Raw genomic sequence first — 110469 nt, 5'->3', positions numbered from 1 at the left:
GGACCGGGGGCGGGCCCTGACACCCGCCCCCGGTTCCGCACGTCCGGGAAAGTCAACGCGGAGGCTGTGGGGACGTCACCTGTCGGTGCGCCAGTTCCGCGAGCCGCGCCTGCCCGTCCTTGCCCGGGTGGAACCAGTCCCAGTGGCTCAGCTGATCCGCCGCGAACGGGTACTGGAACACCGCGCCGCCGTCGTAGCGGCACAGGTCGTCCTTCGCGCAGACCTCGCGCAGCACCTCGTTGTACTCGACCACGCGCGCCCGCACCTGCTCGCGCCGGGCCGTCGCCGCCGCGGCCGTCGAGGTCGGCTCGGCGAGCATCGACTGGCAGATGCCGAGCTTCCAGATCTGGCGCACCATCGGATCGTCCTTGCCCTGCTCCCACAGCCGCTGCAGGTCCGGCACGCTGGACACGTACACCTGCGAGGCCGGCGAGGCCGCCCGCAGACCGGCGAGGGCCTTCTCGAAGCCCGAGCGGAAGGCCGCCACCGGGGTCATCGACGAAGCCGAGGGACGGCAGGCGTCGTTCGAGCCGACCATCACCGTGACCAGGCCCGGCCGGTGCTCGGCCGCCGAGGCCAGCTGCCCCGGCAGGTCCGCCATCCGGGAGCCCGTCACCGCGTAGTTCCAACTGCGCGAGGGAGCCTCGGCCTCGCCGAGCAGCCGGGCGGCCAGCGAGTGGACCTCCGGGTCGTCGCCCGTGGCCCAGGAGGCCTCCGGGCAGTCGGCCAGCACCGAACAGGCGTCGAAACCGCGGGTGATGGAGTCGCCCACCGCGGCCACCGAGTCGGGCGCCGTGTTCCACCGCGGCGTGCCCTGCACCCCCCGTTCGCCCCCGGACTTCGCCCCGTCGGCCGAACACCCGGCCAGCGCCCCCGTGACGGCGATCAGCAGGGCAACCGCCGCGCCCGCACCCGGAAACGTCCGACGCGCGCGGCGGCGTGGGGCGGTGGTGCGCATGCGCGAGGTCCCTCCTCGTCGCCCCGCGTCCGCACGGGGGCGTCCTGCTGAGTGAATGCTTTGGGTTTACGGGCCTTGGAGCGACCGTACGTCACACCATGACCCCCGGCGCACGGTAGCTTTTTCCCGTGGCGTTTCGGCCGCAAGTCCCGCAACGCAATATCAAACAATTTCCGTTACATTACATCACGTCACATACTGTCCGTTTTCTGGAGTTTATTCCCGACCTCGTCCCACACTGGAGGTCCCGGTGACGACACGTGGAGTCCTGTACGTGCATTCCGCACCGCGTGCGCTCTGTCCGCACGTGGAATGGGCCGTTGCGGGCGTGCTCGGGGTGCGGGTGAACCTCGACTGGATCCGTCAGCCCGCCTCCCCGGGCACCTGGAGAGCCGAGTTCTCCTGGCAGGCCGAAGCGGGCACCGCCTCGAAACTCGCCTCGGCCCTGCGCGGCTGGCACCTGCTCCGCTTCGAAGTGACCGCGGAACCCTGTCCGACCGCCGAGGGAGAGCGCTACAGCTCCACCCCGCAGCTGGGCATCTTCCACGCCGTCACCGGAATGCACGGCGACATCCTGATCCCGGAGGACCGGCTGCGCGCCGCCCTCGCCCGGTCCGCCCACGGCGAGACCGACCTGGAGGCGGAGATCGCCAAGCTGCTCGGCAAACCCTGGGACGACGAGCTCGAACCCTTCCGCTACGCGGGCGAGGGCGCCCCGGTGCGCTGGCTCCACCAGGTGGTGTAAACCCGGCGCAACGCAGAAGGCCCACCCGGAGTCACCCGGGTGGGCCTTCGTGCGTACTGCTGCGGATCAGACGGTGCGGAACGCCAGTGAGACGTTGTGGCCGCCGAAGCCGAACGAGTTGTTGATCGCGGAGATCGGGCCCTCGGCCGGGAGCTTGCGGGGCTCGTCGCGCACGATGTCCGCGTCGATGTCGTCGTCGATGTCGTCGAGGTTGATCGTCGGCGGGGCGAGGCGGTGGTACAGCGCCAGCACCGTCGCGACGGTCTCGATGCCGCCCGCGCCACCCAGCAGGTGACCGGTCATCGACTTGGTCGCCGAGATCGCGATGTGGTCCAGGTCGTCGCCCAGGACCTTGCGCAGGGCCTTCAGCTCGGCCGTGTCACCCTGCGGGGTGGACGTGGCGTGCGCGTTCACGTGGACCAGCTCGGCCGGGTCGAGGCCCGTGTTGTCGAGCAGGTTCTGCAGGGCGGCCGAGACGCCGCGGCCGGTCGGCTCGGGCTGCGCGATGTGGTGGCTGTCCGCGGACAGGCCCTGGCCCAGCACCTCGCAGTAGACCCGGGCGCCGCGCGCGGCGGCGTGCTCGGCGGACTCCAGGACCACGACGCCGGCGCCCTCGCCGAGGACGAAGCCGTCGCGGGCCTTGTCGTACGGGCGGGAGGCGGTGGTCGGGTTCTCGTTGTTCTTGGACATCGCCATCATGTTGGCGAACGCGGCGATCGGCAGCGGGTGGATCGCCGCTTCGGTGCCGCCCGCGACGACCACGTCGGCGCGGCCGGTGCGGATCATCTCGACGGCGTAGCCGATGGCCTCGGCGCCCGAGGCGCAGGCGCTGACCGGAGTGTGCACACCCGCGCGGGCGTTGACCTCCAGGCCGACGTTGGCCGACGGGCCGTTGGGCATGAGCATCGGGACGGTGTGCGGGGAAACCCGTCGCACACCCTTTTCCTTCAGTACGTCGTACTGGTCGAGCAGGGTGGTCACGCCGCCGATGCCGGAGGCGATGACGGTGCCCAGGCGCTCGGGCGCGATCGCCGCGTCCTCGCCCGCCGGGGCGGTGTAGCCGGCGTCGGCCCACGCCTCACGGGCCGCGATGATCGCGAACTGGGCCGAGCGGTCCAGCTTGCGGGCCAGCGGCCGGGGAAGGACGTCATGCGGGTCCACGGCGGCCAGTGCGGCGATACGAACCGGGAGTTCGGCAAAGCGCTCGCCCTCGAGGGGCTTTACGCCGGAACGGCCGGCAAGCAGACCTTCCCAGGTCGAAGCGCTGTCGCCACCCAGCGGAGTGGTTGCGCCGATACCGGTGACGACCACGGTGCGATTGGTCGGGCTCACAGGAATTCTTTCTCCACGTCTCAGGGGGTGCTGAATTGTCACGGCGCCACCGCCAGGTGGCGACAAACGCTCGTCGTTCTTAGGCCTGGTGCTTCGCGATGTAGTCCGCGGCGTCGCCGACCGTCTTGAGACCCTTGACGTCCTCGTCCGGGATCTTCACCTCGAAGCGCTCTTCGGCGGCGACGACGACCTCGACCATGGACAGCGAGTCGACATCCAGGTCGTCGGTGAAGGACTTGTCGAGCTGGACGTCCTCCTGCGGGATGCCGGCGATCTCGTTGACGATCTCCGCGAGACCTTCGAGGATCTCTTCCTGGGTGGCGGCCATGTTGGCGCTCCTTCTATAGCTAACTGGGGGTGGAACAGGGTCCGGGAGTGATCCAGGGCCCTAGGGGAGGGTAACGACCGTCGCGGCGTAGACGAGTCCCGCCCCGAAGCCGATGACGAGCGCGGTGTCGCCGCTCTTCGCCGCTCCGGTCGCCAGGAGCCGCTCCATTGCGAGCGGGATCGAGGCGGCCGAGGTGTTGCCGGTGGTTTCGATGTCACGGGCGACCGTGACGTGCTCCGGCAGCTTCAGAGTCTTCACCATCGAGTCGATGATCCGCATGTTTGCCTGGTGCGGGATGAAGACGTCCAGGTCGTCCGCGGTGATCCCGGCGGCGTCGAGCGCCTGCTGGGCCACCTTGGCCATCTCGAAGACGGCCCAGCGGAAGACCGCCTGACCCTCCTGGGTGATGGCCGGGAACTTCTCTCCGCCGTCCTTGCCGAGGTACTCGTCCCACGGCACGGTCTGCTTGATGGTCTCCGACTTGTCGCCCTCCGAACCCCACACGGTGGGGCCGATGGCCGGCTCGTCCGAGGGACCGACGACCACGGCGCCGGCCCCGTCGCCGAACAGGAAGGCCGTCGCGCGGTCCTCCAGGTCGGTGAGGTCCGAGAGCCGCTCCACACCGATGACGAGGACGTACTCCGCGGAACCGTCCACCACCAGGCCCTTGGCCAGGGTCAGACCGTAGCCGAACCCGGCGCAGCCGGCGGAGATGTCGAAGGCGGCGGGCTTGCCCGCGCCGATGCGGTGCGCGATCTCGGTCGCGACGGCCGGGGTCTGCTTGAAGTGCGAGACCGTCGAGACGATCACGGCGCCGATCTTCTCCGGGGCGATGCCGGCATCGGCCAGCGCCTTGCCGGAGGCCTCCACCGACATCGCGGCGACGGTCTCCTGGGGCGAGGCCCAGTGCCGCGTGGCGATGCCGGAGCGGGAGCGGATCCACTCGTCGGACGAGTCGATGGTCTCGAGGATGACCTCGTTGGGCACCACGCGGACCGGGCGGTAGCCGCCGACCCCCAGGATGCGGGCGTACGGGGAGCCCTTGGCAGGCTTGATCTTCGACATGCTGTGTGGGCTCCTTCTCTCAGGCCGACTGCTCGGCGACAAGCGCCGCGGCCTTCTCGAGATCGTCCGGGGTCTTCAGGGCCACGCTCGGTACGCCCTTCAGCGCGCGCTTGGCCAGACCCGTCAGGGTGCCACCGGGGGACAGCTCGATGATCCCCGTGACGCCCAGTGCGGCGAACGTCTCCATGCACAGGTCCCAGCGGACCGGGTTGGCCACCTGGCCCACCAGCCGGGCGACGACATCGGCGCCCGTGGTCACGACCTGACCGTCCTTGTTCGAAACATAGGCCGTCGTCGGGTCCGCCGGGGAGAGGGCCGCTGCGGCCTGCTCCAGGGCGACGACCGCCGGGGCCATGTGGTGCGTGTGGAAGGCGCCCGCGACCTTGAGGGCGACGACCTTCATGGAGCCTTCGGGCTTCTCGGCCTCGAGCGCCGCGATCTGCTCCATCGTGCCGGCCGCGACGATCTGGCCCGCGCCGTTGATGTTCGCCGGGGTCAGACCCAGCTTCTCCAGGTGCGCGACCACGACGTCGGGGTCCCCGCCGAGAACCGCGGCCATGCCCGTCGCGGTGATCGCCGCGGCCTCGGCCATGCCGAGCCCGCGGGTCCGTACGAAGGACAGCGCCTCGGTGTCGGAGAGCACACCGGCCTGGACGGCCGCGGTGATCTCGCCGACGCTGTGACCGGCGACGGCGCCGAACGCGGTACCCGCGCCGAGGGCGTCGGCGGAGAGCAGACCGGCCGCCACCAGCAGGGGCTGCGCCACGGCCGTGTCGCGGATCTCGTCCGCGTCGGCCTTCGTGCCGTAGTGGGCAAGGTCGAGCCCGATGGCGTCCGACCAGGCGGCGACGCGGTCAGCGGCACCGGGAAGGTCGAGCCAGGGAGTCAGGAAGCCGGGCGTCTGTGCGCCTTGGCCGGGAGCGACGAGTACGAGCACCCTCACACTCTCTCTTGTGTTCGGTCCACGCCGCCCGTGGGGACAGGGACGAAGAACCTTCGGGGTAATTGTTGATGTCCGACAAAAGTCTAGGACTGGGGGTCGCCGTCGGCCAGACGCCCAAGGATCAGGGCGATCCTCAGAGTGAACGCAGAACGGACATCGGAGGGCGACCATCCGGTGACGTCCGTCACACGTCGCAGCCGGTAGCGCACGGTGTTGGGGTGCACGAACAGCATCCGAGCTGCGCCTTCGAGGCTGCTCGCCTGCTCCAGGTACACGCTCAGGGTCTCCAGCAGGGCCGAGCCGGCTTCTTCGAGCGGTCTGTAGATCTCCTCCACCAACTGCTCGCGCGCCGAAGGGTCCGAGGCGATCGCACGCTCGGGCAGCAGATCATCCGCCAGTACCGGCCTGGGAGCGTCCTGCCACGCCGTGCACGCCTTGAGTCCGGCCGCGGCCGCCTGCGCCGACTTCGTGGCGTTCAGCAGGTCCGGAACCACCGGACCGGCCACCACCGGGCCCGCGGCGAACGGCCCGATCAGCGACTTGGCCACCTGCATCGGATTGTCGCTGCCGCCCGCGATGACCACGAGACGGTCCCCGAGCACACCCGTGAGGACCTGGAGCTTGTGATGGCGGGCCGCGCGCCGGATCGCCTCGACCGTCAGCTCGCTGTCGCCCTCCGGCGCGGTGCCCAGCACCACGCACACGTGTTCCGGCGAATTCCAGCCGAGCGCCGCGGCCCGCGACAGCGCGCCCTCGTCGGCCTCCCCGGAGAGCACCGCGTTGACGACCAGCGACTCCAGCCGGGCGTCCCACGCCCCGCGCGCCTCGGCGGCCTGCGCGTACACCTGGGCGGTCGCGAACGCGATCTCCCGGGCGTACACCAGCAGCGCCTCGCGCAGGATCGACTCGTCGCCGGGTGCGGCGACCTCGTCGATCGCGGTCTCCATGACCTCGATCGTGGTCCGCACCATCTCGACGGTCTGGCGCAGCGTGATCGCCCGGGTCAGCTCGCGCGGAGCCGTCCCGAACACATCGGTGGAGATCGCCTGCGGGGTCTCCGGGTGGCGGAACCACTCGGTGAACGCGGCGATGCCCGCCTGGGCCACCAGTCCGATCCAGGAGCGGTTCTCCGGTGGCATCGCCCGGTACCACGACAGGGTCTCGTCCATGCGCGCGATGGCGTTCGCGGCGAGCCGTCCGGAGGACTTCTCCAGCCGGCGCAGCGTCGCGGCGTGCGGATGCGCGGGGGCCGGATGCGCGGAATGGGTCGCTGGTGAATGCTCGCGTTCGGGTTGGGGCACGTGACAAGACTGCCCTATCGGGACGGATGCGCGGAGTCGGGTCTCACCCGGGCCCGCGTGGCCGTCCCGGGGGCGTGGCGCGCCCGGGGACTACGGTGGCCTCCATGATTGATGTACGACGAGGCGCCGACCGGTACGAGGGCGGGGACCCGTCCGCCGGGATCACCACCCGGCACGCCTTCTCCTTCGGACACCACTACGACCCGGACAACCTGCGCTTCGGCCCGGTGATGGCGTGCAACGAGGAGACCCTCGCCCCGGGCGCCGGCTTCGAGGAACACCCCCACAGCAACACCGAGATCGTGACCTGGGTGACGGAGGGCCAGCTCACCCACCGCGACAGCACCGGCGCCACCACCCTGGTCCGGCCCGGGGACGTGCAGCACCTCGGCGCCGGATCCGGCGCCCGGCACGTCGAGCGCAACGACGGCCCCGGTCCGCTCGGCTTCGTACAGCTGTGGCTGGCCCCCCTCGAACCGGCCGGGGAGCCCTCGTACGCGCTGGTCAGGGGCATCGCCGACAGCACGCCCTACGCCGTGCCCGCGGCCGGGGCCGTGCTGCACGTACGGCGTCCGGGCGCGGGCGAGCGGGTCGCCGTACCGGCGGCGGGGCACGTGTACCTGCACGTCGTACGGGGAGACCTGCGCCTCGACGGAAAGGATGCGGACGACGGCGTCGAGCTCGGCCCCGGGGACGCGGCACGGATCACCGGCGAGGCCGACCTGGAGCTGGTCGCCGGATCCCCGTCCGAGCTGCTGATCTGGGAACTGCCCTGAGGGCAGCTTCCTTCAGGAGGCGGTGACGAGGCCGGCGGCCCGCGTGCGGATCAGCGGGAGCCGGGCGTAGAGGGCGGCGCCGAGTCGTCCGTCGCCCCCCGCGGGGCGAGAACGCTGCATAAGAGCGTGGTGGTGGCAGCCGTCAGCCAGATCCTGCGGGTTCGCACCCGGTTCTCCCCGAGGTTCACGGTGAATGGGAACCGGAATCTATCGATCCTGATCGGCTGTCAGGTACCGGGTGTCAGGTGCCGGGTCAGGCGGAGCGGCCGAGCTCCGCGAGCACCGCGTCCGTGAACGGAGGCCAGGCCTCCACGGCCCACGGGCCGAACGGGCGGTCCGTCAGCGCCACGCACGCGGCTCGCGCGTCCGGGTCCACCCACAGGAAGGTCCCGGCCTGCCCGAAGTGGCCGAAGGTGCGCGGCGAGGAGCCGGAGCCCGTCCAGTGCGGGGACTTCCCGTCGCGGATCTCCAGGCCGAGGCCCCAGTCGTTGGGGGACTGGTGGCCGTAGCCGGGCAGGACGCCCTTGAGGCCGGGGTGGACCACGGAGGTCGCCTCGGCGACGGTGCGCACGTCCAGCAGCCGGGGCTGCTGGAGCTCGGCGGCGAAGCGCACCAGGTCGGCGACGGTGGAGACGCCGTCCTTGGCGGGGGAGCCCTCCAGGGTGCTCGACGCCATGCCCAGCGGCTCGAAGACGGCCTGGTGCAGGTACTCGGCGAAGGGGATGCCGGTGGCCTTCGCGATGTGGTCGCCGAGGACCTCGAAGCCCGCGTTCGAGTACAGCCGGCGCTGTCCGGGCGGGGAGACCGTGCGGTGCTCGTCGAAGGCCAGGCCGCTGGTGTGCGCGAGCAGGTGGCGGACGGTGGAGCCCTCGGGTCCGGCGGGCTCGTCCAGCTCGATCGCGCCCTCCTCGTAGGCGACGAGGGCGGCGTAGGCGGCGAGCGGCTTGGTCACGGAGGCCAGCGGGAAACGGTGGTCCACCGGGCCGTGGGCGCCGATCACGGTTCCGTCGGCGCGGACGACGGCCGCGGCGGCGGTCGGAACCGGCCAGTTCTCGATGATGCGCAGACTCTGCAAGCTCTCCATGCGGCCGAGGGTACTTGCTTGGAGTGCACTCCAAGGTTTTAGCGTGGTGGTCATGAGCCTGACGGAGACGCGGTACACGATCAGCGAGGTCGAGGCCCGGACCGGTCTGACCCAGCACACACTGCGCTGGTACGAGCGGATCGGCCTCATGCCGCACGTGGACCGTTCCCACTCGGGCCAGCGGCGCTTCAGCGACAAGGACCTCGACTGGCTGGCCTTCGTGGGCAAGCTGCGCTCCACCGGAATGTCGGTGGCCGACATGGTCAGTTACGCCGAACTCGTCCGCGAGGGCGCGCACACCGTGGACCGGCGGCGCGAACTGCTGGAGCGCACGCGCTGCGAGGTGCGGTCCCGGATCGCCGAGCTGACGGACGCGCTCGCGGTATTGGACTTCAAGATCGACATGTATTCGATGAATAAGGCGGACCGGACATGAGCGGAATCGAGAAGATCGAGAAGGTCGAGCTGGGCAAGGGAGGCCCCCTGGTGGGCGTCCAGGGCCTCGGCTGCATGGGCATGAGCGAGTTCTACGGGGACACGGACGAGGCGGCCGCCCGGCTGACCCTGGACGCGGCGCTGGACGCCGGTGTCACCCTCTTCGACACCGCGGACGTCTACGGGCGGGGTGCGAACGAGGAGTTCCTCGCCCCATTCGTGGCCGCGCACCGCGAAGAGATCACCCTCGCCACGAAGTTCGCCATAGAGCGCAGCGACGACCCGACGTACCGGGGGGTCCGCAATGACCCGGCGTACGTGCGCCGGTCGGTGGAGGACAGCCTGCGCCGGCTCGGCACCGATGTGATCGACCTCTACTACATGCACCGCCGCGACCCGGCCGTGCCGCTCGCCGAATCGGTGGGCGCGATGGCGGAGTTGGTGCAGGAGGGCAAGGTGCGCCACCTCGGGCTCTCTGAGGTGACGGGCGCCGAGCTGCGCGAGGCGCACGCGGTGCACCCGATCGCGGCGCTCCAGTCGGAGTGGTCGCTGTTCAGCCGGGATGTGGAGCGCAGCGCGGTGGGCGCTGCGGCGGAGCTGGGCGTGGCCTTCGTGCCGTACTCCCCGCTCGGGCGCGGCTTCCTGACCGGTGCGTTCGCGGACGCGGCGGCGGACCTGTCGGCCGGTGACTTCCGCAAGTACCAGCCCCGTTTCACGGGGGACAACGCGAAGACGAACGCGGCGCTGCTGGCGCCGGTACGGGAGATCGCGGCGGCCCGGCAGGCCACGCCGGGGCAGATCGCCCTGGCCTGGGTGCACCAGCAGGCGCGGGTGCACGGGCTGACCGTGGTTCCGATCCCGGGCACCCGCAAGGCGGGCCGCCTCGCGGAGAACACCGCGGCGACCCGGATCACCCTGACGGACGCGGAGCTGGCGCTGCTGGAGCCGATCGCCGCGCAGGTCGCGGGGGACCGCTACCCGGACATGTCCTCGACCTCGGCCGCGCGCGAGGCGTAGGCGGGGCGAGCGGGACCGGCCCGGGCCGGGGCCGGGACCGGCCGGCCCCGGCCCGGCCCCGCTCAGGCGTCCGCCGTTCAGGCACCCGCCGTGAAGCGGTCGCGCAGGGCGGCGTACTCCGCGTCCGTCAGGAGGCCCGCGCTGTGCAGTTCGCCCAGGTGCTGGAGCCGGTCGCCGGAGCGGGCCCGGGGGAGCGAGGCGACCGGGGAGCGGCCGCGCAGGGCGGCGAGGACCGCCGCCGCGAACGGCAGGGATTCGTGCACGGCCCCGTAGCCCACGCCGAAGACGGCCGAGGACAGGTCGTGGTCGGGCCGGGGGTCGCCCGCCAGGCCCCGGGCCAGCAGGCGCAGGTGGCCCCCCGCCCGCTCCGGGGAGTGCCACTCGACACCCGTCAGGGCGGCCAGCGGATACCGCTGGTCGCCCGCCTTCCATTTGGTGCTGGTGGCCCCGGTGCGGGACCAGTGGAAGGTGACGGCGGCGCCGTCGAAGGCGAGCCTGGCGTCGTAGGCCTTCAGGGCGGCCGGGGGCTGCTGGACGGGCACCAGGAAGCGGTCGGCCGGTTCGGGCGGTCCCAGCCGCTCGCGCAGGGCGGCCGCGAAGGCCGCTGCCCGGTCGGCGCCGGCGCCGGGCAGCACCAGCCGGTACGGATCGGAGGCCTCTCTCAGCTGCCCCGCGGCAGCCTCCATCAGCGGATCGGCGCCCGCCCGCACCGAGGCGCGCAGCACGACGGTGTCCCGGCGCCCCACACTCAGACTCACCCCCGACAACGCTTCGAGGGGGATCCGGCGTTCCCCGAGGGCATGCCAGAGCCTGGGCGTTCGCATCCCCCGTGCGAAGCGGATGAGTATCGAGTCCGTGGTGCGGTCGAACTCCCAGACGGCATGGTTTCCGGCCAGTACGTCACCCATGCGGCACATCGTAAAGGGACCGACCCCCGCGCGTCCCCCCGCTGTGAAGCCCCTTTTCGGGGCGTCTACGCGTGTCAGGAACCGTTCGTGCCGGAAATTCCGCGTCGACAGGCGTCGTCGCCGGTGGCGCACACCGTGGAACCGAACTCACCGGTTCCGATTTTGGCGAAGTTGTCCAAAGAAGCGGTGCCTGGCTCGAAGTAGCCGGTGTGGCTCTTGGCCCCGGCCGCCGACAGCACCCGCGCGCCGAAGTCCTGGGAGACCGGATCCGCGCCGTGGCCCAGGCCCCCGACCTCCAGGTGCGGTACGTCCGCGATCCAGTCGCCGGAGTCCCGCATCGCCCAGACCCGCGCCGAGGTCCCGAGGTCCGCGACGTTCTCGGCACGCATCCCGGGGCTGCCCGCCACCGCGATGTCCGTGACCCGGCCGGGCAGTTGGTGCGCGGCGACCCCGCAGACCACCGAGCCGTAGCTGTGGCAGAACAGTGCCACGCTCGCCCTCCCCGGCAGCGAGGAGGCCAGCGCGCGCAGCTTCACGGCGCCGTCCGCGGCCATCCGGCCGGTGGCCGCGTCCATGCCGACCCCGGTGGGTGCGGTGTACCCGGCCCAGGCGATGACCGCCGTCCGGCTGTCGGGCGCGGCCGCGCGCTCGGCCTCGTACAGGGACTCGGCCATGCCGACGGGGGCGGTGAGGCGGCGCTGGGTGCGCTCGAAGGTCAGCGCGTCCGTGTCGACGCCGGGGACGATCACCGAGATCCGGTGGGCCGCGTCGAGATCGCCGAAGACCTCGGCGACGAGGCCGCCGCCGGTGGGGTCGAAGGTGAGGATCTGCCGGCCCGGCCCGGCGAGGGATTCGAAACGGTGGGCGCGCCGGGTGGCGTTGGTGCGGTCGGCGGGGGCCAGCGTGACGTCGTGTCCGTCGGCCTCCTCCTCCCGGGCGGCCTGCTGCAAGGCGATCCGGTTGGCCCCGTAGCGGGTGTCGGACGGCACGCCGGCGAGGTTGCCGACGACCAGCGGGTACGCCTCGGCCAGCCGGGCGCGCTGGGCTCCGTCGAGCCCGGCGAAGAAGTGGGCCACCATCGGGGCGGGGGCATCGGCGGCGGGCAGCACCCGGCCTTCGAAGCGGGCCCGGGCCCAGGAGGCGAGCGCGGCCCGGCGCGCGGAGATCCCCTCATCGGGCCGGTGCACCGCGGTCCAGCCGGTGGTCGCGAGCATCAGGAAGACCACCGTCAGCGCGAGCAGGGTGCGCAGGACGGCCGGGCGCGCGACGTGGTCGACGGCGTGGGGGTGGGCGAGGCCGGGCAGGTTCACTGCGACCAGACTAGGAGACCGCCGCGGGCGGTGGCGCGCTGGGTGACCGGAGTCACCGCCGACGGTACGAAGCCGCACGAAGCGGGTGATCTCGTACGGGGCCGTGTACGCGACCGTGCGCTCCCCGGCTTGCGGCGGGCGCGGCCGCGGTCCCGTACGAGATCACCCGGCGGGGAACGGCAGGTCAGGCCGGGTGGCTCCAGCCGGAGGCCAGCGCGGGGCCGATCTGGTCGAGATAGGCCTCGGTCATCCGCCGGATCGTGGCGACACTGATGTCCTGGCCCTGGCCCCAGAGCCGGCCGGTGACCCTCATCACGCCCGAGAACGCGGCGACGGCCACCCGCGGCCGCGGATCGGCGTCCACGTCCAGCCCCTCGCGCTCGGCGATCAGCAGGGCGATCCGCTCCTCCAGTTCGGTGGAGCGGCGCAGGTGCACGGCGAGCAGGGCCGGAGTGGACTCGATGAGCCGGTAGCTGCGCATGTACAGGTCGACCGGGACCACCTCGGAGATGGCCTCGTCCACGGTGTCCCAGGCGTCGAGCACGGCGGCGCGCATCGCCGCGAGGGGCCCCTCGGCGGGCGGGCGGGCGCGCAGCGCGGCGACGAAGTGGGATTCGACCAGGTCCTGGACCGCGAAGGCCACCTCCTCCTTGTTGGCGAAGTACCGGAAGAAGGTCCGCTGCGAGACGTCCACGGCATCGGTGATCTCGTCGACGGTGGTCTCTTCGTACCCCTGGGCCACGAACAGGAGGAGCGAGGCGCGCAGCAGCGCGTCGCGGGTGCGGCGTTTCTTGCGCTCGCGCAGTCCGGCCGCGGGCGCTGACGGCGCGGGCCGCTGATCGGTCATCACGGCGGGCGGTGTCCTCTCTGAGGCGGACTGGGCGGTCAGGGTATCTGTGACGGACCTGACAGTGACTGTCTGACTAAGCCGTCTGTGAAGTGTCAGTAGCTGTCACTAACCTGTCCGCATGACTAGTCAGATCACCGTCGACGACCAGGACGATCGGGCGCTCACCAAGGAACCAGGGCCCGCGCAGCCCCGTACCGGACTGCGCGGACACCCCTGGCTGACTCTCTTCGCCGTCGCGATCGGCGTCATGATGGTCACCCTCGACGGCACGATCGTCGCCGTCGCCAACCCCGCGATCCAGAAGGACCTCGGCGCCTCGCTCGCCGACGTCCAGTGGATCACCAACGGCTACCTCCTCGCCCTCGCGGTCTCGCTGATCACCGCCGGCAAGCTCGGCGACCGCTTCGGCCACCGCCAGACCTTCCTCATCGGCATCGCCGGCTTCGCCGTCTCCTCGGCGATCATCGGCCTGTCCAACGGAGTCGAGCTCGTCATCGGCTTCCGCGTCGCGCAGGGCGTCTTCGGCGCGCTGCTGATGCCCGCCGCGCTCGGCCTGCTGCGCGCGACCTTCCCCGCCGAGAAGCTCAACATGGCCATCGGTATCTGGGGCATGGTCATCGGCGCCTCGACTGCCGCGGGTCCCATCGTCGGCGGCCTGCTCGTGGAGAACGTGAGCTGGCAGTCGGTCTTCTTCATCAACGTGCCCGTCGGCGTCGTCGCGCTCGCCTTCGGCCTGTTCATCCTGGTCGACCACCGGGCCGAGAACGCCCCGCGCTCCTTCGACCTCCCCGGCATCGCCCTGCTGTCGGTCGCGATGTTCTCCCTGATCTGGGCGCTGATCAAGGCCTCGGAATGGGGCTGGGGCGACCTCAAGACCCTGCTCTTCCTGGGGCTGTCCGTCCTGTGCTTCGTGGCCTTCGCCCTCTGGGAGAAGCGGGTCGCCGAGCCGCTGATCCCCCTCGCGATGTTCCGCTCGCTGCCGCTGTCCGCGGGCACCGTGCTGATGGTCCTGATGGCCTTCGCCTTCATGGGCGGGCTGTTCTTCGTGACCTTCTACCTCCAGAACATCCACGGCATGAGCCCCGTCGACAGCGGCCTGCACCTGCTGCCGCTCACCGGCATGATGATCATCGGCTCACCGCTGGCGGGCATCGCCATCACCAAGGTCGGCCCGCGCATCCCGCTCGTCGCGGGCATGGTCGCCACCGCCACCGCCTGCTTCGGGATGGCGCAGCTGACCCCGGGGACCGGCACCCTGACCATGTCGCTCTGGTTCGCGCTGATGGGCCTCGGACTGGCGCCCGTCATGGTCGGGGCCACCGAGGTCATCGTCGGCAACGCCCCGCTGGAGCTGTCCGGCGTGGCCGGCGGGCTCCAGCAGGCCGCGATGCAGGTCGGCGGCAGCCTCGGCACCGCCGTGCTCGGCGCGGTCATGGCCAGCAAGGTCGGCAGCGTCTTCGGCGACAACTGGGCCGCCGCCGAGCTGCCGCCGCTCACCCCCGAGCAGACGGACCTCGCGGAGAAGGGGGTCCAGGTCGGCATCGCCCCGGTTCCGCCGGGCGTGCCCGACCAGGTCGCGCAGGCCATCAAGGGCGTCGCGCACGACACGTTCGTGTCAGGGATGAGCACCGCCTTCACCGTCGCCGCCGTGGTCGCGGTGCTCGCCGCGGTCGTGGCCTGCTTCACCAAGCGCGGTGAGAACGCCGCCGCGGGGGCGGGCGCCGCGCACATCTAGGCCGGCGCCGCCCGAGCTGCCCGCTGCTGCCCGGGCGGTGCCCCGGCGCTTCCGGGCCTGCGTCCGCCGCCGAACGGAGGCCCGGAAGCGTCAACTCCATGCGTGCGAAAGCCCCGCCGGGCGGTTCCGGCGGGGCTGTCGCCTATCAGGGTGGACCCGCCCGAGGCCCCTTCCGCTCGCCCGTCATCGCAGGTCAGCGTGGTGTCGACGGAGCTTCCGGAACCGGTCCGGAGCCCGTCCGTCCACCAGGAGTTGACCCGTCATGCGTACGTGGAACACCACTTTTTCGGGGCGCACAGTCGCCGCAGCCGCCGTACTCGCCGCCACCCTGCTGATCCCGGGCACCGCCGCCCCCGCCCACGCGGCCGGAGCCGGGGCCGGGGCCGGGAAGAGGGCCGGCCACGCCTCCGGGCCGCCGCCGCTCGGGGTCTGCGCCACCGGGCAGTTGTGCCTGTGGGCGAAGCCTGAGTTCAAGGGGACCCGCAGGACCCACGAGCTCAGCACCCTCGACATCAACAGCTGCACCGCGCTGCCCGCCGGGACCACCGCCCAGTCGATCTCCAACCGGACCGGACGCCCGGTGACCACCTACCAGTCGGCCGAGTGCGCCGAGACGGGAGAGTTCCAGACGTATCCGGGCGACGGGGTGTGGCTGCCCCAGTCGCCGTACCAGGTGCGGGCGTTCAAGGTGTGGGAGAACTGACGGCCCCGGTCGTACGGGCCTCTCCGGGCGCCGGAGCCGCAGCCGCGGTCCCGGCCGCCCGGGGAGGCCCGCCCTGGGCCGCGACCCCCGGGTCGGGGGAGGCCGCGGGCACGCCGCCCGGCCCCGTTCCGCTCAGCGCGGCGATCTCCGCGCGCAGCGCCCGTACCTCGCCCGCCAGTTCGGCGATGGCCGCCGTCTGGGCCCGTTCCACCAGGTCGTCGCGTTCGAAACGGGAGATGAACCAGGCCGCGATGTTGGCGGTCACCACACCCAGCAGCGCGATCCCGGACAGCATCAGCCCCACCGCCAGCAGCCGGCCGAGCCCGGTGGTGGGGGAGTGGTCCCCGTACCCGACCGTGGTCATCGTCGTCACCGACCACCACAGGGCGTCCCCCAGGTTCTTGATGTTGCCCCCGGGGGCGTCGCGCTCCACGCTCAGCACGGCCAGCGAGCCGAACATCAGCAGCCCGACCACCGCGCCCGCCACGTACGTGGTCAGCCGGATCTGCGGGGCCATCCGGGCCCGTCGGCCCACCAGCAGCAGCGTGGAGACCACCCGCAGCAGCCGCAGCGGCTGGATCATCGGCAGCAGCACCGCCGCCAGGTCCATCCAGTGGGTCCGGATGAAGGCCTTCTTCGCCCCCGAAAGGCCCAGCCGCATCAGGTAGTCGACGGCGAAGGCCGCCCACACCACCCACTCGGCGTGCGTGCAGGCCCGGTGCACGGCCGGATCCGCGTCGGGCGCCACGATGGGCACGGCGTAGGCGACGGCGAATCCGAGGGCGAGCACCAGCAGCGGCGTCTGCGTCCGGCGCTCCCACCGCGACTGGCGGGAGGGTTGTTTCATGCGGGCATAGTAAAGAACGGGTAAGGGGCGCTGGGACAGATGTCCCAGCGCCCCCACGGAAGAGTGACGGCTACGCGTCGCCGCCCGCCGCGCCCGGGTCGGCGGCCCGGACGTCCAGCAACTGGTACCGGTCGATGGCCTGCTTGAGCGCGGACCGGTCGATCCGACCCTCCTTGGCCAGCTCGGTCAGGACCGAGAGGACCACCGACTGCGCGTCGATGTGGAAGAACCGCCGGGCCGCACCGCGCGTGTCGGCGAAGCCGAAGCCGTCCGCGCCCAGCGAGGTGTACGAGCCGGGAACCCAGCGCGAGATCTGGTCCGGGACCGCCCGCATCCAGTCGGAGACCGCGACGAACGGACCCTCCGCGCCGGACAGCTTGCGCGTCACGTACGGGACCCGCTGCTCCTCCTCCGGGTGGAGCAGGTTGTGCTCCTCCACCGCGACGGCCTCGCGCCGCAGCTCGTTCCAGGAGGTCGCCGACCAGACGTCCGCCTTGACGTTCCACTCGGCGGCCAGGATCCGCTGCGCCTCCAGCGCCCACGGCACGGCCACGCCGGAGGCCATGATCTGCGCCCCGACGGCGCCCGTGGTGCCCGCGGAGACCCGGTGGATGCCCTTGAGGATGCCTTCGGCGTCCACGTCAGCCGGCTCGGCCGGGTGCTGGATCGGCTCGTTGTAGACCGTCAGGTAGTAGAAGACGTCCTCGGCGTCGGGCCCGTACATCCGGCGCAGACCGTCCTTGACGATGTGCGCGATCTCGTACCCGTACGCCGGGTCGTACGCCACACAGCCCGGGTTGGTCGACGCCAGCAGCTGGGAGTGACCGTCGGCGTGCTGGAGGCCCTCACCCGTGAGGGTGGTCCGCCCGGCGGTCGCGCCGAGGACGAATCCGCGCGCCAGCTGGTCGGCCATCTGCCAGAACTGGTCACCCGTGCGCTGGAATCCGAACATCGAGTAGAAGACGTACACCGGGATCAGCGGCTCGCCGTGCGTGGCGTACGCCGAACCGGCGGCGATCAGCGAGGCCGTGCAGCCCGCCTCCGAGATGCCGTCGTGCAGCATCTGGCCGGTCGGGGACTCCTTGTACGCGAGCAGCAGGTCGCGGTCGACCGCCTCGTACTGCTGGCCCAGCGGGTTGTAGATCTTGGCGCTCGGGAAGAACGCGTCCATGCCGAAGGTGCGGTACTCGTCGGGCGCGATCAGCACGAAGCGCTTGCCGATCTCCTTGTCCCGCATGAGGTCCTTCAGGATGCGGACGAAGGCCATGGTGGTGGCGATCGACTGCTGGCCCGAACCCTTCTTGGCGGCCGCGTACGTGGCGTCGCCCGGCAGCTGCAGCGGCTTGGCGCGCACCACGCGGGTGGGCACGTACCCGCCGAGCGCGCTGCGGCGGTCGTGCATGTACTGGATCTCGGGGGAGTTGCGCCCCGGGTGGTAGTACGGCGGCGCGCCGTCCTCCAGCTGGGCGTCCGTGATCGGGATGTGCAGCCGGTCGCGGAAGCGCTTGAGGTCGTCGGCCGTCAGCTTCTTCATCTGGTGGGTCGCGTTGCGGCCCTCGAAGTTCGGCCCCAGGGTCCAGCCCTTGACCGTCTGCGCCAGGATCACCGTCGGCTGGCCCTTGTGGGCCTTGGCCGCCGCGTACGCCGCGTAGACCTTCTTGTGGTCGTGACCACCACGGCCCAGGTGCTGGATCTGCTGGTCGGACATGTTCTCGACCATCGCGCGCAGGCGGTGGTCGTCGCCGAAGAAGTGCTCGCGGATGTACGAACCGGATTCGGTCGCGTACGTCTGGAACTGCCCGTCCGGGGTGGTGTTCATCTTGTTGACCAGGATGCCGTCGCGGTCCTGCGCCAGCAGCGGGTCCCAGGAGCGGTCCCAGATCAGCTTGATGACGTTCCAGCCGGCGCCGCGGAACTGCGACTCCAGCTCCTGCATGATCTTGCCGTTGCCGCGGACCGGGCCGTCGAGGCGCTGCAGGTTGCAGTTGACCACGAAGGTCAGGTTGTCCAGGTTCTCGCGGGCGGCGATGGACAGCTGGCCGAGCGACTCCGGCTCGTCCATCTCGCCGTCGCCGAGATACGCCCAGACGTGTGACTTGGAGGTGTCCGCGATGCCGCGGGCCTGCATGTACCGGTTCATCCGGGCCTGGTAGATCGCACCGAGCGGACCGAGGCCCATCGAGACGGTCGGGAACTCCCAGAAGTCCGGCATCAGGCGCGGGTGCGGGTAGCTGGAGAGGCCGTACGGGGCCTTCGACTTCTCCTGGCGGAACGCGTCGAGCTGCTGCTCGGAGAGCCGGTCCAGGAGGTAGGCGCGGGCGTAGATGCCGGGCGAGGCGTGGCCCTGGAAGAAGATCTGGTCGCCGCCGTCGCCCTCGTCCTTGCCCCGGAAGAAGTGGTTGAAGCCCACGTCGTAGAGGGAGGCGGAGGAGGCGAAGGTGGCGATGTGGCCGCCTACCCCGATGCCCGGACGCTGGGCGCGCGAGACCATGACGGCCGCGTTCCAACGGGTGGCGTTGAGGACCTTGCGCTCGATCTCCTCGTTGCCGGGGAAGAAGGGCTCGTCCTTGGTGGCGATCGTGTTGACGTAGTCCGTGGAGCGCATCTCGGGCACGGCCACGCGCTTCTCGCGGGCCCGCTCGATCAGCCGCAGCATCAGGTAGCGGGCCCGCTCACGGCCCCGCTCGTCGACGGCGGCGTCCAGGGAGTCGAGCCACTCCTGCGTCTCTTCCGGATCGAAGTCCGGGACCTGGCTCGGCAGGCCGCCAATGATGATCGGATTGCGATCGGATGCGGAAGCCACGCTGTTCCTTCGCTGTCGGGGGAGTCGTGCCTTGGGGTTCGCCGCCTCCCATGGTCTTACGCTCGGCGGAAATCGTCACCTTTACCACTCGGTAATCCCTGGAGTCAGGGGGGATTGCGGGGGTGGGGGTGACGAGACCGGCCAAACCGCAACCTTACGCCCACCTAGATCAACGCCTTCGCAAGGCCGTTCGTCCCTCAAACAGGTAGGAAAGTCCCGAGGTGATGCCGAATGAGGTGGAATGGTGTGGGATGAATCACCAGAGGTGCATACGGAGGGGCTGAAAGTTGCGGCGAGACGGCCGCAATCGTCACCGTTTCGACGGTCTCGGCGGCCGGGTACTTGCGCGATCCGCCGCGCCCGTGTGGACTACGCCCAATGCTGCGCGTACGCGCGCTGCCGAAGAACATTCACCGAACATGAGCAGGAGGCACCCCGTGAGCGCGACCGCGGACCACGCGGAGAACCTGGCCGCCAGGCTGGGTTTCCAGTCCGAACAGGTGGTCCAGGAGATCGGCTACGACGACGATGTCGATCAGGAATTCCGTGATGCCGTAGAGGATCACGTCAGTGAGGTCGTCGATGAGGACTACGACGACGTCGCGGACGCGGTGCTGCTGTGGTTCCGGGAGGACGACGGCGACCTGACGGACGCCCTGGTCGACGCGACCGAGCTGGTCGAGGACGGCGCACTGATCCTGCTGGTGACTCCCAAGACCGGCAAGGACGGTTTCGTCGAGGCCAGCGACATCAGCGAGGCCGCCGAGACGGCCGGCCTCTCTCTGGCCAAGGGACTTCCCGTCGGCAAGGAGTGGACCTCCACCCGCCTGACGACGCCGAAGACGGCCAAGTCCAAGCGCTGAACCGCGCCCCGCAGCCAAGCGGACACATGCACCCCGCCGACCGGAATCGTCCCGGTCGGCGGGGTGTGTGCGTTCGGCCGCGCGGTGGGCCGGCGGCATAGGCTGTTCCCCGGGACATCACCCGAACGGCCCAACGCAGGGATGCAGGAACGAAGGGATGCGACAGATGGCGATCGAGGTCGGCAGCAAGGCCCCGGACTTCGAGCTCAAGGACAACCACGGTGCCACCGTGCGGCTCTCCGACTTCCGGGGGGAGAAGGCCGTCGTGCTGCTCTTCTACCCGTTCGCCTTCACCGGTGTCTGCACCGGTGAGCTGTGCGAGCTGCGCGACCAGCTCCCGCGGTTCCAGAACGACGACGTGCAGCTCCTCGCGGTCTCCAACGACTCCGTGCCGACCCTGCGCGTCTTCGGCGAGCAGGAGGGGCTGGAGTACCCGCTGCTGTCGGACTTCTGGCCGCACGGCGAGACTTCCCGCGCCTACGGGGTCTTCGACGAGGACAAGGGCTGCGCGGTCCGCGGCACCTTCGTCATCGACAAGGACGGAGTGGTGCGCTGGAGCGTCGTCAACGGCCTGCCCGACGCCCGGGACCTGAACGAGTACGTCAAGGCCCTCGACAGCCTCTGAGGGCCTCTGGGAGCCTGCGGGGGCCTCTCGCAGGCCCATGGGCAGGCTCGTGGGCAGGTTCGCCTCGAATAATCCCGTACAGGCGGGAACCCGTCACTAGGATCGAAACGTTGATCCTGTGAATCGCACGACGGGGCACCGCCCCACACAAAAACCTTATGGAGGACCCGTGGGAGTCAGCCTCAGCAAGGGCGGCAACGTCTCGCTGACCAAGGCCGCGCCGAACCTGACGGCGGTCATCGTCGGTCTGGGCTGGGACGCTCGCACCACCACCGGTGTCGACTTCGACCTCGACGCCAGTGCGATCCTGACCAACGACCAGGGCAAGGTCGCCAGCGACGCGAACTTCGTGTTCTTCAACAACCTGAAGAGCCCGGACGGCTCGGTCGAGCACACCGGCGACAACACCACCGGTGAGGGCGAAGGCGACGACGAGGCCATCAAGGTCAACCTCGCCGGCGTTCCGGCCGACGTGTCCAAGATCGTCTTCCCGGTCTCGATCTACGAGGCCGAGACCCGTCAGCAGAGCTTCGGCCAGGTCCGCAACGCGTACATCCGCGTCGTGAACCAGGCCGACAACACCGAGCTCGCCCGCTACGACCTCTCCGAGGACGCCTCGACCGAGACCGCCATGGTCTTCGGTGAGCTGTACCGCAACGGCGCGGAGTGGAAGTTCCGTGCCATCGGCCAGGGTTACGCCTCGGGGCTGCGCGGCATCGCGCAGGACTTCGGCGTCAACGTCTGAGTCCGAGTCGCATCTGCGTCTGATCCGTCGGCGCAGTAGCTCACCCGTCCGGCGCCGTGCACTGTGTGTACGGCGCCGGACCGGCTTTACCTACGGCCGTATCGTCGTACCGCAGCACCGCCATGCCGCCGCACTGTCACACCGTTGTCCGGGGAGGACCACAACATGGGCGTCACACTCGCCAAGGGGGGCAATGTCTCCCTCTCCAAGGCCGCACCGAACCTCACCCGGGTTCTGATCGGCCTCGGATGGGACGCGCGCTCGACCACGGGCGCCGACTTCGACCTCGACGCCAGCGCGCTGCTGTGCGGCAACGGCCGGGTGCTCGGGGACGAGTACTTCGTCTTCTACAACAACCTGAAGAGTCCCGAGGGCTCCGTCGAACACACGGGGGACAACCTCACCGGCGAGGGTGAAGGTGACGACGAGTCGATCATCGTCGACCTCACCAAGGTGCCGGCCGCCGTGGACAAGATCGTCTTCCCGGTCTCGATCCATGAGGCGGAGGCCCGCCGGCAGAGCTTCGGCCAGGTCAGCAATGCGTTCATCCGCGTCGTGAACGAGGCGGACGGCCAGGAATTGGCCCGCTACGACCTCACCGAGGATGCTTCCAGTGAGACCGCGATGATCTTCGGCGAGGTCTACCGGTACGGCGGCGAATGGAAGTTCCGTGCGGTGGGGCAGGGGTACGCGTCGGGGCTCCGGGGCATCGCTCTAGACTTCGGGGTCAACGTTTCGTAAAGCCGTACAAGACGATGGGATGCCAGTGGTTCTGAAAACCTTCGGCTGGTCGTTCGCAGTCACTGCGCTCGGACTGGTCGCAGCGGTGCTCTACGGGGGCTGGACAGGGTTCGGGATCGTCGCGATCCTCACCATCCTCGAGATCTCGCTGTCCTTCGACAATGCGGTGGTCAACGCCGGAATCCTGAAGAAGATGAATGCCTTCTGGCAGAAGATCTTCCTCACGGTCGGCGTGCTCATCGCGGTCTTCGGCATGCGACTGGTCTTCCCCGTCGCCATCGTCGCGATCAGCGCCAAGATCGGTCCCATCGAAGCCGTCAAGCTGGCGATGACCGAAAAGGAGCACTACCAGCAACTGGTCACGGACGCCCACCCGTCCATTGCCGCCTTCGGCGGAATGTTCCTGCTCATGATCTTCCTCGACTTCATCTTCGAGGACCGCGACATCCAGTGGCTCGCCTGGCTCGAGCGTCCGCTCGCAAAGCTCGGCAAGATCGACATGCTGTCCGCGTGCATCGCGCTGATCGTCCTGGTCGTCACCTCGATGACCTTCGCCACCAATGCCCACCAGCACGGCGGCGCTCACGTGGACAAGGCGCAGACCGTCCTGGTCTCCGGCGTCCTCGGCCTGATCACCTACATGATCGTCGGCGGTCTCTCCGGCTACTTCGAGAACAAGCTCGAAGAAGAGGAAGAGGCCGAGCACGAGGCGGAGGAAGCGGCCAAGAAGAGCGGCAAGTCCCCGGTCTCGGCCGTCGCGATGGCCGGCAAGGCCGCGTTCTTCATGTTCCTCTACCTCGAAGTCCTCGACGCCTCCTTCTCCTTCGACGGGGTCATCGGCGCCTTCGCCATCACCAACGACATCGTGCTGATGGCCCTGGGCCTCGGCATCGGTGCCATGTACGTCCGGTCGCTCACGGTCTACCTGGTCCGCCAGGGCACCCTCGACGACTACGTCTACCTGGAGCACGGCGCGCACTACGCCATCGGCGCGCTCGCCGTCATCCTGCTCGTCACCATCCAGTACCAGATCCACGAGGTCATCACCGGCCTCGTCGGCGTCGTGCTGATCGCATGGTCCTTCTGGTCCTCGGTGCGCCGCAACAAGCGCCTGGAGCTGGAGGGTTCCACCGCCGAGGCATGACCGCGGCGGTAATGCGGAACGCTTCTGTGCGGGGCGGTCCGGAGGGTCCACGGACCCACCGGGCCGCCCCGCTTCCGTGTGCAATCAGAGCTGTAAGGGGGGTTGAGGGATGGGATTCTTCGACGGCATCAGGGGCAGTCGCGGTGAGCACTTCCAGTCGGGCAGCGCCTCGTCGAACGCGATCGAGCTGACCAAACGCCATCCGACGGTGTCGCTCACCAAACAGGGGGCGGTCCACGGCAACCTGCGGGTGAACCTCTCCTGGCGGATGCGCACCTCGGACATCGGCGGGCGCACCGCGGGCCAGAGCGGACAGCTCTTCCGCCACCCGTTCAAGCTGTTCAAACCGGACATGGTGCAGGCGCACACCCAGGGCATGGTCAATGTCGACCTCGACATCGGCTGCCTCTACGAACTGGCCGACGGAACCCGCGGGGTCGTCCAGCCGCTGGGCAACCTCCACGGGGACATCAACAGCCCGCCGTACGTGAAGCTCAGCGGCGACGACCGCTTCGGGGCGCCCTCCGGCGAGACGATCTTCGTCAACCTCGACCACGCCGAGGCGATCAAGCGGCTGCTGGTCTTCGTCTACATCTACGACCAGACCCCGGCCTTCGACCGGACGCACGCCCTGGTGACCCTCTTCCCGATCACCGGGCCGCGCATAGAGATCCCGCTGGAGGAGCGCCACCCGCAGGCGCGCTCCTGCGCGGTCGTCTCCCTGGAGAACGTCAAGGGCGAGCTGATCGTGCGCCGCGAGGTCAAATTCGTCTACGGGTTCCAGGCCGAGCTCGACCGGCTGTACGGGTGGGGCCTCCAGTGGGGCCGGGGCTACAAGACGAAGGCCTGAGGCGCGCGGCTCACCGGCGGATGAACTGGGGCCCCTGCACCGGCAGCCTGAAGGACGGGTCCCCGCCCGGAGCCGGCACCGGGACCGGCGACACCGGCTGCGGGTACCCGTACGCGGGCTCCACGGCCGGCGGGGCCTGCGTGGGCGGGGCCGGAAGTACCGGGGCCGGCGCCGCCGCGGCGGACGCTGCGGCCGGGGCCTCGGTGGCGCCCTCGTCCACGGAGATCCCGTGGTCGGTGGCCAGGCCGACGAGTCCGTTGGAGTAGCCCTCGCCGAGCGCGCGGAACTTCCACCCGTCGCCCCGGCGGTACAGCTCGCCGCAGATCAGCGCCGTCTCGGCGCCGGTCTCGGGCCGCACGTCGAAGAAGGCCAGCGGTTCGGAGCCGCCGGTGGCGGTGGCGTCGTAGAGCAGGATCCGCAGGTCGTGGACCCGCTGGAAGGGCACGTCCTCGGCGGAGGCGACGACGAGGATCCGGTCCACGGCCGGGGTGACGGCCCGCAGGTCCGCCTGGACGGCGTCGGTGATCCCGTCGCCGAGCTGCTTCTTGCCGAGCCGCCAGACCGCCCCCGAAGGGTGCCGGGGCTGGTTGTAGAACACGAAGTCCTCGTCCGACCGAACCCGTCCGTCGGAGCCCACGAGCAGCGCGGACGCGTCCACGTCGGGAACACCGGGCCCGCCGGTCCAGCGCAGCACCGCCCGGACCGCCACGGCGGCCACCGGGATGTTCGAGCCCTTCTGCATCGCGTGCGTCATGGCGGTCATCCTGCCCTCCCGGGCACGACCGGGACAATGCGGCCCCCCGTAGACCTTGTCCCGGCGAAAAGTCCTGGGCATGGTGCAAGGGTGGGTGCGCGACGGGCAGGGGGGTGCGCGGCGCACCCGGCACGGCCGGAACCGTCCGGTACGAAGGTGGTGAACCCAGCGGACCAAGACCTGTCCCGGATCTCTGACCAGCGACGGTTACCTGGATTTCATGTGCATGGGGAACTCTGGAATCTCATTCATACGTACTATTACCGGCCATGCCAGTCGGGCCGCCGAGGCAGTACGGGGGAAGCACATGCGTCATTTCGGGCACATATCGCCCACCGTCCGTAAGGACCTCTTCCACCAGGAGCCGGCCGAGTTCACGGCTGCCTCCCCCGCACGCACGCTCGCGGCCGCGCTGGGAGCCACGCTCTACAGCCCTGCCACCCGGACCCAGCTGGCCCGTGACGTCCGCAAACAGGCCGACCGGGGAGTCGTCTCCATGGTCCTGTGCCTGGAGGACTCCATCAGCGACTCCGACGTCGCGGACGGCGAGGAGAACCTCGTCCGGCAGTTCGCCGCCCTCGACGAAGCGGCGGACGAGGGCCCGGCCGGGGAGCTCCCGCTGCTCTTCGTCCGGGTCCGCACCCCCGAGCAGATCCCCGACCTGGTCCACCGGCTCGGCGGCTCCGCCGCCCGGCTGTCCGGATTCGTGCTGCCGAAGTTCAGCGAGAGCCGCGGAATGGCGTTCCTGGACGCCGTGGCGCAGGCTGAAGCGGTGAGCGGGCACCCCCGGCTCTACGCGATGCCGGTCCTGGAGACCCCCGAGCTGCTCCACTTGGAGACCCGCGTCGAGGCCCTCGCCGGGATCTCCCGCACGGTCAACAAGTACCGCGAGCGGGTCCTGGCGCTGCGCCTGGGCGTCACCGACTTCTGCTCCGCGTACGGACTGCGCCGCACGCCCGACATGACCGCCTACGACGTGCAGATCGTCGCCGGCGTCATCGCCGACGTGGTCAACGTGCTCAGCCGCGCCGACGGCACCGGCTTCACGGTCACCGGGCCCGTCTGGGAGTACTTCCGCAGCCAGCAGCGGCTCTTCAAGCCGCAGCTGCGGCGCAGCCCCTTTGCGGAGGAGGGCGTCGAGGAACTGCGCACCGCCCTGATCGAGCACGACCTGGACGGGCTGCTCCGCGAGATCGAGCTGGACCGGGCCAACGGGCTGATGGGCAAGACCTGCATCCACCCCGCCCACGTCACCCCCGTCCACGCGCTGTCGGTGGTCTCCCACGAGGAGTTCAGCGACGCCAAGGACATCCTGCGCCCCGAGAGCGGCGGCGGCGGAGTGATGCGTTCGGCCTACACGAACAAAATGAACGAGGTGAAGCCCCACCGGGCCTGGGCGGAGCGCACCATGCTGCGCGCCGAGGTCTTCGGTGTGGCGAAGGAGGAGGTCGGCTTCGTCGATCTCCTCACGGCCGGGCTCCAGGTGTGAGCGGGCCGTTGACTGCGAGGAAGGGCAAGAAGATCGAAGCCGTGTGGTCGGGAACGTGGGTCGCTGACCGGCTGGGCGTCGGCCTGGAGGAAGGCGCCGACCCCGGTACGGGGACCGGCGGGCCCCGGCTCGACGAACTGCTCGGGCTCGCCCTGCGCCGCAACCCCAAGCGGGCGCACCTGCTGGTCTCGCAGGTGCTGGGCAAGCACGTCCCGCAGTCCCCGGCGGCCGTGTACGCCGCCGGATACGGGCTCGGCGAACGGGTCCGGGAGCTGCTGGGCGAGGAGGAGGCGGCCTCGGCGGTGGTCCTCGGATACGCCGAGACCGCGACCGGCCTCGGCCACTGCGTCGCCGACGGCCTCGGCCGCGCCCCGTACCTGCACTCCACCAGGCGCCCCGTGCCCGGCGTGGAGCCCGCGGGCGGCTTCGAGGAGGCCCACTCGCACGCCACCTCGCACCTGCTGCTCCCCGAGGACCCGAAGCTGCTGGCCGGCTGCGGCCCGCTGGTCCTCGTCGACGACGAGTTCTCCACCGGCAACACCGTCCTGAACACCATCGGCGACCTGCACGAACGCCATCCGCGCGAGCACTACGTTGTCGTCGCCCTGGTCGACATGCGGTCCGCGTCCGACCGCGACCGGCTCAGCGCATTCGCGGAGGAACTGGGGGTGAGGGTGGACCTGATCGCCCTCGCCTCCGGCACGGTGTCCCTCCCGGAGGACGTACTGGCCAAGGGGCAGGCGCTGGTCGAGGAGTACGAGGCCCTGGCCCTCTCCGCCCCCGCGGACGAGGCCCCGGGCGGCGAAATCCAGCCTGCACCCTGCGCCGAGACGCAGCCTCGAGGGGGGCAAATCCAGCCCCTACGGCGTTTGAGGAGCGGGGTCCGGGGCAGCGCCCCGGCAGGCGACCCGCACCCGATCACCCGCGTCGCTCTCGACTGGCCGACCGGGATACCCGACGGCGGCCGCCACGGCTTCACCCCGGCCCACCGAGACGCGCTGAACGCGGCCCTGCCAGCCATGGCGGCGAGGCTCGAAGCCGCGCTCGGCGACGGCCCCGCGCGAGTCCTCGTACTCGGCAACGAGGAGCTGATGTACGCACCGCTGCGCCTCGCGCAGGCCCTGGAGGCGTCCGGCGCGGAGGCCGAGGTCCGCTTCTCCACGACCACCCGTTCGCCGGTGCTCGCCGTGGACGACCCCGGCTACGCCATCCGCACCCGGCTCGTCTTCCCGGCCCACGACACCCCGGCCGACGGCCCCGGCGACCGCTACGCCTACAACGTCGCGGGCGCCGGCTTCGACGCGGTGGTCGCCGTCGTCGACTCGGCGGGCGACACCCCCGAGCTCCGCACCGGACTCCTCGCAGCCCTCGCCCCGCACACCGGCCGGGTCCTGCTCGCCGTCATACCCTCGTACGTCCCCGAATCGCAGGAGCCCTCCATGACCGAGCCCCAGCGCCAGCCGCTGCGCGGGCCCGCCTTCTCCTCGTACGCCGCCGAGGACGTCGGCTGGCTGCTCCAGGACTTCTCCGACGTCGAGCTGGAGGCCCCGACCGAGGAGCGCGAAGAGGCCATCCAGGCGGGCGGCGCGCACTACGCGGAGTCCCTGCCCGTCGAGTACCAGCCGTCCCCGGAGTACCAGCAGCTCTACCAGAGCGCGCTGACCGCCTCCGCCGCCCGGATGGCCCGCGCCGTCGGAACCGTCACCGAGACGGTGCTCGCCGAGCGGTCCCCGTCGCCGGTGCTCGTCTCCCTGGCCCGCGCCGGCACCCCCGTGGGCGTCCTGATGCGGCGCTGGGCCCGCGCCCGGCACGGCCTGGACCTGCCGCACTACGCCGTCTCCATCGTGCGCGGCCGCGGCATCGACGCCAACGCGCTGCGCTGGCTGGCCGCCCACCACGACCCGGCCGACGTCGTCTTCGTCGACGGCTGGACCGGCAAGGGCGCCATCAGCCGCGAGCTGCGCGAGGCCCTGTCCGAGTTCGAGGGGTTCAACCCCGAGATCGTGGTCCTCGCCGACCCCGGCTCGTGCGTGGAGACGTACGGCACCCGCGAGGACTTTCTGATCCCCTCCGCCTGTCTCAATTCCACGGTTTCCGGACTCGTCTCGCGTACGGTGCTGAGGTCCGACCTGGTCGGGCCCGCCGATTTCCACGGCGCGAAGTTCTACCGCGAGCTCGCCGGAGCCGATGTCTCCGTCGCCTTCGTCGACACCGTCGCCGCCCAGTTCGAGGAGGTGGCCGAGGCCGTGGACGCCGAGGTCAAGGAGCTCCTCACCGCCGACCGCACGCCGACCTGGGTGGGCTGGCAGGCGGTCGAGCGGATCAGCGAGGAGTACGGCATCCACGACGTGAACCTCGTCAAGCCGGGCGTCGGCGAGACCACTCGGGTGCTGCTGCGCCGGGTGCCGTGGAAGATCCTCGCGCAGCGTGGCGCGGGGGCCGACCTGGACCACGTACGGCTCCTCGCGGAACAGCGCGGGGTGCCGGTGGAGGAGGTCGACGGGCTGCCCTACACCTGTGTGGGCCTCATTCACCCCCGCTTCACGCGCGGCGCCACGGGCGCCGACGGAAAGGCTGTGTCAGCCAAGTGACCGTCCTCGTAGCCAGTGACCTCGACCGCACGCTCATCTACTCGAACGCAGCGCTCGCGCTGACCATGCCCGACCCGCAGGCCCCGCGGCTGCTGTGTGTCGAGGTCCACGAGAGCAAGCCGCTGTCGTACATGACCGAGACGGCGGCGGAGCTGCTGACGGAGCTGTCGGCCGATCCGGGCGTCGTCTTCGTCCCGACCACCACCCGTACCCGCAAGCAGTACCAGCGCATCCGCTTCCCCGGGCAGCAGGCGAAGTACGCGATCTGCGCCAACGGCGGCCAGCTGCTCGTCGACGGGGCCCCGGATCGGGACTGGCGCCGCCAGGTCGCGGCCAGCCTCGCCGAGGAGTGCGCTCCGCTGGAGGAGGTGCACGCGCACCTGCTGTCCGCCGCCGACCCGGCGTGGCTGCGCAAGGCGCGGGTCGCCGAGGACCTCTTCGCGTACCTGGTCGTCGAGCGGGCGCTGGTCCCGCCGGAGTGGATCAAGGAGCTGACGGAGTGGGCCGAGGCCCGCGGCTGGACGATCTCCCTCCAGGGCCGGAAGATCTACGCCGTCCCGCGCCCGCTGACCAAGAGCGCGGCGATGCGCGAGGTGGCCCGGCGCACGGGGGCCACCACCACCCTGGCGGCCGGGGATTCGCTGCTGGACGCGGACCTGCTGCTCGCGGCGGACGCGGGATGGCGGCCGGGCCACGGCGAACTGGCCGACGTGGGCTGGACGGCGCCCCACGTCACCTCGCTGACGCGGGCGGGGGTGCTGGCCGGTGAGGAAATCGTGCGGGCATTCACCCGCGAGGCGCAGCGACTCGGCACACTGGGATCATGACCAAGGGCAACAGCACCAAGATCACAGACGAGCTCTACCGGTACATGCTGGCGCACAACCCTCCGCTGGACGAGGTCCAGCGGGGGCTGGTGGCGTCGACGTACGCGGCGTTCCCGGACTCGGCCGGAATGCAGTCGGCGGAGGAGCAGGGTCCGCTCCTGGCATTCCTGGTCCGGCTGACCGGCGCCCGGCACATCGTGGAGGTGGGCACCTTCACCGGCTTCTCCTCCCTGTCGATGGCGCAGGCGCTGCCGGCGGACGGCCGCCTCATCGCGTGCGACGTCTCGGAGGAGTGGACGGTGTACGCGCGCGAGGCCTGGGCCAAGGCGGGGGTCGCGGACCGCATCGAACTGCGGATCGCGCCCGCGCTCCAGACCCTGCGCGCCATGCCGGCCGAACCGCACATCGACATGGCCTACGTGGACGCCGACAAGCAGAGCCAGATAGCCTACTGGGAAGAGCTGGTGCCGAGGCTCCGTCCGGGCGGGCTGATCGTCACGGACAACACGCTGTACCACGGCACGGTGCTGGACGAGTCGCCGACGGGTGCGGCGGCGGGAGTCCAGGCCTACAACGACCACGTCGCGGCGGACCCCCGCATGGAGTCGGTGATGCTGGCGATCTCCGACGGCATCACCCTCTCCCGCAAGCGCTGACGGCCTAGCCGCAGCCGCCCCCACCGCAGCAGCCGCCTCCGCCGCCGCCCATCGGCGCGGCGGGGGCACTGCTGGTCCCGCCGACCGCGACGGCGGAGAGCAGCTTGACGGTGTCGGAGTGCCCGTCCGGGCAGTCGGCGGGCGCGGAGGACTCGGCCATGGGCCGGCTGACCTCGAAGGTGTCTTCACAGGTCCGGCAGCGGTATTCGTAACGGGGCATGCCGTACAGGCTACGCAGTGGACGGCCGGGTGTCAGTGCCCGCTGCTAGCTTCCACCTCACTGTCGGAACGGGTTGCGGAGGCGGGCTGTCGTGGGTGCGTCGGGGTGGGAGTACTTCGTTCCTCATCAGGAGGACCTGGGAGCGGCGTTGGACGCCCTGAGGCAGAGCGTCTTCGCGTCGCAGGACTACCACTGGGAGCCCTGGGAGGACGACGAGGGCGGCGAAGGTGACGAAGCCGACGGGGCACGGTCACGGCCGTCGACGCTCGAGCTGCTGCTGGAGGACGAGCAGGTCCAGGAGGAAGGGACGCACTCGATCCTGGACGTGTACAGGGTGTTGCGGCCCGGCGAGGAGCCCGAGTACTGCACCGTGCAGCCCGTGGGACCCGACGAGGCGCGCCGGGTGACCGGTACCGACCGCCTGACCAGGGAACACGTGCCGGCGATCGAACCGCTCGCCACCAGACGCTGGTTCGGCAGGTGCGCGGTCCTGCACGATGCCGCGGGCAATCCGGAGGAGATCTACTTCTGGGGTTTCTCCGGCGACTGAAGGGCCCTGTCGAAGCCAAGGAGCCGCCGGGTCCGGGGCGCCCAGCAGTCTGATGCTCATCGGCGCCGTCACGATCGGCGGCGCCCCGTCCTTCCTCTTCCTGGTGGACAAGGTCGAACGCATCGAGGCGTAACCGCCTACCGCCGGCCGGCTGTCGCCCGCTGCTCCCGGGCCGCCTGTTCGGGGTGACGGGCCCGCCAGTACGGGTTGTCGTGCGGCAGGGCGCTGCCCACCCGCCCGTACATTCCGAACCACATCAGCATTACGCCGACCACGAAGCTGAACAGCACGTTCTGGATGTGGAAGGCCAGGAAGTTCATCCCGGTGTCGAGCAGCGCCAGGTTCACGAACCCGCTCGCGATGAAGAGCAGGCCCAGCACGATGTTCAGCGTCGAGGCGAAGCTCCCGCCGACCACCATCCCGGCGAAGAGCAGGGCCCCGATGCAGATCGACAGGACGCTCAGCGCACCGTTGGTGTTCAGCGCGAGCACGGTGTCGCCGCCGGTGTTGAAGAACCCGATCCGGTGGACCAGCCCCAGGATCCCGAAGACGACCAGCAGCAGGCCCGTCAGGCCCGCGCCGACCCGGTAGATCTTGTTGAGCTTGTGGTCGGCCGGCAGGTGTTCGTCGAGGCGGGCGTTGACCGGGTGCATGAGGCGCTCAAGGCGATGCGCGAACGCGTGGGGCTCGGGCGGTACGCGCGACGGATCGGGCTCGTGGGCGACGTAGGGCGCGTAGTGCTCATGGGGTTCCGTGCACCCGTACGCCGCATGGGCCACGTAGGGCTCATGGGAGGCGAGGGGCTCGCGGGGCGCATGGGTTGCACGAGGCTTGTGGAAAGTGTGGGCAGCCATGGCGCCCTCCTCAGGTCCGTTCCCGGCACCTCCCAGCATCCATCGCCGCCCACCCCGGGACAAGCCAGGGCAAACGAGGACGGTGCGGCCCGGCTCAGGCCTGGCCGCGCTCCGTCCGGATCCCGTTCACCACCCGGTTCACGGCATCGCGTACGTTCGCCATCTCCAGCAGGAACGCCCAGTAGTCCGGATGCCGGCCCTCCAGCCCCGCGACCGCCCGGTCCACCCGTGCCACCGACTCGTCCAGCGGCCGTGCGTGCCGCGGATCCGGCACGCTGCGGCCCGCCATCGCCATCCGCTGCGCATCGCGGATCGCGAACCGGGTCCGGTCCACCTCCGCCTGCGGATCCCGCGCCACCGCCTCCAGCCGCGTCAGCCGGTCCTGCGCGGCCGACACCGCTTCGTCGGTCGAGTCCAGCGACCCGCGCACGGCCTCGACCAGCGCCGCCACATCCGCCCAGCGCTGCTCGTCCCGGGCCCGGGCGGCCTCCCGCAGCCGGTCCTCCGCCTGCGCGACATCCCGTACCGCCTGGTCGGGCACGTGCTGGAGGTCCTGCCAGCAGGCCGCGCTGAACCGTCGGCGCAGCTCGCTGAGTACGGGATCCACCCGGTCCGCCCGATTGCGCAGCGCCTGCGCCCGAGTCCGCAGACTCACCAGCCGCCGGTCGATCTCCGCCGCCCGCTCCGGGAGCCGCGACGCCTCGGCCCGTATCGCCTCGGCGTCGCGCAGGATCCGGTCGGCGCGCTGGACGGTCTCCTGCACCCCGTGCTGCGCGGCGCCCTGGTTCAGCTTGGTCAGCTCCGGACCCAGCGCCGCGAGCCGAGCCGCCAGGTCGTCGGCGCGGATGCCCTTGCCCCGTACGTCGTCCAGCGCGGTGCTCGCCGCGAGCAGCGCGGCCCTGGCCCGCTCCCGGGCGGGTGCCACCCGGGCCAGCTGCGTCTCCGCCTTGTCCAGCAGCGGCTGCAGACCCTGCGCGAATCGGTCGAGCTCGCCCTTCACCCGTACGAGCTCCTCGCGCGCCCGCGTCAGCTCCTGCGTGGCCCGCGTCGCCGCGGACGCCTCCAGCTCGGCCCGGTCCAGATCATGGGCGTCGACGGCCTCGATGTAGACCTGGCTGACCTGGTCGATGCGCTGCCCGAGCGCGACGAACCCCTCGCCCGCGCGCCGCGCTTCGGGCGATCCGTCGGCCGCCGCGATGGTCTCGATGGAGATCCGCAGATCCCGCTGCGCGGTGTCCAGCTCGTAGAACGCGGCCGCGGCGGCGTCCTTGGCCGCCTGGGCGTCAGCCCGCCGACTCTCGTCCCGCCCGCCGCCGAACCACCGCCGGGGTGCCGTCGTCACAGTCGCTTCTCCCGTACCCCGTCCGCAATGCCCCTGCCCCGGTCCATTCTCCCTCACGGGAACGGGTTTGCGTGGGGGGTACGCCCTCCATGTAGGCTGTCCACTCATCCACGGGTGCGTAGCTCAGGGGTAGAGCGCCGCTCTTACAAAGCGGATGTCGGCGGTTCGAAACCGTCCGCGCCCACCAGTGGAAAGACCCCCCGCCGATCATGGCGGGGGGTTTTTGCATCCAGATCTGACATCAACCGCAGCGGTCAGGCACGGCCGGGCCGCTGCCTGAGCGGCCGGTCCATTGGTGGCGCGTTTGCGTGCCCCGGGGCCAATGGGTGACAAGCAGCGGCAGGCCAGCGCGCCGAGCCGCCGCCAACCTCACCAAGTCGCGTTTCACCAACGCCAACTTCACCGATGCCGATCTGACGGGAGCGGTGACGACGGGCGCCGGGTTCAACGGTGCGACCTGGAACAATACGACTTGCCCGGACGGCACGAACAGCAACGCCAATGGCGGAACCTGCGTCGGGCACGGACTGGGCTGAGCGCTGCTACTAGGCCGCGCGATGGGTGGCCGACGGGTGGAGGGGCTCATGATGGTGCCAGATGAGGTACCGGTCCTCGCGCCGTAGCTCGGCGGAGCCCCACTCGATCCGCATCACGCCCCGCTCCATCGAGCAGGCGTACGCCACGATGATCAGACGGAGGTCGTGTGGCAGGAGCGCCACATCCGGATGGACGTGTTCTTCGTCCAGCTCGTCCAAGCCGAGGTCGAATGCCTGCTGCATCGGTTGTGGCCGTGGCGGCGGATCAGGTCGGCCCGGAAGCCGATAGCCTTCCGTAGTCGTGCATCAGTGACCGGCACGTCCTTCTTCGCATAGCGGATCGGATAGATCGCGTTGCGTGGACGCCCTCGTGCCCGTGGCGGGCCCTGTCGTGGGCTTCCATGAGACAGGCCGGGATGATCTCGGCCAGCGGGCTGGCTACGGCGCCGAACGTCTTGGTGGCCCAAGGTGTCGCTGAACTCACTATGCGTCGAGGGCACAGGAGCACGGACCGCGCATGGGCCCGGTGTCCGACATCCGCTGGTGGGATCACCGAGGGCGGATTCACGCGGCTGCGGGCGGTTCTTTGCGTTCCCGCGCCAAGTGCGCTCGGAGCTGCCGTGGGGGAGCGGGATGGCGGGATAGTGGAGGCATGTGCCGATCCATTAAGACGTTGCGTCCGCCCGCGATTCCGGAGAAGGCGACCGAGGAGGAGATCCGGGCCGCCGCGCTCCAGTACGTACGCAAGGTGTCCGGGTTCAGGGCGCCCGCCGCCCACAACCAGGAGGTGTTCGCCGCCGCCGTCGACGCGATCGCGGAGGCTACGCGAGACCTGCTGGACGGGATCCAGGTCCGGGGGGCGGTGACGACTTAGGGGTCCCGTGGGCCGCTGGGCCTGGGCGGCCGCTGCCGGGACGGCGTTCTCCTCCAGCGGGACCACCGCCACCGGGCAGGTGGTGTGGAGCAGGACCGCGTTGGTGACCGAGCCCAGGTGCGGGGAGAGCGGGCGCTTGCGGTGGCGGCCGATGACCAGCAGGTCCGCGGCCTGTGAGGCGGCGACCAGGTGGCCGGCCGCGTCGCCGGGTGCGGTGACCCGCTCGACCCGGACCTCCGGGAAGCGCTCGGCGTGCGGGCGCAGGTGCGCCGCGGCCAGGGCGTCGATCTCGTGGGTGCCGGCCGTCTCCGCGTGCACGGCCGTGCCGATGGCGCCCGCGGTGGTGAAGGTCCGGCCGGGCCAGGCGTGCGCGACGACGACCTGGAGGCGGGCGCCGCGCCGGGCCGCCTCGCGGAAGGCGAAGTAGGTGGTGCTGTCGTCGGGGGCCGCGCTGTTCAGGCCGAGCACGACCTGTCCGTACGGGTCGCGCACGGGCGGATCGGCCCGTGGCACCACCACCACGGGGCAGGCGGCACGGCTCGCGCAGGCGAGGCCGTTCGAGCCGAGCAGGAGGCTGGCGAAGCCGCCGCGGCCGCGGGAGCCGAGGACCATCAGCTGGGCGTCCGCGCCGAGTCCGGGCAGTACGTGGTCGGGGGCGCCGGGGTGGGAGACGTACTCGATCGGGGGAATCCCCGCGCGGCCGTCCAGGGCTTCGCGGACCCGGATGAGCACCGGGTCGTCGTCGAGGCCCGGTCCCTCGAACCCGCCCGACAGGGCCGAGCCGATCGAGTTCATGTAGAGCCGGGCATGCACGATGCGCAGCGGTGCCCGGACCATCAGGGCTTGGGAGATCGCCCATTCCAGGGCCCGGTTGCCGTTCGCGGAACCGTCGACGGCGGCGATCACGGGGCGCGGGCTCTGGTCCATGGCGGGCTCCTTGTGGGGCAGCGGTGCGTGGACTCAGCCTTGCGGGGACGGCCTCCGGGCGGGAGTGGGGAAAGTCCCGAACGGGGCGGGACCATCGGCCGCTCCCGTCCCCTCGGGCCCCCTTCCGCTCCCATTTCCCCTCCCGCTTCCGCTCCGGCTCGCGCTCCGCCTCGGTCCGCCTCGGTCCGCGGCTCAGCCGGCGTGGCCCGTGCGGCGGCGCAGGAACCACGCACCGGCGCCGAGCGCGCTCGCCACGAGCGCTCCGCCGATGGCGATCTGACCAGGGCTCATGGAATCGGTACTGCCGCCGAGCCCGCCGCGGGCGGCGCCCGGGGTGATGTTCAGGGAGACGGTGACGCGCTCGCCGCCGGGGCCACCGCATTCGAAGGTGACGGGGTGGGAACCGGCGCTGACGTTGCGGAAGGTGGTGGCCGCGCCGAACAGGTTGGTGGCCTCCGCGTTGCCCGGGGTCAGCCATACGTCCCCGAAGGCGCGGGAGGAGGCCTTGCCGGTCTTGGTGCCGCAGCCGGTGATGTTGAGGCTGACCCGGCCGCCCGGGGCGACGTTGGTCGGGGAGACGTTGCCGGAGGGGCCGGCGTGGGCGAGGGTCGCGGGGGCGGCGGCCGAGATGACGAGGGCCGCGGCGGCGACGGCCAGTACTCGGGGGAGCGGGCGGTGCGAACGGGGGCTGCGGGGGGTGGCGGGCATGGAGAGGACTCCTCGGGCTCCGGGAACAGCGCGGCGCGGCGCGGATTCGGGTGCGCACCGTGCCTTGGACGCTAGGAGCCCGGCGCGGACGCGGCGATCGCTGCCGGGTGAACGGGTGAGCCACTGCTCCGCCCGGGGGAGGCCGCGCCTCCCCCGGTCAGGCGGCCGGGGCCGGGGCGGGGGTCCGGGTGGTGGGGCGGCGGACGACGAAGGCGGCCAGGGCGCCGGCGGCGAAGAGGGCGATCAGGGAGATCGCGGTGCCGAGCCAGGTGGTGCCGAGCCATTGGGTGCCGAAGTAGCCGAGGGCCACGCTGTACCCGGCCCAGGCGATGGCGGCCAGGACCGACCAGGGCAGGAACTCCCTGACCTTGCGCTGCGTCTTCCCCGCTCCGAGGGAGACCACCGAGCGGCCGGCCGGGGCGAAGCGGGCGACCACGACCAGGGCGCCGCCGCCGCGTGCGAGGGCGATGCCGAGACGTTCCTGGGCGCGGGTGAGCCGACGGGACCGGGCGATGGCCCGGTCGAGACGGGCCCCGCCGCGCCGGGCCAGCCGGTACGCGGCCATGTCGCCCAGCACCGAGGCGGTGACGGCCGTCGCCAGCAGCGCCAGGATGTCCGGCACCTGGGCGTGTACGGACGCCGGACCCGTCGCCCCGGCGGCAGCCGCAGCCGCGGCCGCGGTGATCACCAGCACCCCGCTCGGCAGCACCGGCAGGAACACGTCGAGCAGGATGGACAGCGCCACGAGGGCGTAGATCCATGGGCTCGAAGTCAGCGAGCCCAGAGTCTCAAGCAAAGCGGGACTCCCCAGTCCGGTTGACGTGCTTCGGCGTGAAGCGCCGCTACGTCGTCGCGGGGGAGCGGCAGGGGCGGCTGACAGCGAAACAGCGTACGCCGGGTGTCCACTGACCGGACGCCCGGGGGGTGACCGGACCCCGCGGTGTGTCCCCCACCTCCGCTACCCCGGCGGCGTGAGGTACCGGTCCAGGACCGTCACCAGACGGGGGCCCTTGCGGGCCTGGTCGAGCCGGAGCCGTGCGGAGCGGCCCGACAGCGCGAGAGTCATGAGCTGGTTGCCGAACCACGGGCCACCCGTACGCCGCCAGCTCAACGGAGGCCGGCCCGTCCGGCCGTGCCGGGAGAAGCCCCGGCCCAGCCACCGGCCCACCCGTGACCAGCCCAGCCGGAAGCCCCACTTCACCACGGTGTGGATGGAGTTGTGCACCGGCGAGCAGGTCAGCTGGAACACCCGCGCCGTACTGGGTATTCGGGGCTCGGCCACATACGCATGGTGCACGTCCCCCGAGAGCACGCACACCGTCGCCGGAGCCCGCGGACCCGTCCCCACCTCCTCCACCAGGTCGCTGAGCGCCGCGAACGAGCCCGGGAACGCCGCCCAGTGCTCCAGATCGCTGCGCCGCCGCAGGTCCTCCCCGATCCTGGCCCACCGGGGCCCCCGCTCCCCGCGGCACAGCGCGGCATTCCACACCTCCGCGTCGTGCACGAGCGGCGGCATCAGCCAGGGCAGTGACGACCCGATGAGGAGGTGGTCGTAACCCCCGTGTCCGGCCAGGGCGTTGTCGCGCAGCCACTGCTGCTCCGCCGGGTCGAGCATGGCCCGGCCGCCCTCTTCGAGCACCCGGGCGGCCCGGGTGTCCACCATCAGCAGCCGGGACCGGCCGAAGTCGCGGCGGTAGCTCCAGCGGACCGTGGAGGGATCGGCGTCCGCCGAGGCGGCGAAGGCCCGTAGCACGTCGGTGCCGTCGGGGGCCTCGCGGACCGCCGCGTACAGGGTGTCTGCGGCCAGCTCGGCGGGGGAGAGGTTCCCGAGGTGCTGGTACACCCAGTACGACATCAGCCCGCTGAGCACCCGCTCCTGCCACCACGGGGTGGCGCGCATCTCCGCCAGCCACGCGGCGCTGGTGTTCCAGTCGTCGATGACGTCGTGGTCGTCGAATATGTGCAGGCTGGGGACAGTGGAGAGCAGCCAGCGGATCTCCGGGTCGAGCCAGGACTCGTAGTAGAGCCGGGTGTACTCCTCGAAGTCCGCGACCTGGGCGCCGGGGGCCTCACGGAGGTCCCGGCGGGCCGCGAGCCACTGGCGGGTGGGCCGGGACAGCTGGTCCGCGTACACCTGGTCGCCGAGGAGGAGCAGCACGTCGGGCCGCTCCGACCCCGGATCCGCGGCCAGCTGCGCCGCGAGGGTGTCGAGCGCGTCGGGGCCGTGCGGTCCGCGCCGGCCGGCGGGCGGGGCGGCCTGGCGGCAGGAGCCGAAGGTGATGCGCAGGGCGGACCCGCCGGAGGCGGCGGCGGAGCCCGGTCTGCCGGTGGACGGAGTGGTGATGGTGCTCGCGGGGAACGGGCTGTCGGGGAGCGGCCAGACGTGTACCCCGTCGAGCCGGACCTCGTACGCCGTGGTGGAGCCGGGGGTCAGGCCGGTGACGGGGACCAGCGCGTAGTGATGGCCGGCCACCTGGAAGGTACGGATGCTGCCGCCGGAGCCGTCGGCGCAGCGCACCTCGGCGGTGCAGGGGCGGTCCGCTTCGATCCATATGGTGGCGGAGTCGCCCGTGTCCCAGTCGACGTGGCGCAGCAGCGGTCCCAGACGCATTGCGGCCATGCAACTCCCCCTCCTCCGAAGACCCGTTGACCAGCTGTGTGGTCGTTCTCCTTGTCCCTGTGGTCACGGTACGACGGGGAGGGGGTGCTCCACCTCCCCCTGGTGGGGGAAAGATCCTTGGCCAGGGGTGGAGGTGGGGTGGTGCCCGCGGGTGGGTGCCCTCGGGCGGGTGCGGGCGGGTGCGTCAGCAGGCGTTGAGGATGTCGACCAGGGCCGTCTTCTCCGTGGAGTCCATGCTCAGGCCCCAGTACTGCTTCACCTCGACCCACATGCGCGCGTACGTACAGCGGTAGGCCGTGCGCGGGGGCAGCCACTTGCCGGGGTCGAGGTCGCCCTTGGCCTGGTTGACGTTGTCGGTGACTGCGATGAGCTGCGGGCGGGTGAGGTCGTTGGCGAACTGCTGGCGCTTGGCGGTGGTCCAGGAGTTGGCGCCGGAGCGCCAGGCCTCGGCGAGCGGGACCATGTGGTCGATGTCGAGGTCCGAGGCGGCGGTCCAGGTGACGCCGTCGTACTCGGAGTACCAGCTGCCGCTCACGGCCGCGCAGGAGGAGTCCTGGACGACGCCCGAGCCGTCGCGCTTGAGGACGGTCTCGCGGGTGTTGCAGGTGCCGGAGACGGTGCTCCAGTGCGGGAAGAGGGTGCGGCTGTATCCGGCGGTGGTGCCTTCGGCCTGCGGGGTGACCGTGGCGAGGTAGGAACGCGCGGCCGCGGCGCTGATGGGGGTGGGAGGGGAGGCCTGGGCGGCGGGGGCGGTGAGGAGGGTGGTGAGGGAAGCGGCTGCGATTATTGAGGCGAGCATGCCAAGTCGACGCGCGTAGATGGAGGGCGTGAAGAACATGAGAGGGGCTCCTGGGTGGGGGCGGGAGTGCTGTGGGGCGTCGCCATGGTGGCGGCGCCCGGTTTCCTGGGGATGGGCGTCAGGTGACAGTGTGAAGACATGAGCATGTCATGACGGGGTTTGCAACTCGAGTGGGAGTAGCGGAAGTTGTCATTCCAGGCGTGCTGGCCGGCGCCGCCCGCGGCCGGATGTGCGGCGGTATGTGCGGCGGGGCATGGGGAGGGGTGTGGGGAGGGGTGTGCGGCCGGGCCCCCGGCCGGCCGGGGACGCTCGTGGGCCGGGGTGTGCCCGAAGTCCCATTTCGGGAGATGGGGGGTGTCGCGTATTCTGGGAGAGCAGAAGGGGAGTAGCTCTTTGCCGGACCGTCGACATACTGCTGGGTCACACCAGCCGGCGCCCGGAGGCAGACCTCGTACACATGTGTGTCGGGTCGGCCAGCGAGACCTTCGGCCGCAGTGTCCTGCGCGTATGCACGCGTACGTACTTCAGGACGCCGCCGAGCCGAAGCGACCCCTGATCCACTCCTGGTCTCTCGGTACCGATGGCGTCCTGCCCGACCGATAGAGGTACCACCCCGTGTTCAGCTTCACCGTGATGGCGATCGCCTTCGGCGTCGTCTTCCTTGCCGAGCTTCCGGACAAGACGGCCCTGGCCGGCCTGATGCTCGGCACCCGCTACCGAGCCTCGTACGTCTTCGTCGGCGTCGCCGCCGCCTTCGCCGTCCACGTCGCCCTGGCCATCGCCGCCGGCAGCGTGCTCACCCTGCTTCCGCACCGGCTGGTGCAGGCCGTCGTGGGCCTGCTGTTCCTGGCGGGCGCGGCGATGCTGCTCCTGAAGAAGAGCGACGGTGAGGAAACGGTCAAGCCGCCCGCCGACCAGTCCTTCTGGAAGGTCTCGGGGGCCGGTTTCATGCTGATCCTGGTCGCGGAGTTCGGTGACCTGACGCAGATCATGACCGCGAACCTCGCCGCGCGGTACGACAACCCCGTCTCCGTCGGCCTCGGAGCGGTGCTCGCGCTGTGGGCCGTGGCGGGGATCGGGATCCTGGGCGGCCGGACGCTGATGAAGTATGTGCCGCTGAGTCTGATCACCAAGATCGCGGCCGGGGTCATGGCGGCGCTGGCGGTGTTCTCGCTGTACGAGGCGATCGCCGGCTAGCGGCAGGAGCGGCCGGTGGGGCGGCAGGTCGCAGCGGTGGCGCTGCGGTTGCCGCCGTCGGCGGCCGTACGGTGCGTACGTGCGTGCGTGCCTGCCTGCTTGCCGGGGGATGTCGGTGGTGCCTGGGACGCTGCGGGTATGGACCTGACGTTGCAATTGACCATCGACTGCGCGGATCCCCGGGTGATGGTGGCCTTCTGGACCCAGGCGCTCGGGTACGAGCCGGAGCCGCCGCCGGACGGTCATGCCACCTGGCGGGAGTACTGGCAGGGCATGGGGGTGCCCGAGGAGGAGTTGCCGGAGGGGGCGGCGGAGAGTCCGGAGTCGATCGTCGATCCGCAGGGCCTGGGGCCGCGGGTGTGGTTCCAGCAGGTTCCGGAGCCGAAGTCGGGCAAGAACCGGATGCACCTGGACCTGAAGGTCGGCGGCGGACGCGATGTGCCGGTGGCGATCCGGGCTGGTCGGGTCGACGAGAAGGTGGGACGGCTCACCGAGGCGGGCGCGACCGTGTTGCGGATCATGGACGAGCGGGAGGGCTACTACGCCATCGTGATGCAGGACCCGGAGGGCAACGAGTTCTGCGTCGCCTGAGGCCTGGTCCGCCTGGTCCGCCTGGTCCGTGGCTCGACTGATCCGTGCTGAGCTGATCCGTGGCCGAAGCGGCCCGCGACTCGGACGGGCTGCGGAGCAGGGTGGGGGCGGCCGGAGGCGCTGGGTCGTCTCTATCGGGTCTTGCCGGGTCCGCGCCGTCTGGCACCGCATCTCGCCGTGCTGCCAGGGCGCCCGAGTGCGTCCAGTACGCCGGGAGCCCGGCAGCACGGCGAGGCAGGGCGCCGGACGGCGCCGACTCGCCCGACAAGATCCGCAAGAGACGGCTCAGGGCCTGTCGTCGAGATGCCGTCTGCCCCGCGACGCCCGGCACGCCGAGATGCCCGGCCGCATCCACAGGGCTGGTGAATCGGTCGGCCCGGGGGCGGGTGCTGCGGCGCGGCGGGCTCTTCCTGCCGCAGCGGTCGCCGACCCGGGGCTGCGGGGATTACGCGGAGCGCAGGGTGAGGGCGATGGAGCCGTCGGGGGTGGTGGTGACCTCGATGGAGGTCAGGTCCGGGACGTGGGCGGTGGGGGCGTGGGCGGCGGCTCGGGGGCCTACGCCGATGACGCGCATGCCCGCGGCCTGGCCCGCCGCGATGCCGGCGGCGGAGTCCTCGAAGACGATGCAGTCGGCCGGGTCGACACCGAGGGCGGCGGCGCCCAACAGGAAGCCCTCGGGATGGGGCTTGCTGGCCTGGACGGACTCGGCGGTGATCCGGACCCGCGGCATCGGCAGGGCCGCCGCGGTCATCCGGGCCGTGGCCAGGGCCGCGTCGGCGGAGGTGACCAGGGCGTGGGGGAGGGCGCCGATGGACGCCATGAACTCGGGGGCGCCGCCGACCGGGACCACGCCGTCGGTGTCGGCGGTCTCCCGAGCGAGCATCACCGTGTTCTCGGCGAAGTTCTCCTCCATCGGGCGGTCCGGGAGCAGGATCGCCATCGTGGCGTAGCCCTGGCGGCCGTGGACGACCTTCAGGGCTTCCCGTGGGTCCAGGCCGTGGGCGACGGCCCAGTCGTGCCAGCAGCGTTCGACCACCGCGTCGGAGTTGACGATGGTGCCGTCCATGTCCAGGAGCAGGGCCTTGGCGGTCAGGACGGCGTTCTCGGTGGTGGCCTGCACGGTGGGGCTCCAGACGGGGCGGGAAAAGAGAACAAGTGGTTCCGTCCACCGGTCAGGGATTGAGGACGGAACCACTTTGTTCCTGAAGGATACAAAACGAAACGGGGTCCGCGCCACCGGAGGAGATGTGTTCTATCCCTCCAGGGCGCGGCGCGTCTCCGGGCCGTAGACCCCGTACGGGTCGCCCTCGATGCCGTTCTCCCATTGGAAGGTCGAGACCGCCGACCGCGTCTGACCACCGAATTTGCCGTCGAACTTGCCCCGGTAGAGCCCCTGGGCCGACAGCAGCCGCTGGAGCTTCTCCACCTCCGGGCCCGAGTCCCCGTACTGGAGCGTGGGCGCCTGCGACGGCGGGGGAGGGCTGGAGGGGCGGCTCGGAGTCGGGGAAGGGGTGGCAGCCGGAGCCGACGAGCGGGTCTGGCCGGGGGTCGGGGTGGGGGTCGGGGAGGGAGAGGCGGAGCGGGAGGCGCTCGGGGAACGGGAGAGGGACGGGCTCGGCTTCGCGCTCGCCGAGGTCGACGCGGGGGCGGCCGACGGCAGGCCCGACAGAGGAGCGGTGGGCTTCACGTCGAGGAGGACCGTCTCGGTGTCGGGCTTGCCGGAACCGGAGAAGGCCGTCACGGCCAGGGCCGCGGTGGCGACGACCGCCACGGCCGCGGCGATCGGGAGGACGCGTATGCGGCGGCGCGCGCCGGCCTCGCCGGGCGCCGGTCCGGATGCCGGGACGGCGCGCAGCTGAATCGTTTCGTCAGGCCAGGACGCCACCGGGGTCCCGTACGCCGGGGTGTGGGCCTCCGGCGCGGCGCGGGGCACCGGACGCGTAAGGGCCTGCGGCGGCGCGGAGGCCTGGCCGGGGTCGGGCAGCGAGACGTACGGGCGGATCCGCAAGGACTCGCATCGGCAGTCGTCTCTCACGGCGCCGCAATCTGGACAGCGCTCAGCGCTCACTGGTACCCCTCCCTGGCCACTGCCAGCGATTATGCAGACCCGCGGAGCCCCTCCCAACCCGCCCGACAGGCCATAACCGGACACACCGCTCAGGATGGAGTAGTCGATCAGCCCTGAGGAGGAGTCGATGGTTCAGGACGTGGCCACGGAGTCCCACCCGAGGAAGTCCGGCCCCAGCGACGAACACGCATCGCGCGAGGTGCTCGTCTCCATCGGCGCGCTGCTGCTGGGACTGCTGATCGCCGCACTCGACCAGACGATCGTCTCGACGGCCCTCCCGACGATCGTCAGCGATCTCGGCGGGATGGCCCATCTCTCATGGGTCGTCACCGCCTACATGCTCGCCTCGACCGCCGCCACCCCACTTTGGGGCAAGCTCGGGGACCAGTACGGGCGCAAGAAGCTCTTCCAGTACGCCATCGTGCTGTTCCTGATCGGGTCCGCCCTGTGCGGGCTCGCCCAGAACATGCCGCAGCTCATCGGGTTCCGCGCGCTGCAGGGCCTGGGCGGCGGCGGGCTGATGGTGCTGTCGATGGCGATCGTCGGAGACATCGTCCCGCCGCGCGAACGCGGCAAGTACCAGGGCCTCTTCGGTGCGGTCTTCGGCGCGACCAGCGTGCTCGGACCGCTGCTGGGCGGGCTGTTCGTGGACCACCTGTCGTGGCGCTGGGTCTTCTACATCAACCTCCCCATCGGTCTCGTCGCGCTCGTCGTCATCGCCGCGAGCCTGCACATCCCGGTGCGCTCCGAGAAGCACACCATCGACTACCTCGGCACCTTCCTCATCGCCTCGGTCGCGACCTGCCTGGTGCTCGTCGCCTCGCTCGGCGGGACCTGGGGCTGGAGCTCCCCCGAGATCATCGGACTGGCCGTACTGGGCGTCGTGCTGCTGATCGCCTTCGTCCTCGTCGAGCAGCGGGCCGTGGAGCCCGTGCTCCCGCTCAAGCTGTTCCGGATCCGGACCTTCACCCTCTGCTCGCTGATCAGCTTCGTCGTGGGCTTCGCGATGTTCGGCGCGATGGTCTACCTGCCGACCTTCCTCCAGGTCGTCCAGGGCGTCTCGCCGACCATGTCGGGCGTCCACATGCTGCCGATGGTGCTCGGCATGCTGATCACCTCCACCGGCTCCGGCCAGATCGTCAGCCGCACCGGACGCTGGAAGGTCTTCCCGATCCTGGGCACGGCCGTGACCGCCGTCGGACTGCTGCTCCTGCACCAGTTGGAGCGCACCAGTTCCGCCTGGGAGATGAGCATCTACTTCTTCGTCTTCGGCGCCGGCCTCGGACTGGTCATGCAGGTGCTCGTGCTGGTGGTGCAGAACTCGGTCAGCTACGCCGACCTCGGAGTCGCCACCTCCGGTGCCACCTTCTTCCGTTCCATCGGCGCCTCCTTCGGCGTCGCCATCTTCGGCACGATCTTCACCAACCGGCTCGACGACAAGCTGTCCTCCGTGCTGGCCGGACTCCCGCTGCCGCCCGGGGTGGACGCCTCGCGGCTGGAGGCCGACCCGCGGGCCATCGCTGCCCTTCCCCCCGCCCTGCGGCCGAGGGTGCTGGACGCCTACTCCACCTCCATCACCGACGTCTTCCTGTACGCCGCCCCCGTGGTGCTGGTGGCCTTCGTCGTGGCCTGGTTCCTCAAGGAGGACAAGCTGCGCGGCTCGGTGACGGCGCCCGATGTCACCGAGACGCTCGCCTCGAACCCAGTGCAGCGCTCCTCCCATGACGAGGTCGCCCGCGCACTGTCGGTGCTCGGGACCCTCCAGGGCCGCAAGCACGTCTACGAGAAGATCACCGAGAAGGCCGGCTACGACCTGCTGCCCGCCGCCAGCTGGCTGCTGCTGCGGATCAACAAGTACGGCTCCGCCGAACCCGCCGTGCTCGCCGAGCGGACCATCGTGCCGTTGAAGGCCATCACGGACGCGGCCCGCCAGATCGAGGAGCGCGGGCTGGCCGTGCGCGACGGGCTGCCGCTGATCCTGACCGACAAGGGCAGGGAGAGCGCGCTGAAGCTGTCAGCCGCCCGCCAGGACTCGCTCGCCGAACTGCTCGGCGACTGGTGGAGCCCCGACCGCCCGACCGACCTGACGAAGCTGGTCGCGGAGATCAACGCGGAGCTCTGCGGATCCGACTCCGAGGAGCCCTACGACACCCTGCCGCGCCGGGACCACTCCGCCGCGCCCTGACCCCGGCAGCCCTGCGGCAGCCCCGGCAGCCCGGGCAGTCCCCGCCCGGCTCGGGCCTCAGCCCAGCTGCTTCTCGAACCAGTGCTCGGCATACGGGCCGGAGTTGTATGCGGGTATCTCCGCGTACCCGTGACGCGCGTACAAGGCGCGGGCCTCCACCAGGTCCGACCTTGTGTCCAGCCGGACGCGCTCGGCGCCCAGCTCGCGGCCCGCCTCCTCCAGTGCCCGCAGGAGGGCCGCGCCGCCGCCGGTGCCGCGGGCGCGCGGGTCCACGTACACCCTGGTGAGCTCGGCCGTGGCCGGGTCCAGGAGGCGTATGCCTCCGCAGGCCAGGGGCCGGCCGTCGAGCCTGCCGACCACGAACCGCCCCGTCGGGTCCGTCAGCCCGTCGTCCGGGAAGTCCAGGAGCCCCTGGTCGATCTCGGCCTCGGTGACGGGCCGCTCCCAGTAGCGGCCCGCGATCTCCGCGAAGTACGCGCGGCGCAGCACGGTGGCGTCCGCGGTACTGAACGCCTCGGCGGCGACCTGCCAGGCGGCCGTCGAGGCGGCCGTCGAGGCAGCAGCCGTGGAAGCGGCAGCCGTGGTGGTGTTGATCATCTCGTTGCTGGTCATGGCGTCATTGTGGAGCCGGACGGAGCCGCCCCGCGTGGAATATCCACAGCCTCGGGCCGATGATAGGAAAAAGGGCAAACCGTGCGCACGAAAGGCGTGGACCGACATGTCGGAGCATCCTGACTGTGCCCTGGTCCGCCGAGGCTACGAGGCCTTCGGCCAGGGAGACATGGAGAAGCTGGGCGCGATGATGACGGCCGACGTCATCCAGCACATGCCCGGCAGCAGCCCCATCTCCGGGCACCACAAGGGGCGGGAAGCGGTCCTCGACCTCTATCGCCGGCTGGGCGAGGAGAGCAACGGGACACTCCAGATCCATCTGGACAAACTGCTTGCCGACGGCCGCGGCCACGTCATGAGTTTCCACACAACGCGCGCGGACCGCGGCGACCGCGGGATCGAGATCCACGAGGGAATCTTCTTCACGATCGTCGGCGGGAAGTTCAGCGACCTCGACGTCTGCATCGAGGACATCGACGAGAGCGACGCCTTCTGGAGCTGACCCGAAAGCCGACGTGAGCCGACGTGAGCCGACGTGAGCCGACGTGAGCCGACGTGAGCCGACGTGAGCCGACGTGAGAATCGGATGAGAGTGCGAAGGGCCCGGAGCGTCCGCTCCGGGCCCCTCATCGTTCACGCCTGCTTCGGCGCCGCCTGCTGCACGACCTCGAAGGACCACACCGAAGACCCCGTGGCAGCGGGCTTCGGGCGCTCCCCGCCCGCCGCGCCGCCACCCGCACCGGCCGGGCCGCCCGCCGCGCCGCCACCCTGGTGGGCCGCCTTCATCGGGCCCTCCATCCACGCCTGGAAGTCCTCCTCGGAGCGCCAGCGCGTGTACACCAGGTACTGGTCGGTGCCCTCGACGGGCCGCAGCAGCTCGAACCATTCGAACCCGTCGGAGCCCTCCACCGCGCCCGCCCGGGAGGCAAACCGCTGCTCCAGGACCTCTCGCTGCTCGGCCGGGACGGTGAGTGCGTTGATCTTCACGATGCTCATGCACGCCATCCTAGGTATCGCGCGGGGGATATCGTCGTCCGGGTAAATGAAGGACGCGGTATGAAACGCGGTATCAAACGCGGCAGCCAGGCAAAGTCAGGGTTGCGGTCAACAGGGCGGGAGGCCGGCGAGGCGTGGCTAACGCGGCGGAGCACAGCGGTGCGAACGGACATGCCGGGGTCATAGGCGGTAGCGGCGGCAGGCTTGGGGCGGCACGCCTCATGCTGTGGGCGCTGGCAGGGCTGCTCGCCGTCAGGCAGGCCGCCGTGGTGCTGCGCGTGCCACCGGGCGAGTGGCTCAGCGACTTCCACCTCCCCGGCACCGCGGGCAGCCTGCCGGGCCTGCTCTACGAGAACGGCCAGTTCACCGGAACCCCCTTCGCGGGGCTGGTCCTCAAGCCGCTCCTCGGCTTCGCCACGCCCTCCTTGGAGGTGGCTTGGACCTGCGTGACCCTGTTGTTCGTCGCCGCCATCGGGCTCGTCGCCGCGCGCAGCCTGCCCGACCCGGTGCCCCGGCGCACCGCGCTGCTGGCCGCGCCCGTGCTGGTCGCGCTGATGATGGTCTCGCTGCCCGTCCGCGAGGCCGCATCGCCCGGCCAGACCGCCGTCCTGCCCGTCCTGCTGGTGCTGCTGGCCGTGTTCCGGGTTCCGGGCGACCGCCCGTCCGGGTTCCTGATCGGCCTCGCCGCAGCCCTCCAGCCCGCTCTGCTGCTCTTCGCCGCGCTGCTGTGGCTGACCGGGCGCAAGCCCACCGCACGCGCCGCCGCCCTGACCTTCGCCGGAGCCACCGCGCTGTCCTGGGCGGCCCTGCCGCACGACTCTTGGACGTACTGGGTCCAGCACCTGGCCGGCACCGGCCTCGGCGGCGCCCCCGACAGCCTCGCCAACCAGTCCGTGCACGGCGCACTGCTGCGCCTGGGCCTGACCGGCCCCGGCGAGATCCTGTTCTACCTCGCCCTCGCGGGCGCCGTCGCCTGGTTCGGCCTGCGCCGCGCCGCCCGCTACGCCCGCGACGGACAGCTGCTGCTCGCCGTCGCCATCACCGGCTGCGTGGCCGTCGCCGTGTCCCCGACCGGGTGGCGCCACCAGCTGCTCTGGGTGCTGCTCGCGGTCGCCGGCAAGGTCGGCAAGCGGGCCGCCGACCGGCCCGTCTGGCCGGTGGCGGTGGTCCTCGCCATGACCCTGCCGAGCGACGTGCTGCTGCCCAACCTGGCCGCGCTGGCCCCCGTACGGGACAACGTGCTGCTGCTCGCGGCCGTCGCGGCGGCCTGCGCCGTGCCGTTCCTGCCGCGCTCGTCCCCGTACTGGCGCGAGCCCGTGCCGACGGCCTACGGGCGGCCCGCCCCCGCACGGTGGGCGCGGATTCCGCTGCTGCCGTTCTGGCGGCGCGTGCTCTCGCGCCCCAACCTGCTGCTGGAACTGCTGCTGATACGGGTCGGCTACTCGCTCTACTCCCACATCCGGGCCGCCGCGCCCACCAGCCGCAGCCTCGCCGAGGGCAACGGGAGCCAGATCCACGGCATCGAGAAGGCGCTCGGCATCGACATCGAGCACGCGGTGAACCACGCCGTCGCGAAGACGCCCTGGCTGGAGGCGTTCTTCAACTTCTACTACACCTCCTTCCACTTCGTGGTCCCGCTGACGATCCTGGCCGTCCTGTACTGGCGCCGCCCCAAGGACTACCGCTGGGCGCGGGCCTCCCTGGGCCTCGCCACCGTGCTCGCGCTCATAGGTTTCTGGCTGTACCCGCTCGCGCCGCCGCGACTGATGCCCGACCTGGGCTTCATCGACACCGTGCACGGGGTGCAGGATCTGGCGAACCCGAGCTACGGGGCCATGACCGCGATCTCCAACCAGTACGCGGCGATGCCCTCGCTGCACTTCGGCTGGTCGCTGTGGTGCGGGGTCGTGATCGTCACGCTCGCGCCCAAGGGCTGGCAGAAGCTGCTGGGGGCGCTGCACCCGACGATCACCGTGTGCGCGATCGTCGCCACCGCCAACCACTGGGTGCTCGACGCGGTCGGCGGCGCGGTCGTCGTGGGTGCCGGGTTCGGGCTCGTCTACGTGCTCTCCGGTCCCCGGGGCGATGCCGTGCCGGCCGGGGTGTCCGTACCGCGGCCGCGGCAGCCGGAGCGGGTGGGCGCGGGGGAGCGTACGAACGCCTGAGGCGACGACGAAGGGGTGCCGGGGCGGTGTAGCAGCCCGTCCCGGCACCCCTTCGCGCTGGATCGCCGCGTTCTGCCATGGTCCGCCCGAGTGGCGGCTCCCGCCACTCGGGGCCGGGCCGGCGGGGCCGGCGGAGCAGGGTCGGGCCCTGCGGGGCCTGTCCCCTACCCGCTCTTCGCCCGTTCCCCGGGGCTGCGCCCCGGCTAGGCGGGCGGGAGGTTTGCCACCACCAGGGCTATCGCTGCCGTCGCCGTGTCGGTTTCGCCGAGGACGGTGGTCTGGCGGGGGCCGCGTACGCGGAAGCGGCCGTCGGGGAGGGGTTCCACGGCCGGGGCGGTCACGGCGAAGGGGTGTCCGGCGGAGGCGCTGAACCACAGGGTGAAGTGGCTGGTGTACGGGTACAGGCGACGCAGTTCCGGCTCTTCGCGGGCGGCCTCGATGAGCGCCAGGACGCCCTGGCTCATCGGCTCGGACCCGTTCTCCTCGGCCATCCGCCGCCAGGTCGTCGGCAACCGCTGCCAGCGTCTGGCGCTGGGGTCCTCAAGGTTCATCCGGGCAGTCTGGGGGCCCGGCCGCCGCCAAGGCAATGATCCGGATGGCGGCGAGACGGTAACGACCCGGCGGTAACAAGACACGGGGGCCGAGGGACGGCAGGGGCCGGGCGTGGGAGGTGGGGCCCCTGCCGTCCTGGATCACGGGTCAGCCGTGGCTGACCCGCAGCTCCTTGATGCCGTTCAGCCAGGCCGCGCGCAGCCGGCGCGGGCCCTCGCCGACGAGGCGCAGGTCGGGCAGGGCGTCGGCCAGCGCGTTGAACATCAGGTCGATCTCCATGATGGCCAGCGACTTGCCGAGGCAGAAGTGCGGGCCGCCGCCGCCGAAGCCCAGGTGGGGGTTGGGGTCGCGGGTGATGTCGAAGCGGTCGGGGTCGGTGAAGACCTCGGGGTCGTGGTTGGCCGAGGAGTAGAACATGCCGACGCGGTCGCCGGCCTTGATCTTCTGGCCGCCCAGTTCGGTGTCCTGGGTGGCGGTGCGCTGGAAGGACACCACGGGGGTGGCCCAGCGGACGATCTCCTCGGCGGCCGTCGAGGGACGGGTCGCCTTGTACAGCTCCCACTGCTCGGGGTGGGTCAGGAAGGCGTGCATGCCGTGGCTGATGGCGTTGCGCGTGGTCTCGTTGCCCGCGACCGCGAGCAGCAGCACGAAGAAGCCGAACTCGTCGGAGCCCAGGTTGCCCTGGCCCTCGGCGGCGACCAGCTGCGTGACGATGTCCTGCGCCGGGCACTCCTTGCGCTCCGTGGAGAGGTTCATCGAGTAACCGATGAGCTCCATGGCCGCGTTGCCGCCGACCTCCGCGGTGATCGCGTACTCCGGGTCGTCGTAGGCGATCATCTTGTTCGACCAGTCGAAGATCCGCGAGCGGTCCTCCTGGGGTACGCCGATCAGCTCGGCGATGGCCTGCAGCGGGAGTTCGCACGCCACCTGCGTGACGAAGTCGAAGCTGCCGTCGGCCGAGACCGCCAGGGCCTCCGCGACGATCTTCCTGGCCCGGTCGCGCAGGGCTTCCTCCAGCCCGCGGATGGCCCGCGGGGTGAAGCCCCGCTGCACGATCTGGCGTACGCGGGTGTGTTCCGGGGGATCCATGTTCAGCATGATCAGACGCTGGGCATCTATCGTCTCGCGCTGGATGTGCTCGTTGAAGCGGATGATCGCCGTGTTCGTCGTGGAGGAGAACAGCTCCGGGTGCGTGGAGACGTACTTGACGTCCGCGTGCCGGGTGACTGCCCAGTACCCCTCGTCGTCGAAGCCGGTGATGCCCCGCTCCTGCGGGCACCACCAGACGGGTGCGGTCTCCCGCAACTGTGCGAACTCGGGGTAGGGGACCCGGGCTTGGAGCAGGTCCGGGTCGGTGGCGTCGAAGCCTTCGGGCAGCGCGGGGCAGGGCATCGGGCGACTCCAAAGTCTGACGGCCCATCAGAAGTTGGCTTGAAGGTAGTAACGAGTTCTAGAAGTGACAAGGGGCCCCGCACCAACTGTTGCGTGTGGAATCCGTGTAAGCCACGTGCAAGACCCTTGCGTACCGGGTCTTCTGGTCATAAGACTGCGGGGAGAACTAGAACGCGTACTAGTTCGGGCGGGGCGCCGGGACGGCCCGCCCGCCAGCTGAGGCGCGCCGCCCGAGCGCGCCGTGCGCTACGCAGGAGCAGGAGAGGACGAGCTCATGGCCGCGGAACCCGTCATCGTCGAAGCCGTACGCACCCCCATCGGCAAGCGCGGGGGCGCACTCGCCAACCTTCACCCCGCCTACCTTCTCGGCGAGACCTACCGCGAGCTCCTCGCCCGCACCGGCATCCAGCCCGACTGCGTGGAGCAGATCGTCGGCGGCACCGTCACGCACGCCGGCGAGCAGTCGATGAACCCCGCCCGGAACGCCTGGCTGGCCATGGGCCTCCCGTACGAGACCGCCGCGACCACCGTGGACTGTCAGTGCGGCAGCTCCCAGCAGGCCAACCACATGGTCGCCAACATGATCTCCGGCGGAGTCATGGACATCGGGATCGCCTGCGGGGTCGAGGCCATGAGCCGCGTCCCGCTCGGCTCCGGATCCAAGCACGGCCCCGGCAAGCCCTTCCCGGACGAGTGGAACGTCGACCTCCCGAACCAGTTCGAGGCCGCCGAGCGCATCGCCCGGCACCGCGGGCTGACCCGGGAGGACGTGGACAAGCTGGGCGTGCTGTCCCAGCAGCGGGCTGCGGCCGCGTGGGCCGAGGAGCGCTTCAAGCGCGAGACCTTCGCCGTGCAGGTCCCGACCACCGAGGCCGAGCAGGCCGCCGGCCAGGGCATGTGGCGGCTGGTCGACCGGGACGAGGGGCTGCGCGACACCTCCATGGAGGCGCTGGCCCGGCTCAAGCCGGTCATGCCGACCGCCGTGCACACCGCGGGCAACTCCTCGCAGATCTCCGACGGGGCCGCCGCCGTGATGTGGGCCTCGCGCAAGATGGCCCGCGCGCTCAAGCTGCGGCCGCGCGCCCGGATCGTCGCCCAGACGCTGGTCGGCTCCGACCCGCACTTCCACCTGGACGGGCCGATCGACGCGACGCGTGCGGTGCTGGGCAAGGCCGGCATGTCGCTGAAGGACATCGACCTCGTCGAGATCAACGAGGCCTTCGCCTCCGTGGTCCTCAGCTGGGCCCAGGTCTTCGACCAGGACCTGGAGAAGGTCAACGTCAACGGCGGCGGAATCGCGCTGGGCCACCCCGTCGGCGCGACCGGCGCCCGGCTGATCACCACCGCGCTGCACGAGCTGGAGCGGCGCGACAAGGAATTCGCCCTGATCACCATGTGCGCGGGTGGCGCGCTGGCGACGGGCACCATCATCCAGCGCCTGTAGTACGGCGCCGGCCTCGGACCCTGTGGGATGGGATAGCCGAAGGCCCCGGTGGCCGGACCTGGGGAGGTCGGCCGCCGGGGCCTTCGCATGCGTGCGCACCGGGCCTCACGGGCGGGCGGGCACTTCTGTCGTCCACTGCCGCTGGTGGCTTAGTACCAGTGGTGGGTCTGCCAGAAGCTCCAGGCGCCGACGGGGCTGCCGTAGCGGGAGTTCATGTAGTCCAGGCCCCACTTGATCTGGGTGGCCGGGTTGGTCTTCCAGTCCGGGCCCGCCGAGGCCATCTTCGAGGCCGGCAGGGCCTGGACCAGGCCGTACGCGCCGGAAGAGGAGTTGGTGGCGGTGTGGTTCCAGCCGCTCTCGCGGGAAACGATGTTGTTGAAGGCGGCGAACTGGGCCGGGTCCTTGATCATCTGCTGGGCGATCGCCTTGGCGTTCATCGGGGCGGCCTGCGCGGGAACCGCGACAAGCATGGAACCGGCGACGCCCAGGGCGAGGACGGTGCCCGCGAGGGTCTTCTTCGAAGCGGCGATGCGGCGGATGACGGCGTTGGACACGGATGGACCTTCCGAAGGGGACAGGGACGGTCGCGGGCATGCCGGAGACATGCGTGAGCCACTCACGCAAAGGAGAGGGGTTCGTCGGCGGGAGCAGGAGACCGGGTGTGAACCCGGGGGATCTCCGTCCGCCCTGCGACTCATCCAGTTCTACGGGGGTCCGGCAGCCTTGGCAACGACCCCTCTTACTAGTGGTCCTCGCAGCCGGGGCGCAACGGCCCCCCTCCCACCGGGCAGGCATCCGAGCAGGTGGGGGCCGGTATGAGGGGGCGGGTAAGGGGCGTTCAAGGACTACTATCCCGCCTCGTATGTGACCTAGGTCCTGTGGGGCGGGTCACCGCACAGGGCCCCGGATCTCACCCTGCGTACCCGCCCGTACCCCTTTCGAGGGAAGGTTTACGGCCGGAGCCGGCCCCCGCATCGAAGGCCACAGGGGCGTCGAAGGCGGCTTTCCTGGTGGCCCGCCGCAACGCCTTCAGCAGGGTCGTGCCGAGCGTGAGGGTCAGTACGACGGTCAGCGCGGCCCGGCCCAGGTCCCAGCCCACCGAGGTCGCCAGGCAGTACGCGAGGAAGCGCGCCAGATTCGCGGCCACCGGGTCGCCGGGGTGGAAGGAGATGCCCTGGCCCATGCCCTGCAGGATCACCCAGCCCTGCAGGTTCATGACCGTGCCGTACGCGAAGGAGCCGAGGAACCCGTACGCCGCGAGCAGCGCCAGCTCGGCCCGCCCCCGGATCCGGTCCGGGCCCGGCAGCAGCCCCGCACCCAGCGAGAACCAGCCCATGGCCAGCATCTGGAACGGCATCCACGGCCCCACCCCGCCCGTGAGCAGGGCCGACGCGAACATCGTCACCGCTCCGAGGACGAACCCGAAGCCGGGACCGAGGACGCGGCCGCTCAGCACCATCAGGAAGAACATGGGCTCCAGACCGGCCGTGCCCGCGCCCAGGGGACGCAGCGCGGCCCCCACCGCGGCCAGTACGCCGAGCATGGCGACGGCCTTGGCGTCCATCCCGTCGTCGGCGATGGTCGCGACGACCACCCCGACGAGGAGGGGAAGCAGGGCGGCGAAGAGCCAGGGGGCGTCCTGGGAGTGCGCCAGACCCGACTGCGCGTCGGCGAGCAGCGGCCAGCCGAAAGCGGCGATGCCGATGAGGGTGACGAGGACCAGCGCGGCGGCGGCGCGGGGGCCGATGCGGATGGGGCGGGGGCTGGGGCTGGGGCTGGTCACGGCGTACCGCCGTCCTGGGCGGGGGGCGGTGGGGTCGCTTGGAGAGCGGCGGCCACCTGGGACACCGTGAGCCAGTGGTCCGGGGCCAGGATCTTGGCCACCTGCGGCGCGAAGGCGGGGGAGGAGACGACCACCTCGGCGGTCGGCCCGTCCACGACGACCTCCCCGCCCGCCAGGATCACCACCCGGTGGGCCAGCTCGGCGGTGAGCTCCACGTCATGCGTGGCCAGGACGATCGCATGGCCGTCGGCCGCCAGGCCGCGCAGGATCTCCACCAGACGGGCCTTGGCCGCGTAGTCCAGACCGCGGGTCGGCTCGTCGAGCAGGAGCAGCGCCGGGCGGCCGGTCAGTACGAGCGCGAGCGCGAGGGCCAGGCGCTGGCCCTCGGAGAGGTCGCGCGGGTGGGTGTCGTCGGGGACGTCGGGGAGCAGCGAGGTGACGAGGGCCCGGCAGGTCCCCGTCGGCCGGCCGGCGTCGTGGTCGGCGGCGGCGCACTCGGCGGCCACGGTGTCGGCGTAGAGCAGGTCGCGGGGCTCCTGCGGCACCAGGCCGACGCGGGTCACCATGTCCCGGGGCGGGGTGCGGTGGGGGGTGCGGCCGCTGACGGTCACCTGGCCGGTGGTGGGTTCGAGCGTACCGACGAGGGTGGCGAGGAGGGTGGACTTGCCGGCGCCGTTGCGGCCCATCAGGGCGACGATGTCGCCGGGGGCGACCGTGAGGTTGATGCCGCGGAGGACTTCGGCGCGGCCGCGGCGGAGGGAGAGGTCCTTGACGGTGGCCGGTCCGGGCCCGACCTCGGCCTTCGGCCCGGTGCCGGTCGCCGCTGCCGTTGCCGCTGCCGACGGCGGGGGCGAGGGCGTGGTTCGGCTGCGCCGGAGCAGGCGGGCTAGCCGGTGGGGGCCGGAGCGGGGGCCCTGCGGGCGGCCGTCCCCTACCCACCCTTCCACCGTTCCCCGGGGCTCCGCCCCGGACCCCGTTCGGGGCTGCGCCCCGGCGGTGGCCGGGACGGTTGCCGGGGGCTGCGCCCCGGACCCGCCTCGGGGCTGCGCCCCCGACGAGTCTTCGGGCTCCGCCCAGGGCAGGTCCAGCCCCGCCGACGTTTGAGGCGCGGGTCCGGGCAGGGTCCGGGAAGCGGCGCTGCGGGCTGGGGCGGAGGGGTCCAGTTCGCGGGGGTCGGGAGTGTCCGGGCCCGGCGCACGGGACAGGCGCGACCGGAGCGGAGCGGCCAGGCGGCGGGCGTCGCGGACGGAGAGGGGGAGGGGGGACCAGTCGGCCAGGCGGCCCAGGGCCACCACCGGGGGGTGGACCGGGGAGACGGCCATGATGGAGGAGGGGGAGCCGAGGACCGGTGGGGCGCCCGGGGCGGGGAGGAGCAGGACCTGGTCGGCGTACTGGACCACCCGCTCCAGGCGGTGCTCCGCCATCAGGACGGTCGTGCCCAGGTCGTGCACCAGTCGCTGGAGGACCGCCAGGACCTCCTCCGCCGCCGCCGGGTCCAGCGCGGACGTCGGCTCGTCCAGGACGAGCACGCGCGGGTGCGGGGTCAGGACCGAGCCGATCGCGACCCGCTGCTGCTGGCCCCCGGACAGGGTGGCGATGGGGCGGTCGCGCAGTTCGCCCAGGCCGAGGAGGTCGAGGGTCTCCTCGACCCGGCGGCGCATGACGGCGGGGGCGAGCCCCAGGGACTCCATGCCGTAGGCGAGCTCGTCCTCCACCACGTCCGTCACGAAATGGGCCAGCGGATCCTGGCCCACCGTGCCGACCACGTCCGCCAGCTCCCGCGGCTTGTGCGTACGGGTGTCACGGCCCGCGACCGTGACCCGGCCCTGGAGCCGGCCCCCGGTGAAGTGGGGGACGAGGCCGGAGACCGCTCCTAGGAGGGTGGATTTGCCGACCCCCGAGGGGCCGACCAGGAGCGTCAGCTCGCCCTCGGGGAGGACGAAGTCCGCGTCGCGGAGGGAGGGGGAGGGCGCGCCCTCGTACGTCACCGACACCTCGTCGAAACGGATCACAGCGACGCCTCCTTCGGCGGTACGGGTGCCACGAAGGCGGGAAGCAGGCCGATCAGGATCACCGCGGCGGGCCAGAGGGGCAGGGTGGGGGCGACGAGGGGGACCACACCAGGCCGCAGCGCCTCCGGGTCCAGGGACGCGGCCCGGATCAGCAGCACCGCGACTGCCGTGCCCGATCCGGCGACGAGCCAGGAACGCAGCCCCCACCGGTCGGGCCGGTACCGGGTCCGGATCGAGCGGCGGCCGCCGAGCCGCAGCCCCGCGAGGGCCAGGGCGAGGCCGATGAGGAGGATCGGCAGGCCGAACACGGCGCCCTCCGCCGCGAGCAGCCCGTACGTACCCGCGCACATGCCGAGCAGTCCGCCGAGGGTCAGGACGTTGGTGGTGTGCCGGACGGCGGCCGGGACCCGCGCGGTGCGGCCGTATCCGCGCGCATCCATCGACGCGGCCAGGGCGACGGAACGCTCCAGCGCGCCCTCCAGCACCGGCAGGCCGATCTGCAGGATCGCCCGCACCCCGCCCGTGGGCCGCCCGCGCAGGCGGCGGGCGGTGCGGAGCCGGACCACGTCCGCGACCATGTTCGGCGCGAAGGTCATCGCGACGACCACGGCGACGCCCACCTCGTACAGGGCCGCGGGCAGGGACTTCAGCAGCCGGGCCGGATTCGCGAGGGCGTTGGCGGCGCCGACGCAGATCAGGAGCGTGGCCAGCTTCGCGCCGTCGTAGAAGGCGAAGACCAGCTGCTCGGCGGTGACCCGGCCGCCGAACCGGATGCCCTGAGCCCAGGCGGGCAACGGGATCTCCGGGAGGGTGAACAAGGTGTGCGAGCCGGGGATGGGGGAGCCCAGGAGCATGGAGAAGAGGAGGCGCAGCCCGATGACGAAGAGGCCGAGCTTGACGAAGGCGCCGTAGGAACGGGCCCAGGGGGCGTCCGTACGGCGCGCGGCGACGACGTAGCCGGCGACGCCGACGATGAGGCCGAGCAGGAGGGGATTGGTGGTGCGCGAGGCGGCGGTGGCGAGCCCGAGCGCCCAGAGCCACCAGGCCCCCGCGTGCAGGGCATTGCTCCGACTGGCCTCGGGAGGCGTGATCCTTTTGTACGTCGCCACGCGCCGGGCCCCCTTCGCCGCCCGGTCCGCGGCGGGGCGGGCCGGGGTCACGACGCCGGGTGCGGCGCCGTGCGTGGTGCGGGAGGCTCCCGCGGGCGGCCGATCGCGGTCACCGTCGGCCCCGCCGGCGCGGGGGCCCGCGTCGGCGGGGTCCGGGGTCACCGGGTGCGGCGGCGGCGCGATTGCCAGAGGGCGGCCGCGGCCAGGGCGGCCACCGCCGCGATGCCCGCGAGGAGGCCCGCCGACGGCCCGCCGCTCCTGTCCGCGTCGGCGGAGGCGTCGGCGGGAGGGCTGGCGGGAGTGCTTGCCGGGCCTTCCGCGACCGGCTCGCCGCAGCCCTGCTTCGGGTACCCCGAGACGGAGCACAGCAGCGCCGCGCTGTTGTAGCGCAGCGGCTTCGCCACCTCCGCCAGGGCCTCGGCCGCCGTGGCGTCCGGGCCGAGCTGCGCGCACGCCGTGCGCGGGGCGTCCTGCGGCGGGGCGTCGCCCGTGGGGGCGTCCGCCGGGCTGCCGAAGTCGATGACCACGGCGACCCGCTTCTTGCCGTCCACCGCCGGGGTGCCCGAGCAGACCGCCGCGAAGTCCGGGCCGGTGCGCGGCGCGGCGGCCTGGTCGGCGGCGTCCTTGCTGACCACGAAGTGGAAGCCCTGCACGGAGCCGTCCGCCGGACGCGCCGAGGAGGGGCCCTGGGTGGCGTACTTCCACTGGCCGCCGGTGCCGTCCCAGAACGACCAGTAGCGGTAGGTGGAGGCGAGGGCCGGCGACGCGGCGAGGAGCGTGAGGACGAGGCCGAGCCCGAGGAACAGCGGCGTCAGACGGCGCATCAGAGCTGGTTCTTCTTCCGGCGGCCGCTCAGCACGATGCCGATGCCCATACCGGCGGCGGTGCCCGCGCCGATCATCCACCAGATGTTCTTGTTGCCGGAGCCGTCGGAGTCCTTGGAGGCCTTCTTGCCGGAGTCGCCCTCCTGGGAGCCGGTGGCCTTCTCGGGCGCCGGGCCCGTCGCGTTCAGCGCCGCCACCAGGTCCGTGCCGCCGAAGGCCTTCGGGTCGGTGCCGGTCGCGTGCGCGGCCAGGATCAGGGTGCCGAGGCCGGCCGGGTTGCCCTTGGCCCACTCGGCGGAGTTGGCCTTCAGCCACTCCAGCGCGCCGGCGGCCGACTGCTTGTGCCCGGCCGCGGCCAGGGAGATCACCGCGTCGGCGGTGTTGCCGGTGTCCGTGGTCGGCTGGTCGGAGCCCGGCGTGACGGCGGTGAGGTGGCCGTCCTTCTTCAGGGCCTCGGCCAGGTATCCGGCGGCGCCCTGGGCGGCGGCCGCCGGGTCGCCGGCGGTCGACGGGCAGGTCAGGGGGGTCGCGGGGGTGTCCGTGGCGGAAGGGGGGACGACCGAGCCCTTGCCGAGGCCGGCCAGCGCCGCGGCGGCCGTCGCGTCGGCGTTCGCGGACAGCTTGCCGCCGACGGGCTGGAACGCGAAGGCGCCCCGGTCGGCGGCCGGCTCGGAGGAGCAGCCCAGCTGGAAGGTGAGGAGCGCGTCGTACGGGGACTTGCCCGCCTTCGACTTGACCTCGGCGGGCTTCTCGCCGACGACCGTCAGGGCGCTGATCGCGAGGGCGGTCGAGTTGGCGTCCGTACCGCCGTCCATGGCGCCGCCGGGGTTGTTGCTCCAGCCGCCGTCCTCGTTCTGCACGGACTTCAGCCAGCCGACGGCCTTCTTCACCGTCTCGTCGTGGCCGCCGACCGCGGCCAGTGCCTGGACGGCGACCGAGGTGGCGTTGGAGTCGATGAAGGCCGAGGCGTCGCAGTCCTTGGAGGTGTCCGCGCGGAAGGAGGCGAAGGAGCCGTTGGCGCACTGCTGGCCGACGAGCCAGTCCACGGCCCGCGGGGCGGACTCGACGCCGACGGTGTGCTGGGCGAGCAGCGCGAACGACTGCCGCCACACCCCGTCGTACATCGGGTCGGCCTTGCCGAAGAGTCCGGAGGGGATGACCGGCGTCGCGGAGGGCATGGGCGCGGCAGTGTCGGCGAGGGCCGCCGGGGCGGCACCCACGCAGAGCACGGCGGAGGCGGCGAGCGTGGCGGCGCTGCGGCGGACGTTCATGTGGTGCGGGTGCCTCTCCTGTGGGGACCCGGAGGCAGGCAGCACAGCAGGGGGCTGGCACCGGGCTCCGGCTCCGTTTACCTCGACGGTGCCGGCCGCCGGAGGAACCGGCGGCGCGAGCCGCGCACCTCCGGTACGGGGCATTCCGGCTCCCCGCCCCGGCGGTGCCGAGGGAGGGTCACGGTTGCGGGTCAGCGCCGGAATTGCACCGGCTTCCCCCCGTACGAAGGTGTTGACGACGCCCATACTCTACCGGCCCGTAGCTCGCGCACCTGGTGGCGCCGGACCGGGGTGCCCCTTACCGGGCCCCCCGCCGGGCTCGTCACGGGGCTCGTCGCGGGGTGCGTGCGGGCCTACTGCAGGCCTCGGTACGTCACCGGATCGCTACCCGGCACCGCTTCCGCGCGACCCTGCTTCACCAGCCGCCGCAGGTGGGCTTCCGCTTCCGAGACGGCGATGTTGCGGGAGCCGTACGGGATCTGCTCCCAGGGCCGGTTCCACTCCATCCGCTCGGCCAGCGCCCACGGGGTCAGCGGCTGCGCGACGAGCAGCTCCCACAGCCCGGTCAGCCGCTCCTCGTGGTGGTCCAGGAGCTCCCGTACGCGGGCCGGGGCGTCGGTGAAGGCGTACTGGTGGGCCGGGAGCACCTCGGCGGGCTCCAGGCGGCCGATGCGTTCGAGGGAGTCGAGGTAGTCGCCGAGGGGGTCGGTGACCTGCTCCGAGGAAGGGTCCTCGTAGAGGCCGATGTGCGGGGAGATCCCGGGCAGCAGGTGGTCCCCGGAGAAGAGGCGGCCGTTGCCGGGCAGCTTCGCCGGGTGCTGCTCCTCCAGGTGCAGGCAGACGTGGCCCGGGGTGTGGCCGGGGGTCCAGATGGCCCGCAGCCGCCGGCCGGCCAGCGGCAGCAGCTCGCCGGGGACGATCTCCCGGTCGGGAACCGCGGCCCGCAGGCCGGGCAGGGTCCGCATGCGGCCGCTCGCGCGGGCGGCCCGCAGCGGGGCGATGTGCTCCTCGGGGGCTCCGGCGGTGGCGAGCTTCTCGCTCATGTAGTCGAACCAGACGCCGGGCTCGGAGGCCCGGGTCCGCACGACGACCTCGGTGTCTGCGGCGTGCATGGCGATCCAGGCGCCGGAGGCGTCGCGGACCTGGCCGGACAGGCCGTGGTGGTCGGGGTGGTGGTGGGTGATGACCACGCCGTGGATGTCGGAGACGGCGAGGGAGAGGGCGCCGAGTCCGGCGACGAGGGTGTCCCAGGATTCGGGGTCGTCCCAGCCGGTGTCGATGAGGACCGGGCCGCTGTCGGTGTCGAGTACGTGGACGAGGGTGTGGCCGAGCGGGTTGTCGGGGATGGGGACCTTGATGCCCCACACGCCTCCGCCGTGGTCGGTGACGTCAGGCGTCGCCGCTGAGGTGTCCTCTGTCATGAGGGGCTCCGTTCCAACGAGAACATGTTGCAATAGTCGCCCAAGTCGACCATCTTGCAGTCTTCCTGACTAGTCGTTGGATCTTCCGGCCCGCTCACACTCCCGGTTGCGTCAGGGCCGTGGACTCCTAGAACTAGAACTGGTATCAGTTCTGGAACGCCCAAGCCGCAGGAGGCATCAGCCATGACCGAGCTCGTCGAACACGGACAACTGCTCATCGGCGGGGAGTGGACGGACCCGCTGGGCTCCGACACGATCAAGATCGTCTCGCCCCACACCGAGCAGGTCATCGGCAGCGTCCCACACGCCTCCAAGGCGGACGTGGACCGCGCCGTGGCCGTGGCCCGCAAGGCCTTCGACGAGGGCCCCTGGCCGCGGATGGCCCTCGACGAGCGGATCGCGGTCGTCACCCGGATCAAGGACTCCATCGCCGTCCGCCACGAGGAGATCGCCCGCTCGATCAGCTCCCAGAACGGATCCCCGTACTCCTGGAGCGTCCTCGCCCAGGCCCTCGGCCCGATGATGGTCTACGACGCCGCGATCACCGTCGCCCGCGCCTACCCCTACGAGGAGTACCGCCAGGGCGTACTCGGCCCGATCCTCGTCCGGCGCGAGCCGGTCGGCGTCGTCGCCGCCGTCATCCCCTGGAACGTCCCGCAGTTCGTCGCCGCCGCCAAGCTGGCGCCCGCGCTGCTCAGCGGCTGCGCGGTGATCCTCAAGCCGTCCCCGGAGGCGGTCCTCGACTCCTACATCCTCGCCGACATCGCCCGCGAGGCCGGAGTGCCCGAGGGCGTGCTGTCGATCCTGCCCGCCGACCGCGAGGTCAGCGAGTACCTGGTCGGCCACCCGGGCGTGGACAAGGTCGCGTTCACCGGCTCCGTCGCGGCCGGCCGGCGCGTCATGGAGGTCGCCTCGCGCAACCTCACCCGCGTCACCCTCGAACTCGGCGGCAAGTCCGCCGCCGTGATCCTCCCCGACGCCGACCTCGACACCACCATCGCCGGCATAGTCCCGGCCGCCTGGATGAACAACGGCCAGGCGTGCGTGGCCCAGACCCGCATCCTCGCCCCGCGCAGCCGCTACGAGGAGGTCGCCGAGGCGCTCGCCGCCGCGGCCGGCGCCCTGGTCGTCGGCGACCCGCTGGACCCGGCCACGCAGCTCGGCCCGCTGGTGGCCAAGCGGCAGCAGCAGCGCTCCCTCGACTTCATCCGGATCGGCCAGGAGGAAGGCGCCAAGGTCCTGTCCGGCGGCGGCGTCCCGGCGGGCCTGGGGCAGGGCTGGTACGTGGAGCCGACGCTCTTCGGAGACGTCGACAACTCGATGCGGATCGCCCGCGAGGAGATCTTCGGCCCGGTCGTCTGCCTGATCCCGTACGGGGACGAGGCGGAGGCCCTGCGCGTGGCCAACGACTCGGAGTTCGGACTCAGCGGCAGCGTCTGGACCGGGGACGTGGAACACGGCGTGGACTTCGCGCGACAGGTGCGGACCGGCACCTTCAACGTGAACACCTTCAGCCTGGACATGCTCGGCCCGTTCGGCGGCTACAAGAACAGCGGCGTCGGCCGGGAGTTCGGCCCGGAGGGCCTGAGCGAGTACCTGGAGCACAAGATGATCCACCTCCCGGCCGGCTACGAGCCCCCCGCGGCCGGTGCGTGATGGGCGACCGGTGGCTGGTCGAGGTGGACCGAGGGGTCTGCATCGGCTCGGGCATGTGCGTGAACCACGCCCCGGAGGGCTTCGCCCTCGACTCGGCGAGGCAGTCGCACCCGCGGGCGGCGGAAACGGACGCGAACGAGCCGATGCTCACGGCGGCGGAAGGCTGCCCGGTGGAAGCGATCTCGATCGCCCTGGCGGGCAGCGGGGAGGCGGTGTTCCCGCCGGAGGAGTGAGGGTGGGGTGGGGGGAGTGTGGTCGGGCGGGGGCTGCGTTCGTGGGTGGGGGTGGGGGTGTGGGGTTGGCTTGGGCTGCGGGTGGTTCGGTGGCTTCGACGGTCCCTGGGGGCGTCCCTCCAGTCCAGTGTCGTTCCGGGCCGGGCCGGTCCGTCAAGGGCGCTCCTGCGTCGCGTCGCTGCGCGATGGCCTGCGGCCACCCTTGACCGACCGTCCCGTCCCGGAACGACACAAGACTTCCGGGATCCCCCCGGGGGATGGCCGGGGGGGTGACATACGGAGGAGCGGGCACCCTTCGCAGCCCCGGGCCCGGTCCCGCCGGTCGGCCGACGTCCGGACGGCCGGGAGGGGCCGCCTGGACAGGGTTGGGGGCGCCGGGGGGTTCGGGACACCCACCCGACACCGATCGAGGACCCTTCCCGAGGCCGTCGCACGCCAACCCGCACCAAAAGACGACGACCAGCCCCTCCCATGCCTTGAGGCGCATCAGATCGCTACGCACTGCCACTCGGCATAGCGACCGGCCGCCGTCTGGGGCTGGACATAGGCCGCCAACGGTCTTGGGGGCGGCTGACGTCGTATAGCGACGATCAGACCGTCCGCAGGAGCGGCGACGACCAGATGTCCGTGGGGGGCGACGATCGGACCGTCCGTAGGGGCGGCTGAGGTCGTATGGCTGGGTGGGGGGTCAGGTATTGGTGTTGAGGAAGCCGATGGTTACGGCGCCCCACCAGCAGAACTGGGAGACGACGGCGGTGGCGCCGCCCCACAGCAGTAGGCGCGGGGTGATGGTGGGCGCGTTGTTGAGGCGGTGGCCGAGGAGGCCGGCCTGCAGGCCGTTGAGGGTGAGGAGGCCGACCAGTGCGAGCTTCGCGAGGGTGAGGGGCGAGCTGAGGTTGGGCTCCAGCATCATTCCGCTCACCACCAGACCGCCGAGTCCGGCCCAGATGGGTACGTGGAGCCGAGATGTGGCACCGACCACCTCGGCGAGCGTGCAGCGGCCCGTGGCCCACAGCAGACCGTGGTAGTCGGCGGACAGAACCGCGCCGAAGCCGACGACGAGCGAGGCGAGGTGCGCGAACAGCGCGGCCGTGTGCAGTGCCGGGTCGGTGCTGACGTGGACGGAGACCCACAGTCCGAGGGTCAGGACGATCATCGCCCCGAGTCCTGCGGCTGCCACTGTCCACCAAGAGTCGTACAGGCGGACAGGACGGGCAGACAGATCGGCGGCAGGTGACGACATGAGAGTGAGCTCCGAGGTCAGGACGGTCGCGAACGCGACTCAAGCGAGGTAAGGCTTACCTAAATCTCTCCCCTCGTCAACGCGTGTCCGCAGCCCAAGATGCTCCCCAGCCCGCCTGCAGCCCCGGACGGTCTGATCGCCGCCACACAACGTCGGCCGCCCCCAAAGGGGTTGGCGGCCTATGTCCAGCCCCAGACGGCGGCCAGTCGCTAAGCTTGATCTTTAACCTCGTTGTTCTTTCAAGCGGACGTGTTCGGTGAGTGTCTCTGCTCGCTTTACCGTTTTGCCGGGCTCGTGTCGTGGGGCTGGCCTGCGGTTTTTCGATCCGGGTGGGCGTCCGGGGCCGGGCAGGGACGGTTGGGGCACGCCTGCGGGCTGGGCGGTCTTCGCGCGGAGGTGCCGGAACCCGCGGCGGACTCGGGCTGGAGTGAGTCGGCGGGGTTCCGCAGGCCGTTCCCAGGGGCGGCGGAGGTCCTCGGCGAGGGGGCGGGCGAGGCGGAGCTGGGTGTGGGCGGCGATGATCAGCCAGGTCCACAGGTCGGCGGTGTGCGGGTCGCGGACCTTCGGGACGGTCCACCCGAGGGTCTGCTTGAAGAGGCGGAAGGTGTGCTCGAGGTCGAAGCGCCGGAGGAATGCCTGCCACCGCAGGTCGATGTCCTGGCCCGTCATCCCGGTCTTGGAGGACCACAGCCAGACCGGTTTCGGGTCACGGTCACCAGGGAGATACTCGACCTTCAATCGGATCAATGTGCCGTGGATCAGAGGGAGTTCGCCGCAGTGGTCGAGCCAGGGGCCTCGGGCTTGCAGGCGTGGGTGCATGCGGTCCCAGGCGAGGGTTGCGGCCGCGCCGTAGTGGGTGGTGGTGCTGGCGGTGGTGTGGTCGGGTGTGTGCCAGGAGTCGGGTTTGGAGAAGGTGATGACGCCGCCGTGCTTGCGGGGCTGCCCGCCGCGTGGGGTGGAGCGGCGTGGGCCGGCGTCGCGGAGCATGACCCGGTCCGAGCGCAGCCGGCCGACCAGCTCGACGGGCAGGTCGGCCAGGACGTAGGCGAGTCGGGTGACGTCGTAGCCGGCATCCACGACGACGAGGATGTCCTGGTCGCCGGGCTTCCACTGGCCGGCCTTCAGGAGCCGGGTGATGACGTCGCGGAGCTGGGAGGCGGTGACCGCGGTGGCGTCGTCGGCCGGGCCCAGACGGATCGCGTCCAGTACCGCGGTCCACGAGGTCCGGCCCGTTTCCAGGGCCGCGACGAAGGAGTACGGCCAGCCGGGGATCATCTGGTCCGCACTGCGGCCTCGCCCGTATACGTGGCAGAACAGCAGGTCCGGGCTGGTGGGAGCGTCGGGCCGCAGCCAGTTGCTCACATCAACCGCGAGGACGATCCGCCCGTCGGCAGCCCTCGGCAACGGCGTGGAGGCGACCAGCCGGCGCAGGCGGCGCGGTTCCAGCCAGCCGTGGTTGACGGCGTCGTACATCGCTCCGTGTCCGCGCCGGTGCTCGGCCGCCAGCGTCAGCTCGACCAGCGACCTGACCGGCCCGTCGGCACATAGCGCCGCGTCGACGAGCTCGAAGAGCGCGTCAGCCCGGGAGTAAAGGCAGTCGTAGAACTCGACACGAAAGCGGGACAACACGCCCAATGCCTCGCGTCCGGACACCTCAGCAGACAGACTCATACGCAGCGGCCGTTCTCTGGTACCTCGTGACTCGACATCTCGAAGCGTGGAGAACGGCCGCCTTCGCTGTCCCGGGAAACACCGCAGATCAGCAGGTCGGGTGACGAGCGAGGTTAAAGATCAAGCTAAGCTTGATCTTTAACCTCGTTGTTCTTTCAAGCGGACGTGTTCGGTGAGTGTCTCTGCTCGCTTTACCGTTTTGCCGGGCTCGTGTCGTGGGGCTGGCCTGCGGTTTTTCGATCCGGGTGGGCGTCCGGGGCCGGGCAGGGACGGTTGGGGCACGCCTGCGGGCTGGGCGGTCTTCGCGCGGAGGTGCCGGAACCCGCGGCGGACTCGGGCTGGAGTGAGTCGGCGGGGTTCCGCAGGCCGTTCCCAGGGGCGGCGGAGGTCCTCGGCGAGGGGGCGGGCGAGGCGGAGCTGGGTGTGGGCGGCGATGATCAGCCAGGTCCACAGGTCGGCGGTGTGCGGGTCGCGGACCTTCGGGACGGTCCACCCGAGGGTCTGCTTGAAGAGGCGGAAGGTGTGCTCGAGGTCGAAGCGCCGGAGGAATGCCTGCCACCGCAGGTCGATGTCCTGGCCCGTCATCCCGGTCTTGGAGGACCACAGCCAGACCGGTTTCGGGTCACGGTCACCAGGGAGATACTCGACCTTCAATCGGATCAATGTGCCGTGGATCAGAGGGAGTTCGCCGCAGTGGTCGAGCCAGGGGCCTCGGGCTTGCAGGCGTGGGTGCATGCGGTCCCAGGCGAGGGTTGCGGCCGCGCCGTAGTGGGTGGTGGTGCTGGCGGTGGTGTGGTCGGGTGTGTGCCAGGAGTCGGGTTTGGAGAAGGTGATGACGCCGCCGTGCTTGCGGGGCTGCCCGCCGCGTGGGGTGGAGCGGCGTGGGCCGGCGTCGCGGAGCATGACCCGGTCCGAGCGCAGCCGGCCGACCAGCTCGACGGGCAGGTCGGCCAGGACGTAGGCGAGTCGGGTGACGTCGTAGCCGGCATCCACGACGACGAGGATGTCCTGGTCGCCGGGCTTCCACTGGCCGGCCTTCAGGAGCCGGGTGATGACGTCGCGGAGCTGGGAGGCGGTGACCGCGGTGGCGTCGTCGGCCGGGCCCAGACGGATCGCGTCCAGTACCGCGGTCCACGAGGTCCGGCCCGTTTCCAGGGCCGCGACGAAGGAGTACGGCCAGCCGGGGATCATCTGGTCCGCACTGCGGCCTCGCCCGTATACGTGGCAGAACAGCAGGTCCGGGCTGGTGGGAGCGTCGGGCCGCAGCCAGTTGCTCACATCAACCGCGAGGACGATCCGCCCGTCGGCAGCCCTCGGCAACGGCGTGGAGGCGACCAGCCGGCGCAGGCGGCGCGGTTCCAGCCAGCCGTGGTTGACGGCGTCGTACATCGCTCCGTGTCCGCGCCGGTGCTCGGCCGCCAGCGTCAGCTCGACCAGCGACCTGACCGGCCCGTCGGCACATAGCGCCGCGTCGACGAGCTCGAAGAGCGCGTCAGCCCGGGAGTAAAGGCAGTCGTAGAACTCGACACGAAAGCGGGACAACACGCCCAATGCCTCGCGTCCGGACACCTCAGCAGACAGACTCATACGCAGCGGCCGTTCTCTGGTACCTCGTGACTCGACATCTCGAAGCGTGGAGAACGGCCGCCTTCGCTGTCCCGGGAAACACCGCAGATCAGCAGGTCGGGTGACGAGCGAGGTTAAAGATCAAGCTAAGAACCCGTTGTCTTTTCGAACGTGATCGTTGAGTTTCCGCTGGTGGGAGTGGTGGTCGGTCCGGCGAGGCAGGGATGCATCGTCCTGTTGGAGTGCTTGTGGGGGCGTGTGATGGCGTCGGTACTGGGTTTGCTGGAGGCGAAGGAGTCGGCTGCGCGGGAGGTGATCGAGCGGCTTCGGGAGGAGGCTGATCGTGTCCTGGCCGCGCTCGGTGAGGCGGAAGCCGGTCTGGAACGGCTGGTCATCGCGCGCGAGACGGTGACCGAGGTCCTGAACGGGCCTGTCGTTCAGGTGCAGGAGGCGCCCCAGGCGTGTGTGGGCGGCGGTCCGATGGGGGTCATGGTGGTGCCACGCCATCGTGAGGGGCTCTCGGCCCGCGTGCTGCCCGAGGAATACCAGCGTCTGCTTGCCGTGCTGGCGGCCGGGGCGGCCGGCGGCCCGATGCGGGCAAGGGACCTGACGGTGGCCCTGGGCCGGGAAGCGGTGCCGGCGAAGATCGAATGTGTCCGGTCGATGGCTAAGCGTCTGGTGGCCCGGGGGTGGGCAGTGGCCGAGCAGGGGCTGTTCGCCGCAGGCCCTGGTTCAGCCGCGGGGCCGGACGCCCGGTGAGTGCGGACGGCTGCGGGCGAGGCGGCGTCCCATCACCATGGTCATGGACCACATGACCATCGTCTCGTGGGTGGCGGGCAGACGTTCGTAGTCGCGGACCAGGCGCCGGCGGTGCATCAGCCAGGCCAGTGTCCGCTCGACGACCCACCGGCGGGGAAGGACAACGAACCCGGGGGCGGTATCGGTGCGTCGGACGATGGTCAGTGCGAGGCGGAGCGTTTCCCTGGCCCAGTCGACGAGCTGGCCCGCGTAGCCGCTGTCGGCCCAAACCAGCGTGATCTTCCGGTGGAGCCGGCGGAGCTGTGCGAGCGCAGGCGCGGCCGCGTCGCGGTCCTGAACGGACGCCGGCGTGACCGTCACGGCCAGCAGCATGCCCAGGCAGTCCACCACCACGTGGCGCTTGCGGCCGCCGACCTTCTTTCCCGCGTCCCAGCCGCGTGAGCCGGCACCGACGGTGTCGGCTGCCCGCAGGGACTGCGAGTCGATAATCGCGGCCGTCGGCTCCTTTTCGCGTCCCGACATTTCACGCACCCTGGCCCGGAGCCGGTGGTGGAACTCGGAGATCAGCCCCTGGCGGTGCCAGCGGCGAAAGAAGGCATAGACGGCGGTCCAGGAAGGGAAGTCGGCAGGAACGGCCCGCCACTTGATGCCGTTGTCGAGGAGGTAGCGGACCGCGTCGAGCATCTCGCGGTGGCAGTAGCCCTCCGGTTGCCCGCCCCGGCCCTCCAGCCAGGCCGGCACCGGCAGCAGCGGACGGATGACCGCCCACTCCGCGTCCGTCATGTCCGACGGATAGCGCCGCCTGCGGCCAGCGTGATCAGCGGCATTTCCATACACGTGCGCGATGCAGTCACACGATGGGGCAGCCGGGTTGGACGCGGTGAGCTCGGACGCGCAAAGCTGTGGCAACAGGGTCTCCTGGAACTGCCCGGATGGGGTCGCACCCCCGAGCTACCAAGAGGCCCTGCCTTTATGCCCGGACCACCGGAATATCACCCGGACCAGAACCTTGTTCGAACCCAAGCGCTCCCACGATCGATAGAACAACGGGTTCTGAGCCGAGCGGCAGTGTGTAGCGATCTGTCGCGCCTCAGGGCATGGGAGGGTCATCTGGTCAACCGTGGGTGCGGGTTGGCGGGCGACGGCCTCGGGAAGGGTCCTCGATCGGTGTCGGGTGGATGTCCCGAACTCCCCGGCGCCCCCAACCCTGTCCAGGCGGCCCCTCCCGACCGTCCGGGCGTCGGCTGACCGGCGGGACCGCCCCCGCACCTCTCCGACCACGGCCGTCCCTCCCCCTCACACCTCCCGGCCATCCCCCGGGGGGATCCCGGAAGTCTTGTGGCATTCCGGGACGGGACGGTCGGTCAAGGGTGGCCGCAGGCCATCGCGCAGCGACGCGACGCAGGAGCGCCCTTGAGGGACCGGCCCGGCCCGGAACGACACTGGACTGGAGGGACGCCCCCAGGGACCGTCGAAGCCACCAACCCACCCGCAGCCCAAGCCGCCCCCCACCCCCACCCCGCCTGCCCCTCCCACCCCCACCAGGCGGCAGGATCAGGCCTTTTCCGGAGCCCCCGTCGGCCCGCCCGGCCGGCCCGCCCCCGTGAGGTCGATCAGGCGGCAGACCGTTTCGATGTCGATCTTGACCTGGGCGATCGACGCCCGGCCCGAGAGCCATGTGATCAGCGCCGAGTGCCAGGTGTGCTCGATGACCCGGACCGCCGACAGCTGCTCCGCCGTCGGGGGGCCGTCCAGGCCCATCGCGTCCAGGATGATCGCCGTCGTCAGCCGGGACACCGTGTCCACCTCGGGGCTCACGCTGCGGTCCGCGAAGGTGAGGGCCCTGACCATGGCGTCCGCCAGGTGCGGTTCCCGCTGCAGTGCGCGGAAGGCGCGCATCAGGGTCTCCGCGACCCGGGCCGCGGGGTCGTCCCCGGCCGGCGGGCGCTTGCGGAGGGTTCCGTGCATGTGCTGGAGCTGGTCCTGCATCGTGGCGACGAGCAGGTGCACCTTGGAGGGGAAGTAGCGGTAGAGGGTCCCCAGCGCGACGCTGGACGATTCCGCGACCTCCCGCATCTGGACGGCGTCGAAGCCGCCCTTGCTGGCCAGCTGCGCGCTGGCGTGCAGGATCCGCCTGCGTCGCGCCTCCTGGCGCTCCGTCAGGGGAGGGGACGCCGGTGTGGTGACGGCTGGGGTCACGGCCTTCGCTTCCGCTGTCATCTGTCCCGTTCCAAGGCGTTCCCTGTTGTTGCGGGTGGGGTGTTGCGGGGCTGCTGCGCACCCAGCATGTCAGGCGTCCGAGCCGTGGCGCGAATCACCTGCCACCCCTCTTACGGTGTGGTTTCCGGCCGGTAGATTCAATGGTCTTCAACGGATCAAGTCTGAAACTTGTTCTACATTATGCGAGCGGTTACGCTCCGGCGAAAGTGCAGGGAGAAGGGGGCCGAGAGTGACCGCTGAGGCCATGGTGACGAGCCCTTTCGCGGGTTCCGCCACCGACGACAGCCGCCCGTTGCGGATCGCACTCCTCACCTATAAGGGGAACCCGTTCTGCGGCGGACAGGGCGTCTACGTACGCCACCTCGCGCGGGAGCTCGTCCACCTCGGACACTCCGTCGAGGTCATCGGCGCGCAGCCCTATCCGGTCCTCGACAGGGACGCCGTCACCGGCGCCGGTGCCACGCTCACCGAGCTCCCGAGCCTGGACCTCTACCGCAGCCCCGACCCGTTCCGCACCCCGAAGCGCGACGAGTACCGGGACTGGATCGACGCCGTCGAGGTCGCCACCATGTGGACCGGCGGTTTTCCCGAGCCGCTGACCTTCTCGCTGCGGGCGCGCAGGCATCTGGCCGCGCGCGCCGGTGAGTTCGACGTCATCCACGACAACCAGACCCTCGGCTACGGGCTGCTGGGCGAGCTCGGCGCGCCGCTGGTGACCACGATCCACCACCCCATCACCGTCGACCGCAAGCTGGACCTGGCGGCCGCCAAGAGCCGCAGGAAGCGTGCCTCCGTGCGGCGTTGGTACGGCTTCACCCGCATGCAGGGCCGGGTCGCGCGGCGGCTGCCGTCCGTGCTGACCGTCTCCGGCTCCTCGCGGCAGGAGATCGCCGAGCACCTGGGCGTGCGCGACGAGCGCATCCACGTGGTCCACATCGGCGCCGACACCGATCTGTGGTCGCCGGACCCGACCGTGGCCGAAGTGCCCGGACGGATCGTGACCACCTCCAGCGCCGACGTCCCGCTCAAGGGGCTGGTCCACCTCGTCGAGGCGCTCGCGAAGCTGCGTACCGAGCAGCCCGACGCCCACCTCGTCGTCGTCGGCAAGCGCGCCGAGCACGGGCCGGTCGCCCGCGCGATCGAGACGTACGGGCTCCAGGACGCCGTCCGCTTCGTCAAGGGCATCTCCGACGCCGAGCTGGTCGACCTGGTGCGCAGCGCCCAGATCGCCTGCGTGCCCTCCCTCTACGAGGGGTTCTCGCTCCCGGCGGCCGAGTCCATGGCCACCGGGACCCCGCTGGTCGCCACCACCGGCGGCGCGATCCCCGAGGTTGCTGGCCCCGACGGCGAAACCTGCCTGGCGGTGCCGCCCGGCGACGCGGGCGCGCTGGCCGCCGCCCTCGGCCGGCTGCTGGAGGATCCGGAGCTGCGCGTCAGACTCGGGGCGGCCGGCCGCGAACGGGTGCTGGAGCGGTTCACCTGGGCCAAGGCCGCCGAGGGCACCGTCGTGCACTACCGCGCCGCCATCGAGCGGGCCGCGCAGGAGCGCCGTAGCGGCGCCCGTAGCGGCAGTGCCCGGTAGTGCGGGGTAGTACCCCGCAGTACCCGGTGATCTTCACCTTCCGTCCGATGCCGTACCCCTCTCACCCCCGCGACCGCGAAGGCAGGACCACGTGCTGACCGTCGATTTCTCCCGGTTCCCGCTCGCCGCAGGCGACCGCGTACTCGACCTGGGCTGCGGCGCAGGCCGGCACGCCTTCGAGTGCTACCGGCGCGGCGCCCAGGTGGTCGCCCTCGACCGCAACGGCGACGAGATCCGCGAGGTCGCCAAGTGGTTCGCCGCCATGAAGGAGGCCGGTGAGGCCCCGGCCGGGGCCACCGCCACCGCCATGGAGGGCGACGCCCTCGCGCTGCCGTTCCCCGACGAGTCCTTCGACGTCGTCATCATCTCCGAGGTGATGGAGCACATCCCCGACGACAAGGGGGTGCTCGCCGAGATGGTCCGTGTCCTCAAGCCCGGCGGCCGCATCGCCATCACCGTGCCGCGCTACGGCCCCGAGAAGATCTGCTGGGCGCTCTCCGACGCCTACCACGAGGTCGAGGGCGGCCACATCCGCATCTACAAGGGCGACGAGCTGCTCGGCAAGATGGAGTCGGCCGGCCTCAAGCCCTACGGCACGCACCACGCGCACGGCCTGCACTCGCCGTACTGGTGGCTCAAGTGCGCCTTCGGCGTGGACAACGACCAGGCGCTGCCCGTGAAGGCGTACCACAAGCTCCTGGTCTGGGACATCATGAAGAAGCCGCTGGCCACGCGCCTCGCGGAGCAGGCCCTCAACCCGGTCATAGGCAAGAGCTTCGTCGCCTACGCGACCAAGCCGCACCTCCCGGTCGCCGCCGCGGCGGCCGCGGGCACTCCGGCCGCCTCGGGCGCCGAGAAGTGAGCTCACCCGAGCGCACCGCACCCGAGCACCTGGTCCTGGACGGCGTACTGACCGCCGAGGAGGCCGCCGAGACGGTCGCCGGGATCCTCGCCGCGCAGCGCGCGGACGGGGCCATCCCGTGGTTCCGAGGCCACCACCTCGACCCGTGGGACCACACCGAGGCCGCGATGGCGCTCGACGCGGCGGGCGAACACGAGGCCGCGGAGCGGGCGTACGACTGGCTGGTGCGCCACCAGAACGACGACGGCTCCTGGTACGCGGCCTACGCCGACCGCGAGGACGGGGTCGACACCCGCGAGCCACAGGACGCGAGCCGCGAGAGCAACTTCGTGGCGTACCTCGCCGTCGGCGTCTGGCACCACCACCTGTCCACCGGGGACGACGCCTTCCTCGACCGCATGTGGCCGGCCGTGTACGCGGCCGTGGAGTTCGTCCTGCGGCTCCAGCAGCCCGGCGGCGAGATCGGCTGGAAGCGCGAGGCCAACGGCGAGGCGGTCTCGGACGCCCTGCTGACCGGTTCCTCGTCCATCCACCAGGCCCTGCGCTGCGCGCTGGCCATCGCCGCCCACCGCGAGGACCCGCAGCCGGACTGGGAGCTGGCGGCGGGCGCCCTGGGGCATGCGATACGCCGGCACCCGGAGCGGTTCCTGGACAAGTCCCACTACTCGATGGACTGGTACTACCCGGTCCTGGGCGGCGCCCTGACCGGTGCCGGGGCGAAGGCCCGCATCGAGGAGCGCTGGGAGGAGTTCGTCGTCCCCGGCCTGGGTGTGCGGTGCGTGCTGCCGAACCCCTGGGTGACGGGCGGGGAGTCCTGCGAGCTGGCGCTCGCGCTGTGGGCTATGGGGGAGTCGGACCGGGCGCTGGAGATCCTGCGCTCGATCGGTCACCTGCGGGACGACAACGGCATGTACTGGACCGGGTACGTCTTCCAGGACGGGGCCGTCTGGCCCGTCGAGCAGACCACCTGGACGGCGGGCTCGCTGCTCCTCGCGGTGGCCGCACTGGGCGGCGACGAGGCCACGGGCGTGGTGTTCGGCGGGCTGACCCTGCCGGTGGGCCTGGAGCCGGACTGCTGCAACTGAGGTTCCGACGGGTCTCCCCCCGGTCCCACGCCACCCGGGAGACCCGAAGGGCTCTCCCGGGTGGCGCGGCCGTGGGGCCCGGGTGAGGCTGCGAGGGACACCTCAGTCCCCGGAGGCAATCCGTGTCCTTTCCCACCCGAACCATACGATTCCGCCGCTCCCTGACAGCGGTGCTCCTGTCCTGCGCACTGTTGGGCGGCGCTACCGCCTGCGGCTCCGGCGGCGACGACACCGCCGCCCAGAGCGACGACATCTCGGTTGCCATGGCCGCCTTCGCCGAGGCGGACGCGGCGGCTTCGGCCGAGGACGCGGAGGCTGCCGCGGCCGCCACCGCCTCGCCCTCGGCCAGCAGCAGCGCGGAGGAGAGGCAGAAGTTCGCCAAGACGCGCTTCGTGGCCAATGCGGGGCTCGCGGCCGGCGCCACCTATCAGTGGATCATCAAGCCGTACCGCGACGGCAAGTTCAAGAAGGGCGCCAAGGGCCGCAAGTTCGCGCTGGTCAAGGCGGGCCTGGCGGGCGCCTTCGCGTACAACCGGCTGAAGGCGGCGAGCGAGAACGCCAAGGGCGACCCGCTGCTGTCGAAGGCCGTGGGCCCGCTGACGGCGGGCATCGACTCCCTCAAGGGCCTCGGCTCCAAGCTCCGCAAGGGCGACGCGGGCGATTCCGACATCGGCGCCTTCGAGAACGTCATCAACAGCGTCAAGGACGCCGGCAAGAGCGCCGGCGCCACGGTGACCGACAAGGTCCCGAGCGCGGGCCAGCTGACCGGCTGAGAGGCTGAGCGGGCAGGCGCCGCGCGGGAGCGCGGGCAGACGGGTCGGACGGGAGTGGCACCCGTCCGGCCCGTCCGTCGTCGGGCTGTTTCAATGGAGCGTGATCGAGTACGCAGTCTTCGCCGTCGGGGCGGCCGGTGCCGCCTGGCTCCTGCGCCGCAAGCACCTCCAGCGCCGGACCGCCGCCCCCGTGCAGGGGATCCCCTGCATGGCGCGGCAGCCCGCGGGCGCGGGGCGCTGGCGCAGCGGCCGGGTGTACGCGGAACAGGGCGCGGCCCGCTGGGTGCCCGGCCGGGGTGAGCCCGTGCTCCTGACCGGAGGCCGGGCCACCGGCGTGCGGGTGCCCTCGATCAAGGAGGGCATCTCCATCAACCCCGGCTCGCGGATCGTGACCTGCACGTATGTGGGCGGCGGGGTCGAGGGCGGCACGGTCGAGGGCGGCGCGGCGGCCGGCATCGAGATCGAGATCGCCGTGATGCCGCTGGACCTGCGCGAGCTGCTCGCGGCCGTGCCGGAGGCGACCCCGGAGGGGCTCTGAGGTCCGGTTCCGGCCACCGATCGACGGATGCCGTCGGGGCGCGGGTCAGCGTGCGCGGCTAGGGTGAGATTTCCTCAACTAGCTTCGTGGAGACGGAACATGCGCCTATCTGCCCTGCCTGTCACCGTCGCGGTCGTGGCCGCGACGATAGCCTCGGGAGCGGCTCCGGCCGCGGCCGACACCTCGGCGAGTCCGGTGGTCCTGGAGGCCGGTAGCGGCCTCCACCACAATTCCGCGACCGTCACCTACGAGCGCGTCGACGGCGCGGTGAACTCGGTCAGGATCATCTCGCTGCGGGCCTCCTCCGGCGAGCCCGACTGCGTGTGGGTGGAGTGGAACGACCCGAAGGACACGGGCGACGGCTGGGCCGCCCTCAACTCCGAGCCCGCGTGCCACGGCGGCGGCCTGGAGGAGACGCCCGACCGGGTCATCAAGGCGCCCAAGGGGTACCAGCTCAAGGTGCGGCTGGCCGCCTACCACGACGGCGGGCCCGAAGTCGTCCACAAGGACGTCGCGAAGCTCTAGGGCCCGTGGTCGGGCAGCGGCCCTTCGGCAGCGGTCCTCCGGCCGGGGACCGCCGCCCGGCACGGTGCTAGCTGTTCAGCTCCGCCAGGACCCTCAAGGTGTGCGGGTCCGGGGCGGTCAGGAGGAGGTCGGTGACCGGGCCCTTGCGCCACAGGTCGAGGCGTTCCGCGATCCGCTCCCGGGGGCCGATCAGCGAGATCTCGTCGGCGAAGGCGTCCGGGACGGCCATGACGGCCTCCTCCTTGCGCCCGGCCAGGAACAGCTCCTGGATCCGGTGCGCCTCCTCCTCGTAGCCCATGCGGCCCATGAGGTCGGCGTGGAAGTTGCGGGCCGCGTGGCCCATCCCGCCGATGTAGAAGCCGAGCATCGCCTTGACCGGCAGGAGTCCCTCGGCGACGTCGTCGCAGACCTTGGCGCGCGCCATCGGGGCGATCATGAACCCTTCGGGGAGCTCGGTCAGCGAGGCCTGGTAGACGTCGGTGCGCGTCGGCGACCAGTAGAGGGGGAGCCAGCCGTCGGCGATGCGGGTGGTCTGGGCGATGTTCTTGGGTCCCTCGGCGCCGAGCAGGACCGGCAGGTCCGCGCGCAGCGGGTGGGTGATGGGCCTGAGCGGTTTGCCGATGCCGGTGCCGTCGGCGCCCCGGTAGGGGTGGCTGTGGAAGCGGCCGTCGAGCTCGACGGGGGCCTCGCGGCGCAGCACTTGGCGGATGACGTCCACGTACTCGCGGGTGGCGGCGAGAGGGCTGGAGGGGAAGGGGCGCCCGTACCAGCCCTCGACCACCTGCGGACCGGAGAGCCCGAGGCCGAGCATCATCCGGCCGCCGGACAGGTGGTCCAGGGTCAGGGCCTGCATGGCGGTGGCGGTGGGGGTGCGGGCGGCCATCTGCGCGATGGCGGTGCCCAGGCGGATGCGCGAGGTGTGCGCGGCGATCCAGGTGAGCGGTGTGAAGGCGTCCGACCCCCAGGCCTCGGCGGTCCACACCGAGTCGTAGCCGAGGTTCTCGGCCTCGGCGGCGAGGTCCAGGTGGTCCGGGTTGGGGCCGCGGCCCCAGTAGCCGAGTGCGAGTCCGAGGCGCATGTACGGTCCCCTCCGCGATGCCGGTTCAGCCTTATCTGACGATGCGTCAGGTGACTGTAGGGCAACGGCCCCCCACCCGGAAGGGCGGGGGGCCGCTGTGAGGTTACGGAGCCTCGCGCCGGGGTCAGCCGCGCTGGATCCCCGAGGTGTCGTTCAGGACGCCGCGGCGGCCGTCCTGGGTCTGCGCGATGAGCGTGGCCGGACCGCGCTGCTCCACGGCCAGGTACCAGGTGCCGGGTGCGAGTTCCGCGATCGGAGCGGGGTTGCCGTCCTCCGCGAAGAGCGGCCGGGCCACCGGAACGGCGAACCAGAACGGCGTGAACTCGGCCGCGGGTGCCGGCGCGGGCGCGGCGTCCTGGTGGACCGGGGCGGGCGCCGGAGCCGGTGCGGGCTCCGGGGAGCCGCCGTAGGGCGGGACCGGCTGCGGGGTGGCCCCGTAGGGCTGCGGCTCCTGCTGGCCCGGGTACCCGTACCCGGTGCCCGGCTGCGGCTGGCCGCCGTACGGGGGCGGCGTGACGGCTCCGGCCGGCTTCGGGTCGGGCACCAGCTGGCCCGCGAGGGCGGGGATCTTCGCGCCGAACAGGGTCACGCCCGCCAGTGCCAGGGTGGCGAGGAAGGAGATGACCGCACCCGCGCCCAGGTCGATCCGGCTCGGGCAGGTGATCAGGACCCACAGCGAGGACCACAGGGCGGAGACGGACAGGACCGTGCCCCAGGCCTGGAGCGGCAGGCCGGCGACCTTGCGGGACTCGGGCTGGAATCGGGCGGCGATCAGCAGGCCGGCGGCGGCGAAGCCGACCAGGAACACGGAGGGCAGGGCCAGTCCGCTGTAGTCGGTGTCCCACGCGCTCGGCATGTCGACATTGGTGCTGGAGTAGAAATCGAGGAACGAGGCGATGAACAGCAGTACCGCTGCTCCGATCACCACGCCGTCGCCTCGAGTGAGGGAGCGGATGTTCACGTCTGGGGTGTCCTTCTCGGTCTCGTCGTCTCGTGGTGCCGTGGTCGCACGCCATGACGGAGTGGCGGGCGGCACCATGGTACGGAGGTCTACCGCGACCGGGAGGATCGGGGCGGCGGGCCGTCCCGAGGGACGGTCCCGTCGCATCTACCCGCCGAGGAACCCGACGATGCCGTCCGCGATGCCCTGGGCCGCTTTCTGCCGCCACTCCGGACTCGACAGCTGCGTCGCGTCCTTGGCGTCACGCATGTTGCCGCATTCGATGAACACCTTGGGGCGAGTTGAGAGGTTCAGTCCGCCCAGATCGTCGCGGACCACCAATCCGGTACCGCTGCCGAGGTAGTTGGCGGGCGCGGAACCGGTGGTTCGGGCGAAGTTCCCGGCGATCCGTTCGCCGAGCCGGCGGGAGGGCTCGATGATCGGCGCGGTGTCCGCGCCACCGCCCTTGACCTTGGCCGGGAGGATGATGTGGTAGCCGCGGTTGCCGGCCGAGACCCCGTCCGCGTGGACGGAGACGACGGCATCGGCGCGGGCCTCGTTGCCGATCCGGGCGCGTTCGTCGATGCAGGGGCCGAACGGGCGTGCGGCACCCGCCTCGTGGGTGAGGATCACCTTGAGGCCCTGGGCCTCGAGGACGGTGCGCAGGCGTCGCGAGACGTCCATGCTGAACTCGGCTTCCATGTAACCGGCGTTGGTGGTGGTGCCGGTGGTGTCGCACTCCTTGTAGTTGGTGCCGATGTCCACCTCGCGGTTGATCTCGGTGGTGTGCTTGAAGTTGCCGGTGTTGTGGCCCGGGTCGATGACCACGACACGGCCGGCGAGGGGCTTGGCCGCGGGGGTGGTCGCGGCGGCTCCGGCGGCTCCGGAGCTGCCGGGGGCCGGGGTGGGGGCGGGGGTGGCCGTGGCCGCCGAGGCCGCCTGCTCGGGGGCCGCGAGCGGCATCACGATCCGGGGCGGGCGGGAGTCGTCGCCGGTGGACCCGCCGAGCACCTCGGTCAGCACCCACCCCGCCAGACAGGCGGGGGCGAGGGCGGCGACCGCGACGGCCAGGGTGGAACGGCGCGTGTACCAGGGCCGGTCCGGGCTGACCGAGGAGGCGGACTCGGGGGGCGGGGGGCTGTCGTCGTTGGGCACCCGGCGATGCTAGACCGGGGGTCGGCCGGGTGTGCGGACCATGGGCCATCCGGGGGCGCGGTGCGCTTATATGCCAGGACGGCTGGGCCGTACGGCGGACCGCGCCGGGGCCCCGGCAGGGCCCCGGCGGGGGTCAGATGCCTTCGCCGGTACGCCGGAGCACGCGCAGGGAGTCGGTCACCGACACCTCTTCGAAGGCGCCGGAGGCCAGGGCGCGCAGGTAGATGCGGTAAGGGGCCTGGCCGCCGTCGGCCGGGTCCGGGAACACATCGTGGATCACCAGCGTGCCGCCCGCGGCGACGTGCGGGGCCCAGCCTTCGTAGTCCCCGGTCGCGTGCTCGTCGGTGTGCCCGCCGTCGATGAAGACCAGGCCGAGCTTGCCGCCCCAGGCCGCGGCGACCTGCGGGGAACGGCCGACGATCGCTATGACGTGGTCCTCCAGGCCCGCCTTGTGCAGGGTCCGGCGGAAGGTGGGCAGGGTGTCCATCAGGCCGATCTCCGGGTCCACGACGCTCGGGTCGTGGTACTCCCAGCCCGGCTGCTGCTCCTCGCTGCCCCGATGGTGGTCGACGGTCAGCGCACTGACCCCGGCCTCGCGGGCGGCGTCGGCGAGCAGGATGGTGGACCGCCCGCAGTAGGTCCCGACCTCCAGCAGCGGCAGCCCGAGCCGCGCCGCCCCGGCGGCCGCCTCGTACAGCGCGAGCCCTTCTCCTACGGGCATGAACCCCTTGGCGGCCTCGAAGGCGGCGAGGGTCTCCGGCTTGGGGCTGGCCATGGTGTTCCTCCTGCGGGGGTGGGGTGCGTCGGCGGCCCATGCTGCCCTACCCGCTGGTAGGACGCCATGCCCGGGTCGGCGTCGGCAGCGCGGGGGAGCGTCGGCGGCGTTGTCAGTGGGTGGGTGCACGATACGAAGGAGCAGATCTTCGAAGAGGGACGAGGGAACACCGTGACGATCACGAACGAGCAGGCGGCGGGGCGGGCCTTCCTCCAACCGCTGTACGCCGACGACTACTTCCCCGACTCCGTCCTCGACAAGGGCCGGGCGATCCTGCGGCGGCTCTGCGAGCGGATCGAGGCGGAGCGGCCCGCGGACCTGGCGGCGCTCTACGCGCTGACGGGGGCGGCGACGGAGGAGTTCAACCTCCTGGAGGCCGAGTTCGAGGAGGCGGGCAGCGAGATCGAGACGGTCGCGCGCGAGGAGATAGCCGAGGACTTCTGGTTCGTGGCCTCGGCGTACGGATTCGCGGACGCGGACGTGGAGGAGCTCATCGCCCCCAGGGAGTGGTGAGCCCCCCACGGCGGGCGTGAGGCCGCGCGGCGCGGACCCCGGCAGATCCGTAAGGACCGGCCTGGCTCCGGCCTAGCTCCGGCCGGTGATGAGGGCGGCCAGCTGCCGGGCGGGCGCGGTGGGGCCGGCGGGGTGCAGCAGTTCGGTGCGGTGGACCAGGCGGGGGGCCCGGACCGGGACCGCGGTCACGCCGGGGAGGGCCACGGCCAGGGACCGGGGGAGCGCGGCGAGGCCGTGGCCGGCCGAGGCGAGGGCGGCGAGGCCATGGACGTCGGTGCCGAGGTGGCGGATCCGGGGGTGGAAGCCCTCGGTGTGGCAGACCGCGCGCAGCCGGTCGAGGGGGACGGCCGTGTCCGGGGCGTCGATCCACTGGGCCTGCGCGAGGTCGGTCAGGCGCACCGCCGTGCGCCCCGCCAGGGGGTGGCCGTCGGGGAAGAGCACCGCCAGGGGCTCCTCGGCCGCGGCGAGCGTGACGGTGGGGCCGAGGTCCGGCAGCGGCAGGGGGTCGCTGGGCGCGGCCACGCCGTCGACGAGCCCGAGGTCGGCACGTGCGGTCAGCACCTCCTCGATCACCGACTCCCTTCCCAGGACGCGCACTTCGACGTCCACGGGGCCGGCTGCGCGCAGCCGGGCCAGGGCCCGCGCGACGGCCGGGCCGAGGGCGGCGGGGGAACAGGCCAGCGTCAGCCGGGTGTCGGGGGTCCGGTGCAGTCGCGCGATGTCGGCGCGGGCCGCGTCCAGGCGCAGCAGCAGCGCGGGGGCGTGCTCCATCAGCCGGACGCCGGCCGCGGTGGGCGCGACGGGCCGCCGCTCGACGAGCCGGGTGCCCAGGTCGGCTTCGAGCGCGGCGATGTGCTGGGAGACGGCCGACTGCGTGTAGCCGAGGACGGAGGCGGCGGCGGAGAAGGAGCGGTGTTCGAGGACCGCGACGAAGGTGCGCAGCAGATGCGGATCCATGAGCATCAGTATCGCTTATGGGAGCACCAGGGATCATCGTTGGACCTGATGCCAGGACGCCTCGCAGGATGGCTCCCATGAACGAAACGACCGCCACGACCGCAGCCGACCACCACGCCGCACGCATCGCCCTGATCGCGGACCGCTCGGACGCAGTCCGTTCCCACGCCCGCGTCCCCGGCCTGCTGGAGGCGCTGCGCGAGCGCGAGGGGCTGGAGCTGGACGCCTACTGGATCCCGACCGAGGAGGCGGGCGAGGGGATGGACGGTTTCGACGCCGTCTGGGTCCTGCCCGGCAGCCCGTACCGAAGCGAGGGCGGGGTGCTGACGGCGATCCAGGACGCCCGCGAGAACGGCATCCCCTTCCTGGGCACCTGCGGCGGCTTCCAGCACGCCCTGCTGGAGTTCGCCCGCACCGTCTGCGGCCTGGACCGGGCCGGCCACGCCGAGAACGACCCCGGGACGGCGGAGGCGGACGCCGTGGTCGTCCCGCTGGCCTGCTCGCTCGTCGGCCACGAGGGCACCGTACGGGTCACCCCCGGCTCCCGTGCCGCCCGGCTGCTCGGCGCCGACCGGACCGTGGCGCGCTACCACTGCAACTACGGCCCGAACCCCCACCACCTGGATCTGCTGCGGGCCCACGGCATGACCTTCACCGGCGCCGACGAATCCGGCGACATCCGCATCGCCGAACTCGCCTCCCACCCCTTCTTCCTGGCCACCCTCTTCCAGCCCGAACTCGACGGCGACGGCACCCGCGCCCACCCGCTCATCACGGGCCTGGCCGCGGCGGCCGTCGAGCACGCGCGCGCCGCCCGCCAGACCGTCGCCCACTCCTAGGGCGTCTCTTCAACGCGAAGGCCGCCCGTGGGGGACACGGGCGGTCTTCGCGGGGTGGTGTCAGACTCCGGACGCGATCCGGCCGTAGTCGGTCCAGCCGCCGTGCCCGTCACCGCCGTTGTAGACGAATGCGCTGGTGGGGCCGTTGGTCAGCAGGTAGTCGGCGTGGCCGTCCCCGTTGATGTCGGCGAAGCCGACGAGGTTCTGGTCGGTGGTGACGCCAGAGGCCAACTGGCCGGGGTTGTACCAGCCGCCGTGGTTGTCGCCGCCCCGGTTGAGGAAGGAGGTGACGGCCCCGTCGGTGTTCAGCACGGTGTAGTCGACCTTGCCGTCGCCGTCGAAGTCGGCGAAGCGGATGCGGGTGGTGTCGCCGGTGAGGCCGGTGGCGACCTGGCCCAGGTCCTTCCAGCCGCCGCCGGTGTCGCCGCCCCGGTTGAGGAAGACGTTCACGGCGCCGCCGGCGTTGAGGGTGATGTAGTCGGTCTTGCCGTCGCCGTCGTAGTCGGCGAAGCGGACCTGGTCGGGGTTGGCGGTGAGGCCGGTGGCGACCTTGCCGAGGTTCTGCCAGCCGCCGCGGCCGTCGCCGCCCTTGTTGAGGTAGACGTTGACGGCGCCGTTGTTGTCGAGGGTGATGTAGTCGGCTTTGCCGTCGCCGTCGAAGTCGGCGAAGCGGATGCGGGTCTTGTCGTTGGTGATGCCGGTGGCGACCTGGCCGAGGTCCTGCCAGCCGCCGTGCCCGTCGCCGCCCTTGTTGAGGAAGACCTGTACGGAGCCGTTGTCGTTGACGATGACGTAGTCGGCCCTGCCGTCACCGTCGAAGTCCGCCCAGCGCACCCGGCCCGCGCCACCCGACTCCGTACCGGCATTGCTTGCGTACGGGACGGCGTGGTCGGTCGCCAGGCCGGTGCCGGGGGAGCAGGTCCAGGCGCCCGCACCCTGATCGGCGAGGATCTTCTCCGCTATGAGGATCTGCTGCCGCTTGGTCGCGAGGTCGGGGCGCGTGGCGTAGGCGGTGCCGCCGTAGTGCTGCCAGTTGTAGAGGCTGATCTGCAGCCCGCCGAAGTACGAGGTCCCCGTATTGATGCTCCAGTTGCCCCCGCTCTCGCACTGGGCGACCTTGTCCCACGTGGTGACCGAGGCCGCGGTGGCGGTGCCGGTTCCGAGGGACGAGGCGAGCACTCCGGCCACGAGGGCACCGGTGATGGTGAGGGACTTCTGACGACGGGACATGATCACGACCGGCTCTTTCTGTTCAACCACGGGGCTGGGGATTCGGGATGCGGGACGGGGAGGAGGAGGGGGAGGGGGAGGGGGAGGGGGAGGGGGAGTCGGGGGTTCACCCACAGGGGGCGAACCCCCGACTCACCAGATGCTCAGACGCCGGTGGCGATCTGGCCGTAGTCGATCCAGCCGCCGGCGTCGTCGCCGCCGTTGTTGAGGAATGCGGTGGTGGGGCCGTTGGTGACGAGGTAGTCGGCTCGGTTGTCGCCGTTGATGTCGGCGAAGTCGAGGAGGTTCTGGTTGGTGGTGATGCCGGTGGTGATCTTGGCGCGGAGGGTCCAGCCGCCGCCGGTGTCGCCGCCCTTGTTGGTGTAGCTGGTGACGGAGCCGTCGGGGTTGATGATGTTGTAGTCGGCCTTGCCGTCGCCGTTCATGTCGGCGAAGCGGATGCGGGTGAGGTCGTTGGTGACGCCGGTGGCGACCTTGCCGAGGTCCTTCCAGCCGCCGCGGCCGTCGCCGCCGGTGTTCTGGAAGACGCCGATGGAGCCGTCGGGCTGGGTGACGACGTAGTCGGTCTTGCCGTCGCCGTCGAAGTCGGCGAAGCGGACCTGGTCGGGGTTGGCGGTGAGGCCGGTGGCGACCTTGCCGAGGTTCTGCCAGCCGCCGCGGCCGTCGCCGCCCTTGTTGAGGTAGACGTTGACGGCGCCGTTGTTGTCGAGGGTGATGTAGTCGGCTTTGCCGTCGCCGTCGAAGTCGGCGAAGCGGATGCGGGTCTTGTCGTTGGTGATGCCGGTGGCGACCTGGCCGAGGTCCTGCCAGCCGCCGTGCCCGTCGCCGCCCTTGTTGAGGAAGACGTGGACGGAGCCGTTGTCGTTGACGATGACGTAGTCGGCCCTGCCGTCACCGTCGAAGTCCGCCCAGCGCACCCGGCCCGCGCCACCCGACTCCGTACCGGCGTGCCCGCCGCCCGTGATCCGGTCGTACCGGAAGGGGATGTAGCCGTCGCCGGTCATCTCGGAGCGCTGCATGGTCCGCTTGCGGGCGTTGGTGCCGGGGCGAGCCTCTTCGTACACCTGGGCGCTGGTGTGGGCGGAGTCGTTCCAGCCCGCGAAGAGGACGACGTGGATGTTGTAGTTGCCGCCGTCGTACCGGTCGATCATGTCGCCGGGCTGCATGTCGTCCAGGCTGCCGAGCTGGGTCGCCACGGACCGGAGGGTCACGGTCGTCCGGCTGGTGTCGAGGTGCCAGGCCATCGAGACCAGGCCGGAGCAGTCCTGGCGGTAGTTGCCGTTGGAATCGGAATGGTACGAGCTCTGGCTGTACGGGATGCCCTGGTTCACCCAGTCCTGAGCCCGGTCCAGTACCTCCGAGCGGGAGATCGTGCCGTTTTGGGCGGAGACACCGACGGCGTGCGCGGCAGTGGCGGTGAAGGCCGTGGCGGCGACTGCGCCGGAGGTGGCGATCGCGGCGGCGAGGGCTATGCGGGTGAGCTTGGAAGCCTTGGAAGACATGGTTGTACTCCTGGTGAAGGCGTGGGGATGCGGTAAGGCGGATCACTGCGAATTCGGACGGGCTTGAGACGGCTGCCCTGCAGGAACAGCGGTCGTGGCGGTGGACCCGGCATCGTGTTCTGATGCTTCGTCCGGTCGTCCTCGCCGGCGTTTCCCTTCCGGCGATCACTGCTCTCGCCGCAGGTCAGAGGCGGTGGAACTGGTTCCGGCTGGACGGAAAGGGTCCTGACCTGATCCGTCCAGCCGGCCCCGTGACCGCCCTCTTCGGCCGATTCAGCCGTCGCACTCGAACCACACGGTCTTGCCGGTGGGGTTCGGGTCCGTGCCCCAGCGGTCGGACAAGGCCTCGACGAGCAGCAGGCCCCGGCCGCCCTCGGGGAGGTCCCCGTCGCCGGTTTCGCGCGCCACGCGTGGGGCAGCGGGGCAGCCGTCCGACACCTCTACGCGGAGCCCGTGAGGCCGGCGGAGGATGAGGACGACGCAGCTTCGGCCGGGGACGTGGCGCACGACGTTGGCGACCAGCTCGGTCAGGGCGAGTTCCGCGGCGTCGGAGAGTCCGGTGAGGTCCCACTGGGTGAGGAACATCCGCAGGATGCGGCGCATGTGGCGCGCGGAATGGCTACCGACGGTGAAGCCCATGCGGTAACTGCCTGCAACTTCGCCTGGTACGGGCCCGGTTGTGAGATTCATGGCACCAGGCTGGAGCGGACTGGTTACGCTCGGCTATGGACCGAAACGAACGCCGCACGGTGTGCACTTGGGGGTGACCGCTCCATGGTCAACATCCGCGATCTCGATCCCAGCGCGTCCCCGCTGGACTACTTCGGCTCGGAACTGCGCCGCCTGAGGGAGGCCGCCGGGCTGAAACAGGGCCAGCTGGGGGCCATCGTCTTCTGCGCGGCGTCCCTGATCGGGCAGATCGAGACGGCCCGGAAGGTGCCGACCCGGGAATTCTCGGAGCGGATCGACGCGGCGCTGGACACGGGTGGGGTGTTCTCCCGGCTGGTGGGGTTGGTGCTGCGGAGCCAGTTGCCTACGTGGTTCCAGGCGTACGCGGAGATGGAGGCGCGGGCCGCGTACATCTCTACCTTCCAGGCGCAGCTGGTTTACGGGCTGTTGCAGACGGAGGCGTACGCACGGGCCGTGCTCGGGGTGCGGCACGAGAACGGGCTCGACGCGCAGGTGGCGGCCCGAATGGAGCGGCAGCGGATCCTGGAACGCGAGCATCCGCCACTGATGTGGGTGGTACTGAGCGAGGCCACCCTGCACCAGGAGGTCGGGGGCCGGGAGGTCATGCGAGACCAACTCGCCCACCTGTTGGGTCTGCGGGACCGGGAGTGGGTCCGGGTACAGATCCTGCCGTTCGAGGCGGGTGCGCATGCCGGGCTGCCGGGCACGTTCACCCTCCTGCGCTTTGACGACGACCCGGACATCGTCTACACCGAGGACTTCGTCCAGGGGCATATGACGGCCAATCCGTCAGCCCTCAGGGAGGGTTCGCTCCGTTACGATCACTTGCAGGCCGCCGCACTCCCCGTAGAGAAATCGGCGGGACTGATCGCCCGCGTAATGGAGGAACGCTATGGACAGCATCCAGAACATCACGGGCGCGCGGTGGCGTAAGTCCTCGTACAGCAGCGACACCGGCGGCGAGTGCGTCGAGTGCGCCCCCCTCGGCGCTACCGCCTGGCACAAGGCCTCGTGCAGCGGCGACACCGGCGGCGACTGCGTAGAGGTAGCCCCCCAGCCCTGCCGGATCGCCGTCCGGGACTCCAAGAACCCCGGCGGCCCCGCCTTCACCGTCGCACCCGCCGCCTTCGCGGAGTTCGTCCGCAGCCTCTGACGGCACGGGCGCGGCGGTGGTGGTCGCCGCCGCGCCCTGTGTCGGTGGAAGGTGTGGCGGATGTCGGGGAGTTCGGCTGTAGTTACGTAAAGTAGTAGTACGATCACGCTCGTGAAGCTCGTGGTGCAGGTGAAGCTGCTGCCGGAGGTCGACCAGGCCCCGTGCTGTCGGCAACTCTGCACGCCGTCAACGACCGGGCCAACCGGGTGTCTGCTGTGGCGTTCGAGCATGGCGTGCCGCGTGAGTACGAACTGCGCAAGCACACCTACGCCGAGCTGAAAGCGTCGGGTCTCGGTGCGCAGGTCGCACAGCACACCATCAAGAAAGTCAGCGACGCCTACACCGCGTTGAAGGCGAACATCAAGGCGGGAAACCTCGGCAAGCCAGGATCCAAGCGTTGCGCCAAGGCGAGGTCCAAGCCGATCACCTTCCGCCCGGACGCGGCGCATCCGTATGACGACCGGTGTCTCTCCTGGCAGTACGACTCTCGGACCGTCAGCATCTGGACCACGTCCGGACGTCTCAAGAACCTTTCCTTCACCTGCTCCGCCGACGCGCTCAAGACGCTGCGTGAGCACCGGAAGGGCGAGTCGGACCTGATCGAACGCGACGGCGTGTTCTATCTGATCGCGGTGTGCGAGGTGCCCTTGAACGAGAACCCGTCCGGATTCATCGGCGTAGACCTCGGCATCGTCAATATTGCCACCAGCAGCACCGGATACCGGGCCGCTGGGCGTGGTCTGAACCGGTACCGCAAACGGCAACTCGACCTGCGTAAGAAGCTCCAGGCCAAGGGCACCAAATCTGCCAAACGCCTGCTCAAGAAGCGCAAGCGGCGCGAGCAGCGCCACGCCGCCAACGTCAACCACATCATCGCCAAGTGGATCGTCACCACCGCTGAACGCACCGGACATGGGATCGCACTCGAACACCTGAGTGGAATCCGTGACCGGGTACGGCTCCGCAAGGACCAGCGGACGAAACTGCACTCGTGGAGCTTCCACCAGCTCGCCGGTTTCGTGGAGTACAAGGCGAAGCGTGCCGGGGTGCCGCTGGTGTACGTCGATCCGGCGTACACCAGCCAGGAATGCTCCGAGTGCGGTTACATCGACCGGAAGAACCGGGTCGATCAGGCAACGTTCGCCTGCCGGTCCTGCGGGGCCCTCATGCACGCGGATGACAATGCGTCCCACAACATCGGCCGTAAGGGCGAAGCTGTGTGGGTTGCGGGGCGTGAGTCACGCGTCCCAGCCACCCCCTAGGTGGTCTGGACGGAGGAGTCAACCCAGCAGCCAGTTGGGCGCTACCTCCAAGCCCGGTCCTTTGGGGCTGGGTCAAGTTGACCAAGCAGCCCTGGACCGCCGCCTCGGGAGTGCTCGCCGGCGCGCTGTCCACCGTGGGCAAGTCCTTCGGCGAGACCGACGACCAGGTCGGCGCCGACCTGAAGGCCGCCACCCCGCAGGCCACCCCGCAGTCCTCCCCGTCCCCGCAGGCCCGGTGACGCCGCCGTGCCCACCTGGCACAGCTGCGCGATCTGAAGCTCTCCGACTTCACCACGGCCGCCGACGGTTACGGCAAGGTCAGCAGCCGGTCCGACGCGGCCAAGGGCCGCGTCGACAACGAGATGCTGAGCAAGCTCCACGAGACGCAGACCAGCGACACGTCGAAGGCGGCCGTCGGCGACCTGTCCCGGCTCAGTCGCAACTACCAGTACCTGCACTCCGAGTGCGGGCTCATCCGTACCGCCCTCAACGGACTGGCCACCGAGCTCGCCGGACCGCAGAAGAAGCTCAACCAGGCCCTGGAAGACGCCGCGAACCTCAAGTTCACGGTCGGCGCGGACGGTTCCGTGAGCCATCCCCCGCCGATCCCGTTCGTCACGGCCCCGACCGAGACACCGAAGCCTCCGCTGCTGGCCAACCCCAACGCCACCAACCCCAACGAGGCCAAGGCCAAGGACATCGCCGACCGCATCGCGGGCGCGGTGGGCGAGGCGAACGAGATCGACGGCCGGTACGCGGGCACCCTGCGCAAGCTCAAGGCCGCCCCCGGCCTGGACGTCACCGACGAGATGCTCATGGACGCGGCCCAGGACACGAAGGACGTCCAGAAGACGGCCGGGAAGTTCCTCCCCGAGTCGGACATCCCCAAGGACAAGTCGGCGGCCGACAACCGCAAGTGGTGGGACGGGCTCACCCAGGAGCAGCGGGACGAGTACTCCACCCTCTATCCGGAGCGGATCGGCGCCCTCGACGGCCTGCCGTCGCCCATCCGCGACGACGCCAACCGGATGGTCCTCGCGCAGAGCCACGCGCAGGTGGACCTGGACCTGAAGAACCTGGGCCCGGAACCGTCGAAGATGATCGCGAACCCATCCGGTTCGTACCCGGTGGCCATCACCAACCCGGCCTGGTCGACGTGGAACGACTCGAAGAACCGCCTGAACGCCCAGCTCAAGGGGATGGACGCGCTCCAGAAGCGGTTCGACGACACGGGCAAGGAGGGCCTCCCGCAGGCCTACCTCCTCGGCTTCGACACCAAGGGCAACGGCCACGCGATCGTGGCCAACGGCAACCCGGACACGGCGAAGAACACGGCGGTGTACGTGCCCGGCGCCACCTCCAGGCTGGAGGGCATCGGCGGCGACATCAACCGCATGACGAACCTGTGGACCGACACCCAGGGATTCCCCGGTGCGCCCAGCACCTCCACCGTCACCTGGCTCGGCTACGACGCCCCGCAGTCGATCGTGCCGGAGGCGATGGAGAAGCACTTCGCGCACGAAGGGGCGCCCGAGCTCGACCGGTTCATGGACGGTCTGCAGACCGCGCAGGGCGGCCCGGACGCGAGCCACACCACCGTCATCGGCCACAGCTACGGCTCGACGGTGGTCGGCGACGCGACCCTGAAAGGCCACCTGGGCGCCGACGACATCGTGGTCGCGGGCAGCCCCGGCATGCTCGTCGGCGACGCGAAGGACCTCGGCATCGGCAGGGACCACGTCTTCGCCGAGGCCGCGGGCGACGACCCGGTCCCCCTGGGCGGCAAGGTCGCCGGCCTGGGCGGCCGCAAGTGGGGCGTCCAGACCTGGAACGGAATTCCGTACGACGCCGGATACATCGAGACGGTGCCGTCCGACGAGGCGTTCGGGGCGCACCGGATGAAAACCGACACCAGCGGTCACAGTGACTACTGGAACGCGGGCTCCCAGAGCCTGCACAACCAGGCCGCGGTCGTCGTCGGCCGCTACGACCAGGTCAAGGAGTGACCCCCCACATGCCCCGCACCCCCGGCAGGGCCGCCACGGCCCTCGCCCTCGCGCTCGCCCTCACCACGCTCATGACGGGATGCTCGAAAACCGTGGACAAAGCCAACGCCGGTCTCGCCTACACGCCGACCGTCCTGTCCGTCGACGAAGCCCGCACGAAGACGAAGACCGTATCCAGCCAGATCTTCGACATGATCGGCATCAAGAACGCCAAGACGACGCCGGTCGGCGCGAGCATCTCGCTCAACGAGAAGGACCCGTCCCACCTCTTCATGGTCCGCCACCCGTGGTCGGTCTACGGGGCTTCGGACGAGGAGCTGACGCAGGGCTTCCAGCGCCTCAAGGAGGCTCTGCCGCAGCACGGCTGGAAGACCAAGGAGTACGGCCGGAACTCGACCCCGGCGAAGGACCTCGAGCTGACCGCGGACTCGCAGGACGGACCGTTCTCGGTCAACGTGGTCCTGTCCACCGCAGTGGATCCGGCCAAGAACGCACCCGGGGCGAGCACGGAGTCCGGGATCATCGTGCACGTGGTCTCGGCCTACTTCAGGGCGCCCGAGGGGACGGACCTCAACGGGGTGTACTGACGCCGGGCACCCTTGCCTTCATCCTGCATCGAACTGCCTTTACCCTGAGGCCTGTTCGACCGACCGGACCGGTTCGGCCGACCACAGGGGATCTTCGGGGGACGGGCAGCATGAGCAGTGTGCACAGCGACGACGACAACATCGATGGCGGCATAAAGCCGCTCACGGCGAACGATCCGACCAGGATCGGGCCGTACCTGTTGCTCGGGCGGCTCGGCGCCGGGGGCATGGGCCGGGTGTTCCTGGCCCGGTCCGAGGGCGGGCGGACGGTCGCCGTGAAGGTGGTGCACGAGGAGCACGTTTCGAACGAGCAGTTCCGTGCCCGCTTCCGCCGTGAGATCGACGCCGCCCGGAGCGTGGGCGAGCGGTACACCGCGCCCGTCCTCGACGCGGACCCCGACGCGGAGCGGCCCTGGGTGGCCACGGGGTACGTTCCCGGGCTCTCGCTGGAACAGATCGTGCGGCGGCACGGGCCCCTGCCCGTGGAATCCGTGCACGCCCTCGCCGACGGCCTGTTGCGCGCGCTGGGGGACATCCACTCGGCCGGGATCGTGCACCGGGACCTCAAGCCGTCGAACGTGATGCTGACCGTCGAGGGCACCCGCGTCATCGACTTCGGCATCTCGCGCGCCCTGGAGACCTCCGTCGAGTCCCTGCTCACCAGCACGGGCATGGTCGTCGGCTCGCCCGGGTTCATGTCGCCCGAGCAGGTCCGCGGGCAGCGCGCCGGGGCGAAGAGCGACGTGTTCACCCTCGGCTGCGTCCTGGTGTACGCGGCCACGGGCGAGCTGCCGTTCGGGCACGGGGCCGGCAACCAGCACGCGGTGATGTTCCAGATCGTGGAGGGTGAGCCGGCCCTGGAGAAGGTGGAGGACGAGGCGCTGCGGGCGCTCATCGGCCGCTGCCTGACCAAGAGCGTCGAGGAACGGCCCGGCGTCGACGAGCTGTTGGAGGACCCGGAGCGGGTCCGTCCGAAGAAGCTCGGCGGGGCGTGGCTGCCGCCCAAGGTGGTGGCGCGCCTCGCCCAGCAGGCGGCGCGGCTGCTCGACGCGGAGGCGGCGCCCGCGCGGGAGCCGGCGGCGCAGGGCGGCTCCGGGCGCACGGACCGGGCGACGGCGGACCTGAACCCGAAGGAGGGCGCCGCCGGGGCGGTGGCCGGGGCGGTCGTCGACCCGGCAGCCGGTCCCGCGGCCGATCCGGTGGTCGGTCCGGCGGCCGGGGGCGCCACGGCCGGGGAGGAGCGGCGGGGCCGTCGGCGGCGGTGGACCGTGGCCGTGCCCGCGGTGCTCGTGTTCACGGTCGGCGGTGGCACGGTGGCCCTGATCCAGCCGTTCGGCGGCGGTGGCACCGGCCAGCAGGCTTCGCCCCCGGCGAGCAGCGCGCCCGTGACCCCCGGCGGCGGCTCCCCCTCCGCGGTGGGCAGCTCGCCGGCCCCGGGTACGCAGAGCCCCCCGGCCCCCACCGACCCGGGCCAGGCGGGCCAGGTCGGCGGCGCCGCGGACGCGGGCGGCGGCGCGGTGGGCGGAGCCGTGGGCGGCGCGGGCTCGCCCGGCGGCGCAGGCACCCCGGGCGGAGCGGGCGGCGGCGGTACGGGCAGCAGTGCCACCAAGGGCGGCGGAGCCGCTGCCGGGGGCACGGGCACGGGGGCCGCTCCGGGCGGAGCGGGCTCGCCGAGCGGCTCCGGTTCTCCGAGCGGCTCCGGTTCCCCGAGCGGCGGCTCGCCCGCCGGTGGCTCCTCCGGCGGCGACGCGGTCCCCTCGTACTTCGCCGGGACCTGGACCTACAAGGGCCAGTTCAACATCGACCAGCCGGAGACGGTGATCATCGCGCGGTCCGGAGCCGTCCGGATCATCACCGACTCCAACCTGGGCCACTGCGAGAACATGGCCAAGGTGACGTCGGTGGCCAACGGCGGGGCCCGGATCAACGTGGGTTCGGGGGCGCTGGACAAGAGCAAGTCCACCGGCCAGTTCTGCGGGGTGCTGGACCCGTCCTTCTTCACCCGGAGCGACCCGGCCGGCATCCAGCACAACGTGGGGCCCGCGCACGGCGACGGCTACTACTACGAACGTTCCTGACGGCATCCACCGCTCCCACCGTTCCCACCAGGGCGGTCCCGCCACGCGCCGACAAAGTGAGAACACGTTGCAGTTCTGACCTTCCGTCAGAATGAAACGTGTTCTACTCTGCCGCGCATGGGCATCGGAATCACACAGGAACAGCGGGCGTTGGCCGGGGCCGTACGCGGCTGGGTCGCGCGGACCGTGCCGCCCGAGGAGGTGCGGGGGCTCCTCGACAGCCCGCCGCAGACCGGCTCACGGCCCGCCTACTGGGACGGGCTGCTCGCCTCCGGGCTGCTGGAGCCGCACCTGGAGGGCGGGACCCTGCTCGACCTGGCCGTCGCCGTCGAGGAGGCCGCCCGGGCGGCGCTGCCCGGGGCGTACCTGCCGAGCGTGCTGGCCTCCGTACTCCTGGACCGGGCCGGGGCCGCGCCCCTCGACGGGCGGGTCGGGGCCGTGGCGCTGGGCTCCGGGAACCTGACCGCCGTGGCCGTGGAGGGCGGGTACCTGCTCGACGGAACCGCGCCGCCCGTGCTCGGCGCGGGCGAGGCCGACCTCGTACTGCTCGCCGCCGAGACCGCGCACGGGACCCGCTGGTTCGCCGTCGACTCCGTGGCGCTGGACATCCGCACCCACGAGAGCGCCGACCCGACCCGGCCCACCGCCGAGGTCCAGGCCCGCGGGGTCACCGCCGGGCCCGGGCGGCTGCTGGAACTCGATGCCGCGCTCGTCCGCGACCTCGCCTGCGTGCTCTTCGCCGCCGACGCCTGCGGCACCGCCGCCTGGGCGCTGCAGACCGCCGCCGAGTACGCCAAGGTGCGCGAGCAGTTCGGGCGGCCCATCGGCCAGTTCCAGGGGATCAAGCACCTGTGCGCCGACATGCTGGTGCGCCTGGAGCAGGCGCGGGCGCTGACCTGGGACGCCGCGCAGGCGGCCCGCGAGTCGGCCGAGGTGCGCTCGCTCGTCGCAGCGCTGGCCGCCGGAACCGCGCTGGACGCCGCCTACTCCTGCGCCAAGGACTGCATCCAAGTGCTGGGCGGGATCGGCTTCACCTGGGAACACGACGCCCACATCTACCTGCGGCGCTCCATCGTCGCCCGCCAGCTGCTCGGCTCCGGGGACGGCCACCGGGTACGGGCCGTGCGGCTCGCGGCGGCCGGCGCGCGGCGCGAGCTGCGCCTGGAACTGCCCGCGCAGGCCGAGAAGCACCGCGCGAAGGCCCGTACCGTCATCGAGGACGCCAAGGGCCTCGACCCGGCCGCCGCCCGCCGGATCCTGGCACCCACCGGGTACGCGGCGCCCTACCTGCCGCCCCCGTACGGACTCGGCGCCGGGCCCGTCGAACAGCTCGTCGTGCAGCAGGAGCTGAAGGCCGCCGGGGTCAAGGTCGCCGACCTCGGGATCGCCACGTGGGTCGTGCCCTCCCTGCTGGCCTACGGGACCCCCGAGCAGCGCGAGCGCCACCTGCTCCCGACGCTGCGCGGGGACGTCACCTGGTGCCAGCTCTTCTCCGAGCCGGGAGCGGGCTCCGACCTCGCCTCGCTGCGCACCAAGGCGGAGCGTACGGAGTCCGGCGACGGCTGGATCATCAACGGGCAGAAGGTGTGGACGAGTTCCGCGCAGAGCGCCGACTACGGGATCCTGCTCGCCCGGACCGACCCGGACGCGCCCAAGCACAAGGGCCTCGGCTACTTCATCGTGGACATGAAGGCCCCCGGCATCGACATCCGGCCGCTCAAGGAGATCACCGGCGAGGCCCTCTTCAACGAGGTCTACTTCGACGACGTGCGCCTCCCCGCCGACGCGCTGGTCGGGGCCGCCGACGGCGGCTGGAAAGTCGCCCGCAACACCCTCGGCAACGAACGCGTCCACATGGCCGACCAGATGACCTTCGACACCGGCCTGGAGGCGCTGCTCGAGCGCTCGGGCGACCTCGAAGGCGGGTACCGGGTGCGGATCGGGGCGCTGGCCGCCGAGGCGCACGCGCTGGCCTGCATCGGGCTGCGCACCACGCTCCAGCAGGTCAGCGGCTTGGAGCCGGGCGCGGGCGCGTCCGTGCGCAAGCTCGTACAGACCCCGCACCAGCAGCGGACCGCCGAGCTCACGCTGGAACTGCTCGGCCCGGCGGGGGCCGTGAGCGAGGCGGTCGGCAAGCGGGCGGTGCACGGGATGCTCATGTCCCGCTGCCTGACCATCGCCGGTGGCACCACGCAGGTCCAGCTCAACGTCGTCGCCGAGCGCATCCTCGGCCTTCCCAGGGACTGACCGAAGGGCTTTTGATCAAGATGAAGTCGTACATCGTGGGCGTCGGCATGACGAAGTTCGAGAAGCCGGAGTCGAGGGACTGGCAGTACTGGGACATGGCCAAGGAGGCCGGGTCGGCCGCGCTCGCCGACGCGGGCGTGGCGTACGACCTGGTGGAGCAGGTGCCGGTGGGCTACTGCTTCCAGGCCTCCACGGCCGGCCAGCGGGCCGCGTACGAACTGGGCCTGAGCGGGGTGCCCGTCTACAACGTCAACAACAACTGCGCGACCGGCTCCACGGCGCTGATGATGGCGCGCCAGTTCGTGGAGGGCGGCCTGAACGACTGCGTGCTCGCGCTCGGCTTCGAGAAGATGAAGAAGGGCGCCCTGGGCGGCGGTTCGGACGGCGGCGACTTCAAGACCTCGCCGGTGGCCCGGCACTACGGGATCATGGCGGCCGGACACGGCTTCGAGATGTCCCCGCCGACCGCGCAGATCTTCGGCAACGCGGCGCGGGAGCACATGAAGCTGTACGGGACCACGGCCGCGCAGCTGGCGGCGGTCGGGGCGAAGAACCACCGCCACTCGGCGAACAACCCGAACGCGCAGTTCCAGGACGTGTACACGGTCGAGGAGATCCTGGCCGCGAAGGCGATCCACGAGCCGCTGACCAAGCTCCAGTGCTCGCCGACCTCGGACGGGGCCGCGGCCGTGCTGGTGGTCTCGGAGCGGTTCGTGGAGCGGCACGGGCTCGGGGACAGGGCCGTGGAGATTGTCGCGCAGTCGATGACCACGGACACGGAGGCCTCGTTCTCCTCGGGCACCTGCATCGACGCCGTCGGCAAGCCGATGACGGCGGCCGCCGCCCGCCAGGTGTTCGCCGCCTCGGGCCTGGGCATCGAGGAGGTGGACGTGATCGAGCTGCACGACTGCTTCTCGATCAACGAGCTGCTGACGTACGAGGCGCTGGGCATGTGCGAGGACGGTGCGTCCGGTGCGCTGGTGGAGTCGGGCGCGACCACGTACGGCGGGCGGTGGGTGGTCAACCCCTCCGGGGGCCTGATCTCCAAGGGCCACCCGCTCGGCGCGACGGGCCTGGCGCAGGCGGCGGAGCTGGTCTGGCAGCTGCGCGGCCAGGCCGGTGCCCGGCAGGTGCCGGGCGCGCGGGTTGCCCTGGCCCACAACATCGGTCTCGGCGGCGCGGCGGTGGTGACGCTGCTCCGGAAGTAGCCCGTGCGGGCCGGCTGCTGGGGCGGAGCCCCAGGGAACGGTGGAAGGGCGGGTAGGGGACAGGCTCCGCGCAGCGGCCCCGCCCGCTACGGCCCCGCCAGGGCGGGGTCGACGACCGTCTCGCCCCGGGAGGCCCGGCGGATGGAATCCGCAAGGTCCGCGACCGGACCGTCCCGCAGGACCAGACCCGCCGCCCCCGCGGCAAGCACCGCCTCCGCCAGCCCCGGATGCGCCGAGCCCGTCAGGACGAGGACCCGGCACTCCGGGTCGTCCGCCAGGAGGTCGGGGACCAGGTCCACGGACTCGGCCAGGGCAACGGCCGGGCGCGAGAGCGCCGACGTCACCACCTCGATGTCCGGCTGGAGTCCGAGCACAACCGCCAGCGCCGGGTTCGGCGGTGCCAAAAGCACCCGCAGGGATCGGGCGGGGCGCTGGGAAACGGGCATTTCATCCACCCCGCAAGGGTAGGGGTGCAGCGCCCGTTCGTCAGGCAACACGCCTTGGCGGAAGTAGAACTGACACCAAGTCAGGAGTCTTCCCAACTGCTGGGGCGTGCGTTATACATTCCTTCACCGGATACCTAGAACGCGTTCTAGGACCCGGTCCCGCATACGACCTCGGTGCGGCCGACGGTGCGGACGGCCGCACCGAGGTCTTCCACTTAGTGGAACGAGAAACAAGGAGCAGCATCCTCATGCCGATCGATGCCGCCAAGGCCCTCGCCGCAGATCCCCGTCAGGGGGAGATCGCCTGGGACCACAAGGACATCCAGCTCTACCACCTCGGACTCGGCGCGGGCACCCGCCCCGACAAGCCGGGCGCGGCCACCGACCCGGACGAGCTGCGGTACACCCTGGAGTCCAAGCTCCACGTACTCCCCAGCTTCGCGACCGTCGCCGGCGCCGGCATGGCCATGATGGGCGGCCTCGCGGCCCCCGGCATCGAGGTCAACCTCGCCCACGTGCTGCACGGCGGCCAGTCCATCGAGCTGCACCGGCCCATCCCCGTCAAGGGCGAGGCCAAGTCCTCCGCCATGGTCGCCGCCCTCTACGACAAGGGCAAGGCCGCGGTGATCGTGCTGCGCACCGAGGTCGCGGACGCCGACGGCCCGCTGTGGACCTCGGACGCGCAGATCTTCGTACGCGGTGAAGGCGGCTTCGGCGGCGACCGCGGCCCCTCCGTGAAGACCGAGGTGCCCGAGCGGGCGCCGGACCGGATCGAGGAGCGGAAGATCCGCGAGGAGCAGGCGCTGCTGTACCGCCTCTCCGGCGACTGGAACCCGCTGCACGCGGACCCCGAGTTCGCCAAGATGGCCGGCTTCGACCAGCCCATCCTGCACGGCCTGTGCTCGTACGGGATGACCCTCAAGGCCGTGGTCGACACCGTGCTGGACGGGGACGTCTCCCGCGTCCGCGCCTACCGCACGCGCTTCGCCGGGATCGTCTTCCCCGGCGAGACCCTGCGCATCCGGATGTGGCAGGAGCCCGGCCGCGTCCTCGTCTCGGTGAGCGCCGCCGACCGCGACGACGCCCCGGTCCTCGCCGACACCGTCGTCGAACACGGCTAGTCGTCGCACCGTCGTCGCACCGCACAACACGACAGACCCACAGAAGGAGCCGCACCGTGCGCGCAGCACTGCAGAGCGAGATAGGCCAGGACAAGCTCGAAGTCGTCGACGACATGGAGGCCGTGGGCTTCGGCCCCGGCAAGGTCAAGATCCGCATCAAGGCCACCGGCCTGTGCCACTCCGACCTCTCCGCGATGAGCGGCGTGCTGCCGCAGCCCGCCCCCTTCATCCCGGGGCACGAGGGCTCCGGCGTGATCACGGACGTGGGTGACGGGGTCACCAGCCACAAGATCGGCGACCGGGTACTGGTCTGCTGGCTGCCGCCGTGCGGCCACTGTCCCTCCTGCAAGCGCGGCCAGGGCCACCTGTGCCTGGAGGCCTTCGGCAACGTGGCCACCCCCAACTTCAAGCGGGGCGACAGCAGCATCTTCGGCTTCGCCGGCACCGGCACCTTCGCCGAGGAGATGGTGGTCCCGGCGGGCTGCGCCGTCCCCATCCCCGAGGACGTGCCCTTCGACATCGCCGCCCTGATCGGCTGCGGGGTCACCACGGGCCTCGGTGCGGCCATCAACACCGCCAAGGTGGAGGCCGGTTCCTCGGTCGCCGTCATCGGCTGCGGCGGAGTCGGCATCTCCGTCATCCAGGGCGCCAAGGTGCAGGGCGCGGCGCAGATCATCGCCGTCGACCCGGTGGCCTCCAGGCGCGAGGCGGCGCTGCGCTTCGGCGCCACCGAGGCGGTCTCCCCGGAGGAGTTCGCCGACGCCAAGAACCGGATCACCGCGGGTGAGGGCTTCGACTACGTCTTCGAGGTCGTCGGCAAGTCCGCGACCACGAAGACCGCGTACGACATGACCCGCCGCGGCGGCTCCGTCGTCGTGGTCGGCGCGGGCGCCCTCGACGACAACTACTCGATCAACATGTTCTCCCTCTTCTTCGACGAGAAGAAGATCCTGCCGTCCATGTACGGCGGCGGCGACGTGCTCCGCTCCTACGAGCGCACCATCGCGCTGTGGCGGTCCGGCCGGGTGGACCTGGCGGGCCTGATCACGCACCGGGTGCAGCTCGCGGAGATCAACGACGCGCTCGACCAGATGCGTACGGGCGTGGCCCTGCGCACCTGCATCGAACTCTGACCCGAGCTCACCGCTCACCGAGAGGAACCGTACGGATGTCACTGCCACTTGAGGGACTCTCCGCCATCGTCACCGGGGCCGGCCGCGGCCTCGGCCGGGCGGAGGCGCTCGAACTCGCCCGGCTCGGCGCGAGCGTGGTCGTCAATGACTTCGGCCAGCCGGGCCGCGACGGCTCCGGGGAGGCCTCGGCCGCCCCGGCGGAGGAGGTCGCCGCGGAGATCCGCGCGGCGGGCGGGCAGGCGGTGGCGCACCTCGGCGACGTGGCCGACTTCGAGCAGGCGCGCGAGCTGGTCGAGCTGGCGGTCAGCAGCTTCGGCAAGCTCGACATCCTGGTCAACAACGCGGGCATCCTGCGCGACCGGATGGTCTTCTCGATGTCGGAGGCGGAGTGGGACTCGGTCATCCGGGTCCACCTCAAGGGCCACTTCAACACCACGCACTTCGCCGCCGTGCACTGGCGCGAGCGCTCCAAGGCGGCGGGCGGCCCCGTCTACGGCCGGATCATCAACACCTCCTCCGAGGCCTTCCTCGGCGGTTCGGCCGGCCAGCCCAACTACGCGGCGGCCAAGGGCGGCATCGTGGGCCTGACCACCTCCACCGCCCTGGCCCTCGGCAAGTACGGGGTCACGGCCAACGCCATCTGCCCGCGCGCCCGTACCCGTATGACCGAGGACGTCTTCGCGGGCTTCCAGGTCCCGGAGGAGGGCAAGCTCGACGCCCTCGCCCCCGAGCACGTCTCCCCGCTCGTCGGCTACCTGGCCTCACCGGCCTCGGCCAAGGCCAACGGACAGCTGTTCGTGGTCCACGGCGGCATCGTGGTCGTGATGGAACGGCCCAAGGTGGCGGCGAAGTTCGACACCACCAAGGAGTCCTTCTCCTACGAGGAGCTCGACGGGCTCCTCACCCCGCACTACGACTCCCGCCCGGCGAACGAAACCTTCGCCGCGGCGGAGGTCCTCGGCCTCAAGCACGCGGGCTGAGCCGTCCCTTCCGGGCGGAGCGGGTGAGGGCGGCGGCCCGGGGGACTCCCCCGGGCCGCCGCCGTTCTGTGTGCCGATGGGATTCCGTCCCGTCGGCGGCGTGTCCTGCTGAGCTTCAACTAGGGTCACGCCGACGGAACTTGAAGTGATCGAGCTGGTGGGGGAATGCAAATGAAGCGACTGCCCGTGTGGGTGAGTGACGGGGTCGTTCGATATCTGACCCTCCCCCGAGAGGTCCGAATGGGTATCGCGCTCGGAGGGTTCCTCGCACTGTTCATCGGCCTCTCCGGTTCGGCGAGTGTTCTGCGATGGGGCATATCGAGCGGTGTGGGCAGCTTCCTTTTCGGCCTGGGCATGCAGCGAGTGCCCTAGACCTCCGAAATGCGGTCCCTCTCGGGGCGGTGCGGGGCGTGCGGGTCACACGGTCGTGGGGGAGTCCTGGATCTCGGGGTCGGCGTCGACGTCGGGGTCGGCGCCGTCTTCGTAGTCCTCGCGGATTTCGCGGGGGCCGAAGGGCCAGACCTTTTCCACCCGGGCCCAGATCGCGAACGCCGCGCAGCCCAGGGTCAGCCAGGCCAGGGACCATTCGATCGGGTGGCGGCCGGGGGCGTTGGTGTCGGCGTACCCGTAGATGACCAGCCAGCCGGCCAGTGCGATCAGGCTCGGCAGTGGGTAGAGCCACATGCGGTACGGGCGCTTCATCGTCGGGCGGCGTTTTCTGAGGACGGTGAGGGCCAGGATCTGGGCGAGGGCTTGGATCAGGACCATGACCGTGGTCAGCAGCTGGATCAGGGTCACCAGGTCGGTGTGGCGGCCGATCAGGAAGCCGATCGCGGTGACCGCGCCCATCGTGGCCAGCCCGAGGACCGGGAAGCGGTGGCGGGCGTGCAGTTTCGCGTACGGGCGGAAGAAGACCCGGTCGCGCGCGGCGTCGTAGGGCACTCGGGAGCCGCCGAGAAGGCCGGTGAAGACGGAGGCGAAGGCCGTGATCAGGATGAGTACGGTCACCACCTGCGCGGCCCCCTTGCCCCAGGTCTCCTCCAGTACGGCGGAGGCCACGGAGGTCGAGGCGATGTCGTGCGGGTCCAGCATCCGGTGCCAGTCCAGGACGCCGAGGGAGCCGACCTGGAGCAGCAGGTAGATCGCCATGATGCCGACGATGGAGTAGAGGACGGAGCGCGGGATGACCCGGCCCGGGTCCTTGATCTCGGCTCCCATGTAGGCGGAGGTGTTGTAGCCGAGGTAGTCGTAGATGCCGATGGTCAGGCCCGCCGCGAACCCGGCCCAGAAGGCGGAGCCGGTGAGGTCGAAGGCCCCTTCGGGATAGGTGAAGGCCAGGTCGGGGTGGAAGTGGGTGGCGGCGGCCGCGATGACCAGGACCACGGCGGCGATCATGACCACCCACATGACGGTGGTGATCTTCGCGATGTGCTCGATGCCCCGCCACAGGAGCAGGACCACGAGGGCGATGACCCCGAGCCCGACCGCGTCACCGGCGCCCTGGCCCATGCCGGGCACCAGGTAGCCGAGGTACTGGACGAAGCCGACCACTCCCGTGGACATGATCAGCGGGATGAAGAGGATCGCCGTCCAGACGAAGAGGAACGGCACGAGCCGTCCCGAGCGGTACTGGAAGGCCTGGCGCAGGTAGACGTAACTCCCGCCGGACCCGGGCATCGAGGCGCCCAGCTCCGCCCAGATCAGCCCGTCGGCCAGGGCGAGGACCGCGCCGGCGAGGAATCCGATGACGGCCTGCGGGCCGCCGAAGGCCGCCACCATCAGCGGGATCGTGACGAACGGCCCGATGCCGCACATCTGGCTCATGTTGATGGCGGTGGCCTGGAACAGGCCGACGCGGCGGGCGAATCCGCCGCCGTTCGGCGGTGGCGCTCCGGACATGGGGATCTCCTGAAGGGGGGCGGGGGGAGGCAGGGGAGGCAGGGAGGGCGTGGGGGGAGAGGGGCTGAAGGCGGGCGGGAGGAGGCTTCGGCTGGTTCAAGTTAGGAACCTTTACTTAATGCGTCAAGGGTTTGCCCCCACTCCGCCCGGGATCGCTCTCCGAGCCCCCCTCGCCGTACGGGACAATGGCCCGGTGACCAGCAGTGACGAGGGCGCGGACCAGCCCTGGAACCCCCAGCGGCAGCGCAACGCCAACGAGCGCCTGCTGCTGGACCGGCTGCGCTCCGGCGGCCCCGCCTCGCGCGCCCAGCTCGCCCGCGACACCGGCCTGTCCAAACCCACCGTCTCCAGCGCCCTCGCCGCCCTCGAACAGTCCGGCATGGTCCGCGAAGCCGGCACCCACGCACCCGAACGCGGCCGCTCCGCCGTGCTCTACGCCCCCGACCCGACCGCCGGCTACGCGCTCGGCATCGACATCGGACGCGGCTGGCTACGGGTGGCACTGGCGGGCCTGGACGGGGAGTTCGTGGCCCGCTCCGACGTCCGCAACCAGGCCCGCACCGCGAACACCATGGCCGACCTCGCCGTCACCGCCGCCCGCCGGCTCGTCACCGACTCCGGGGTCGACCCGGCCAAGGTCACCCAGGCCGTCGTCGGCACCCCCGGGGTCTACGACGAGGCCGCCGGCCGCGTCCGCTACGCCCAGCACCTGCCCGGCTGGGGCCGCCCCGGGCTCTTCGACCGGATCCGCGAGGGCCTCGGGCTGCCCGTGGCCGTGCAGAACGACGCCAACCTCGCGGCCCTGGGCGAGTACACCTACGGCGTCGGCGCGGGCAGCCGGCTCTTCGTCTACATCATGATCGGCACAGGCCTCGGCATGGGAGTCGTCAGCGAGGGACGGCTCTTCACCGGCGCGCACGGCGGCGCCGGCGAGATCGGCTTCCTGCCCTGGCCCGGCCGGCGCGAACCCGACACCCTGGAGGACGCCGTCTCCGCCGACGCCGTGGTCCAGGCCGCCCGCGAAGCCGGGATGACCGGCCGGCTCACCGCCAAGGCCGTCTTCGACGCCGCCCGCACCGGCGACGCGGCCGCCGCCGGAGCCGTACGGGTCGAGGGGGAACGCCTCGCCCACACCATCGCGGTGGTCTCCGCCGTCCTCGACCCGGACCTCGTGGTCCTCGGCGGCGGCGTCGGCCACAGCGCCGACCTGCTGCTCGACACCGTCCAGCGGACGCTGCGCACCCTCACCCCGCTGCGCCCGAAGGTGGTACCGAGCGGCCTGGGCGAAGACGCGGTGCTGCTGGGCGCGGTGGCCACGGCCCTGGACGCGGCCCGCGACCGGGCCTTCGACACCCGGGCCCCATAGTGGGGCGGGCCGAAGGGACCCGGAGGCGGGCTGCCGCCCGGGGGACGGAGAAGGGGATGGAGAAGGGGACGGAGAAGGAGTGCGAATGAACCGACGGACGGGGCGGCCGGGCGCTTCGGCGGTGGTCGCGGCGGCACTGGCGGCGCTGACGGTCTCGTGCGGCCTGGTGCCGGGGATCTATGCCGTGGAGCTTCCCGCGAACCGCCTCGTAGGGCGATGGGCGAGTACCGGCGGGAGCGCGTCCCTGACCTTCCGCGCGGATCACACCTTCACCGCCGAACACTTCGAGGCGCTGTCCGTCTCCACGGAGTGCGAGAGCCCCCAGGGCCCGGTCTCCGGCCGTTGGGCGTTCTCCGCCCCCGTCGAACCCGGCAGCTCGCTCAACACCGCCGACGAGGCCACGACGCACGGTCAGGAGCTGTCCCTGACCTTCGCCGATCACCGTTGCGACACGCCCGCCTTCCTCTTCGGCGACGAGGACGCCCCCGCGATGTGCCCGAGCAAGGACCCCGACTCCGGCTGCGCATCGACCGGCTACCTCTACCGGAGCGACCGGGACGAGTAGTGCCACGTCGGGCAACAGCCGGTCACCCGCCCGGCGTGCGACCGGTCGGGCCGCATCACCCCAGCGGAGCCTGCTGCAGCGGGACCGGCCGGGCGGCCGGGGCCGGGAGCGGGGTCAGCCGGATCGGCGGCGGCGGGGCCACCGGGAGGTTCATCCCGAGGAATCCGCACGGCACTTCGGGGGTCGCGTACGGGAGGTGCAGCCGGCCCTCCACGCTCCAGAGCCCCGTACCGCCGAGCCACCCGGCGGGGGCTCCGATCCGGAAGACGTGCCGGTCGGCGGGGCGCCACAGGGCCAGCCCGGCCACGCTCCCGCCGTAGCCGTCGCCCGCTTCGTCGACCCGCAGCGCGACCCCGCAGCTCTCCGGCATCAGCGCCTGCCCCGGCTGCACCGCGAAGGGGGTCGCCGTGCCCCCGACGGCCCGCAGGCACTCCGGGAACCGCACCGGGCGGGCGCTGCCCAGGACCCCCCACCCGAGCCGGAGTTCACCCGGAGCGTCCGAGCGGATCAGCAGCAGCCCGCTGTCGGGATCGGCCAGCAGCAGCCGGTCGTTGCTGGCCTCCGTGATCTGGAGCAGCGGGGACACCTCGCCGCCCCGCTCCAGATCGACCGCCACCGCCTTGGTCACGGCCCCGTCCGGGCCGTCCAGTTCGCGGTCCAGGGCCAGCAGCCGGCCCGTCCGGTCCAGCCAGACCCCGCCGGAGCAGCGCCCCGGGATCCGGGCCACCCGCTCCGGCCCGAAGGGGGTCCCGGCCACCTGCCAGACGGTGGTCGCTGTGGCGCCCACGGCCAGGGCGAAGGCCCCGTGTCCGTCCGGGGACGGCGGCAGCAGGCAGACCCGTACGCCGTCGGGTCCACCCTCCGCGTCCTCCGGCGCGATCGCGCCGAGCTGGAGCTCCCCGGTCCGGGGCCCGGTCCCCGCCCCGCCGAAGCCGCCGCCCGTCGGGTACAGCAGGGCGAAGGCGTGCCGCTCCGCGACCCGGCGGTGGATCAGCACCCGCCCGTCGGCCAGCGGCAGCACCTCGCTGTCCGCGTCCTCGGGCTGCGCGAGCGGCAGCGGCACCGCGTAGGGCTCGGGACCGGTCAGCGTCCACCGCTCCGGATACCGGGCCTCCCCGTCCCCGGCGAGCCGGGCGGCGTACGACCCGTCCGCGGCGATGGTGAACGGGGCCGTCTTCGTCGTTTCGATGGCACAGACAGACATCTGTGGTCACCTCCGGGGAGGAAGCTAGTGATCGCGCTTCCCCTCGGACAACGCGACAACCCCCGCTTCACACATACGGGTGGCCGGGGAGTGATTCGGCTGTGGGGGAGGCGGCGATTGTGCTGTGCGATACCGGGGCGTTTAGGGTGAGGAGGTGGTTAGGCATACCTAACCTCCTTTCGGTCCTTGCCCGCTCCCCACCCTCAGGAGACGTCCCATGTCCCTCCGACGCCGCACGCCCCGAGGTGGCTCCGTCGCCGCCGTCGCCCTGGCCGCAGCAGCCGCACTCGCCCTCACCGCCTGCGGAGGCGGACAGGACGACAAGGCGGGCCAGGGCGGCAAGGAGGCCGCGGCCGGGAGCGGCGGCGAGAAGAAGGCCGCCGCCCAGGGCGGCAAGGACTTCTCCGACGCGGCGAAGAGGACGGCGGCCTTCGGGACCACGGCCGCGGCGGGCCAGTTCCCGCGCACCGTCACCCACGCCATGGGCTCCACCGAGCTCAAGGCCGCGCCCAAGCGGGTCGTCGTCCTCGACGTCGGCGAGCTCGACAACGTCGTCTCCCTCGGCATGCAGCCCGTCGGCTACGCGCCCACCGAGGGCGATGAGGGCATCCCCTCCTACCTGAAGAAGGAAGCCGGCGAGCCCAAGTCCGTCGGCACCATCAACAACCTCAACCTCGAAGCGATCAACGCCCTCAAGCCCGACCTGATCCTCGGCAGCCAGCTGCGCTCCGCGGACAAGTACGACGCGCTCTCGAAGATCGCCCCGACCGTGTTCTCCATCCGCCCCGGCTTCCCGTGGAAGGAGAACTACCTCCTCAATGCGGCCGCCCTCGACAAGAGCGCCGAGGCCAAGGCAAAGCTGGGCGCCTACGAGGCCAAGGCGAAGAAGCTCGGCGAGGACCTCGGCGAGAAGAAGCCGACCGTCACGATGCTGCGCTACATGCCGGGCAAGACCCGCCTGTACGCGGGAGCCTCCTTCATCGGCACGATCCTGAAGGACTCCGGCATCCCGCGCCCGCAGAACCAGCAGGTCGAAGACCTCGCCGTGGAGATCTCCCCGGAGCGCATGGACGAGGCCGCGGCCGACTGGATCTTCACCGGGGTCTACGGGGCCAAGGACAGGACCAAGCGCGACTCCGCCGAGGACAACCCGCTGTGGAAGGGGCTGGAGGCCGTGAAGAAGGGCCAGGCCAAGGACGTCCCGGACGAGACCTGGTACCTGGGCCTCGGCGTGACCGCCGCCGACAAGGTCCTCGACGACCTGCGCACCTTCCTGGTCAAGTAGCTCCCGGCGGCGCCGGCCTCCCGCGACGGGAGGCCACCGCCCGGCCGAGGAGGAGGCCGAGGACGGTAGCCTTGGCCTGTGCCCCGTCTCTCTGAAGTCATCGCCGCGCTGGACGCCCTCTGGCCCCCCTCCAGGGCCGAGCAGTGGGACGCCGTCGGCACCGTCTGCGGCGACCCCGACGCCGAGGTCACCCGGGTGCTGTTCGCCGTCGATCCCGTCCAGGAAATCGTCGACGAAGCCGTGAAGATCGGTGCCGACCTGGTCGTCACCCACCACCCCCTCTACCTGCGCGGCACCACCACCGTGGAGGCCGGCACCTTCAAGGGCCGCGTCGTGCACACGCTGATCAAGAACGACATCGCGCTGCACGTGGCCCACACCAACGCCGACACCGCCGACCCCGGCGTCTCCGACGCCCTCGCCGGCGCCCTCGACCTGCGCGTCACCGGCCCGCTCGTCCCCGACCCGAGCGACCCCAACGGGCGCCGCGGCCTCGGCCGGCTCTGCGAGCTCGACCGCCCCGAGACCCTGCGCGAGTTCGCCGCACGCGTCGCCGCCTGGCTCCAGCCGACCGCGCAGGGCATCCGCGTGGCCGGTGACCCCGACGCGCTGATCCGTACCGTCGCGGTCAGCGGCGGCTCCGGCGACAGCCTCTTCGCGCAGGTCCGCGCCGCCGGCGTCGACGCGTACGTCACCGCCGACCTGCGCCACCACCCGGTGTCCGAGGCCCGCGAGCAGTCCCCGCTCGCCCTCGTCGACGCCGCCCACTGGGCCACCGAATGGCCCTGGTGCGAGCAGGCCGCCGCCCAGCTCGACGCCATCTCCGAGCGCAACGGCTGGGGTCTGCGTACCCACGTCTCGCGCACGGTCACCGACCCGTGGACGGCGCACGCGCCGTCCGTGACACCCCCCTCTATCTCTGGAGCCCCCAACTGAACGCCGAGCCCGCCGACCAGATCCGACTTCTCGACGTCCAGGCCCTGGACGTCCGGCTGTCTCAGCTGACCCACAAGCGCAAGTCGCTGCCCGAGCACGCCGAGGTCGACTCGCTGACCAAGGACCTCACGCAGACGCGCGACCTCCTCGTCGCCGCCCAGACCCAGTCCAGCGACGCCGCCCGCGAGCAGACCAAGGCCGAGCAGGACGTGGACCAGGTGCGCCAGCGCGCCGCACGCGACCAGGCCCGCCTGGAGTCCGGCGCCGGCATCTCGGCCCGGGACCTGGCCAACCTGCAGAGCGAGGTCGTCTCCCTCGCCAAGCGCCAGGGCGACCTGGAGGACGTGGTCCTGGAGGTCATGGAGCGGGTGGAGGGCGCGCAGGCGCGGGTCACCGAGCTCACCGAGCGGGTCACCTCCCTGGAGGCCAAGCTGACCGACGCCACCGCGCGCCGCGACGCCGCCACCGGCGAGATCGACGGCGAGAGCGCCGGCATCGACAAGGACCGCGCGGTCATCGTCTCCACGATGCCGGCCGCTCTGATCGCCCTGTACGAGAAGATCCGCGCGAAGCAGGGCGGCGTGGGCGCCGCCCGCCTGTCGCAGCGCCGCTGCGAGGGCTGCCGCCTGGAGCTCGACCTCGCCGAGGTCAACGAGATCAAGGCCGCCGCCCGCGACCAGGTCGTCCGCCACGAGAGCTGCGGCCGCATCCTGGTCCGCATGGCCGACTCGGGCATCTGATGCCGAAGTTCGTTGTGGAAGCCGACGGCGGCTCCCGGGGCAACCCGGGGCCCGCCGGCTACGGCTCCGTCGTCCTCGACCCGGCCACGGGCGAGACGCTGGCCGAGCGCGCGGAGTACATCGGCGTCGCGACGAACAACGTGGCCGAGTACAAGGGGCTCATCGCCGGGCTGAAGGCCGCCCGCGAACTGGCCCCGGACGCGCTGGTCCTCGTACGCATGGACTCCAAGCTCGTCGTCGAGCAGATGTCGGGCCGCTGGAAGATCAAGCACCCCGACATGAAGCCGCTCGCGGCCGAGGCGGCGAAGATCCTGCCGCGCGCGCAGGTGACGTACGAGTGGATCCCGCGCGAGAAGAACAAGCACGCGGACCGGCTCGCCAACGAGGCGATGGACGCGGGCAAGCGCGGCAGGCAGTGGGAGCCCTCGGCCTCCTCGGCGGCCCTGGACACCTCGGCGGCGCGCGCCCTGTCGGCGACCCCGCAGGGCCCTCCGGGGGATGCGGCGAAGGGCGCTGCGGCAGTCCGCGCCGCCCTCGCCTCCTCGTCCCGTACGTCGCCCACCGCGCCGGTGTCCGTGGAGGCAGGGGCGGACACCCTGTTCGCGGAGCCCGGCTCCACCGCGGCGCAGCACGCCCCGGACCCGGCGGCCGGGCCGGTCCAGGCCCCGTCGGCCGCGCCGGGCTGGGGTCCCGACATGGGGGCCCCGGCGACGTTCGTGCTGCTGCGTCACGGCGAGACGGCGCTGACCCCGCAGAAGCGGTTCTCGGGCAGCGGCGGCAGCGACCCGGAGCTTTCCGCGGCGGGCCGCAGGCAGGCGGCCGCGGTCGCCGAGTCGCTGGCCGCGCGGGGCACCGTCCAGACGGTGATCAGCTCCCCGCTGCGCCGCTGCCGGGAGACCGCGCAGACCGTGGCGGACCGCCTCGGGCTGGAGGTCACCGTCGAGGAGGGGCTGCGCGAGGTCGACTTCGGCGCGTGGGAGGGTCTCACCTTCGCGGAGGCCCAGGAGCGCTTCCCCGAGGACCTCCAGGCGTGGCTGGACTCCCCGAAGGCCGCCCCGACGGGCGGCGGCGAGAGCTTCGCGTCCGCCACCCGGCGGATCTCGGCGACCCGGGACCGGCTGCTGGCCGCGCACGCGGGCCGCACCGTTCTGCTGGTCTCGCACGTGACCCCGGTCAAGATCCTGGTGCGCCTGGCCCTGGGGGCCCCGCCGGAGGCGCTGTTCCGGATGGAGCTCTCGGCGGCCTCGCTGTCGGCGGTGGCCTACTACGCCGACGGCAACGCCTCGGTCCGCCTCCTGAACGACACCTCGCACCTGAGGTAGCGCTCCTGACCTCCCCGTTGCATCAAGTCGTACGGCACCACCGTGCCGGTCTTCGGGTGTGCCGCGCGAGGGCAAAAAGAAACTCCCCGGACCCTGAGTATCCGCAGGTCGGGGAGGTACGGCAGACGAGTCGGCCTGTACGCCGGGTTCTGTCTCCCGGAGACCTCGCGGTCGCCGGGGAGACGGCCATCCATCTAGGACCGGCGTTGCCGCCGGCCTCGTGCGGTCTACCCGCGAACATCGGGCGGGCAGCCCTCAAGCGTTCGCGCAGGGCCCGCCGTCCGAAAACGGCCGACCCCTCTTGACCTTGCTCCGGGTGGGGTTTACCTAGCCGCCTGAGTCACCTCAGGCGCTGGTGGTCTCTTACACCACCGTTTCACCCTTACCGGGGGCCGAAGCCCCAGGCGGTCTGTTTTCTGTGGCACTGTCCCGCGGGTCACCCCGGGTGGGCGTTACCCACCACCCTGCCCTGTGGAGCCCGGACGTTCCTCGGCGGGATCCGGAGATCCCGACGCGGCCGCCCGGCCGACTCGTCTGTCGTGCCGACCATGCTACCGGCTGCGAAGTTGCGGCTTGACCTTGACGCAGCGGCAGGGTTTCTACTGGGGTCCATGCGCATCGGAGAGATCGCCGCGCTCGTCGGGGTCACCACCCGGGCGATCCGGCACTACCACCACGTCGGCCTGCTCCCGGAGCCGGAGCGCCGGCCCAACGGCTATCGCGCCTACGGCGTGCGCGACGCCGTCCGGATGGCCCGCGTCCGGCGGCTGACCGAGCTCGGGCTGAGCCTCGACGAGGTGCGCGACGTGCTCGCGCAGGACGCGGGGCGCGAGCTGGCCGACGTACTGGAGGAGCTGGACGCCGACCTCGCCCGGCAGGAGACCGAGCTGGCCGAGCGCAGGCGGCGGCTCGCCGTGCTCCTGGCCGCTCCGCCGGGGGAGGCCGACCTGCACGGCGTGCTCTCGCCCGCGCTCGCCGAGCTGCTCGCCAAGGCGCCCGCGACCACCTCGCCGTCCGCCGCGCTCGACCGCGAGCACCTGAGCCTGCTCGACGCCTCGGGCG

104 protein-coding genes, 1 tRNA gene, 1 other RNA gene, 2 pseudogenes and 1 riboswitch (1 of these 109 cut by a window edge) are annotated in these 110469 nt (G+C 71.5%); of the genes and pseudogenes, 56 read left to right on the top strand and 52 right to left on the bottom strand.

All coding sequences use genetic code 11. The features are described from left to right. Positions 1-52 precede the first annotated feature (52 nt). Positions 53-958 carry an SGNH/GDSL hydrolase family protein gene (locus tag AC3IYJ_RS12905; protein WP_489401443.1) on the bottom strand — a complete coding sequence of 302 codons (906 nt, stop codon included), beginning with the start codon at positions 956-958 and terminating at the stop codon, positions 53-55. Positions 959-1208: 250 nt separating this feature from the next. On the opposite strand from AC3IYJ_RS12905, the gene AC3IYJ_RS12900 reads away from it, so the two are divergent. Next, positions 1209-1703, top strand: a complete 495-nt coding sequence (locus AC3IYJ_RS12900) for a DUF3145 domain-containing protein (protein WP_267754836.1) — start codon at positions 1209-1211, stop codon at positions 1701-1703. 66 nt (positions 1704-1769) lie between these two features. On the opposite strand, the gene fabF is transcribed toward AC3IYJ_RS12900, so the two are convergent. The 5 genes from fabF to AC3IYJ_RS12875 all read right to left on the bottom strand — a co-directional run bounded on the left by fabF (position 1770) and on the right by AC3IYJ_RS12875 (position 6672). After that, positions 1770-3035 carry a beta-ketoacyl-ACP synthase II gene (fabF, locus tag AC3IYJ_RS12895; protein WP_489401442.1) on the bottom strand — a complete coding sequence of 422 codons (1266 nt, stop codon included), beginning with the start codon at positions 3033-3035 and terminating at the stop codon, positions 1770-1772. 79 nt (positions 3036-3114) lie between these two features. After that, positions 3115-3363, bottom strand: coding sequence for an acyl carrier protein (locus tag AC3IYJ_RS12890; protein WP_405493234.1), 249 nt, complete (start codon positions 3361-3363; stop codon positions 3115-3117). Positions 3364-3423: 60 nt separating this feature from the next. After that, positions 3424-4428, bottom strand: coding sequence for a ketoacyl-ACP synthase III (locus AC3IYJ_RS12885; protein ID WP_489401441.1), 1005 nt, complete (start codon positions 4426-4428; stop codon positions 3424-3426). A 19-nt stretch (positions 4429-4447) separates the two neighbouring features. Further along, positions 4448-5365 carry an ACP S-malonyltransferase gene (locus AC3IYJ_RS12880; protein ID WP_489401440.1) on the bottom strand — a complete coding sequence of 306 codons (918 nt, stop codon included), beginning with the start codon at positions 5363-5365 and terminating at the stop codon, positions 4448-4450. An 89-nt stretch (positions 5366-5454) separates the two neighbouring features. Next, positions 5455-6672 (bottom strand): PucR family transcriptional regulator, encoded by a 1218-nt coding sequence (locus AC3IYJ_RS12875; protein WP_489401439.1) that lies wholly within the window; start codon positions 6670-6672, stop codon positions 5455-5457. A 104-nt stretch (positions 6673-6776) separates the two neighbouring features. On the opposite strand from AC3IYJ_RS12875, the gene AC3IYJ_RS12870 reads away from it, so the two are divergent. Continuing rightward, positions 6777-7448, top strand: coding sequence for a pirin family protein (locus AC3IYJ_RS12870; protein ID WP_489401438.1), 672 nt, complete (start codon positions 6777-6779; stop codon positions 7446-7448). A gap of 253 nt (positions 7449-7701) precedes the next feature. Here the strand turns inward: AC3IYJ_RS12870 and AC3IYJ_RS12865 are convergent, their stop codons facing one another. Beyond that, positions 7702-8523, bottom strand: a complete 822-nt coding sequence (locus AC3IYJ_RS12865; RefSeq protein WP_489402800.1) for a serine hydrolase domain-containing protein — start codon at positions 8521-8523, stop codon at positions 7702-7704. 61 nt (positions 8524-8584) lie between these two features. On the opposite strand from AC3IYJ_RS12865, the gene AC3IYJ_RS12860 reads away from it, so the two are divergent. Both AC3IYJ_RS12860 and AC3IYJ_RS12855 read left to right on the top strand, forming a co-directional pair. Next, a complete protein-coding gene (locus tag AC3IYJ_RS12860) occupies positions 8585-8968 on the top strand; it encodes a MerR family transcriptional regulator (RefSeq protein WP_489401437.1) in 384 nt (127 codons plus the stop codon). After that, positions 8965-9984 (top strand): aldo/keto reductase, encoded by a 1020-nt coding sequence (locus tag AC3IYJ_RS12855; RefSeq protein ID WP_489401436.1) that lies wholly within the window; start codon positions 8965-8967, stop codon positions 9982-9984. Before AC3IYJ_RS12860 ends, AC3IYJ_RS12855 begins: the two co-directional genes overlap by 4 nt. Positions 9985-10061: 77 nt before the next feature. On the opposite strand, the gene AC3IYJ_RS12850 is transcribed toward AC3IYJ_RS12855, so the two are convergent. From AC3IYJ_RS12850 to AC3IYJ_RS12840, 3 genes are all read right to left on the bottom strand, one after another. Continuing rightward, the gene (locus AC3IYJ_RS12850; protein WP_489401435.1) at positions 10062-10901 is read right to left on the bottom strand and encodes a DUF4429 domain-containing protein; all 840 of its coding nucleotides are present in this window, start codon (positions 10899-10901) and stop codon (positions 10062-10064) included. A 65-nt stretch (positions 10902-10966) separates the two neighbouring features. After that, positions 10967-12106, bottom strand: coding sequence for an alpha/beta hydrolase (locus AC3IYJ_RS12845; RefSeq protein ID WP_489402799.1), 1140 nt, complete (start codon positions 12104-12106; stop codon positions 10967-10969). 280 nt (positions 12107-12386) lie between these two features. Further along, positions 12387-13049 carry a TetR/AcrR family transcriptional regulator gene (locus AC3IYJ_RS12840; protein WP_489402798.1) on the bottom strand — a complete coding sequence of 221 codons (663 nt, stop codon included), beginning with the start codon at positions 13047-13049 and terminating at the stop codon, positions 12387-12389. Between the two features lie 121 nt (positions 13050-13170). On the opposite strand from AC3IYJ_RS12840, the gene AC3IYJ_RS12835 reads away from it, so the two are divergent. Both AC3IYJ_RS12835 and AC3IYJ_RS12830 read left to right on the top strand, forming a co-directional pair. Then, complete coding sequence (locus tag AC3IYJ_RS12835; protein WP_489401434.1) at positions 13171-14787, top strand: MFS transporter; 1617 nt, start codon at positions 13171-13173, stop codon at positions 14785-14787. Positions 14788-15049: 262 nt separating this feature from the next. Then, entirely contained in the window at positions 15050-15490 is a 441-nt protein-coding gene (locus tag AC3IYJ_RS12830; protein ID WP_489401433.1) for a peptidase inhibitor family I36 protein, read from the top strand. Here the strand turns inward: AC3IYJ_RS12830 and AC3IYJ_RS12825 are convergent. Together AC3IYJ_RS12825 and aceE are read right to left on the bottom strand one after the other, a co-directional pair. Beyond that, complete coding sequence (locus AC3IYJ_RS12825; protein ID WP_489401432.1) at positions 15471-16337, bottom strand: potassium channel family protein; 867 nt, start codon at positions 16335-16337, stop codon at positions 15471-15473. The two genes, AC3IYJ_RS12830 and AC3IYJ_RS12825, sit on opposite strands and share 20 nt — an antisense overlap. 70 nt (positions 16338-16407) lie before the next feature. After that, the gene (gene aceE / locus AC3IYJ_RS12820) at positions 16408-19140 is read right to left on the bottom strand and encodes a pyruvate dehydrogenase (acetyl-transferring), homodimeric type (RefSeq protein ID WP_489401431.1); all 2733 of its coding nucleotides are present in this window, start codon (positions 19138-19140) and stop codon (positions 16408-16410) included. A gap of 437 nt (positions 19141-19577) precedes the next feature. On the opposite strand from aceE, the gene AC3IYJ_RS12815 reads away from it, so the two are divergent. The 6 genes from AC3IYJ_RS12815 (at position 19578) to AC3IYJ_RS12790 (ending at position 24108) form a co-directional block, all read left to right on the top strand. Continuing rightward, the gene (locus tag AC3IYJ_RS12815; RefSeq protein ID WP_489401430.1) at positions 19578-20003 is read left to right on the top strand and encodes a DUF3052 domain-containing protein; all 426 of its coding nucleotides are present in this window, start codon (positions 19578-19580) and stop codon (positions 20001-20003) included. A 166-nt stretch (positions 20004-20169) separates the two neighbouring features. Continuing rightward, on the top strand, positions 20170-20628 hold the full coding sequence (locus tag AC3IYJ_RS12810) for a peroxiredoxin (RefSeq protein ID WP_489402797.1): 459 nt from the start codon (positions 20170-20172) through the stop codon (positions 20626-20628). Between the two features lie 169 nt (positions 20629-20797). Beyond that, the gene (locus AC3IYJ_RS12805) at positions 20798-21373 is read left to right on the top strand and encodes a TerD family protein (RefSeq protein WP_351044153.1); all 576 of its coding nucleotides are present in this window, start codon (positions 20798-20800) and stop codon (positions 21371-21373) included. A 165-nt stretch (positions 21374-21538) separates the two neighbouring features. After that, a complete protein-coding gene (locus tag AC3IYJ_RS12800; RefSeq protein ID WP_330296241.1) occupies positions 21539-22114 on the top strand; it encodes a TerD family protein in 576 nt (191 codons plus the stop codon). Positions 22115-22139: 25 nt separating this feature from the next. Continuing rightward, the gene (locus tag AC3IYJ_RS12795) at positions 22140-23258 is read left to right on the top strand and encodes a DUF475 domain-containing protein (protein WP_489402796.1); all 1119 of its coding nucleotides are present in this window, start codon (positions 22140-22142) and stop codon (positions 23256-23258) included. Between the two features lie 109 nt (positions 23259-23367). Further along, positions 23368-24108 (top strand): TerD family protein, encoded by a 741-nt coding sequence (locus AC3IYJ_RS12790; RefSeq protein ID WP_489401429.1) that lies wholly within the window; start codon positions 23368-23370, stop codon positions 24106-24108. 10 nt (positions 24109-24118) lie between these two features. Here AC3IYJ_RS12790 and AC3IYJ_RS12785 read toward each other — a convergent pair whose 3' ends face one another. Then, entirely contained in the window at positions 24119-24862 is a 744-nt protein-coding gene (locus tag AC3IYJ_RS12785) for a TerD family protein (RefSeq protein ID WP_489402795.1), read from the bottom strand. A 307-nt stretch (positions 24863-25169) separates the two neighbouring features. Between AC3IYJ_RS12785 and AC3IYJ_RS12780 the strand changes: the two genes are divergently transcribed. From AC3IYJ_RS12780 to AC3IYJ_RS12765, 4 genes are read left to right on the top strand one after another with little or no spacing between them, the layout of a single operon-like run. Then, the gene (locus AC3IYJ_RS12780) at positions 25170-26351 is read left to right on the top strand and encodes an HpcH/HpaI aldolase/citrate lyase family protein (protein WP_489401428.1); all 1182 of its coding nucleotides are present in this window, start codon (positions 25170-25172) and stop codon (positions 26349-26351) included. Positions 26352-26359: 8 nt separating this feature from the next. After that, positions 26360-28942 (top strand): phosphoribosyltransferase, encoded by a 2583-nt coding sequence (locus AC3IYJ_RS12775; RefSeq protein ID WP_489401427.1) that lies wholly within the window; start codon positions 26360-26362, stop codon positions 28940-28942. Next, positions 28939-29769, top strand: a complete 831-nt coding sequence (locus tag AC3IYJ_RS12770) for an HAD family hydrolase (RefSeq protein ID WP_489401426.1) — start codon at positions 28939-28941, stop codon at positions 29767-29769. The genes AC3IYJ_RS12775 and AC3IYJ_RS12770 overlap by 4 nt, the downstream gene beginning before the upstream one ends. Beyond that, a complete protein-coding gene (locus AC3IYJ_RS12765) occupies positions 29766-30425 on the top strand; it encodes an O-methyltransferase (protein ID WP_489401425.1) in 660 nt (219 codons plus the stop codon). Before AC3IYJ_RS12770 ends, AC3IYJ_RS12765 begins: the two co-directional genes overlap by 4 nt. A 4-nt stretch (positions 30426-30429) precedes the next feature. On the opposite strand, the gene AC3IYJ_RS12760 is transcribed toward AC3IYJ_RS12765, so the two are convergent. Continuing rightward, positions 30430-30645 carry an FmdB family zinc ribbon protein gene (locus tag AC3IYJ_RS12760; RefSeq protein WP_489401424.1) on the bottom strand — a complete coding sequence of 72 codons (216 nt, stop codon included), beginning with the start codon at positions 30643-30645 and terminating at the stop codon, positions 30430-30432. A gap of 148 nt (positions 30646-30793) precedes the next feature. Here AC3IYJ_RS12760 and AC3IYJ_RS12755 point away from each other — a divergent pair, with 148 nt between their 5' ends. Further along, positions 30794-31195: a hypothetical protein gene (locus AC3IYJ_RS12755; protein WP_489401423.1), complete on the top strand. Its 402-nt coding sequence runs from the start codon at positions 30794-30796 to the stop codon at positions 31193-31195. Between the two features lie 137 nt (positions 31196-31332). Here AC3IYJ_RS12755 and AC3IYJ_RS12750 read toward each other — a convergent pair whose 3' ends face one another. Next, positions 31333-31848, bottom strand: a complete 516-nt coding sequence (locus AC3IYJ_RS12750) for a DUF4383 domain-containing protein (RefSeq protein ID WP_489402794.1) — start codon at positions 31846-31848, stop codon at positions 31333-31335. 295 nt (positions 31849-32143) lie between these two features. After that, the gene (locus AC3IYJ_RS12745) at positions 32144-33448 is read right to left on the bottom strand and encodes a coiled-coil domain-containing protein (RefSeq protein ID WP_489401422.1); all 1305 of its coding nucleotides are present in this window, start codon (positions 33446-33448) and stop codon (positions 32144-32146) included. 55 nt (positions 33449-33503) lie between these two features. Between AC3IYJ_RS12745 and AC3IYJ_RS12740 the strand changes: the two genes are divergently transcribed. Together AC3IYJ_RS12740 and AC3IYJ_RS12735 are read left to right on the top strand one after the other, a co-directional pair. Next, positions 33504-33578 (top strand) — tRNA-Val (locus AC3IYJ_RS12740). A 139-nt stretch (positions 33579-33717) separates the two neighbouring features. Then, complete coding sequence (locus AC3IYJ_RS12735; RefSeq protein WP_489401421.1) at positions 33718-33927, top strand: pentapeptide repeat-containing protein; 210 nt, start codon at positions 33718-33720, stop codon at positions 33925-33927. A gap of 9 nt (positions 33928-33936) precedes the next feature. Here the strand turns inward: AC3IYJ_RS12735 and AC3IYJ_RS12730 are convergent, their stop codons facing one another. Continuing rightward, complete coding sequence (locus AC3IYJ_RS12730; RefSeq protein ID WP_489401420.1) at positions 33937-34170, bottom strand: hypothetical protein; 234 nt, start codon at positions 34168-34170, stop codon at positions 33937-33939. Positions 34171-34579: 409 nt separating this feature from the next. On the opposite strand from AC3IYJ_RS12730, the gene AC3IYJ_RS12725 reads away from it, so the two are divergent. Next, positions 34580-34801 carry a DUF2277 domain-containing protein gene (locus AC3IYJ_RS12725; protein ID WP_489402793.1) on the top strand — a complete coding sequence of 74 codons (222 nt, stop codon included), beginning with the start codon at positions 34580-34582 and terminating at the stop codon, positions 34799-34801. A 69-nt stretch (positions 34802-34870) separates the two neighbouring features. Here the strand turns inward: AC3IYJ_RS12725 and AC3IYJ_RS12720 are convergent. The 5 genes and pseudogenes from AC3IYJ_RS12720 to AC3IYJ_RS12700 all read right to left on the bottom strand — a co-directional run. After that, positions 34871-35728 (bottom strand): annotated as a pseudogene (locus AC3IYJ_RS12720) (universal stress protein); the annotation flags it as partial. A 192-nt stretch (positions 35729-35920) separates the two neighbouring features. Further along, positions 35921-36436 carry a hypothetical protein gene (locus tag AC3IYJ_RS12715; protein ID WP_489401419.1) on the bottom strand — a complete coding sequence of 172 codons (516 nt, stop codon included), beginning with the start codon at positions 36434-36436 and terminating at the stop codon, positions 35921-35923. 157 nt (positions 36437-36593) lie between these two features. Further along, positions 36594-37232 (bottom strand): DedA family protein, encoded by a 639-nt coding sequence (locus tag AC3IYJ_RS12710; protein ID WP_489401418.1) that lies wholly within the window; start codon positions 37230-37232, stop codon positions 36594-36596. A gap of 162 nt (positions 37233-37394) precedes the next feature. Continuing rightward, positions 37395-39056, bottom strand: a complete 1662-nt coding sequence (locus AC3IYJ_RS12705) for an alkaline phosphatase D family protein (protein ID WP_489401417.1) — start codon at positions 39054-39056, stop codon at positions 37395-37397. Positions 39057-39240: 184 nt separating this feature from the next. After that, positions 39241-39855, bottom strand: a complete 615-nt coding sequence (locus tag AC3IYJ_RS12700; protein ID WP_489401416.1) for an HNH endonuclease family protein — start codon at positions 39853-39855, stop codon at positions 39241-39243. A gap of 615 nt (positions 39856-40470) precedes the next feature. Between AC3IYJ_RS12700 and AC3IYJ_RS12695 the strand changes: the two genes are divergently transcribed. Next, the gene (locus tag AC3IYJ_RS12695) at positions 40471-41052 is read left to right on the top strand and encodes a TMEM165/GDT1 family protein (RefSeq protein ID WP_489401415.1); all 582 of its coding nucleotides are present in this window, start codon (positions 40471-40473) and stop codon (positions 41050-41052) included. 138 nt (positions 41053-41190) lie between these two features. After that, a complete protein-coding gene (locus tag AC3IYJ_RS12690) occupies positions 41191-41643 on the top strand; it encodes a VOC family protein (protein WP_489401414.1) in 453 nt (150 codons plus the stop codon). 445 nt (positions 41644-42088) lie between these two features. Here AC3IYJ_RS12690 and AC3IYJ_RS12685 read toward each other — a convergent pair whose 3' ends face one another. Continuing rightward, positions 42089-42763, bottom strand: coding sequence for an HAD-IA family hydrolase (locus AC3IYJ_RS12685; RefSeq protein ID WP_489401413.1), 675 nt, complete (start codon positions 42761-42763; stop codon positions 42089-42091). A 132-nt stretch (positions 42764-42895) separates the two neighbouring features. Continuing rightward, complete coding sequence (locus tag AC3IYJ_RS12680) at positions 42896-43678, bottom strand: peptidoglycan-binding domain-containing protein (protein ID WP_489401412.1); 783 nt, start codon at positions 43676-43678, stop codon at positions 42896-42898. A gap of 160 nt (positions 43679-43838) precedes the next feature. Between AC3IYJ_RS12680 and AC3IYJ_RS12675 the strand changes: the two genes are divergently transcribed. Beyond that, positions 43839-45896, top strand: a complete 2058-nt coding sequence (locus tag AC3IYJ_RS12675; RefSeq protein WP_489401411.1) for an MDR family MFS transporter — start codon at positions 43839-43841, stop codon at positions 45894-45896. A 57-nt stretch (positions 45897-45953) separates the two neighbouring features. Here AC3IYJ_RS12675 and AC3IYJ_RS12670 read toward each other — a convergent pair whose 3' ends face one another. After that, entirely contained in the window at positions 45954-46508 is a 555-nt protein-coding gene (locus AC3IYJ_RS12670) for a GNAT family N-acetyltransferase (protein WP_489401410.1), read from the bottom strand. A gap of 106 nt (positions 46509-46614) precedes the next feature. Here AC3IYJ_RS12670 and AC3IYJ_RS12665 point away from each other — a divergent pair, with 106 nt between their 5' ends. After that, the gene (locus AC3IYJ_RS12665) at positions 46615-47010 is read left to right on the top strand and encodes a nuclear transport factor 2 family protein (RefSeq protein WP_489401409.1); all 396 of its coding nucleotides are present in this window, start codon (positions 46615-46617) and stop codon (positions 47008-47010) included. A 131-nt stretch (positions 47011-47141) separates the two neighbouring features. Here the strand turns inward: AC3IYJ_RS12665 and AC3IYJ_RS12660 are convergent, their stop codons facing one another. Then, positions 47142-47504 (bottom strand): antibiotic biosynthesis monooxygenase family protein, encoded by a 363-nt coding sequence (locus AC3IYJ_RS12660; RefSeq protein WP_489401408.1) that lies wholly within the window; start codon positions 47502-47504, stop codon positions 47142-47144. Positions 47505-47725: 221 nt separating this feature from the next. Here AC3IYJ_RS12660 and AC3IYJ_RS12655 point away from each other — a divergent pair, with 221 nt between their 5' ends. Beyond that, on the top strand, positions 47726-49669 hold the full coding sequence (locus AC3IYJ_RS12655) for a bifunctional glycosyltransferase 87/phosphatase PAP2 family protein (protein WP_489402792.1): 1944 nt from the start codon (positions 47726-47728) through the stop codon (positions 49667-49669). Between the two features lie 203 nt (positions 49670-49872). Here AC3IYJ_RS12655 and AC3IYJ_RS12650 read toward each other — a convergent pair whose 3' ends face one another. After that, complete coding sequence (locus tag AC3IYJ_RS12650; protein ID WP_489401407.1) at positions 49873-50220, bottom strand: DUF6193 family natural product biosynthesis protein; 348 nt, start codon at positions 50218-50220, stop codon at positions 49873-49875. Between the two features lie 148 nt (positions 50221-50368). Beyond that, complete coding sequence (locus AC3IYJ_RS12645; RefSeq protein WP_489401406.1) at positions 50369-51613, bottom strand: cytochrome P450; 1245 nt, start codon at positions 51611-51613, stop codon at positions 50369-50371. A gap of 274 nt (positions 51614-51887) precedes the next feature. Here AC3IYJ_RS12645 and AC3IYJ_RS12640 point away from each other — a divergent pair, with 274 nt between their 5' ends. Next, complete coding sequence (locus AC3IYJ_RS12640; RefSeq protein WP_266877343.1) at positions 51888-53057, top strand: steroid 3-ketoacyl-CoA thiolase; 1170 nt, start codon at positions 51888-51890, stop codon at positions 53055-53057. Between the two features lie 149 nt (positions 53058-53206). Here AC3IYJ_RS12640 and AC3IYJ_RS12635 read toward each other — a convergent pair whose 3' ends face one another. From AC3IYJ_RS12635 to AC3IYJ_RS12605, 7 genes are all read right to left on the bottom strand, one after another. Continuing rightward, on the bottom strand, positions 53207-53611 hold the full coding sequence (locus AC3IYJ_RS12635; RefSeq protein WP_489398986.1) for an aggregation-promoting factor C-terminal-like domain-containing protein: 405 nt from the start codon (positions 53609-53611) through the stop codon (positions 53207-53209). A gap of 356 nt (positions 53612-53967) precedes the next feature. Further along, the gene (locus AC3IYJ_RS12630; protein ID WP_489401405.1) at positions 53968-54840 is read right to left on the bottom strand and encodes an ECF transporter S component; all 873 of its coding nucleotides are present in this window, start codon (positions 54838-54840) and stop codon (positions 53968-53970) included. Continuing rightward, a complete protein-coding gene (locus AC3IYJ_RS12625; protein ID WP_489401404.1) occupies positions 54837-56852 on the bottom strand; it encodes an ABC transporter ATP-binding protein in 2016 nt (671 codons plus the stop codon). The genes AC3IYJ_RS12630 and AC3IYJ_RS12625 overlap by 4 nt, the downstream gene beginning before the upstream one ends. After that, positions 56849-57961: an energy-coupling factor transporter transmembrane component T gene (locus AC3IYJ_RS12620; RefSeq protein WP_489402791.1), complete on the bottom strand. Its 1113-nt coding sequence runs from the start codon at positions 57959-57961 to the stop codon at positions 56849-56851. Before AC3IYJ_RS12620 ends, AC3IYJ_RS12625 begins: the two co-directional genes overlap by 4 nt. Positions 57962-58119: 158 nt before the next feature. After that, positions 58120-58785 (bottom strand): SCO2322 family protein, encoded by a 666-nt coding sequence (locus AC3IYJ_RS12615; protein ID WP_489401403.1) that lies wholly within the window; start codon positions 58783-58785, stop codon positions 58120-58122. Further along, positions 58785-60056: an SCO2321 family membrane protein gene (locus AC3IYJ_RS12610; protein WP_489401402.1), complete on the bottom strand. Its 1272-nt coding sequence runs from the start codon at positions 60054-60056 to the stop codon at positions 58785-58787. The genes AC3IYJ_RS12615 and AC3IYJ_RS12610 overlap by 1 nt, the downstream gene beginning before the upstream one ends. A 147-nt stretch (positions 60057-60203) precedes the next feature. Further along, positions 60204-60273: riboswitch (cobalamin riboswitch) on the bottom strand. Between the two features lie 136 nt (positions 60274-60409). After that, entirely contained in the window at positions 60410-61477 is a 1068-nt protein-coding gene (locus tag AC3IYJ_RS12605) for a Strvi_7410 family MBL fold metallo-hydrolase (protein WP_489401401.1), read from the bottom strand. Positions 61478-61660: 183 nt separating this feature from the next. Between AC3IYJ_RS12605 and AC3IYJ_RS12600 the strand changes: the two genes are divergently transcribed. Continuing rightward, positions 61661-63133 (top strand): aldehyde dehydrogenase, encoded by a 1473-nt coding sequence (locus tag AC3IYJ_RS12600; RefSeq protein WP_489401400.1) that lies wholly within the window; start codon positions 61661-61663, stop codon positions 63131-63133. Then, the gene (locus AC3IYJ_RS12595; RefSeq protein WP_489401399.1) at positions 63133-63366 is read left to right on the top strand and encodes a ferredoxin; all 234 of its coding nucleotides are present in this window, start codon (positions 63133-63135) and stop codon (positions 63364-63366) included. The genes AC3IYJ_RS12600 and AC3IYJ_RS12595 overlap by 1 nt, the downstream gene beginning before the upstream one ends. Positions 63367-64054: 688 nt before the next feature. Here AC3IYJ_RS12595 and AC3IYJ_RS12590 read toward each other — a convergent pair. The 3 genes from AC3IYJ_RS12590 to AC3IYJ_RS12580 form a co-directional block, all read right to left on the bottom strand. Beyond that, positions 64055-64522 (bottom strand): hypothetical protein, encoded by a 468-nt coding sequence (locus AC3IYJ_RS12590; RefSeq protein WP_489401398.1) that lies wholly within the window; start codon positions 64520-64522, stop codon positions 64055-64057. 309 nt (positions 64523-64831) lie between these two features. Then, complete coding sequence (locus AC3IYJ_RS12585; RefSeq protein ID WP_489399350.1) at positions 64832-66280, bottom strand: NF041680 family putative transposase; 1449 nt, start codon at positions 66278-66280, stop codon at positions 64832-64834. 138 nt (positions 66281-66418) lie between these two features. Beyond that, positions 66419-67867, bottom strand: coding sequence for an NF041680 family putative transposase (locus tag AC3IYJ_RS12580; RefSeq protein ID WP_489399350.1), 1449 nt, complete (start codon positions 67865-67867; stop codon positions 66419-66421). Positions 67868-68017: 150 nt separating this feature from the next. Between AC3IYJ_RS12580 and AC3IYJ_RS12575 the strand changes: the two genes are divergently transcribed. After that, positions 68018-68605 (top strand): hypothetical protein, encoded by a 588-nt coding sequence (locus AC3IYJ_RS12575; protein ID WP_489399352.1) that lies wholly within the window; start codon positions 68018-68020, stop codon positions 68603-68605. On the opposite strand, the gene AC3IYJ_RS12570 is transcribed toward AC3IYJ_RS12575, so the two are convergent. Both AC3IYJ_RS12570 and AC3IYJ_RS12565 read right to left on the bottom strand, forming a co-directional pair. Beyond that, positions 68579-69388, bottom strand: a complete 810-nt coding sequence (locus tag AC3IYJ_RS12570; protein ID WP_489401397.1) for an IS5 family transposase — start codon at positions 69386-69388, stop codon at positions 68579-68581. The genes AC3IYJ_RS12575 and AC3IYJ_RS12570 overlap by 27 nt on opposite strands. A gap of 771 nt (positions 69389-70159) precedes the next feature. Continuing rightward, positions 70160-70825, bottom strand: a complete 666-nt coding sequence (locus AC3IYJ_RS12565; RefSeq protein ID WP_489401396.1) for a TetR family transcriptional regulator — start codon at positions 70823-70825, stop codon at positions 70160-70162. A gap of 229 nt (positions 70826-71054) precedes the next feature. Between AC3IYJ_RS12565 and AC3IYJ_RS12560 the strand changes: the two genes are divergently transcribed. The 6 genes from AC3IYJ_RS12560 to AC3IYJ_RS12535 all read left to right on the top strand — a co-directional run bounded on the left by AC3IYJ_RS12560 (position 71055) and on the right by AC3IYJ_RS12535 (position 76190). Further along, entirely contained in the window at positions 71055-72407 is a 1353-nt protein-coding gene (locus tag AC3IYJ_RS12560) for a glycosyltransferase family 4 protein (RefSeq protein ID WP_489401395.1), read from the top strand. Between the two features lie 91 nt (positions 72408-72498). Beyond that, positions 72499-73269 carry a class I SAM-dependent methyltransferase gene (locus AC3IYJ_RS12555; RefSeq protein ID WP_489401394.1) on the top strand — a complete coding sequence of 257 codons (771 nt, stop codon included), beginning with the start codon at positions 72499-72501 and terminating at the stop codon, positions 73267-73269. Then, entirely contained in the window at positions 73266-74354 is a 1089-nt protein-coding gene (locus tag AC3IYJ_RS12550) for a prenyltransferase/squalene oxidase repeat-containing protein (RefSeq protein ID WP_489401393.1), read from the top strand. The genes AC3IYJ_RS12555 and AC3IYJ_RS12550 overlap by 4 nt, the downstream gene beginning before the upstream one ends. A 170-nt stretch (positions 74355-74524) precedes the next feature. Beyond that, positions 74525-75127 carry a hypothetical protein gene (locus AC3IYJ_RS12545; protein ID WP_489401392.1) on the top strand — a complete coding sequence of 201 codons (603 nt, stop codon included), beginning with the start codon at positions 74525-74527 and terminating at the stop codon, positions 75125-75127. 100 nt (positions 75128-75227) lie between these two features. Continuing rightward, the gene (locus AC3IYJ_RS12540; protein WP_489401391.1) at positions 75228-75665 is read left to right on the top strand and encodes a hypothetical protein; all 438 of its coding nucleotides are present in this window, start codon (positions 75228-75230) and stop codon (positions 75663-75665) included. 99 nt (positions 75666-75764) lie between these two features. After that, positions 75765-76190: a hypothetical protein gene (locus AC3IYJ_RS12535; protein ID WP_489401390.1), complete on the top strand. Its 426-nt coding sequence runs from the start codon at positions 75765-75767 to the stop codon at positions 76188-76190. A gap of 67 nt (positions 76191-76257) precedes the next feature. Here AC3IYJ_RS12535 and AC3IYJ_RS12530 read toward each other — a convergent pair whose 3' ends face one another. The 4 genes from AC3IYJ_RS12530 to AC3IYJ_RS12515 form a co-directional block, all read right to left on the bottom strand. Further along, complete coding sequence (locus tag AC3IYJ_RS12530) at positions 76258-77268, bottom strand: LLM class F420-dependent oxidoreductase (RefSeq protein WP_489401389.1); 1011 nt, start codon at positions 77266-77268, stop codon at positions 76258-76260. A 124-nt stretch (positions 77269-77392) separates the two neighbouring features. Next, positions 77393-78229: a hypothetical protein gene (locus AC3IYJ_RS12525; protein WP_489401388.1), complete on the bottom strand. Its 837-nt coding sequence runs from the start codon at positions 78227-78229 to the stop codon at positions 77393-77395. Positions 78230-78376: 147 nt separating this feature from the next. Then, on the bottom strand, positions 78377-79363 hold the full coding sequence (locus AC3IYJ_RS12520) for an N-acetylmuramoyl-L-alanine amidase (RefSeq protein ID WP_489401387.1): 987 nt from the start codon (positions 79361-79363) through the stop codon (positions 78377-78379). Between the two features lie 133 nt (positions 79364-79496). Next, a complete protein-coding gene (locus AC3IYJ_RS12515) occupies positions 79497-80138 on the bottom strand; it encodes a class I SAM-dependent methyltransferase (RefSeq protein WP_371615670.1) in 642 nt (213 codons plus the stop codon). Positions 80139-80309: 171 nt separating this feature from the next. Here AC3IYJ_RS12515 and AC3IYJ_RS12510 point away from each other — a divergent pair, with 171 nt between their 5' ends. Further along, the gene (locus AC3IYJ_RS12510) at positions 80310-80651 is read left to right on the top strand and encodes a DUF5713 family protein (protein WP_489402790.1); all 342 of its coding nucleotides are present in this window, start codon (positions 80310-80312) and stop codon (positions 80649-80651) included. Between the two features lie 72 nt (positions 80652-80723). Here the strand turns inward: AC3IYJ_RS12510 and AC3IYJ_RS12505 are convergent, their stop codons facing one another. Continuing rightward, the gene (locus AC3IYJ_RS12505; RefSeq protein WP_489401386.1) at positions 80724-81608 is read right to left on the bottom strand and encodes a LysR family transcriptional regulator; all 885 of its coding nucleotides are present in this window, start codon (positions 81606-81608) and stop codon (positions 80724-80726) included. A gap of 77 nt (positions 81609-81685) precedes the next feature. Between AC3IYJ_RS12505 and AC3IYJ_RS12500 the strand changes: the two genes are divergently transcribed. Next, positions 81686-82447, top strand: a complete 762-nt coding sequence (locus AC3IYJ_RS12500) for a CTP synthase C-terminal region-related (seleno)protein (RefSeq protein WP_489401385.1) — start codon at positions 81686-81688, stop codon at positions 82445-82447. A 60-nt stretch (positions 82448-82507) separates the two neighbouring features. On the opposite strand, the gene AC3IYJ_RS12495 is transcribed toward AC3IYJ_RS12500, so the two are convergent. From AC3IYJ_RS12495 to AC3IYJ_RS12485, 3 genes are all read right to left on the bottom strand, one after another. Next, positions 82508-83677, bottom strand: a complete 1170-nt coding sequence (locus AC3IYJ_RS12495; protein WP_489401384.1) for an FG-GAP-like repeat-containing protein — start codon at positions 83675-83677, stop codon at positions 82508-82510. Positions 83678-83820: 143 nt separating this feature from the next. Continuing rightward, complete coding sequence (locus AC3IYJ_RS12490) at positions 83821-85179, bottom strand: C40 family peptidase (protein ID WP_489401383.1); 1359 nt, start codon at positions 85177-85179, stop codon at positions 83821-83823. 273 nt (positions 85180-85452) lie between these two features. Beyond that, a complete protein-coding gene (locus tag AC3IYJ_RS12485; RefSeq protein WP_489401382.1) occupies positions 85453-85869 on the bottom strand; it encodes an ATP-binding protein in 417 nt (138 codons plus the stop codon). 84 nt (positions 85870-85953) lie between these two features. Between AC3IYJ_RS12485 and AC3IYJ_RS12480 the strand changes: the two genes are divergently transcribed. The 9 genes and pseudogenes from AC3IYJ_RS12480 (at position 85954) to AC3IYJ_RS12440 (ending at position 96410) form a co-directional block, all read left to right on the top strand. Then, positions 85954-86802, top strand: a complete 849-nt coding sequence (locus AC3IYJ_RS12480; RefSeq protein WP_489401381.1) for a helix-turn-helix domain-containing protein — start codon at positions 85954-85956, stop codon at positions 86800-86802. Further along, positions 86762-87022, top strand: coding sequence for a DUF397 domain-containing protein (locus tag AC3IYJ_RS12475; protein WP_489401380.1), 261 nt, complete (start codon positions 86762-86764; stop codon positions 87020-87022). Before AC3IYJ_RS12480 ends, AC3IYJ_RS12475 begins: the two co-directional genes overlap by 41 nt. 111 nt (positions 87023-87133) lie before the next feature. Beyond that, positions 87134-88284, top strand: a pseudogene (locus AC3IYJ_RS12470) (RNA-guided endonuclease InsQ/TnpB family protein). A gap of 77 nt (positions 88285-88361) precedes the next feature. After that, on the top strand, positions 88362-88523 hold the full coding sequence (locus AC3IYJ_RS12465; RefSeq protein ID WP_489401379.1) for a hypothetical protein: 162 nt from the start codon (positions 88362-88364) through the stop codon (positions 88521-88523). A gap of 123 nt (positions 88524-88646) precedes the next feature. Continuing rightward, positions 88647-90290 (top strand): alpha/beta hydrolase, encoded by a 1644-nt coding sequence (locus AC3IYJ_RS12460; protein WP_489401378.1) that lies wholly within the window; start codon positions 88647-88649, stop codon positions 90288-90290. Between the two features lie 8 nt (positions 90291-90298). After that, the gene (locus AC3IYJ_RS12455) at positions 90299-90877 is read left to right on the top strand and encodes a hypothetical protein (protein ID WP_489401377.1); all 579 of its coding nucleotides are present in this window, start codon (positions 90299-90301) and stop codon (positions 90875-90877) included. Between the two features lie 110 nt (positions 90878-90987). Further along, entirely contained in the window at positions 90988-92955 is a 1968-nt protein-coding gene (locus AC3IYJ_RS12450) for a serine/threonine-protein kinase (RefSeq protein WP_489401376.1), read from the top strand. Positions 92956-93072: 117 nt separating this feature from the next. Further along, positions 93073-95202, top strand: coding sequence for an acyl-CoA dehydrogenase family protein (locus AC3IYJ_RS12445; protein ID WP_489401375.1), 2130 nt, complete (start codon positions 93073-93075; stop codon positions 95200-95202). A gap of 20 nt (positions 95203-95222) precedes the next feature. After that, entirely contained in the window at positions 95223-96410 is a 1188-nt protein-coding gene (locus AC3IYJ_RS12440) for a lipid-transfer protein (RefSeq protein ID WP_489401374.1), read from the top strand. Between the two features lie 86 nt (positions 96411-96496). Here AC3IYJ_RS12440 and AC3IYJ_RS12435 read toward each other — a convergent pair whose 3' ends face one another. Then, entirely contained in the window at positions 96497-96856 is a 360-nt protein-coding gene (locus AC3IYJ_RS12435; RefSeq protein WP_489401373.1) for a response regulator, read from the bottom strand. A gap of 248 nt (positions 96857-97104) precedes the next feature. On the opposite strand from AC3IYJ_RS12435, the gene AC3IYJ_RS12430 reads away from it, so the two are divergent. The 3 genes from AC3IYJ_RS12430 to AC3IYJ_RS12420 are packed head-to-tail and all read left to right on the top strand — an operon-like array spanning position 97105 to position 100090. Continuing rightward, entirely contained in the window at positions 97105-97977 is an 873-nt protein-coding gene (locus tag AC3IYJ_RS12430) for a MaoC/PaaZ C-terminal domain-containing protein (protein ID WP_489401372.1), read from the top strand. Between the two features lie 56 nt (positions 97978-98033). Beyond that, positions 98034-99110: a Zn-dependent alcohol dehydrogenase gene (locus tag AC3IYJ_RS12425; protein WP_489401371.1), complete on the top strand. Its 1077-nt coding sequence runs from the start codon at positions 98034-98036 to the stop codon at positions 99108-99110. Positions 99111-99145: 35 nt separating this feature from the next. Beyond that, positions 99146-100090: a 3-oxoacyl-ACP reductase gene (locus tag AC3IYJ_RS12420; protein WP_489401370.1), complete on the top strand. Its 945-nt coding sequence runs from the start codon at positions 99146-99148 to the stop codon at positions 100088-100090. 417 nt (positions 100091-100507) lie between these two features. Here the strand turns inward: AC3IYJ_RS12420 and AC3IYJ_RS12415 are convergent, their stop codons facing one another. Beyond that, positions 100508-101989, bottom strand: a complete 1482-nt coding sequence (locus AC3IYJ_RS12415) for an APC family permease (RefSeq protein WP_489401369.1) — start codon at positions 101987-101989, stop codon at positions 100508-100510. 193 nt (positions 101990-102182) lie between these two features. Between AC3IYJ_RS12415 and AC3IYJ_RS12410 the strand changes: the two genes are divergently transcribed. Both AC3IYJ_RS12410 and AC3IYJ_RS12405 read left to right on the top strand, forming a co-directional pair. Continuing rightward, positions 102183-103355: an ROK family transcriptional regulator gene (locus tag AC3IYJ_RS12410; RefSeq protein WP_489401368.1), complete on the top strand. Its 1173-nt coding sequence runs from the start codon at positions 102183-102185 to the stop codon at positions 103353-103355. Between the two features lie 85 nt (positions 103356-103440). Next, positions 103441-103920, top strand: a complete 480-nt coding sequence (locus AC3IYJ_RS12405) for a hypothetical protein (protein WP_489401367.1) — start codon at positions 103441-103443, stop codon at positions 103918-103920. 55 nt (positions 103921-103975) lie between these two features. On the opposite strand, the gene AC3IYJ_RS12400 is transcribed toward AC3IYJ_RS12405, so the two are convergent. Beyond that, positions 103976-105124 (bottom strand): hypothetical protein, encoded by a 1149-nt coding sequence (locus AC3IYJ_RS12400; protein WP_489401366.1) that lies wholly within the window; start codon positions 105122-105124, stop codon positions 103976-103978. 217 nt (positions 105125-105341) lie between these two features. Here AC3IYJ_RS12400 and AC3IYJ_RS12395 point away from each other — a divergent pair, with 217 nt between their 5' ends. The 4 genes from AC3IYJ_RS12395 to AC3IYJ_RS12380 all read left to right on the top strand — a co-directional run bounded on the left by AC3IYJ_RS12395 (position 105342) and on the right by AC3IYJ_RS12380 (position 109407). Beyond that, on the top strand, positions 105342-106409 hold the full coding sequence (locus AC3IYJ_RS12395) for an ABC transporter substrate-binding protein (protein ID WP_489401365.1): 1068 nt from the start codon (positions 105342-105344) through the stop codon (positions 106407-106409). Between the two features lie 78 nt (positions 106410-106487). Next, on the top strand, positions 106488-107345 hold the full coding sequence (locus AC3IYJ_RS12390; protein ID WP_489401364.1) for a Nif3-like dinuclear metal center hexameric protein: 858 nt from the start codon (positions 106488-106490) through the stop codon (positions 107343-107345). Next, positions 107342-108085 (top strand): zinc ribbon domain-containing protein, encoded by a 744-nt coding sequence (locus AC3IYJ_RS12385; RefSeq protein ID WP_489402789.1) that lies wholly within the window; start codon positions 107342-107344, stop codon positions 108083-108085. Before AC3IYJ_RS12390 ends, AC3IYJ_RS12385 begins: the two co-directional genes overlap by 4 nt. Beyond that, complete coding sequence (locus AC3IYJ_RS12380; protein ID WP_489401363.1) at positions 108085-109407, top strand: bifunctional RNase H/acid phosphatase; 1323 nt, start codon at positions 108085-108087, stop codon at positions 109405-109407. Before AC3IYJ_RS12385 ends, AC3IYJ_RS12380 begins: the two co-directional genes overlap by 1 nt. Positions 109408-109529: 122 nt before the next feature. On the opposite strand, the gene rnpB is transcribed toward AC3IYJ_RS12380, so the two are convergent. Continuing rightward, positions 109530-109940, bottom strand: an RNA gene (gene rnpB / locus AC3IYJ_RS12375) — RNase P RNA component class A. 78 nt (positions 109941-110018) lie between these two features. Here rnpB and AC3IYJ_RS12370 point away from each other — a divergent pair. After that, positions 110019-110469, top strand: the 5' portion of a protein-coding gene (locus AC3IYJ_RS12370) for a MerR family transcriptional regulator (RefSeq protein ID WP_489401362.1). 323 nt of this gene lie beyond the right edge of the window; 451 of the gene's 774 nt are visible here — the first part of the coding sequence; its start codon is at positions 110019-110021; the stop codon falls past the right edge of the window.

The organism is Streptomyces sp. GL_140, assembly GCF_057834465.1.
Note: the sequence above shows the minus strand (reverse complement) of the source record. Positions and strands in the feature narration are given on the sequence as shown.

What these genes read in the sequence shown, in the direction of transcription:
- AC3IYJ_RS12495 (WP_489401384.1), bottom strand. Translation starts at nt 83,677, where the DNA reads ATGTCCCGTCGTCAGAAGTCCCTCACCATCACCGGTGCCCTCGTGGCC.
- AC3IYJ_RS12640 (WP_266877343.1), top strand. Translation starts at nt 51,888, where the DNA reads ATGGCCGCGGAACCCGTCATCGTCGAAGCCGTACGCACCCCCATCGGC.
- AC3IYJ_RS12535 (WP_489401390.1), top strand. Translation starts at nt 75,765, where the DNA reads ATGCGCCTATCTGCCCTGCCTGTCACCGTCGCGGTCGTGGCCGCGACG.
- AC3IYJ_RS12440 (WP_489401374.1), top strand. Translation starts at nt 95,223, where the DNA reads ATGAAGTCGTACATCGTGGGCGTCGGCATGACGAAGTTCGAGAAGCCG.
- AC3IYJ_RS12705 (WP_489401417.1), bottom strand. Translation starts at nt 39,056, where the DNA reads ATGGCCGCAATGCGTCTGGGACCGCTGCTGCGCCACGTCGACTGGGAC.
- AC3IYJ_RS12825 (WP_489401432.1), bottom strand. Translation starts at nt 16,337, where the DNA reads ATGAAACAACCCTCCCGCCAGTCGCGGTGGGAGCGCCGGACGCAGACG.
- AC3IYJ_RS12460 (WP_489401378.1), top strand. Translation starts at nt 88,647, where the DNA reads ATGCTGAGCAAGCTCCACGAGACGCAGACCAGCGACACGTCGAAGGCG.
- AC3IYJ_RS12840 (WP_489402798.1), bottom strand. Translation starts at nt 13,049, where the DNA reads ATGACCGATCAGCGGCCCGCGCCGTCAGCGCCCGCGGCCGGACTGCGC.
- AC3IYJ_RS12785 (WP_489402795.1), bottom strand. Translation starts at nt 24,862, where the DNA reads ATGACGCACGCGATGCAGAAGGGCTCGAACATCCCGGTGGCCGCCGTG.
- AC3IYJ_RS12405 (WP_489401367.1), top strand. Translation starts at nt 103,441, where the DNA reads ATGAACCGACGGACGGGGCGGCCGGGCGCTTCGGCGGTGGTCGCGGCG.
- AC3IYJ_RS12890 (WP_405493234.1), bottom strand. Translation starts at nt 3,363, where the DNA reads ATGGCCGCCACCCAGGAAGAGATCCTCGAAGGTCTCGCGGAGATCGTC.
- AC3IYJ_RS12675 (WP_489401411.1), top strand. Translation starts at nt 43,839, where the DNA reads ATGGTTCAGGACGTGGCCACGGAGTCCCACCCGAGGAAGTCCGGCCCC.
- AC3IYJ_RS12810 (WP_489402797.1), top strand. Translation starts at nt 20,170, where the DNA reads ATGGCGATCGAGGTCGGCAGCAAGGCCCCGGACTTCGAGCTCAAGGAC.
- AC3IYJ_RS12515 (WP_371615670.1), bottom strand. Translation starts at nt 80,138, where the DNA reads ATGGCCAGCCCCAAGCCGGAGACCCTCGCCGCCTTCGAGGCCGCCAAG.
- AC3IYJ_RS12610 (WP_489401402.1), bottom strand. Translation starts at nt 60,056, where the DNA reads ATGAACGTCCGCCGCAGCGCCGCCACGCTCGCCGCCTCCGCCGTGCTC.
- AC3IYJ_RS12590 (WP_489401398.1), bottom strand. Translation starts at nt 64,522, where the DNA reads ATGATCGTCCTGACCCTCGGACTGTGGGTCTCCGTCCACGTCAGCACC.
- AC3IYJ_RS12530 (WP_489401389.1), bottom strand. Translation starts at nt 77,268, where the DNA reads ATGCGCCTCGGACTCGCACTCGGCTACTGGGGCCGCGGCCCCAACCCG.
- AC3IYJ_RS12665 (WP_489401409.1), top strand. Translation starts at nt 46,615, where the DNA reads ATGTCGGAGCATCCTGACTGTGCCCTGGTCCGCCGAGGCTACGAGGCC.
- AC3IYJ_RS12850 (WP_489401435.1), bottom strand. Translation starts at nt 10,901, where the DNA reads ATGTGCCGCATGGGTGACGTACTGGCCGGAAACCATGCCGTCTGGGAG.
- AC3IYJ_RS12870 (WP_489401438.1), top strand. Translation starts at nt 6,777, where the DNA reads ATGATTGATGTACGACGAGGCGCCGACCGGTACGAGGGCGGGGACCCG.
- AC3IYJ_RS12855 (WP_489401436.1), top strand. Translation starts at nt 8,965, where the DNA reads ATGAGCGGAATCGAGAAGATCGAGAAGGTCGAGCTGGGCAAGGGAGGC.
- AC3IYJ_RS12645 (WP_489401406.1), bottom strand. Translation starts at nt 51,613, where the DNA reads ATGCCCTGCCCCGCGCTGCCCGAAGGCTTCGACGCCACCGACCCGGAC.
- AC3IYJ_RS12765 (WP_489401425.1), top strand. Translation starts at nt 29,766, where the DNA reads ATGACCAAGGGCAACAGCACCAAGATCACAGACGAGCTCTACCGGTAC.
- AC3IYJ_RS12580 (WP_489399350.1), bottom strand. Translation starts at nt 67,867, where the DNA reads ATGAGTCTGTCTGCTGAGGTGTCCGGACGCGAGGCATTGGGCGTGTTG.
- AC3IYJ_RS12490 (WP_489401383.1), bottom strand. Translation starts at nt 85,179, where the DNA reads ATGTCTTCCAAGGCTTCCAAGCTCACCCGCATAGCCCTCGCCGCCGCG.
- AC3IYJ_RS12650 (WP_489401407.1), bottom strand. Translation starts at nt 50,220, where the DNA reads ATGAACCTTGAGGACCCCAGCGCCAGACGCTGGCAGCGGTTGCCGACG.
- AC3IYJ_RS12505 (WP_489401386.1), bottom strand. Translation starts at nt 81,608, where the DNA reads ATGGATCCGCATCTGCTGCGCACCTTCGTCGCGGTCCTCGAACACCGC.
- AC3IYJ_RS12725 (WP_489402793.1), top strand. Translation starts at nt 34,580, where the DNA reads ATGTGCCGATCCATTAAGACGTTGCGTCCGCCCGCGATTCCGGAGAAG.
- AC3IYJ_RS12690 (WP_489401414.1), top strand. Translation starts at nt 41,191, where the DNA reads ATGGACCTGACGTTGCAATTGACCATCGACTGCGCGGATCCCCGGGTG.
- AC3IYJ_RS12905 (WP_489401443.1), bottom strand. Translation starts at nt 958, where the DNA reads ATGCGCACCACCGCCCCACGCCGCCGCGCGCGTCGGACGTTTCCGGGT.
- AC3IYJ_RS12670 (WP_489401410.1), bottom strand. Translation starts at nt 46,508, where the DNA reads ATGACCAGCAACGAGATGATCAACACCACCACGGCTGCCGCTTCCACG.
- AC3IYJ_RS12750 (WP_489402794.1), bottom strand. Translation starts at nt 31,848, where the DNA reads ATGCACCCGGTCAACGCCCGCCTCGACGAACACCTGCCGGCCGACCAC.
- AC3IYJ_RS12605 (WP_489401401.1), bottom strand. Translation starts at nt 61,477, where the DNA reads ATGACAGAGGACACCTCAGCGGCGACGCCTGACGTCACCGACCACGGC.
- AC3IYJ_RS12830 (WP_489401433.1), top strand. Translation starts at nt 15,050, where the DNA reads ATGCGTACGTGGAACACCACTTTTTCGGGGCGCACAGTCGCCGCAGCC.
- AC3IYJ_RS12615 (WP_489401403.1), bottom strand. Translation starts at nt 58,785, where the DNA reads ATGCGCCGTCTGACGCCGCTGTTCCTCGGGCTCGGCCTCGTCCTCACG.
- AC3IYJ_RS12500 (WP_489401385.1), top strand. Translation starts at nt 81,686, where the DNA reads ATGAACGAAACGACCGCCACGACCGCAGCCGACCACCACGCCGCACGC.
- AC3IYJ_RS12730 (WP_489401420.1), bottom strand. Translation starts at nt 34,170, where the DNA reads ATGCAGCAGGCATTCGACCTCGGCTTGGACGAGCTGGACGAAGAACAC.
- AC3IYJ_RS12835 (WP_489401434.1), top strand. Translation starts at nt 13,171, where the DNA reads ATGACTAGTCAGATCACCGTCGACGACCAGGACGATCGGGCGCTCACC.
- AC3IYJ_RS12565 (WP_489401396.1), bottom strand. Translation starts at nt 70,825, where the DNA reads ATGACAGCGGAAGCGAAGGCCGTGACCCCAGCCGTCACCACACCGGCG.
- AC3IYJ_RS12445 (WP_489401375.1), top strand. Translation starts at nt 93,073, where the DNA reads ATGGGCATCGGAATCACACAGGAACAGCGGGCGTTGGCCGGGGCCGTA.
- AC3IYJ_RS12885 (WP_489401441.1), bottom strand. Translation starts at nt 4,428, where the DNA reads ATGTCGAAGATCAAGCCTGCCAAGGGCTCCCCGTACGCCCGCATCCTG.
- AC3IYJ_RS12595 (WP_489401399.1), top strand. Translation starts at nt 63,133, where the DNA reads ATGGGCGACCGGTGGCTGGTCGAGGTGGACCGAGGGGTCTGCATCGGC.
- AC3IYJ_RS12800 (WP_330296241.1), top strand. Translation starts at nt 21,539, where the DNA reads ATGGGCGTCACACTCGCCAAGGGGGGCAATGTCTCCCTCTCCAAGGCC.
- AC3IYJ_RS12395 (WP_489401365.1), top strand. Translation starts at nt 105,342, where the DNA reads ATGTCCCTCCGACGCCGCACGCCCCGAGGTGGCTCCGTCGCCGCCGTC.
- AC3IYJ_RS12485 (WP_489401382.1), bottom strand. Translation starts at nt 85,869, where the DNA reads ATGAATCTCACAACCGGGCCCGTACCAGGCGAAGTTGCAGGCAGTTAC.
- AC3IYJ_RS12570 (WP_489401397.1), bottom strand. Translation starts at nt 69,388, where the DNA reads ATGACGGACGCGGAGTGGGCGGTCATCCGTCCGCTGCTGCCGGTGCCG.
- AC3IYJ_RS12660 (WP_489401408.1), bottom strand. Translation starts at nt 47,504, where the DNA reads ATGAGCATCGTGAAGATCAACGCACTCACCGTCCCGGCCGAGCAGCGA.
- AC3IYJ_RS12845 (WP_489402799.1), bottom strand. Translation starts at nt 12,106, where the DNA reads ATGCTCGCGACCACCGGCTGGACCGCGGTGCACCGGCCCGATGAGGGG.
- AC3IYJ_RS12475 (WP_489401380.1), top strand. Translation starts at nt 86,762, where the DNA reads ATGGACAGCATCCAGAACATCACGGGCGCGCGGTGGCGTAAGTCCTCG.
- AC3IYJ_RS12860 (WP_489401437.1), top strand. Translation starts at nt 8,585, where the DNA reads ATGAGCCTGACGGAGACGCGGTACACGATCAGCGAGGTCGAGGCCCGG.
- AC3IYJ_RS12700 (WP_489401416.1), bottom strand. Translation starts at nt 39,855, where the DNA reads ATGCTCGCCTCAATAATCGCAGCCGCTTCCCTCACCACCCTCCTCACC.
- AC3IYJ_RS12790 (WP_489401429.1), top strand. Translation starts at nt 23,368, where the DNA reads ATGGGATTCTTCGACGGCATCAGGGGCAGTCGCGGTGAGCACTTCCAG.
- AC3IYJ_RS12715 (WP_489401419.1), bottom strand. Translation starts at nt 36,436, where the DNA reads ATGCCCGCCACCCCCCGCAGCCCCCGTTCGCACCGCCCGCTCCCCCGA.
- AC3IYJ_RS12655 (WP_489402792.1), top strand. Translation starts at nt 47,726, where the DNA reads ATGCTGTGGGCGCTGGCAGGGCTGCTCGCCGTCAGGCAGGCCGCCGTG.
- AC3IYJ_RS12455 (WP_489401377.1), top strand. Translation starts at nt 90,299, where the DNA reads ATGCCCCGCACCCCCGGCAGGGCCGCCACGGCCCTCGCCCTCGCGCTC.
- AC3IYJ_RS12380 (WP_489401363.1), top strand. Translation starts at nt 108,085, where the DNA reads ATGCCGAAGTTCGTTGTGGAAGCCGACGGCGGCTCCCGGGGCAACCCG.
- AC3IYJ_RS12415 (WP_489401369.1), bottom strand. Translation starts at nt 101,989, where the DNA reads ATGTCCGGAGCGCCACCGCCGAACGGCGGCGGATTCGCCCGCCGCGTC.
- AC3IYJ_RS12430 (WP_489401372.1), top strand. Translation starts at nt 97,105, where the DNA reads ATGCCGATCGATGCCGCCAAGGCCCTCGCCGCAGATCCCCGTCAGGGG.
- AC3IYJ_RS12450 (WP_489401376.1), top strand. Translation starts at nt 90,988, where the DNA reads ATGAGCAGTGTGCACAGCGACGACGACAACATCGATGGCGGCATAAAG.
- AC3IYJ_RS12585 (WP_489399350.1), bottom strand. Translation starts at nt 66,280, where the DNA reads ATGAGTCTGTCTGCTGAGGTGTCCGGACGCGAGGCATTGGGCGTGTTG.
- AC3IYJ_RS12760 (WP_489401424.1), bottom strand. Translation starts at nt 30,645, where the DNA reads ATGCCCCGTTACGAATACCGCTGCCGGACCTGTGAAGACACCTTCGAG.
- AC3IYJ_RS12400 (WP_489401366.1), bottom strand. Translation starts at nt 105,124, where the DNA reads ATGTCTGTCTGTGCCATCGAAACGACGAAGACGGCCCCGTTCACCATC.
- AC3IYJ_RS12600 (WP_489401400.1), top strand. Translation starts at nt 61,661, where the DNA reads ATGACCGAGCTCGTCGAACACGGACAACTGCTCATCGGCGGGGAGTGG.
- AC3IYJ_RS12780 (WP_489401428.1), top strand. Translation starts at nt 25,170, where the DNA reads ATGCGTCATTTCGGGCACATATCGCCCACCGTCCGTAAGGACCTCTTC.
- AC3IYJ_RS12480 (WP_489401381.1), top strand. Translation starts at nt 85,954, where the DNA reads ATGGTCAACATCCGCGATCTCGATCCCAGCGCGTCCCCGCTGGACTAC.
- AC3IYJ_RS12420 (WP_489401370.1), top strand. Translation starts at nt 99,146, where the DNA reads ATGTCACTGCCACTTGAGGGACTCTCCGCCATCGTCACCGGGGCCGGC.
- AC3IYJ_RS12435 (WP_489401373.1), bottom strand. Translation starts at nt 96,856, where the DNA reads ATGCCCGTTTCCCAGCGCCCCGCCCGATCCCTGCGGGTGCTTTTGGCA.